Source organism: Actinorugispora endophytica (assembly GCF_004363075.1).
Lineage (GTDB): Bacteria > Actinomycetota > Actinomycetes > Streptosporangiales > Streptosporangiaceae > Actinorugispora > Actinorugispora endophytica.
The window spans coordinates 281,333-395,522 of record NZ_SNYN01000001.1; the positions used below are offsets into that span (position 1 = coordinate 281,333).

Annotated in this window: 100 protein-coding genes, 2 tRNA genes and 1 riboswitch (1 of these 103 only partly in view); of the genes, 38 read left to right on the forward strand and 64 right to left on the reverse strand. The window is 73.4% G+C overall.

The features are described 5' to 3' along the window. The first annotated feature begins 117 nt into the window (after window positions 1–117). Window positions 118–375, forward strand: coding sequence for a DUF6504 family protein (locus tag EV190_RS01290; protein WP_133739547.1), 258 nt, complete (start codon window positions 118–120; stop codon window positions 373–375). Window positions 376–454: 79 nt separating this feature from the next. Here the strand turns inward: EV190_RS01290 and EV190_RS01295 are convergent, their stop codons facing one another. After that, window positions 455–1,081 (reverse strand): YigZ family protein, encoded by a 627-nt coding sequence (locus EV190_RS01295; RefSeq protein WP_133739548.1) that lies wholly within the window; start codon window positions 1,079–1,081, stop codon window positions 455–457. Window positions 1,082–1,434: 353 nt separating this feature from the next. Here EV190_RS01295 and EV190_RS23615 point away from each other — a divergent pair, with 353 nt between their 5' ends. Next, window positions 1,435–2,175 carry a hypothetical protein gene (locus EV190_RS23615; protein ID WP_208112980.1) on the forward strand — a complete coding sequence of 247 codons (741 nt, stop codon included), beginning with the start codon at window positions 1,435–1,437 and terminating at the stop codon, window positions 2,173–2,175. A gap of 82 nt (window positions 2,176–2,257) precedes the next feature. Here the strand turns inward: EV190_RS23615 and dctA are convergent, their stop codons facing one another. Beyond that, window positions 2,258–3,709, reverse strand: a complete 1,452-nt coding sequence (dctA, locus tag EV190_RS01305; RefSeq protein ID WP_208112981.1) for a C4-dicarboxylate transporter DctA — start codon at window positions 3,707–3,709, stop codon at window positions 2,258–2,260. A 196-nt stretch (window positions 3,710–3,905) separates the two neighbouring features. On the opposite strand from dctA, the gene EV190_RS01310 reads away from it, so the two are divergent. Next, window positions 3,906–4,838, forward strand: coding sequence for a TAXI family TRAP transporter solute-binding subunit (locus EV190_RS01310; RefSeq protein ID WP_243742260.1), 933 nt, complete (start codon window positions 3,906–3,908; stop codon window positions 4,836–4,838). A gap of 54 nt (window positions 4,839–4,892) precedes the next feature. Further along, complete coding sequence (locus tag EV190_RS01315; RefSeq protein WP_133739550.1) at window positions 4,893–5,411, forward strand: NUDIX hydrolase; 519 nt, start codon at window positions 4,893–4,895, stop codon at window positions 5,409–5,411. On the opposite strand, the gene EV190_RS01320 is transcribed toward EV190_RS01315, so the two are convergent. From EV190_RS01320 to EV190_RS01330, 3 genes are read right to left on the reverse strand one after another with little or no spacing between them, the layout of a single operon-like run. Further along, window positions 5,386–6,777, reverse strand: coding sequence for a sensor histidine kinase (locus EV190_RS01320; RefSeq protein ID WP_133739551.1), 1,392 nt, complete (start codon window positions 6,775–6,777; stop codon window positions 5,386–5,388). The genes EV190_RS01315 and EV190_RS01320 overlap by 26 nt on opposite strands. A gap of 10 nt (window positions 6,778–6,787) precedes the next feature. Further along, entirely contained in the window at window positions 6,788–7,465 is a 678-nt protein-coding gene (locus tag EV190_RS01325) for a response regulator transcription factor (protein ID WP_133739552.1), read from the reverse strand. Window positions 7,466–7,502: 37 nt separating this feature from the next. Beyond that, window positions 7,503–7,985: a glutathione peroxidase gene (locus EV190_RS01330; RefSeq protein WP_133739553.1), complete on the reverse strand. Its 483-nt coding sequence runs from the start codon at window positions 7,983–7,985 to the stop codon at window positions 7,503–7,505. 154 nt (window positions 7,986–8,139) lie between these two features. Here EV190_RS01330 and EV190_RS01335 point away from each other — a divergent pair, with 154 nt between their 5' ends. From EV190_RS01335 to EV190_RS01360, 6 genes are all read left to right on the forward strand, one after another. Then, window positions 8,140–9,618, forward strand: a complete 1,479-nt coding sequence (locus EV190_RS01335; RefSeq protein WP_133739554.1) for a hypothetical protein — start codon at window positions 8,140–8,142, stop codon at window positions 9,616–9,618. 471 nt (window positions 9,619–10,089) lie between these two features. Continuing rightward, window positions 10,090–11,985 carry a methylmalonyl-CoA mutase family protein gene (locus tag EV190_RS01340; protein ID WP_133739555.1) on the forward strand — a complete coding sequence of 632 codons (1,896 nt, stop codon included), beginning with the start codon at window positions 10,090–10,092 and terminating at the stop codon, window positions 11,983–11,985. After that, window positions 11,982–14,204 carry a methylmalonyl-CoA mutase gene (scpA, locus tag EV190_RS01345; RefSeq protein ID WP_133739556.1) on the forward strand — a complete coding sequence of 741 codons (2,223 nt, stop codon included), beginning with the start codon at window positions 11,982–11,984 and terminating at the stop codon, window positions 14,202–14,204. Before EV190_RS01340 ends, scpA begins: the two co-directional genes overlap by 4 nt. A gap of 47 nt (window positions 14,205–14,251) precedes the next feature. Next, window positions 14,252–15,289 carry a methylmalonyl Co-A mutase-associated GTPase MeaB gene (gene meaB, locus EV190_RS01350; RefSeq protein WP_133739557.1) on the forward strand — a complete coding sequence of 346 codons (1,038 nt, stop codon included), beginning with the start codon at window positions 14,252–14,254 and terminating at the stop codon, window positions 15,287–15,289. Window positions 15,290–15,606: 317 nt separating this feature from the next. Further along, a complete protein-coding gene (locus tag EV190_RS01355; RefSeq protein ID WP_133739558.1) occupies window positions 15,607–15,978 on the forward strand; it encodes an STAS domain-containing protein in 372 nt (123 codons plus the stop codon). A gap of 106 nt (window positions 15,979–16,084) precedes the next feature. Then, a complete protein-coding gene (locus EV190_RS01360; RefSeq protein WP_133739559.1) occupies window positions 16,085–16,729 on the forward strand; it encodes a class I SAM-dependent methyltransferase in 645 nt (214 codons plus the stop codon). A gap of 109 nt (window positions 16,730–16,838) precedes the next feature. On the opposite strand, the gene ptsP is transcribed toward EV190_RS01360, so the two are convergent. The 6 genes from ptsP to EV190_RS01390 form a co-directional block, all read right to left on the reverse strand. Continuing rightward, window positions 16,839–18,500, reverse strand: a complete 1,662-nt coding sequence (ptsP, locus tag EV190_RS01365) for a phosphoenolpyruvate--protein phosphotransferase (RefSeq protein ID WP_133740097.1) — start codon at window positions 18,498–18,500, stop codon at window positions 16,839–16,841. Between the two features lie 101 nt (window positions 18,501–18,601). Next, window positions 18,602–19,642 (reverse strand): zinc-dependent dehydrogenase, encoded by a 1,041-nt coding sequence (locus tag EV190_RS01370; RefSeq protein ID WP_133739560.1) that lies wholly within the window; start codon window positions 19,640–19,642, stop codon window positions 18,602–18,604. A gap of 21 nt (window positions 19,643–19,663) precedes the next feature. Continuing rightward, a complete protein-coding gene (locus EV190_RS01375; protein ID WP_133739561.1) occupies window positions 19,664–20,101 on the reverse strand; it encodes a PTS sugar transporter subunit IIA in 438 nt (145 codons plus the stop codon). Continuing rightward, window positions 20,091–20,399, reverse strand: a complete 309-nt coding sequence (locus EV190_RS01380) for a PTS lactose transporter subunit IIB (RefSeq protein ID WP_133739562.1) — start codon at window positions 20,397–20,399, stop codon at window positions 20,091–20,093. The genes EV190_RS01375 and EV190_RS01380 overlap by 11 nt, the downstream gene beginning before the upstream one ends. After that, complete coding sequence (mtlA, locus tag EV190_RS01385) at window positions 20,396–21,493, reverse strand: mannitol-specific PTS transporter subunit IIC (protein ID WP_208112982.1); 1,098 nt, start codon at window positions 21,491–21,493, stop codon at window positions 20,396–20,398. The genes EV190_RS01380 and mtlA overlap by 4 nt, the downstream gene beginning before the upstream one ends. Window positions 21,494–21,693: 200 nt before the next feature. Next, window positions 21,694–22,455, reverse strand: coding sequence for a DeoR/GlpR family DNA-binding transcription regulator (locus tag EV190_RS01390; protein WP_133739563.1), 762 nt, complete (start codon window positions 22,453–22,455; stop codon window positions 21,694–21,696). A 178-nt stretch (window positions 22,456–22,633) separates the two neighbouring features. Between EV190_RS01390 and EV190_RS01395 the strand changes: the two genes are divergently transcribed. The 3 genes from EV190_RS01395 (at window position 22,634) to EV190_RS01405 (ending at window position 24,510) form a co-directional block, all read left to right on the forward strand. Further along, on the forward strand, window positions 22,634–23,311 hold the full coding sequence (locus EV190_RS01395) for a helix-turn-helix transcriptional regulator (RefSeq protein ID WP_133739564.1): 678 nt from the start codon (window positions 22,634–22,636) through the stop codon (window positions 23,309–23,311). A gap of 33 nt (window positions 23,312–23,344) precedes the next feature. Beyond that, window positions 23,345–23,800, forward strand: coding sequence for a DUF3291 domain-containing protein (locus tag EV190_RS01400; RefSeq protein WP_133739565.1), 456 nt, complete (start codon window positions 23,345–23,347; stop codon window positions 23,798–23,800). A gap of 95 nt (window positions 23,801–23,895) precedes the next feature. After that, window positions 23,896–24,510, forward strand: coding sequence for a superoxide dismutase family protein (locus tag EV190_RS01405; RefSeq protein ID WP_133739566.1), 615 nt, complete (start codon window positions 23,896–23,898; stop codon window positions 24,508–24,510). Window positions 24,511–24,815: 305 nt separating this feature from the next. Here EV190_RS01405 and EV190_RS01410 read toward each other — a convergent pair whose 3' ends face one another. Continuing rightward, window positions 24,816–25,973: a carbohydrate kinase family protein gene (locus tag EV190_RS01410; RefSeq protein WP_133739567.1), complete on the reverse strand. Its 1,158-nt coding sequence runs from the start codon at window positions 25,971–25,973 to the stop codon at window positions 24,816–24,818. Window positions 25,974–26,106: 133 nt separating this feature from the next. Between EV190_RS01410 and EV190_RS01415 the strand changes: the two genes are divergently transcribed. Then, window positions 26,107–27,486, forward strand: coding sequence for a 6-phospho-beta-glucosidase (locus tag EV190_RS01415; protein WP_133739568.1), 1,380 nt, complete (start codon window positions 26,107–26,109; stop codon window positions 27,484–27,486). An 89-nt stretch (window positions 27,487–27,575) separates the two neighbouring features. Here EV190_RS01415 and EV190_RS01420 read toward each other — a convergent pair whose 3' ends face one another. From EV190_RS01420 to topA, 8 genes are all read right to left on the reverse strand, one after another. Then, entirely contained in the window at window positions 27,576–27,983 is a 408-nt protein-coding gene (locus EV190_RS01420) for a pyridoxamine 5'-phosphate oxidase family protein (RefSeq protein ID WP_133739569.1), read from the reverse strand. 101 nt (window positions 27,984–28,084) lie between these two features. Beyond that, window positions 28,085–28,158: transfer RNA gene (locus EV190_RS01425), tRNA-Thr, on the reverse strand. 95 nt (window positions 28,159–28,253) lie between these two features. After that, a complete protein-coding gene (locus EV190_RS01430; protein WP_133739570.1) occupies window positions 28,254–29,810 on the reverse strand; it encodes an aminotransferase class V-fold PLP-dependent enzyme in 1,557 nt (518 codons plus the stop codon). 201 nt (window positions 29,811–30,011) lie between these two features. Continuing rightward, window positions 30,012–31,550: an alpha/beta hydrolase gene (locus EV190_RS01435; protein WP_133739571.1), complete on the reverse strand. Its 1,539-nt coding sequence runs from the start codon at window positions 31,548–31,550 to the stop codon at window positions 30,012–30,014. Beyond that, window positions 31,547–32,395, reverse strand: coding sequence for a PSP1 domain-containing protein (locus EV190_RS01440; protein WP_208112983.1), 849 nt, complete (start codon window positions 32,393–32,395; stop codon window positions 31,547–31,549). The genes EV190_RS01435 and EV190_RS01440 overlap by 4 nt, the downstream gene beginning before the upstream one ends. Window positions 32,396–32,493: 98 nt before the next feature. Beyond that, window positions 32,494–33,666, reverse strand: coding sequence for a DNA polymerase III subunit delta' (locus EV190_RS01445; protein ID WP_133739572.1), 1,173 nt, complete (start codon window positions 33,664–33,666; stop codon window positions 32,494–32,496). Between the two features lie 157 nt (window positions 33,667–33,823). Next, window positions 33,824–35,887 carry a dTMP kinase gene (gene tmk / locus EV190_RS01450; protein WP_133739573.1) on the reverse strand — a complete coding sequence of 688 codons (2,064 nt, stop codon included), beginning with the start codon at window positions 35,885–35,887 and terminating at the stop codon, window positions 33,824–33,826. Between the two features lie 302 nt (window positions 35,888–36,189). Further along, on the reverse strand, window positions 36,190–38,940 hold the full coding sequence (topA, locus tag EV190_RS01455; protein WP_133739574.1) for a type I DNA topoisomerase: 2,751 nt from the start codon (window positions 38,938–38,940) through the stop codon (window positions 36,190–36,192). A gap of 227 nt (window positions 38,941–39,167) precedes the next feature. Here topA and EV190_RS01460 point away from each other — a divergent pair, with 227 nt between their 5' ends. Continuing rightward, window positions 39,168–39,353, forward strand: a complete 186-nt coding sequence (locus tag EV190_RS01460; RefSeq protein WP_133739575.1) for a DUF5703 family protein — start codon at window positions 39,168–39,170, stop codon at window positions 39,351–39,353. A 160-nt stretch (window positions 39,354–39,513) separates the two neighbouring features. Here the strand turns inward: EV190_RS01460 and EV190_RS01465 are convergent, their stop codons facing one another. From EV190_RS01465 to EV190_RS01475, 3 genes are all read right to left on the reverse strand, one after another. Further along, window positions 39,514–40,245 carry a hypothetical protein gene (locus tag EV190_RS01465; RefSeq protein ID WP_133739576.1) on the reverse strand — a complete coding sequence of 244 codons (732 nt, stop codon included), beginning with the start codon at window positions 40,243–40,245 and terminating at the stop codon, window positions 39,514–39,516. A gap of 205 nt (window positions 40,246–40,450) precedes the next feature. Then, on the reverse strand, window positions 40,451–41,356 hold the full coding sequence (locus EV190_RS01470) for a hypothetical protein (protein ID WP_133739577.1): 906 nt from the start codon (window positions 41,354–41,356) through the stop codon (window positions 40,451–40,453). A gap of 519 nt (window positions 41,357–41,875) precedes the next feature. Then, window positions 41,876–43,195, reverse strand: a complete 1,320-nt coding sequence (locus EV190_RS01475) for a M20/M25/M40 family metallo-hydrolase (protein ID WP_133739578.1) — start codon at window positions 43,193–43,195, stop codon at window positions 41,876–41,878. 131 nt (window positions 43,196–43,326) lie between these two features. Here EV190_RS01475 and EV190_RS01480 point away from each other — a divergent pair. Then, window positions 43,327–43,411, forward strand: a tRNA-Leu gene (locus tag EV190_RS01480). Window positions 43,412–43,803: 392 nt separating this feature from the next. Here the strand turns inward: EV190_RS01480 and EV190_RS01490 are convergent. From EV190_RS01490 to EV190_RS01500, 3 genes are read right to left on the reverse strand one after another with little or no spacing between them, the layout of a single operon-like run. Beyond that, complete coding sequence (locus EV190_RS01490; protein ID WP_243742261.1) at window positions 43,804–44,292, reverse strand: GNAT family N-acetyltransferase; 489 nt, start codon at window positions 44,290–44,292, stop codon at window positions 43,804–43,806. Window positions 44,293–44,342: 50 nt separating this feature from the next. Then, on the reverse strand, window positions 44,343–45,527 hold the full coding sequence (locus EV190_RS01495) for an FAD-dependent monooxygenase (RefSeq protein ID WP_133739579.1): 1,185 nt from the start codon (window positions 45,525–45,527) through the stop codon (window positions 44,343–44,345). A gap of 35 nt (window positions 45,528–45,562) precedes the next feature. Continuing rightward, window positions 45,563–46,522, reverse strand: coding sequence for a quinone oxidoreductase family protein (locus tag EV190_RS01500; RefSeq protein WP_243742262.1), 960 nt, complete (start codon window positions 46,520–46,522; stop codon window positions 45,563–45,565). Between the two features lie 69 nt (window positions 46,523–46,591). Here EV190_RS01500 and EV190_RS01505 point away from each other — a divergent pair, with 69 nt between their 5' ends. Continuing rightward, a complete protein-coding gene (locus tag EV190_RS01505) occupies window positions 46,592–47,230 on the forward strand; it encodes a TetR/AcrR family transcriptional regulator C-terminal domain-containing protein (protein ID WP_166655349.1) in 639 nt (212 codons plus the stop codon). Between the two features lie 196 nt (window positions 47,231–47,426). Here the strand turns inward: EV190_RS01505 and EV190_RS01510 are convergent, their stop codons facing one another. After that, complete coding sequence (locus tag EV190_RS01510) at window positions 47,427–47,804, reverse strand: MerR family transcriptional regulator (RefSeq protein WP_133739580.1); 378 nt, start codon at window positions 47,802–47,804, stop codon at window positions 47,427–47,429. 109 nt (window positions 47,805–47,913) lie between these two features. Between EV190_RS01510 and EV190_RS01515 the strand changes: the two genes are divergently transcribed. Further along, a complete protein-coding gene (locus tag EV190_RS01515; protein ID WP_133739581.1) occupies window positions 47,914–48,987 on the forward strand; it encodes an alkene reductase in 1,074 nt (357 codons plus the stop codon). Between the two features lie 82 nt (window positions 48,988–49,069). Here EV190_RS01515 and EV190_RS01520 read toward each other — a convergent pair whose 3' ends face one another. Then, window positions 49,070–50,062, reverse strand: a complete 993-nt coding sequence (locus EV190_RS01520; protein ID WP_243742263.1) for a GlxA family transcriptional regulator — start codon at window positions 50,060–50,062, stop codon at window positions 49,070–49,072. Between the two features lie 166 nt (window positions 50,063–50,228). Here EV190_RS01520 and EV190_RS01525 point away from each other — a divergent pair, with 166 nt between their 5' ends. The 5 genes from EV190_RS01525 (at window position 50,229) to EV190_RS01545 (ending at window position 53,780) form a co-directional block, all read left to right on the forward strand. After that, complete coding sequence (locus EV190_RS01525; RefSeq protein ID WP_133739582.1) at window positions 50,229–50,660, forward strand: Rid family hydrolase; 432 nt, start codon at window positions 50,229–50,231, stop codon at window positions 50,658–50,660. Window positions 50,661–51,027: 367 nt separating this feature from the next. Continuing rightward, window positions 51,028–51,192, forward strand: a complete 165-nt coding sequence (rpmG, locus tag EV190_RS01530) for a 50S ribosomal protein L33 (RefSeq protein ID WP_133739583.1) — start codon at window positions 51,028–51,030, stop codon at window positions 51,190–51,192. An 84-nt stretch (window positions 51,193–51,276) separates the two neighbouring features. After that, a complete protein-coding gene (gene rpmF / locus EV190_RS01535; RefSeq protein ID WP_133739584.1) occupies window positions 51,277–51,447 on the forward strand; it encodes a 50S ribosomal protein L32 in 171 nt (56 codons plus the stop codon). Window positions 51,448–51,557: 110 nt separating this feature from the next. Next, a complete protein-coding gene (locus tag EV190_RS01540; protein WP_341770502.1) occupies window positions 51,558–52,832 on the forward strand; it encodes an RNA polymerase subunit sigma-70 in 1,275 nt (424 codons plus the stop codon). Window positions 52,833–52,973: 141 nt separating this feature from the next. Further along, window positions 52,974–53,780: an alpha/beta fold hydrolase gene (locus EV190_RS01545; RefSeq protein ID WP_243742264.1), complete on the forward strand. Its 807-nt coding sequence runs from the start codon at window positions 52,974–52,976 to the stop codon at window positions 53,778–53,780. Window positions 53,781–53,859: 79 nt separating this feature from the next. On the opposite strand, the gene EV190_RS01550 is transcribed toward EV190_RS01545, so the two are convergent. From EV190_RS01550 to EV190_RS01580, 7 genes are all read right to left on the reverse strand, one after another. Next, a complete protein-coding gene (locus tag EV190_RS01550) occupies window positions 53,860–56,034 on the reverse strand; it encodes a hypothetical protein (protein WP_133739586.1) in 2,175 nt (724 codons plus the stop codon). Window positions 56,035–56,052: 18 nt separating this feature from the next. Further along, on the reverse strand, window positions 56,053–58,278 hold the full coding sequence (locus EV190_RS01555) for a transglutaminase domain-containing protein (protein ID WP_243742330.1): 2,226 nt from the start codon (window positions 58,276–58,278) through the stop codon (window positions 56,053–56,055). Continuing rightward, window positions 58,275–59,414, reverse strand: coding sequence for a DUF58 domain-containing protein (locus tag EV190_RS01560; protein WP_133739588.1), 1,140 nt, complete (start codon window positions 59,412–59,414; stop codon window positions 58,275–58,277). The genes EV190_RS01555 and EV190_RS01560 overlap by 4 nt, the downstream gene beginning before the upstream one ends. 43 nt (window positions 59,415–59,457) lie before the next feature. Further along, entirely contained in the window at window positions 59,458–60,468 is a 1,011-nt protein-coding gene (locus EV190_RS01565; RefSeq protein ID WP_133740106.1) for an AAA family ATPase, read from the reverse strand. 12 nt (window positions 60,469–60,480) lie between these two features. Then, a complete protein-coding gene (locus tag EV190_RS01570) occupies window positions 60,481–62,793 on the reverse strand; it encodes a fibronectin type III domain-containing protein (protein ID WP_133739589.1) in 2,313 nt (770 codons plus the stop codon). Window positions 62,794–63,140: 347 nt separating this feature from the next. Next, on the reverse strand, window positions 63,141–64,622 hold the full coding sequence (locus EV190_RS01575) for a glycosyltransferase family 4 protein (RefSeq protein ID WP_133739590.1): 1,482 nt from the start codon (window positions 64,620–64,622) through the stop codon (window positions 63,141–63,143). Next, the gene (locus tag EV190_RS01580) at window positions 64,603–65,685 is read right to left on the reverse strand and encodes a hypothetical protein (RefSeq protein WP_133739591.1); all 1,083 of its coding nucleotides are present in this window, start codon (window positions 65,683–65,685) and stop codon (window positions 64,603–64,605) included. The genes EV190_RS01575 and EV190_RS01580 overlap by 20 nt, the downstream gene beginning before the upstream one ends. A 389-nt stretch (window positions 65,686–66,074) precedes the next feature. Here EV190_RS01580 and EV190_RS01585 point away from each other — a divergent pair, with 389 nt between their 5' ends. Both EV190_RS01585 and EV190_RS01590 read left to right on the forward strand, forming a co-directional pair. After that, complete coding sequence (locus EV190_RS01585; protein WP_133739592.1) at window positions 66,075–66,926, forward strand: hypothetical protein; 852 nt, start codon at window positions 66,075–66,077, stop codon at window positions 66,924–66,926. Further along, window positions 66,926–68,059, forward strand: coding sequence for a hypothetical protein (locus tag EV190_RS01590; protein ID WP_133739593.1), 1,134 nt, complete (start codon window positions 66,926–66,928; stop codon window positions 68,057–68,059). Before EV190_RS01585 ends, EV190_RS01590 begins: the two co-directional genes overlap by 1 nt. A gap of 101 nt (window positions 68,060–68,160) precedes the next feature. Here EV190_RS01590 and EV190_RS01595 read toward each other — a convergent pair whose 3' ends face one another. From EV190_RS01595 to EV190_RS01640, 10 genes are all read right to left on the reverse strand, one after another. Continuing rightward, a complete protein-coding gene (locus tag EV190_RS01595) occupies window positions 68,161–68,556 on the reverse strand; it encodes a DUF4913 domain-containing protein (protein ID WP_133739594.1) in 396 nt (131 codons plus the stop codon). Between the two features lie 32 nt (window positions 68,557–68,588). After that, the gene (locus EV190_RS01600; protein WP_133739595.1) at window positions 68,589–70,226 is read right to left on the reverse strand and encodes a hypothetical protein; all 1,638 of its coding nucleotides are present in this window, start codon (window positions 70,224–70,226) and stop codon (window positions 68,589–68,591) included. 70 nt (window positions 70,227–70,296) lie between these two features. Beyond that, a complete protein-coding gene (locus tag EV190_RS01605; RefSeq protein WP_133739596.1) occupies window positions 70,297–72,114 on the reverse strand; it encodes a type IV secretory system conjugative DNA transfer family protein in 1,818 nt (605 codons plus the stop codon). Window positions 72,115–72,119: 5 nt separating this feature from the next. Next, on the reverse strand, window positions 72,120–73,736 hold the full coding sequence (locus tag EV190_RS01610; protein ID WP_243742265.1) for a hypothetical protein: 1,617 nt from the start codon (window positions 73,734–73,736) through the stop codon (window positions 72,120–72,122). Between the two features lie 15 nt (window positions 73,737–73,751). Further along, window positions 73,752–75,218: an SCO6880 family protein gene (locus tag EV190_RS01615; protein WP_133739597.1), complete on the reverse strand. Its 1,467-nt coding sequence runs from the start codon at window positions 75,216–75,218 to the stop codon at window positions 73,752–73,754. A 16-nt stretch (window positions 75,219–75,234) separates the two neighbouring features. Continuing rightward, entirely contained in the window at window positions 75,235–77,085 is a 1,851-nt protein-coding gene (locus tag EV190_RS01620; protein ID WP_133739598.1) for a hypothetical protein, read from the reverse strand. A gap of 86 nt (window positions 77,086–77,171) precedes the next feature. Continuing rightward, window positions 77,172–77,573: a hypothetical protein gene (locus EV190_RS01625; protein ID WP_133739599.1), complete on the reverse strand. Its 402-nt coding sequence runs from the start codon at window positions 77,571–77,573 to the stop codon at window positions 77,172–77,174. Between the two features lie 22 nt (window positions 77,574–77,595). After that, window positions 77,596–78,006 (reverse strand): hypothetical protein, encoded by a 411-nt coding sequence (locus tag EV190_RS01630; protein ID WP_133739600.1) that lies wholly within the window; start codon window positions 78,004–78,006, stop codon window positions 77,596–77,598. A 111-nt stretch (window positions 78,007–78,117) separates the two neighbouring features. Further along, entirely contained in the window at window positions 78,118–78,456 is a 339-nt protein-coding gene (locus tag EV190_RS23620; protein ID WP_208112984.1) for a hypothetical protein, read from the reverse strand. Continuing rightward, window positions 78,453–78,998 carry a hypothetical protein gene (locus EV190_RS01640; protein WP_208112985.1) on the reverse strand — a complete coding sequence of 182 codons (546 nt, stop codon included), beginning with the start codon at window positions 78,996–78,998 and terminating at the stop codon, window positions 78,453–78,455. Before EV190_RS01640 ends, EV190_RS23620 begins: the two co-directional genes overlap by 4 nt. A 370-nt stretch (window positions 78,999–79,368) precedes the next feature. Between EV190_RS01640 and EV190_RS01645 the strand changes: the two genes are divergently transcribed. The 6 genes from EV190_RS01645 to EV190_RS01670 all read left to right on the forward strand — a co-directional run bounded on the left by EV190_RS01645 (window position 79,369) and on the right by EV190_RS01670 (window position 83,738). Further along, window positions 79,369–79,851 carry a hypothetical protein gene (locus tag EV190_RS01645; RefSeq protein WP_133739601.1) on the forward strand — a complete coding sequence of 161 codons (483 nt, stop codon included), beginning with the start codon at window positions 79,369–79,371 and terminating at the stop codon, window positions 79,849–79,851. Window position 79,852: 1 nt separating this feature from the next. Further along, entirely contained in the window at window positions 79,853–81,193 is a 1,341-nt protein-coding gene (locus EV190_RS01650; protein ID WP_133739602.1) for a C40 family peptidase, read from the forward strand. Between the two features lie 52 nt (window positions 81,194–81,245). Continuing rightward, entirely contained in the window at window positions 81,246–81,824 is a 579-nt protein-coding gene (locus EV190_RS01655; RefSeq protein WP_133739603.1) for a hypothetical protein, read from the forward strand. Window position 81,825: 1 nt separating this feature from the next. Continuing rightward, entirely contained in the window at window positions 81,826–82,464 is a 639-nt protein-coding gene (locus tag EV190_RS01660; protein WP_133739604.1) for a hypothetical protein, read from the forward strand. Between the two features lie 73 nt (window positions 82,465–82,537). Continuing rightward, entirely contained in the window at window positions 82,538–83,161 is a 624-nt protein-coding gene (locus EV190_RS01665) for a hypothetical protein (protein ID WP_133739605.1), read from the forward strand. Between the two features lie 37 nt (window positions 83,162–83,198). Beyond that, the gene (locus tag EV190_RS01670) at window positions 83,199–83,738 is read left to right on the forward strand and encodes a hypothetical protein (protein WP_133739606.1); all 540 of its coding nucleotides are present in this window, start codon (window positions 83,199–83,201) and stop codon (window positions 83,736–83,738) included. A gap of 151 nt (window positions 83,739–83,889) precedes the next feature. Here the strand turns inward: EV190_RS01670 and EV190_RS01675 are convergent, their stop codons facing one another. The 7 genes from EV190_RS01675 to EV190_RS01705 form a co-directional block, all read right to left on the reverse strand. Beyond that, window positions 83,890–84,312 carry a YchJ family protein gene (locus EV190_RS01675; protein ID WP_133739607.1) on the reverse strand — a complete coding sequence of 141 codons (423 nt, stop codon included), beginning with the start codon at window positions 84,310–84,312 and terminating at the stop codon, window positions 83,890–83,892. 60 nt (window positions 84,313–84,372) lie between these two features. Further along, on the reverse strand, window positions 84,373–84,699 hold the full coding sequence (locus tag EV190_RS01680; RefSeq protein WP_133739608.1) for a hypothetical protein: 327 nt from the start codon (window positions 84,697–84,699) through the stop codon (window positions 84,373–84,375). A 209-nt stretch (window positions 84,700–84,908) separates the two neighbouring features. Next, window positions 84,909–86,297, reverse strand: coding sequence for a tripartite tricarboxylate transporter permease (locus EV190_RS01685; RefSeq protein ID WP_133739609.1), 1,389 nt, complete (start codon window positions 86,295–86,297; stop codon window positions 84,909–84,911). Further along, window positions 86,294–86,716, reverse strand: a complete 423-nt coding sequence (locus EV190_RS01690) for a hypothetical protein (RefSeq protein ID WP_133739610.1) — start codon at window positions 86,714–86,716, stop codon at window positions 86,294–86,296. The genes EV190_RS01685 and EV190_RS01690 overlap by 4 nt, the downstream gene beginning before the upstream one ends. Further along, window positions 86,713–87,669, reverse strand: coding sequence for a hydroxymethylglutaryl-CoA lyase (locus EV190_RS01695; protein ID WP_133739611.1), 957 nt, complete (start codon window positions 87,667–87,669; stop codon window positions 86,713–86,715). Before EV190_RS01695 ends, EV190_RS01690 begins: the two co-directional genes overlap by 4 nt. Then, entirely contained in the window at window positions 87,669–88,952 is a 1,284-nt protein-coding gene (locus EV190_RS01700; RefSeq protein ID WP_133739612.1) for a hydroxymethylglutaryl-CoA reductase, degradative, read from the reverse strand. The genes EV190_RS01695 and EV190_RS01700 overlap by 1 nt, the downstream gene beginning before the upstream one ends. A 101-nt stretch (window positions 88,953–89,053) precedes the next feature. Further along, entirely contained in the window at window positions 89,054–90,970 is a 1,917-nt protein-coding gene (locus EV190_RS01705; protein WP_133739613.1) for a helix-turn-helix domain-containing protein, read from the reverse strand. Between the two features lie 278 nt (window positions 90,971–91,248). Between EV190_RS01705 and EV190_RS01710 the strand changes: the two genes are divergently transcribed. Next, on the forward strand, window positions 91,249–92,238 hold the full coding sequence (locus EV190_RS01710) for an ABC transporter ATP-binding protein (RefSeq protein WP_133739614.1): 990 nt from the start codon (window positions 91,249–91,251) through the stop codon (window positions 92,236–92,238). Beyond that, window positions 92,235–93,059: an ABC transporter permease gene (locus tag EV190_RS01715; protein WP_243742267.1), complete on the forward strand. Its 825-nt coding sequence runs from the start codon at window positions 92,235–92,237 to the stop codon at window positions 93,057–93,059. The genes EV190_RS01710 and EV190_RS01715 overlap by 4 nt, the downstream gene beginning before the upstream one ends. 66 nt (window positions 93,060–93,125) lie before the next feature. Here the strand turns inward: EV190_RS01715 and EV190_RS01720 are convergent, their stop codons facing one another. The 10 genes from EV190_RS01720 to EV190_RS01765 all read right to left on the reverse strand — a co-directional run bounded on the left by EV190_RS01720 (window position 93,126) and on the right by EV190_RS01765 (window position 105,258). Further along, on the reverse strand, window positions 93,126–94,412 hold the full coding sequence (locus EV190_RS01720; RefSeq protein ID WP_133739615.1) for an alpha/beta hydrolase family protein: 1,287 nt from the start codon (window positions 94,410–94,412) through the stop codon (window positions 93,126–93,128). Window positions 94,413–94,566: 154 nt separating this feature from the next. Next, window positions 94,567–95,235 (reverse strand): response regulator, encoded by a 669-nt coding sequence (locus tag EV190_RS01725; RefSeq protein ID WP_133739616.1) that lies wholly within the window; start codon window positions 95,233–95,235, stop codon window positions 94,567–94,569. Window positions 95,236–95,308: 73 nt separating this feature from the next. Next, window positions 95,309–96,949: a sensor histidine kinase gene (locus tag EV190_RS01730; RefSeq protein ID WP_133739617.1), complete on the reverse strand. Its 1,641-nt coding sequence runs from the start codon at window positions 96,947–96,949 to the stop codon at window positions 95,309–95,311. 30 nt (window positions 96,950–96,979) lie between these two features. Then, on the reverse strand, window positions 96,980–97,435 hold the full coding sequence (locus EV190_RS01735; RefSeq protein WP_133739618.1) for an SRPBCC family protein: 456 nt from the start codon (window positions 97,433–97,435) through the stop codon (window positions 96,980–96,982). 27 nt (window positions 97,436–97,462) lie between these two features. Continuing rightward, a complete protein-coding gene (locus tag EV190_RS01740; RefSeq protein WP_133739619.1) occupies window positions 97,463–98,449 on the reverse strand; it encodes an NUDIX domain-containing protein in 987 nt (328 codons plus the stop codon). Beyond that, window positions 98,442–100,466 (reverse strand): RNA degradosome polyphosphate kinase, encoded by a 2,025-nt coding sequence (locus tag EV190_RS01745; protein WP_243742268.1) that lies wholly within the window; start codon window positions 100,464–100,466, stop codon window positions 98,442–98,444. Before EV190_RS01745 ends, EV190_RS01740 begins: the two co-directional genes overlap by 8 nt. 284 nt (window positions 100,467–100,750) lie before the next feature. Continuing rightward, window positions 100,751–102,382 carry a vWA domain-containing protein gene (locus tag EV190_RS01750; protein ID WP_133739621.1) on the reverse strand — a complete coding sequence of 544 codons (1,632 nt, stop codon included), beginning with the start codon at window positions 102,380–102,382 and terminating at the stop codon, window positions 100,751–100,753. 34 nt (window positions 102,383–102,416) lie between these two features. Next, the gene (locus EV190_RS01755) at window positions 102,417–103,580 is read right to left on the reverse strand and encodes a hypothetical protein (protein WP_243742269.1); all 1,164 of its coding nucleotides are present in this window, start codon (window positions 103,578–103,580) and stop codon (window positions 102,417–102,419) included. Between the two features lie 109 nt (window positions 103,581–103,689). Continuing rightward, the gene (locus EV190_RS01760) at window positions 103,690–104,610 is read right to left on the reverse strand and encodes a CPBP family intramembrane glutamic endopeptidase (RefSeq protein WP_133739622.1); all 921 of its coding nucleotides are present in this window, start codon (window positions 104,608–104,610) and stop codon (window positions 103,690–103,692) included. 189 nt (window positions 104,611–104,799) lie between these two features. Next, the gene (locus EV190_RS01765) at window positions 104,800–105,258 is read right to left on the reverse strand and encodes a flavodoxin family protein (RefSeq protein WP_133739623.1); all 459 of its coding nucleotides are present in this window, start codon (window positions 105,256–105,258) and stop codon (window positions 104,800–104,802) included. A 150-nt stretch (window positions 105,259–105,408) separates the two neighbouring features. Here EV190_RS01765 and EV190_RS01770 point away from each other — a divergent pair, with 150 nt between their 5' ends. Next, window positions 105,409–105,825: a spore-associated protein A gene (locus tag EV190_RS01770; RefSeq protein WP_166655350.1), complete on the forward strand. Its 417-nt coding sequence runs from the start codon at window positions 105,409–105,411 to the stop codon at window positions 105,823–105,825. A 68-nt stretch (window positions 105,826–105,893) separates the two neighbouring features. On the opposite strand, the gene cobF is transcribed toward EV190_RS01770, so the two are convergent. Both cobF and cobN read right to left on the reverse strand, forming a co-directional pair. Continuing rightward, window positions 105,894–106,676, reverse strand: a complete 783-nt coding sequence (gene cobF / locus EV190_RS01775; protein ID WP_133739624.1) for a precorrin-6A synthase (deacetylating) — start codon at window positions 106,674–106,676, stop codon at window positions 105,894–105,896. Continuing rightward, window positions 106,673–110,296, reverse strand: coding sequence for a cobaltochelatase subunit CobN (gene cobN, locus EV190_RS01780; protein ID WP_133739625.1), 3,624 nt, complete (start codon window positions 110,294–110,296; stop codon window positions 106,673–106,675). The genes cobF and cobN overlap by 4 nt, the downstream gene beginning before the upstream one ends. A 112-nt stretch (window positions 110,297–110,408) precedes the next feature. Next, window positions 110,409–110,600, reverse strand: a riboswitch (cobalamin riboswitch). A 34-nt stretch (window positions 110,601–110,634) separates the two neighbouring features. On the opposite strand from cobN, the gene EV190_RS01785 reads away from it, so the two are divergent. The 4 genes from EV190_RS01785 to EV190_RS01800 form a co-directional block, all read left to right on the forward strand. Beyond that, window positions 110,635–111,798: a precorrin-3B synthase gene (locus EV190_RS01785; protein WP_208112986.1), complete on the forward strand. Its 1,164-nt coding sequence runs from the start codon at window positions 110,635–110,637 to the stop codon at window positions 111,796–111,798. Beyond that, complete coding sequence (locus tag EV190_RS01790) at window positions 111,795–112,451, forward strand: precorrin-8X methylmutase (RefSeq protein WP_133739626.1); 657 nt, start codon at window positions 111,795–111,797, stop codon at window positions 112,449–112,451. The genes EV190_RS01785 and EV190_RS01790 overlap by 4 nt, the downstream gene beginning before the upstream one ends. Next, window positions 112,448–113,995: a precorrin-2 C(20)-methyltransferase gene (locus EV190_RS01795; protein WP_133739627.1), complete on the forward strand. Its 1,548-nt coding sequence runs from the start codon at window positions 112,448–112,450 to the stop codon at window positions 113,993–113,995. Before EV190_RS01790 ends, EV190_RS01795 begins: the two co-directional genes overlap by 4 nt. 175 nt (window positions 113,996–114,170) lie before the next feature. Beyond that, window positions 114,171–114,190, forward strand: partial view of a DUF397 domain-containing protein gene (locus EV190_RS01800; RefSeq protein WP_243742270.1) — the beginning only. The gene runs 217 nt beyond the window's last position; only the first 20 of its 237 coding nucleotides appear in the window; its start codon is at window positions 114,171–114,173; its stop codon lies beyond the right edge, outside the window.

The window sequence follows — 114,190 nt, forward strand, 5'->3', positions numbered from 1 at the left end:
GTTCGCCGCGGCACACGGGACACGCGGGCCCGGCCGGGCGACGGCTCCCCGCCGGGGATCTAGGGTGGAAGGACTCCGACGGCCCCGGTGCGAACGTTTGTTCGATAAGGTGCGCGGGTGAGTCTCTACAACGAACGGATCGACGTCCGATCGACCAACGGAGGGCACCCCGCCCTGTTCTCCTGGCGCGGCGCGGTGTACCGGGTGCGGCGCGTCATCGGCACCTGGGACGGCGGCGGCCCCGCCTCCCCCGGAACCACCGGGGTCCGGCTGGTCCGGGTCGCGGCAGAGTCCGAGCAGGGCCGGTCCAACATCGCCGACATCACCTTGGACACCGCGACGAACGACTGGACGATACGCCGCCTCTGGGACTGACCCCTCCCGCCGGTCCCGCCCTCTCCGGGGTCTCGACCGCCCTCGAGACCCCGGAGAGGGCGAGACCGGCGGGAAAACGCTAGGGCGCGATCTCGACCTCGACGGTCATGTCGTCCTGCTCCTCGCACACGGCCCGGCCTCCGGTGAGCTCGGCGACCCAGGCCCCGAACTCCGCCGGGGCGAGCCCGTCCAGTGCCACGTCCACCTGGACGTCGGCCTCGTAGCGCACGTCCAGGACCCGGTGGCGCGAGTCCCGCAGGTCGCTCTCCAGCCGTCCGGCCCACTGGTAGTCGGCGAGCACCGTGACCACCGGCAGCGAGCGCCGCTCCAGCAGCCCGACCTCGTCGACCGCGGCCGCCACCGCGTTGCCGTAGGCCCGGATCAGTCCGCCCGCCCCGAGCTTGATCCCGCCGAAGTAGCGGGTCACCACCGCGACGGTGTCCGTGATCCCGCGGTGCCGGAGGACCTCGAGCATCGGCACCCCGGCCGTCCCCGAGGGCTCCCCGTCGTCGCTGGAGCGCTGCACCCGGCCGTCCCCGCCCAGCACGTAGGCGGTGCAGTTGTGGGTGGCGTTCCAGTGCAGCCTGCGCCGCTCGGCGATGAACGCGCGCGCCGCGTCCTCGTCCGTCACCCGCGCGAGCGCGCAGAGGAACCGGGACTTCCTGATGTCGAGCTCGTGCTCGCCGTCGCGTCTGATCGTTCTCATGGCCGAACCCGATGGTACGCGCCGGTCCGCGCGGAGCCGTTCCGGCACCGCAGCGTATACACCCGCTTTCACCGTGCCACGAACCAAACAGGGCCCTATGACCCGATCCGGCCAAAAAGCCACAGAAGCGAACTTAGAACACACTCGAAGCAACAAACCTTTTCGAGTGGGGCAAAGCGGCTCCCTCTCCTCGAAACGACCACCGACGGCGAAGCCGTTCCACGGAGAAGCCGGGAGGCGAAGTGTCTGATGTCATGATCACCGGATCATCCGAACACAGACGCGCCACCACGGCCTCGCGGAGCACCCCCGTTCCGGTCTCCTCCCGCGCTTCCACGAAAGGCCCTTCCGGCATGTCCCAAGACCTCCGCACCAGAATCGCCGTCCCCCTCGCCGCAGGGCTCCTGCTCCTCGGAGCCACCGCCTGCTTCGACCAGTCGGAGCCGTCGAACACCCCCTCCGGAACCTCCTCCGGAGCCGAGGATCCCGGGGGGATCGAGGGGGGTGTCAGCGGGACCTTCGAGGGCGAGGTCTCCTACCTCGCCCCGGGCGAGCTCATCGTCAACGACCAGGCGTTCCACGTCACCGAGGACACCGAGGTCTACGCCGGGTACTACGCCTGCGTCCCCGAAGGCGAACCCGCCCTGACCAACGACGACCCCGGCTACCACGAGTGCACCCCCGAGGAGTACGAGCGCGAGATCGAACAGGGCGTGGTCAGCCTCGCCACGGTCATCGTCGAGGGCGGCGTCGCCGTCGACATCACCGAGTACTCGGCCGAGGGCCAGGACACCCCGCAGGGCGGGATCGAGGGGGGTGTCAGCGGGACCTTCAGCGGCGAGGTCATCCACCTCGCCCCGGGCGAGCTCATCGTCAACGACCAGGCGTTCTACATCAGCGAGGACACCGAGGTCTACGCCGGGTACCACGCCTGCGTCCCCGAGGGCCAGCCCGCCCTGACCGACGACGACCCCGGCTACCACGAGTGCGCCCCCGAGGAGTACGAGCGCGAGATCGAACAGGGCGTGGTCAGCCTCGCCACGGTCATCGTCGAGAACGGCGTCGCCGTCGACATCACCGAGTACAGCGACTGACGCCCCCCGGACACCGCTGACCGGCCCGTACCGAACGGGCCGGTCAGTCCTGTCTCGGGGCCCCGCCCCGGGGCCGCGGCGGTTACCGCGCCGGGACGGGCTCCTCCTCCCGGCTCTCGGCGCCGTCGTCCGCGCCCCGCTCGGGGTCCGCCCCAGCGGGCTCCGCGTCCTTCTCGGCGTCGTAGGCCATCAGGGCGTCCATGTCGATGGCGTTGGGGTTGTCCAGGACGTGGGCGAGCCGCTCGCGGTCGAGCCCGCCGGTCCACCGGGCGATCACCAGCGTCCCCACACCGTTGCCGATCAGGTTGGTGATCGCGCGCGCCTCGGACATGAAGCGGTCGATGCCCACGATGAGCGCGATGCCCGCCAGCGGGATGACGTCGCCGAACGCGGCCAGGGAGGCGGCCAGCGTGACCAGCCCCGCGCCGCTCACGCCCGCGGCGCCCTTGCTGGACAGCAGCATGAAGAGCAGCAGCCCGATCTGGGTCCAGACCGAGACGTCCGAGCCGGTGGCCTGGGCGATGAAGATCGCGCCCATGGTCAGGTAGATGGCGGTGCCGTCGAGGTTGAAGGAGTAGCCGGTCGGGATGGTGAGGCCGACCACCGACTTCCTGACGCCCGCCGCCTCCAGCTTGACCATCATGCGCGGGAGCACGGACTCGCTGGAGGAGGTGCCGAGCACGATCAGCAGCTCGTCGCGGATCAGGCGCAGGAACTTGAACAGGCTGAACCCGGTGGCCATGCTGACCAGGCCGAGGAAGAGGACGATGAACAGCACGCAGGTGGCGTAGAAGCTGAGCATGAAGTAGGCGAGGCTGGTCAGGACCTGGCCACCGTACTCGCCGATGGTGAAGGCCATGCCGCCGAACGCGCCGACCGGGGCCACGTACATGACGATCTTGATGACGCCGAACATGATGTGCGACATCGTGTCCAGGGCCCGCACGGCGGGCTCGCCGCGGCGGCCGAGCATCGTCAGCGCGCAGGCCACGAGGACCGCCAGCACCAGCACCTGGATGAGCTGGCCGTCCACGAACGCGGAGAAGAACGAGTCCGGGACGACGTGCAGGATGAAGCCGGAGACTCCCCCGCCCTCGGTGGTGGCGGCGGCGTCGATCGTCTCGGCGGCGTCGGCCTCGTCGAAGGACAGGTTCAGTCCCGTGCCCGGACGCATGATGTTCACGGTGACCAGGCCGATCGCCAGGGCGACGACGGTGGTGGCGGTGAAGTAGACCAGGGTCCGCAGGGCCAGGCCGCCCGCCTTGGCCAGGTTGCCCAGTCCGGCGATGCCGACGACGACGGTGCAGAAGATCGTGGGGGCGATGACGACCTTCACCAGCTTGATGAAGAGGTCGGCGAGCCACTTCATCTGGGAGCCCTGGGCCGGGAACAGAAGCCCCACCAGGATGCCCAGGGCGATACCGACCAGCACCCAGAAGTACAGCTGCCGGTAGACGGGCTTGCGGCGTTCTGCCTGCTCCGCGGCGCCGGACGGTCCGGTGCCAGGAGCGGCTGGGCGTTTGAAGAGCGGCACCTCGGGCCTCCTGAGGGGTGTGGTGTGCGGGGAGTCACACGACTGTCGCCGCGATGCGGTTTCACAGACAAGACACACCACCGAAACTTCAGATTCGTCTGACATTTCGCTCCGCTTCGTGACCGTGCGTCGCCCTGTGTGACCTCCGTCTCGTGCGCCCGGTCACGGCGGCGGGCCGCGAGCGTAGGCTGCGAACGTGGTCGGAACTCCCCTCGTCACCCGTCGCGCCGCCCTGCTGGGCGGCCTCGCGGTGCTGGCCGGATGCGGGGGCGACCCGGCGCCCTCCCCGGCCCGGCTGCGGATCGCCACCGGCCCGCCGGGCGCGGTGTTCCGGGAGATCGGAGCGGCGCTGGCCTCGGTGCTGGCCGCCCGGCTGCCGCGCACCGACGTGGTCGCCGCAGACACCGCGGCCTCCCAGGAGAACCTGCGGCTGCTGCGCGAGGGCGACGCCGACATCGCCTTCGCGAGCCTGGACTCGGTGATCGGCGCGGACGGCGAGCCACCGCCGTGGGCCCGCGCCCTGGGCCGGGTCTACGACAGCCACCTGCACCTGGTGGTGCTCGCCGACTCCCCCGTCGACGACTACTCCGACCTGGCCGACCTCCCCGTGTCGCTGGGCGCCAAGGAGTCGGGCACCGAGTTCACCGTGCGGCGCCTGCTGGAGCTGACCGGCCTGGACGCCGAGGTGGTCCAGCTCGACCAGGCGACCTCCGCGCGGGCCCTGGCGGACGGCGAGATCGACGCGCTGTTCTCGCTCACCGGCATCCCCACCCCGGCGGTGCTGGACCTCGTCCGGGACCACCACGTCCGCTTCATCCCGCTCACCGACCAGGCGGCCGCGCTCGTGGACTCCGCCCCCGGCTCCTACGTCCCGGCGACCATCCCCGCCACGACCTACCCCGGTGTCCCGCCGTCCAGCACGGTCGCCGTGCCCAACCTGCTGCTGTGCCGCGCCGACCTGGCCGACGACGTCGCCGAACTGGTCACCGGCGTGGTCTTCACCGAGTCCCGGACGATCGCGGCGGACCGCCCCGAGGCCGCGCACATCAACGTCCGCACCGGCATCGCCACCGGCCCGGTCCCCCTGCACCCGGGTTCGGAGCGCTGGTTCCGAGCCGCCAAGAAGTGAGAAGCGGACTCCCGCCGGGCCACGGCCCTCCGCCGACGACCTAGGCTCGGAGGCATGTCCACACCCCCTTTCATCCTGGAACTGCGCGAGCACGTGGGGCACCGGCTGCTGTGCCTGATCGGAGTGACCGCGGTGGTCATCGACACCGACGAGCGCATCCTGCTGCACCGCCGCGCCGACGACGGGCGCTGGTCCACCCCGGGCGGCATCGTGGAGCCCGGCGAGCAGCCCGCCGCCGCGCTGGTCCGCGAGATCGAGGAGGAGACGGACCTGCGCGTGCTGCCCGAGGCACTGGTCAGCGCCGTGATGGAGGCTCCGCACACCTACCCCAACCAGGACCGCGTGCAGTTCCTGGACCTCACCTTCCGCTGCCGCCCGGTCAGCGGCAGCGCCCGCGTCAACGACGACGAGTCCCTGGACGTGCGCTGGTTCGACTACTCGGATCTCCCCGCGATGGACGAGCGCATCATGCGCCGCATCGACCACGCCCGGGAGGGCGCGGTCGGCTGGTTCGACCCGCACAGCACCGGGCCGTGGACGCCCGGGGTCAGTCCGCTGCCTCCGGCAGCCTGATGAGCACGGCCAGGCCGTAGCCCCAGGCGGTGGGCAGCCCCGGTTCCAGGCGCAGTTCACCGCCCGCGTCCTGCACCAGTTCGGCGCAGATGGCCAGGCCCAGGCCGGTTCCCACGGTGTTCTGGTGCTTGGGCGCCCGCCAGAAGCGCCCCAGCGCCTGGACGCGCTCCTCCGTGTCCAGGCCGACGCCGTCGTCGGCGACGGACAGCTCCACCCGGACTCCCGGGCGGGCGCGCAGCAGCACCCGCGTCCCGCCGGAGAGGCGGATGGCGTTGCTCACCAGCTCGTCCAGGACGCCGCCGAGCCCTCCGGGCGGTTCGAGCAGCCGCAGGCCCGGCGGGATCCGCGTCTCCAGGGTCATGCCCTTCTCCGCGCACAGGGCCCGCCAGCGCTCCAGCCGGGTGTCCAGCACCGTGTCCAGCGCGACGGGCTCCGCCCTGCCGAAGCTCTCCAGGCGGGTGGCCGCGAGCAGCGCGTTGAGCATGCGGTGCATCGCCTTGGCCTCCTCCACCGCGTCGTCGTAGGCCTCGCGGGCGGCGGGGTCGGTGAGGTACGGTTCCAGGTTCTCCACGGCCAGGCGCAGGCTCGCCAGCGGGTTGCGCAGCTGGTGCGAGGCGTCGGAGACGAACGCCCGCTGGCGGCTCAGGGAGCGCTCCACCACGTCCACCATCGCGTTGAAGGACGCGGCGAGGCTGCGCAGCTCGGGCGGTCCGCCCACCTCGTCGGCGCGCACCGAGAGGTCGCCGTCGGTGATCGTGGCGGCGGCCTCGTCGAGGCGGCGCACCGGGCGCAGCACCCACCGCGACACCGGCCAGGCCACCGCGGCCAGCGCGGTCAGCGGCAGCAGTCCGCCCAGGCCCAGCCACCCCCAGCTGGCCAGGATCCGCGAGCGGAGCCCGTCCGTGGGCGAGACCAGCAGCAGCACCCCCATCACCTCGCTGTCCCGGCCGATCGGCTCGGCGAGGACGAGCGGTTCGGACCTCCACGGCCACACCGCCGTCGGGGGCTCGGGGCGGAACCCGGCGAGCGCCGCGGCGAGAACGGTTCCCGTGGCGGGGTCCGCGAGCACGTCCACCAGTTCGCGCGCCGACCCCGAGGACAGCAGCACCTCACCCGCCGGGTCGAGCAGCGCCACGGGGATGCCGTAGAGCTCCTCGTAGCGGCGCAGCTCCATGTGCAGCGCCTCGGTGCGCTCGGTGTCCAGCGCGGTGGCCGCCAGCGAGGCGAACCGGCCGATGTCGTTGAGCCGGTCGACGTAGACCTCCTGGGTCTCCTGCTGGGCCACGACCGTGGTCAGCGGCAGGCCGAGCGCTGTGACCAGGACGAAGGCCAGCGGAAGGAGGATCGCGAGGAGGCGGCGCAGCATCGTCGGCCCGTCAGTCCGGTTCCGTGCGGGCCAGGAGCCGGTAGCCCACGCCCCGGGTGGTCTGGATGCGCACCGCGGAGCCGAGCTTGCCGCGCAGGGCGGCGATGTGGGTGTCCAGCGTGCGCGAGGAGGACTCCCAGGAGGCGCCCCACACCTGGTCGAGGATGGAGTCCCGGCTGACCACCGCGGGCGCGCGTCCGGCGAGCAGGGCCAGCAGGTCGAACTCCTTGCGGGTGAGGGGGAGCGCCGCCTCGTCGAGCCTGGCCTCGCGCGCCTCGACGTCCACGGTGAGCGGGCCCACGCGCAGCGCCGGCTCGGGGCCGGCCCCGGCCCGCGCCGTCCGGGTGCGGCGCAGCACGGCGTCGATCCGCGCCAGCAGTTCGGCGATCCCGAACGGCTTGACCACGTAGTCGTCGGCCCCCGATCGCAGCCCGCGCACCCGCTCGCGCTCCTCGGCCCGGGCCGTGACCGCGATGATGGCGACCGCGGGGCGCTCGCGGAGCCTGCGCAGCAGGTCGATGCCGTCGGCGTCGGGCAGCCCGAGGTCGAGCAGCACGACGTCCGCCGCGGGCGCCCTCAGCGCGGCCTCGGCGGTGGCCACCCGGTTCACCTCATAGGACGCGTTGCGCAGCGCGGTGACCAGCCCCCGCGCGACGCGGTCGTCGTCCTCCACCACGAGTATGCGCATCGCAGAACATCGTAGGACCAGTGGACGCGCCGGCCGGTCAGCCCGGCAGGTTCTCCTCGATCACGCTGATGATCTGGTGGTCCTCGGGCTGGACGCGGGGCCGGAAGCGGTCCAGGACCCGGCCGCCGGGGGCCACCAGGAACTTCTCGAAGTTCCACTCGACGTCCCCGGCCAGCCCCCGCGAGTCGCGGGCCTTGGTGAGCTCGGCGTAGAGGGGATGCCGATTGGGGCCGTTGACCTCGGTCTTCTCCAGCAGGGGGAAGCTGATCCCGTAGGTCATGGCGCAGAAGAGGCGGATCTCCTCCGCTGTTCCCGGCTCCTGGCCGGCGAACTGGTCGCAGGGCACCCCGATCACGGAGAAGCCCCGGTAGGCGTACCCCTCCTGGAGTCGCTCCAGACCGCTGTACTGGGGGGTGTTACCGCACTTGGAGGCCACGTTGACGATCATCAGCAACTGGTCCTGCGGCAACCGGAACGGCTCACCTTCCAGGGAGCGCAATTCGCTCTGATAAATCCTCATGGCACCGGAGCCTAACCCGCGCGACCCCGCACCATGGGTATTCGGTCCGCGCGGGTACCCACGGTGACGACACGGGCAGGTCTCGTGGTCGGTCCCGCCCGCGGGACCTAGGATCTCCCTATCAGACACGTCGTTCGAGGGGGTTTCAGGGGACATGCGCAGCGGGCAGCGAGGCTCTCGGGCGCTGGCGACCGGCGCGGCCCTGCTGCTCGCCGCCACCGCCTGCGCCGACACCCCCGAACCGGCTCCGGAACCGACCACGCCGCAGCCGCCGCCCACGGTGTACGAGGGCGAGGTCCCGCCCGGCCTGGCCGAGGAGCCGCTGCGCTTCCTGCACGGCGGCGAGAGCCCCGGCCAGGAGATCCTCGCCGACCCCCTGGGCGTACGCATCCAGGCGGTCGGCGACGCCTTCCTGATCAGCTCCAACAGCGAGGAGCGGCACCTGCTGCAGGGCGCCGGCGACGGGCGGCTCCTGTGGGAGGGCGCCTCCCGGGTGGAGCGCTTCACCCGGGACGGCTCCGGCTCGGACGTGTTCGAGGTGAGCACGAGCGACGGCGACGCGAGCGTCCGGACGGTCCTGGACCAGACCGGCGAGCGGGTGTGGACCGGGACGGACCCGCGCGAGAGCTACCTCAACGGCCTGGTGGTCCGCGCTCCCGCCGACTGGAGCGCGGGGGAGCCGTACGGCGAGTTCTCGGTCGGCGGCCCCGGCGACGGCGCCGAGTGGACGTACGAGTTCACCGAACCCGCCGAACCGGCCGAGGACGAGCCGGAGGCGGGGTCCGAAGAGGAGCCCGGGGACGGGGGCCCGCCGGAGGACGCTGAGGAGGACGCCGGCCACATGGGCGTCCCGGTGGCCGCGCGCGGCGACGTGGTGCTCCTGGACGACGGCGTCGGGATGCTCCAGGCCCGCGACATCTCGGACGAGGGCGCGCTGCTGTGGAGCGTCTCCGGCGACTCCCCCGGGTTCGAGGACGAGGCGCTGTCCCGCCCCCGGCCCCGGCTGGTCGGCTTCTACGAGCTCCCCGAGGGCGAAGGGGCGGAGGAGTCGGAGGAGCCCTCCGGCACCCCCTCCCCGGACCGGGACTCCGAAGAGCGGGCCGGGCCGCGCGAGACCGCGCTGATCCGCTGGGGCAGCCCCGAGGAGCCCTCCATGCTGTCCCTGCACGACCTGGGCGACGGCGAACTGCTGTGGTCGCTGCGCGAGCCCGGCACCAACGCCGCCGACGGCGGGTTCGACAGCGCCCCGGTCGCGGGCGTCGTCTGGGATCCCGCCACCGGGACCCTGCTGCTGCCGCAGACCGGCGGCCCGACCCCGATGGTCGCCGTGGACCTGGCCTCCGGCGAGCCGCTCTGGGAGTTCGAGGACCGGGACGAGCGCTCCCTCGCCCCCCGCTTCGCGCTCTCGGGCTACGTGTACGGCGACTCGCGCGCCGACGACGGCGTCTCCCAGGTGGTGCTGGAGGCCGAGACCAAGGACCTGGTCGTCGACGACCTTCCCGGCTACGTGGAGGCGGTCACCGCCGACGGCCACGCCCTGGTCGTCCAGAACCGCCAGCGCTTCGTCTTCGCCCCCGAGACCCCGATCGGACCGACCGCCACCCCGCCCCCGACCCCGAGCGAGCAGGACTAGGGAACCTCCGGCGCGGGGGTGAATTCGGGCACCGGTGGTTTTGTTGACGGTCGTGGGCTTTCTGCCCGTTTCGGGGCCGGGAAGGGCGGAAAGCCCGTGATCATTCCGGGTGGGTGCGGAACCGCCCTCGAATGTCCGGTGATCTTGCTGTCCCCCCCCCCCCCCGAAGTCAAGGTTCTCGGGGGGAAACAGCAAGATCACCAACGGAAACCACGCGAAACGGACGTCGTGGGCGCGGCCCCGACCCGCCCCCGCCGTCGCCGCCCGCCGTCACCTCGCGATCCGCGTGGCGTGAGGCCGAAAAACCTCCGAAGCATCGGTGCCCGAATTCACACCCGCGCCGGAGGTTCCCTAGGACCCCCGCCCCGGAAACCCCTGTCATCCGCTTCCCCGTTGGTCCCTGCTCAGGGATTCGGGGTTGACCGACCCTGGTGGCGGCGTTTCCGAGCGGCGTTCTCTACCATCTCGGGTATGAGCGTGCCGGAGAACACAGCCACGACGCCCGACGCCCTGGCCTTCGCCGCCGAGTTCCCCTCGGCGACCAAGGAGCAGTGGCGCGGTCTGGTCGCCGGAGTACTGCGCAAGAGCGGAATGGACGTCGAGGAGGCGGGCGGGGCGCCCGAGAGCCTCCTGGCCGCCACCACCTACGACGGGATCGTCATCCAGCCGCTGTACGACGAGGGCGACGACGCCGAGTCCGGTTTCCCCGGCACCGCGCCGTTCACCCGGGGGTCGCGGCCGCAGGGCTCGGTCACCGGCGGCTGGGACGTCCGCCAGCGGCACGCGGACCCCGACGCCGCGGCCGCCCGCAGAGCGGTGCTGGCGGACCTGGAGAACGGCGTCACCTCGGTCTGGCTGGGCGTGGGCGCGGCCGGCGTCCCGGTGGACCGGATCGGCGAGGTGCTCACCGACGTCCACCTGGACCTGGCGCCGGTCGTCCTCGACGCCGGGGCCGACTTCGAGGCCGCCACCGCCGCGCTGCTCGCCGCGCACGCCGACCAGGGCCTGCCCGACAGCGCGGTCTCGGGCAGCCTCGGCATCGACCCGCTCGGCCTGGCGGCACGCACCGGCGAGCGCGCCGACACCGGCGCGGCCGCCCGGTTCGCCGCCCCGCTCGCCGCCGCCCGCCCGAACCTGCGGCTGCTGGTCGCGGACGGCACCCCCGTGCACGACGCGGGCGGTTCGGAGGCCCAGGAGCTGGGCGCCGCGATCGCCTCGGGGATCGCCTACCTGCGGGCGCTGACGGACGCCGGGCTGGACCTGGCCGACGCCGCGGCCCGGATCGAGTTCCGGCTCGCCGCGACGGCCGACCAGTTCATGACCATCGCCAAGCTGCGCGCCGCGCGCGCCATGTGGAACCGGGTCGCCGAGGTGTGCGGGCTCGCCGCCGAGCACCGCGGGGCGCGCCAGCACGCGGTCACCTCCGCGGCGATGACGACCCGGCGCGACCCGTACGTGAACATGCTGCGCACCACCCTGGCCTGCTTCGGCGCGGGTGTGGGCGGCGCCGACGCGGTCACCGTGCGGCCCTTCGACGCCGCCCTGGGACTGCCCGACGCGCTGGCCCTGCGCGTCGCCCGCAACACCCAGGCGCTGCTGCTGGAGGAGTCGCACGTGGCCCGGGTGATCGACCCGGCGGGCGGCTCGTTCTACGTGGAGCGCCTCACCGCCGACCTGTACGAGCGCGGCTGGGCGTTCCTCCGGGAGCTGGAGGCCGCGGGCGGCATGGCCGAGGCGCTGGCCTCGGGCCTGGTCGCGGAGCGGGTGGAGGAGGTGTGGCGCGAGCGCGGCGCGAACCTGGCGCACCGCCGCGACCCGCTGACCGGCGTGAGTGAGTTCGCCGACCTGGACGAGAGGCCGCTCGAACGCGCGGCCGCGCCCGGAGCACCCGTTCCGACCGCGCCGGGCGCGCTGCCGGCGCGGCGGTACGCGGCCGGGTACGAGGCGCTGCGGGACCGCTCGGACGCGGTCCTGGCCGCCACCGGCGCGCGCCCGCGGGTCTTCCTGGCCACGCTCGGCCCGGTCGCCGCGCACACCGCGCGGGCGACCTTCGCCGCGAACCTGTTCCAGGCGGGCGGCATCGAGCCGCTGCCGGGCGGCCCGGCGGCCGGGCCGGACGACGCCGCCGCGGCGTTCACCGCCAGCGGCGCGCGCGTGGCGTGCGTGTGCTCCGGCGACAAGGTGTACGCCGAGCACGCCGCCGCCACCGCGTCCGCGCTCAGGGCCGCCGGAGCCGAGCGGGTGCTCCTGGCGGGCAGGCCCTCCGACGACCTCGCGGCCGCCGGGGTGGACGACTTCGTGTTCGCCGGCTGCGACGCACTGACCCTGTTGACAGAACTCAGCGACTTCCTGGGAGCGGCCCGATGAACGCAGGCATCCCGAACTTCGCGGAGGTCCCCGCGGGCACGCCCGCGGCGGCCTCCGGTCCCGCCGAGGCCGCGCGCTGGCGGGAGGCCCTGGCCGAGGCCACCGGCAAGGGGCCCGACGCCCTGGTGTGGGAGACCCCCGAGGGCATCGGCGTCAAACCGCTGTACACCCGCGCCGACCGCGACGGCCTGGACTTCGTCGGCACCTACCCCGGCCTGGCGCCGTTCCTGCGCGGCCCGTACCCGACGATGTACGTCAACCAGCCGTGGACGATCCGCCAGTACGCGGGGTTCTCCACCGCCCAGGAGTCCAACGCCTTCTACCGGCGCAACCTGGCCGCCGGGCAGAAGGGGCTGTCGGTGGCGTTCGACCTGGCCACGCACCGCGGCTACGACTCCGACCACCCCCGGGTGGCCGGGGACGTGGGCATGGCGGGGGTGGCGATCGACTCCATCTACGACATGCGCCAGCTCTTCGACGGCATCCCGCTGGACCGGATGAGCGTGTCGATGACCATGAACGGCGCGGTGCTCCCGGTCATGGCGCTGTACATCGTGGCCGCCGAGGAGCAGGGGGTGCCGCCCGAGAAGCTGGCGGGGACCATCCAGAACGACATCCTCAAGGAGTTCATGGTCCGCAACACCTACATCTACCCGCCGCAGCCGTCCATGCGGATCATCTCCGACATCTTCGCGTTCACCTCGCGGAGAATGCCGCGCTTCAACTCCATCTCGATCTCCGGCTACCACATGCAGGAGGCGGGGGCCACCGCCGACCTGGAGCTGGCCTACACCCTCGCCGACGGCGTCGAGTACATCCGCGCGGGCCGCGACGCGGGGCTGGACGTGGACTCCTTCGCGCCCCGGCTGTCGTTCTTCTGGGCGATCGGGATGAACTTCTTCATGGAGGTCGCCAAGCTGCGCGCGGCCCGGCTGCTGTGGGCCAGGCTGGTCAACGGCTTCGAGCCCGCGAACCCCAAGTCGCTGAGCCTGCGCACGCACTCGCAGACGTCGGGCTGGTCGCTGACCGCCCAGGACGTGTTCAACAACGTGGTGCGCACCTGCGTGGAGGCGATGGCCGCGACCCAGGGCCACACGCAGTCCCTGCACACCAACGCCCTGGACGAGGCGCTGGCGCTGCCCACCGACTTCTCCGCCCGCATCGCCCGCAACACCCAGCTGCTGCTGCAGCAGGAGTCGGGCACCACCCGGGTCATCGACCCGTGGGGCGGCAGCGACTACGTGGAGCGGCTCACCTACGAGCTGGCCGAACGCGCCTGGGGGCACATCCGGGAGGTCGAGGAGGCCGGGGGCATGGCCGGGGCGATCGACGCGGGCATCCCCAAGATGCGCATCGAGGAGGCCGCCGCGCGCACCCAGGCGCGGATCGACTCGGGGCGCCAGCCGGTGATCGGCGTCAACAAGTACCGCCCCGAGTCAGCGGACGAGATCGACGTGCTCAAGGTGGAGAACGGCCGGGTGCGCGCCGAGCAGCTGGAGAAGCTGCGGCGGCTGCGCGAGGAGCGCGACGAGGAGGCGGTCGGGGACGCGCTGCGGCGGCTCACCGCCGCGGCGGCGGCCCCCTCCCACGGCGGGACGCTGGAGAACAACCTGCTCGCGTACGCGGTGGACGCGGCGCGCGCCAAGGCCACCGTCGGCGAGATCTCCGACGCCATGGAGAAGGTGTTCGGGCGGCACTCCGGCCGGATCCGCACCATTTCGGGCGTGTACCGGAACGAGGCGGGGGCCGGCGGCGACGCGCGCGTGGACCTGGACGAGGTCACCGCCCGGGTCGAGGCGTTCGAGGAGGACGAGGGGCGCCGCCCGCGCATCCTGGTCGCGAAGATGGGCCAGGACGGCCACGACCGCGGCCAGAAGGTGATCGCCACCGCGTTCGCCGACCTCGGCTTCGACGTGGACGTGGGCCCGCTGTTCCAGACCCCGGCCGAGGTCGCCGTCCAGGCGGTGGAGGCCGACGTGCACATCGTCGGCGTGTCATCGCTGGCCGCGGGCCACCTGACACTGGTGCCCGCGCTGCGTGAGGAGCTCTCGGCGCTGGGGCGCCCCGACATCATGGTCGTCGTGGGCGGCGTCGTCCCGCCGGCCGACTTCGACGCCCTGTACGAGGCGGGCGCCTCGGCGATCTTCCCGCCCGGGACGGTCATCGCCGAGGCCGCGCTGGGCCTGCTCGACCGGCTCCGCGAGCGCCTGGGACACTGACCGGTTCCGGTGGCCCGCCGCCCCCGGACACCGATCGAATGGAAGACATGGCCAGAACCATCGACATCGACGCCTACGCCGAGGGCGTGCTCGCCGGACACCGGCCCACCCTGGCGCGCGCGATCACCCTGGTGGAGTCGCGCCGGTCCGACCACGCCGAGCTGGCCCAGCGCCTGCTGGTCCGGCTGCTCCCGCACAGCGGGAAGGCGCACCGGGTCGGCGTCACGGGCGTGCCGGGAGTCGGCAAGTCCACCTTCGTCGACGCGCTGGGGAGCATGCTGACCGCGGACGGGCACCGGGTGGCGGTGCTCGCCGTGGACCCCTCCTCGTCCCGCAGCGGCGGCAGCATCCTCGGCGACAAGACCCGGATGTCGCGCCTGGCGGTGGACCCGAACGCGTTCGTGCGCCCCTCCCCCACGGCCGGGACCCTGGGCGGGGTCGCGCGCGCCACCCGCGAGACGATGGTCCTGATGGAGGCCGCCGGGTTCGACGTGGTGCTGGTGGAGACCGTGGGGGTCGGCCAGTCGGAGGTGGCGGTGGCCGCCATGGTGGACTGCTTCCTGTTCCTCACCCTGGCGCGCACCGGCGACCAGCTCCAGGGCATCAAGAAGGGCGTCCTGGAACTGGTGGACGTGGTCGCCGTGAACAAGGCCGACGGCCCGCACGAGACGGACGCCCGCAGGGCCGCCCGCGAGCTGGCCCGCGCCCTGCACCTGCTGCGGCCGGTCAGCCCGTCGTGGACGCCGCCGGTCCTCACCTGCAGCGGCCTGGAGGGCGCCGGGCTGGACGCGGTGTGGGAGAGGGTCCGGGCGCACCGCGCGGCGCTGGAGGAGGCGGGCGAGCTCGCCGAGCGGCGCAACCGCCAGCAGGTGGACTGGATGTGGGCGCAGGTGCGGGACCGGCTGCTGGGACGGCTGCGCACCGACCCGGGTGTCCGGTCGCTGGCCCCGGGCCTGGAGGAGGCCGTGCGCGCGGGGCGGGTCACCGCGACGCTGGCCGCGGAGGAGCTCCTCGCGGTCTTCTGGGGGGCCTCCGGGAAGGAGGGCGAAGGGATGCCCCGAACCGGCGGCACGGCCGAACCGTAACCTCTCGTTCAACGCTTCGACCTCCCATAGTTCCCACAGGACCGCATATGTCCCCCGAATTTGTGACCGTGGAGCGGAAATTTCTTCCGCCCTGCCGTTCCCGATCGGCCCTTCGCCTAATACCGTGTGTTTCCAGAGCCTCGCGAGCGGCCAGGGGATCGGGAGTGGGCCCCCTACGGGCGGTGGAGGATGGAGACCGCACGGCGGGAGCGTCGGCGCGAAAAGGGACCGCGCCGAGGAGAACCGGTCTGTGATGTGGCCTATGGTCGCTGATGGGGATCCCTCATATACTCGCGCGAGGCCGGGAGGAGTAAAAAGTGCACAGGCTTGGGGTGAGCACCCGGGTCGAGAATCACAGCGTGATCGTGTCCGTCGAGGGTGAACTCGACATCGCGACCGCCGGCGACCTCCGTGACGCCGTCCTGTCCGCGATCGACGCGCACGGACCATGGCTGATCCTCGATTTCTCCGCGCTGGACTTCATGGACTCCAGCGGGCTCAACGCCGTCATCAACGCCTACCGCCTGGTGCGGGAGCGCGGTGGCGGTCTTGCTCTCGCCGCGCCCAACGAGCGGGTCACCAAGGTGATCCGGCTGGTGGGCCTGCACCGCCAACTGGCGGTGCACCGCACGGTCGCGGCGGCGGTCATCGCCGTGGAGGCGCTGGAGGCCAAGAAGCAGGCGGGCTGACCCGGTCCGGGAGGGCCGGACGGAACCGCCCCCGATGATCCGCGGGCCCCGCCTCAGGCCGGGCCCGCTTCTCCCGTGTCCGACCGACGACCGACGAGGGGGACCGGTGGCCCCGCACTGGAACCACAACACCCACTACCACGACCTCCTGCTGCGGCACCTGCCCGTCGGGGCGGTGCGCGCGCTGGACGTGGGCTGCGGGACGGGCCGCCTCACCCGGCGGCTGGCGCTGCGGGTGGACCGGGTCGACGCCCTCGACCCCTCCCCCGTGATGGTCGCCGCCGCCCGGGAGCGCACCCCGGACCGGCTGAACGCGCGCTTCACCGAGGCGACGCTGGCCGACCACCCTCTCGAACCGGGTGCCTACGACTTCGTCACCGCGCTCTCCAGCCTGCACCACATGCCCCTGGGCCCGTCGCTGGCCCGGCTGCGCTCCGCGCTGGCCCCCGGCGGGGTGCTGGCCGTGTGCGGCCTGTACCGCAGGGAGGACCCCGCCGACCTGCTGTGGGACGCGGCGGCGCTGGTCCCCCAGTGGACCGTCGGCGCGTCCCTGGCCCTGGGCCGCGCGATGACGGGCGTCCCCGATCCGGACGACGAGGGCGCGCCCATGCCGATGCTCGCCCCTTCGACGTCCCTGGCCGAGATCCGGCGGGCCGCCGCCGAACACCTGCCCGGCGCCCGGACCCGCCGCCTGCTCTTCTGGCGCTACCTGCTCACCTGGCGCGCGCCGGGCGCCGTGTACCCCGCCTGAGACGCCCGCCGGGGTTCGCGGAAGCCGTGCGGTCCCGGGCACGGCGGCGGCCCCCGACCAGGGGAGTGAGGGGAGGTCGGGGGCCGCTTTTCACCGGAGGGCCGTTCTCCTAGAGGGCCGCGACCTCCGGGGAGGCCGCCGCGCGGACGGCCGCGCGGGCCTCTTCCGGGCCGGCCGAGGCCACCGCCAGGGCTGCGAGGTCACGGCAGGCCTGGAGGCTGTGCCTGGCCAGCGCGTAGCGCACGGCCGGCAGGGCGGGAGCGGACATGGACAGGCTGTTCACCCCGAGGCCGACCAGGACCAGGGCCAGCAGCGGGTCGGCTGCCGCCTCCCCGCACACGCCGACCGCCTTGGACAGGCGCTCGCCCGCCGAACCGGTCTCCTGGACCAGGCGCAGCAGCGCGGGCTGCCACGGGTCCAGCAGCCCCGGCAGGGTGTCCAGCATCCGGTCCGCCGCCAGGGTGTACTGGGACAGGTCGTTGGTGCCGATCGACACGAAGTCGACCTGCTCGAGGATGCGGTCGGCCAGCAGCGCGGCCGCCGGGACCTCGATCATCACGCCGACCTCGGCCAGCCCGGCCTCGCGGGCCAGCCCCGCGAACTCGGCGGCCTCGGCGGGCGTCGCGATCATCGGCGCCATCACCCGGACCCGCGCGCCGGTGGCGTCCACCGCGCGCGCGATCGCCGCGAGCTGCCGTTCCAGCAGCCTGGGCATCGCGCGCGTGATCCGGAAGCCCCGGACCCCGAGCGCCGGGTTGGGCTCCTCGCCCTGGTCCGCGAACGCCAGCGGCTTGTCCGAGCCCGCGTCGAGCGTGCGCACCGTCACCGCGCGGTCCCCGAAGGCCCGGAACAGCCGAGCGTAGCTCTCGTACTGCTCCTCGGGGGTGGGCTCGGTCTCCCGGTCCAGGAACAGGAACTCCGTGCGCAGCAGCCCCACGCCTTCGCAGTCGTGCGCCCCCGCCGCGTCCGGGTCCTCCGCGCCCACGTTGAGCAGCAGCTTCACACTGTGCCCGTCCTCGGTCCGCCCCGGCCCGACGCTGGTCTCCAGGACCTTGCGGCGGAGCTCGGCGCGCTGGGCCGCCGCCTCGACCCGCTCGGCGTCCGGACGGACGACCACCTCACCGGTGTCGCCGTCCACCGCCACGGGCGTCCCGTCGGCGAGCCGCTCCGCCCCCACGCAGGCGATCACCGCCGGGATCCCGAGCGAGCGCGCCAGGATCGCGGTGTGGCTGGTGGGGCCGCCGCGCCGGGTGACGATCGCCAGCACCGTCGCGGGGTCCAGCTGCGCGGTGTCGGCGGGCGCCAGGTCGTCGGCGACGAGCACGAACGGGTGCCCGGGGTCGGGCAGTCCGGGCATCGGCGCGTCCAGCAGCACCGCCATCGTCCGGTTCCGGATGTCGTCGAGGTCGGCGGCGCGCTCGGCGAGGTAGCCCCCCGCCGAGCGGAGCAGCTCCTGGTACCCCGTGACGGCGGTGTCCAGCGCCCACTCCGCGGGCTCCCCGCCCTCGATCTCCTTGGCGATGTTCGCGGCCAGCTGCGGGTCGCGCGCCATGAGCGCCTGGGCGCCCAGGATCGCGCTCGCCTCGCTGTCGGCCGCCGCCGCGCGCTCCTGGAGCAGGTCGGCGACCCGCTCCAGCGCCGCGGCGGCACGGGCGGTCTCGGCCGCCGCGTCGACGGCCTGCGGCCGCCGCTCCGGCAGCGCGGGCGGCGGCGACATCACCGCCACCGGTCCTACCGCGGTCCCGGTACTGGCACCGGTACCGGTCAGCATCTCCGGCGCGGTCACCGGGCTCTGACCGCGGTCCTGTTGAACGTCCACTCCGCTCTCCGTTCCTTAGGAACCGACATCGACAACACGGAGACCGTGTGTGCTCACGGCTCGATCGTCACCTTGATCGCGGTCCCCGAGGCGACCGTCTCGATGGCGGTGAGCACGTCGTCCAGGGGCATGCGGTGCGTGATGAGGTCGGACACCGGGACCGCGCCGGACGCGATGAGCTCCAGGGCGCGCTTGTTGTGGTCGGGGCTGGACCCGTTGGCGCCGTAGATGGTGATCTCGCGGTAGTGCACCACGTTGGAGTCCAGCGTGATGGTCGGCTTGTCCTTGGGCAGGCCGCCGAAGAAGCTGATCCGGCCGCGGCGGGCCACCATCCGCAGGGCGTCCTCCTGGGCCTTGCCCGAGGCGGCGGCGGTGATGACCACGTCCACGCCGCGCCCCTCGGTCAGGTCGAGGACCTCCTGCACCGCGTCGACCTCGGCGCCGCAGATGGCGGCGTCGGGGTGCACGGCGTTGGCGGACATGTCCAGGCGGCCGCGGTTGAGCTCGACGAGGAAGACCTTCTCCGCGCCGCGCGCCCGCGCGAGCCGGACGTGCATGCAGCCGATGGGCCCGGCGCCCACGACGACCACCGTGTCGCCCTTGCCCACGCCCGCGAACTCCTGGGCGTTGAGGGCGCAGGCCAGCGGCTCGGCGACGGACGCCTCGTCGAAGCCGACCCCCTCGGGGATGCGGTTGAGCCCGTCCACCGCCAGCACCTTGGCGGGAACGACCATGTACTCGGCGAAGCCGCCCTCGTACTGGTAGCCCATCGACTCCTGGTTGGGGCAGATGGTCATCCAGCCGCGGCGACAGTCGGGGCACTCCCCGCACGGGATGGCGGCGATCACCTGGACGCGGTCGCCCGCCTCCCAACCGGACACCCCGTCGCCCGCCTCCACGACCTCACCGGCGATCTCGTGGCCGATGACGCGCGGCGGCGAGATGTGGTGGTGTCCGTGCCGGTGGATCTTGACGTCGGTTCCGCAGGTGGAGCAGTTGCGGACCCGGATCTTGACCTCACCCGGACCGGCTTGCGGCTCGGGCGCCTCCTCGAGGCGGACGTCGCCGGGTGCGTAGAAACGGGCGACCTTCATGAACTGCCTTCTTTCTTGTTGCTAGTCGGTCGGACGGAGCAGGTCGATGACGGTGGCGGCGTCCTCGGCCTCTCGCAGCCGCGCGGCGCGGGCGGGGTCCATGAGGACCTTCGCCAGTGCGGAGAGCACTCCCACGTGCTCCTCGCCGCTCGCCGCGATACCGATGGCGATGGTGACCCGCTGGCCGTCCCAGTCGACTCCCTCGGGGAACTGGATGACGCCCAGCGCGGTCTTCTTGACCAGGGCGCGGGCCGCGTCGGTGCCGTGCGGGATGGCGACGCCCTCACCGAGGTACGTCGGCACCGACTTCTCGCGCTCGTGCATGGCGGGCAGGTAGCCGGGCTCGACCGCGCCGAGCTCCAGCAGGAGCTTCCCGCACTGGTCGACGGCGTCGGCCTTGTCCGAGGCGGTGGCGCCCAGGCGCACCGCCTCGGGGGTGATCACGAGATCAGTCGGCAAGCGTCTCACCGGCCTTGATGGCCTGCTCCAGACGGGCGAACGCGGGGTCGCCCAGGAACATCTGGAACCCGATGACGACCTTGTCCGGCGCGCCGGCGCGGGCCCGGTCCACGAGGCCGGTGTGGCACAGCACCACGTCGGCGTCGCCGGGGATCCGGTTGACCGGCGTGTGCTCCACCTTGACCGAGTACGGGGCCAGGGTCTTGGACAGCTGGGAGGTCAGCAGGACGCTGCTGCCCATCCCGGCGTCGCAGGCGACGATGACCTTCTTGATGTCCGAGCCGTTGATGCTGCTCATGATGCGGAAACCTCCGAGTTGTCTGCTTGCTCAGCCTTCTCCTTGGCGCGCTCCGACCGACCGAAGCCCATCAGCAGGGCCGCGACCGCGAAGGAGACCGCCGTGGCGGCCAGCACGCCCGCCAGCACACCCAGGTGCTCACCACGCGGGGTGACCGCCATCAGGGCGATGATGCTGCCCGGGGACGGGGTGGCGACGAGTCCGGCGCCGAAGATCATAAACGTGGTGACACCCGCCATGCCGCCCGCGATGACCGCCAGGATCAGTTTGGGCTGGGCGAGGATGTAGGGGAAGTAGATCTCGTGAATACCACCGAAGAAGTGGATGATCACTGCGCCGGGGGCGCTGGCGCGGCTCATCCTCGGGCCGAAGAACCAGCAGGCCAGCAGGACGCCCAGACCCGGGCCGGGGTTGGACTCGATCAGGAACTGGATGGCCTTGCCGGTCTCGGCGGCCGTCTCCACGCCGAGCGGGCCCAGGATGCCGTGGTTGATGGCGTTGTTGAGGAAGAGGATCTTGGCGGGCTCGACGATGATCGAGACCAGCGGGAGCAGGTTCAGGTCGATCAGGAACTGAACGCCGCTGCCCAGGCCCTTGGTCAGGCCGGCGGCGAGCGGGCCGACCGCGTACAGGCCCAGGGCGGCCATGATGCCGCCGATGATGCCGGCGCTGAAGTTGTTGACGAGCATCTCGAAGCCGACGCGGATGCGCGGCTGCACGACCTTGTCGAACATCTTCATGATGTAGGCGGCGAGCGGACCGATGATCATCGCGCCGAGGAACATCGGGATCTCGGCGCCGACGACGACACCCATGGTGGCGATGGCGCCCACGACCGCACCGCGCTGGTCGTGCACGAGCCGACCGCCGGTGTAGCCGATCAGGACCGGCAGCAGCACCTTGATCATCGGGTCGACGAGGCCGCCGAGCGTCTCGTTGGGGATCCAACCCGTGGGGATGAACAGCGCCGTGATCAGGCCCCAGGCGATGAACGCCCCGATGTTGGGCATGACCATGCCGGCGAGGTGGCCGCCGAAACGCTGGATCACGGCCCGGCTGTTGCCGAACCTGCTTGGAGCTGCGGATGTGGACACGTACGACCTCCAGGGAGGTTTTCTCCGACGCCGCCGGGACGGTGGCGGCGCCGTGGGGATTTCATCGGGGGGATGCGTCCGCGTGCGGGGCGCATTGGGGAGGCGTGGGGGCCTCACGGCGTGGCTTGCTGTGTTGTCCGGTTTTCAGTTGTTCCCCGGAGCGGCCGGTCCCGGGAGGGGCTGGTCCGGCCGCTCCGGGCTCAGACGAGGACGACCCTGGGCCCCAGGGCCGAGATGTCGTCCGCGAGTCCGTTCGCGAGCCCGGTGTCGGTGATCAGGCAGTCGAGGTCCTCGACCGCGGCGAACCGGGCGAAGTGGTCGTTCCCGACCTTCGTGTGGTCGGCCAACAGGACCGCGCGGCGGGCCGAGCGGACCATGGCGCGTTTGACCATGGCCTCCGCGGTGTCCGGAGTGGTGAGACCACGCTCGACCGAGACTCCGTTGGCTCCCAGGAAGGCGACGTCCACGTAGATCTCCTCGAGTGCCTGCAGCGCCCACCCGTCGACCGTGGCCTGGGTGCGGGTGCGCAGCCGGCCTCCCAGCAGCATCAGGTTGATGTTGGTCCGGGGGGTGAGGGCGAAGGCGATGGACAGCGAGTTGGTGACCACGGTGAGGTCGCGGTCCGAGGGAAGCTGCTCGGCGAGGCGCCCGGTGGTGGAGCCCGCGTCGAGCAGGACGGCCCCCTCGTCGGGCAGCTCGGCCAGAGCGGCCTTGGCGATACGCTCCTTCTCCTGGATCATCACGGTGTCCCGCACGGTCAGGGCGGGTTCGAACCCCAACCGTTCGACCGGGATCGCACCACCGTGTACGCGGCGCAGCACGCCGTGCCGTTCGAGAGCCGTGAGGTCGCGTCGCACCGTCTCGTAGGTCACCTCGAACTCCGAGGCGAGCTGCGCGACGTCCACACGACCCTCTCTGCGGGCACGCTCGAGAATCAGCCGTTGGCGCTCTTCCGCGTACATGTGGGTTCACCTGTGTTTCAGTGTTGTTTTGGTTGATGTTAGAAGGGTGATGCAGTACACACAAGGGCGACTGAGACTTATTTTTGGTTTTACGTGGGTTTTTTATGGGTGCGTTAGCGTCCCGCGACGCCCCGGGTACCTCCGGTGACGGACCGCTCCCGACGGGACAATAGAGAGCATGAGCGAAACGGAGATCGACGCGATCGGCGCGCTGGCCGATCCCGTACGCAGGCGGCTGTACGAGTACGTGGCCGCCCGGGGCGGCGAGACCACCAGGGCCGAGGCCGCCGAGGCCACCGGCCTGCAGCGCACCCTGGTGGCCTTCCACCTGGACAAGCTGGTCGAGGCCGGCCTCCTGGAGGCGGCCGGCCGCAAGGCCCCGGAGCGCCGGGGCCCCGGGTCCGGCCGCCCCGCCAAGGTGTACCGGCGCTCCGCCCGGCAGATCGGCGTGCAACTGCCGCCCCGCGACTACGAGACCGCGGCGCACCTGCTCGCGGAGGCGGTCGAGCGCTCGGGGGCCGAGGACTCCCTGTACGAGGCGGCGCGCGCCGAGGGCGCCCGCCGGGGCGCCGCCGACCCCGCCCCCGAAGGGGTGCCGGACGAGGACGCCCTGCGCGAGCACCTGGCGCGGTTCGGGTACGAACCCGCCGACGACGCGGACTCCCCCGGCACGCTGCGGCTGCGCAACTGCCCGTTCCACACCCTCGCCCGCGCGTTCCCCCCGCTGGCCTGCGGGATGAACCTGGAGCTGCTGAGCGGCCTGCTCGCGGGCTCGGGCGCCGAGGGGTTCACCGCGCGCATGGCCCCGCGGGCGGACGGCTGCTGCGTCGCCATTTCTAAAAACAAAATTGATTGACTTAGAAGCCGGGGACATGATGGACTCCTCCTCATGAGTGGCTACCACCTCGCCCAGATGAACGTGGGCGTCCTCAACGCCCCCCTCGACACCCCCCGGATGTCCGACTTCGTCGCCATGCTCGACCCGATCAACAGCCTCGCCGACGCCAGCCCCGGCTTCGTGTGGCGGTTCCGCTCCGAGGGCGCCAACGACGCCACCGAGGAGCGCCCCTTCGGCGACGACCTGCTGATCAACTTCTCGGTGTGGGAGTCCTCCGAGTCCCTGTGGGACTTCACCTACCGCACCGACCACCTCGAACTGCTGCGCCGCCGCCGCGAGTGGTTCACCCGGCTGGACGGCGTCTTCCTGGTCCTGTGGTGGATCCCCGCGGGACACGTACCCACTCTGGCGGAGGCCGGCGAACGCCTCGACCTGATCCGGGAAAAAGGTCCCACCCCCGAGGCGTTCGACTTCCGCACCCCCTTCCCCGCCCCGGTCCCGGCCTGAGCCCCCCGACTTACCGGAAACCCTGTGCATTCGCTCGAACACTTTGGGTAACGTGTCGGCTGTTCGTCCGCCACCGACCCGGGGAGCCCTCCACCGTGCGCACCACACCGACCGTCATCGGGATCGCCCTGTCCGCTCTGCTGCTCACCGGCTGCGAGAACGCGGCGACCAACCCCGACGGACCGCCCGAGCCGGGGCCCACCGCCCTTCCCGGGACCGCCGAGTCGTCCGGGCAGTCGCTCCAGGTCTCGGAGTCCTTCGCGGCCTGGAGCGAGGGGGCGACCGCCGTCACCTACGACGAGGAGGCCGTCCCCGCGGAGTCCACCATCCAGGTGTCGGTGGCCCCCGCGGGCTCGGCCACCGGCTTCACCCTCTCCGTGACGGGCCTGCGACCGGACCGCGACTACGGCGCCCACCTGCACACCGAGCCCTGCGGCGAGGACCCGGCCGACTCGGGGCCGCACTACCAGAACGAGGCCGACCCCGAGCAGCCCTCCACCGACCCCGCCTACGCCAACCCCCGGAACGAGGTCTGGCTGGACTTCCGCACCGACGCCGAGGGCGCCGCCTCCGCCCAGACGTCCGTCACCTGGGCGCCCCGCGCGGGCGAGGCCAACTCGGTGGTGATCCACAAGGAGCACACCCAGACCGCAGCCGGCCACGCCGGAACGGCCGGAGACCGCCTGGCCTGCGTCAACGTCCCCCTGTAGGGAACCTTCGGCGCGGGGGTGGTTCGGCGTGCCGGTGCTTCGGGTGGGTCTTTCGGCCTCACGCCACGCGCATCGCGAGGTCACGGCGGGCGGCGACGGCGGGTGAGGGCCGAGGCCGCGCCCATGACGTCCGTCGCGTGAGGGGTTCGTTGACGGTCGTGGGCTTTCCGCCCTTCCCGGCCCCGAAACGGGCGGAAAACCCACGACCGTCAACAAAACCACCGGTGCCCGAATTCACCCCCGCGCCGGAACCTCCATAAGCTCTCCGTCCCCGGCCGCTCCGGCGCCCCCGGCGCCGGGCCCCGTCAGTGCCGCAGCCCGATGGTGGCACTGGCCCGGCGCTGGTCGGTGGGACGCCACGGCAGGGGGACGAGGTCGGACAGGAAGTCGTACTCCCTGCTCAGCCTCAGCCAGTTCGCGTCGTGGCGGGCCGCGTGCAGCTGCCCCCACCACGCGGCGATGTCGGCCCAGCCCGGGGCGGACAGCGAACCGCCGGTGTGCTGCACCGACAGCGCGGCGCACAGGTTGGCGAACCGCAGCCGCCGCTCCAGCGGCCACCCCGCCAGCGTGCCCACGATGAACCCGGCCCCGAACACGTCCCCCGCGCCGGTGGTGTCGACCGCGTCCAGCACGATGCCCTCGACCTCGGCGCGCTCCCCCGTGGTCTGGTCCACCGCGAGCGCGCCGCGCGGACCGTCGGTGACGACCGCGACCGGCACGTACTCGGCCAGCGCCTCCAGCGCCAGCGCCGGGCTGCCCGTACGGGTGTAGGACATCGCCTCGATCGCGTTGGGCATGAACGCGTGGCAGTGCCGCAGCTGGTCCAGCACCGAGCTCGGCCACCGCTGGCTGTCGTCCCAGCCGACGTCGGCGAACAGCCGCGTGCCCTCCCCCGCCTGGTCCAGCGCCCACTGCGGCACGTCTCCGTCCGCGCTCAGGCTGACGAAGGCGGCACGGGCGCGGGGCAGTTCGCGGGCCATGTCGTGCAGCGGGACCGGCGAGGGGTGCTCGTGCGTGACCATGCTGCGGTCGTCCCGGTAGGCCAGCGAGACCGTGAACGGCGAGTGCCAGTCGGGGATCCGCTTGGACGCCGAGAGGTCGACCATCTCCTGCGCCGACAGCGTCTCCCAGCAGAAGTCGCCGTACACGTCCTCCCCGAAGGCCGCCGCGACGGCGGTGTGCAGGCCCAGCCGGGACGCGGCCACCGCCATGTTGGCCACACCGCCCGGACAGGACCCCATCCCCTTCGCGCCGACCTCGGTCCCGCTGGCGGGCGGCGTGGCCAGTCCGGTCAGCACGATGTCGAAGAAGACGGTCCCGCTCAACGCCAGGTCGATCGCGGGCCCGTCGGGTTTGCGCGACCCCTCCAGCACGTCCCGCGGCTCGCCGACGAGGGGAGTCGATTCGAGTTTCCCGTACCCCGACGCCAGCTCCTGGGCTGCTGCTTCTCCGTTCGTCGCCATGCCGGCCCCCTGCGCGTCTCGTGGTTTAGAACCGTAGGGTAGCCGCCTCCACCGTCACCGCACCGGCGGAAAAACGCCATCGGCCCCGCGTGGATAGGCTGGCGGGCGTCGGCGGACCGAAAGGGGAACGGACGTGCGGTTGACCATCCTCGGCGGGGGCGGCTTCCGTGTCCCCCTGGTGCACCGGGCCCTCCTGGCGGACTCCCTGCGCGCGGACGCGCCCGTCACCGAGGTCGTGCTGTTCGACGACGACCCCCGGCGCCTGGCCGCGATCGGCGCGGTGCTGGAGCGCCAACGCGACGCGCACCGCGCCGCACACGGGGAACCGCCGCTGGCCGTGCGCGTCGAGAGCGGGCTGGAGGCCGCGCTGCGCGGCAGCGACATGGTCTTCTCCGCGATCCGGGTGGGCGGGACGGCGGGCCGGGTGCTGGACGAGCGGGTGGCGCTGGCCGCCGGGGTGCTCGGGCAGGAGACGGTGGGCGCGGGCGGGATCAGCTACGGGCTGCGCACCCTGCCGGTGGCCGTGGAGATCGCGCGCGCCGTCGAACGGGTCGCGCCCGAAGCGTGGACGATCAACTTCACCAACCCGGCGGGCCTGGTCACCGAGGCGATGGCGCGGGTGCTGGGCGACCGCGTGGTGGGGATCTGCGACTCCCCCGTGGGGCTGGGGCGGCGGGCGGCGCGCGCGCTCGGGCTGGACCCGGCGCGGGCGCGCTTCGACTACGCGGGGCTCAACCACCTGGGCTGGCTCCGCGGCCTGCACGCGGACGGGCGGGACCGCCTCCCGGACCTGCTGGCCGACGAGGCGGCGCTGGACTCGTTCGAGGAGGGGCGGCTGTTCGGCGCGGCGTGGCTGCGCGCGCTGGGGGCGCTGCCCAACGAGTACCTGCACTACTACTACCTGGCCCGCGAGTCCCTCGCGGCGGTCGCGGGGACGGCGGACGGCGGGCGGACGCGCGGCGAGCAGATCGTCGAGCAGCAGCGCGACTTCTACCGCGCGGCCGCGGAGCACCCGGAGCGGGCGTACGAGCTGTGGGACCGCACCCGGCTGGAGCGGGAGGAGACCTACATGGCCGACAACCGCCGCGCCGCCGGGGGCGTGCGGCGGGAGGCCGCCGACCTCGACGGCGGCGGCTACGAGCAGGTGGCCCTGGCGGTGATGCGCGCGGTCGCCCGCGACGAGCCGACCCGGCTGATCGTGAACGTCCGCAACCGGGGAGCCCTGCCCGGCCTGGACGCCGACGCGGTGGTGGAGGTCCCCTGCCTGGTCGACGGCTCGGGCGCCCGCCCCCTGGCGGTCGACCCGCTCGCCCCGCACCAGGCCGCCCTGGTGCAGACGGTCAAGGCCGTGGACCGCGAGGTGATGGAGGCCGTCCGCACCGGATCGCGCACCGCGGCCCTGCGCGCCTTCGCCGCGCACCCCCTGGTGGACTCGGTCACCACCGCGCGGACCCTGCTCGACGGCTACCTCGGCGCGTTCCCCGCCCTGGCCCGGACCCTGCCCCGCCCCTGACCCCGGCCCTCTTCCCGGTGATCTTGACGTTTTCGGGGCCTCAGAAGCGGTTGAGACCCCGAAAAGGTCAAGATCACCGGGAAGAGGGGTCAGCGGGGCTTGACCGTGCCCATCGTCCTCGTGACGGTGATCTCGATGACGACGCGCTCGGGGTTGGGCCTCGGCGGGCGGTAGCGGCGGGTGTACCGCTCCACCGCGTCGGCGACGGCCGCCGGGTCGTCGTTGACGACCGCGGTCCCCTCCAGGGTCGCCCAGCGCGCTCCGTCGGCCTGGCTCACCGCGACGACGGCCCCCGGCCCGCCGGCGCGGACGTTGCGCGCCTTCCTGCTGCCCCCGCTGGTGATGACGCGGGCGACGCCGGCCTCGCTGTCGTAGGTGACCCCGACGGGGACGAGGTGGGGCGTGCCGTCCGGCCGCGCCGTGGACAGGAAGCCGATGTGGCGCTCCTCCCAGAACGCGAGGAAGGCGGGGTCGGAGCGCAGGTGGGGTGCTGCCATGGTCTTCACTCCCGGTGTCGGCCGCCGGCGTCCGCGCCCGCGTCGGCGGGGCGTCAACGTGAAAGGCCCCTCCCGAAGCCGGGAAGGGCCTTTCACCTGGGAGCCGCCTAAGGGAATCGAACCCTTGACCTACGCATTACGAGTGCGTCGCTCTGGCCGACTGAGCTAAGGCGGCGTGGCCTCGTGGCGAGGCGCAATCAGTCTAGCGTGTGCGGCGGTGTGGCCGGAACGGATACCGGTCCGGTGTCGGCGGGCCGGGCGGGTCCGGTGTCAGCAGGCCAGGCGGGACGGCAGGTCCCGCGTGTCGGGGAAGCGGTCGAGGTAGGTGGCGAGGGCGAAGTCGAGGAAGCGGGACACGTCGGCGATGTTGCTGACCAGCCCCGTCGAGACGCGGATCGCGCCTCCCGACGGCATGCCCAGCGCGCTCATGACGTCGTCGAGGGTGGCGGCGGTGCGCAGGGCCCGGGAGGCCAGAACGTCCCGGTCCAGCTCGAAGGCCGCCTCGCCCGCCCCCGGGTTGCAGAAGCAGCCGGTCCGCAGGGAGATGCGCCGGGCGGCCGCGTCACGGGCGACGACGCGCTCGTCGACGACCGTCCCCGCCGGGTCGAGGAAGTTGAAGGCGACCGTGCCCCCGCGCGCCTCGGTGGTGACCGGCCCGTAGACGCGCGCCAGCGGCTCCCCGGTGGCGTGCCGGGCCGCGGTCAGGCGGTCCAGCAGCCACCCGGTGAGGCATCGGACACGGGCGCGCACGGTCTCCACCCCGATTCCGGACAGCCAGCGCAGTCCCACCTCCACGTCCGGGATCGAGAGGTAGTTGAGGGTGCCGTCCTCGAAGGCGGACTCCCCTTCGGCCGGGTGGTGCCAGTCCCCGGCCACGCTGGCGGACCGGATCGTGCCGCCCGAGAACCACGGGCGCTCCAGCCTGGCCAGTGCCTCCCTGCGCACCACCAGGCAGCCCAGGCCCGTCGGGTAACCGAAGATCTTGTACCAGCTCACCGGCATGAAGTCGGGTTTGGTCTCGCCCAGGTCGATCCGGTTGGCGGGCGCGTAGGCGGCCGCGTCCAGGAGCACGTCGAAGCCGTGGTCATGGGCGGTCTCGATCCACCCCAGGGGGTGCTGGACCCCGGTGAAGTTGCTCTGCGCCGGATAGGCGAGGAGCCCCGACCGCCCGGCGGGGCGCAGCGTCGGCGGCACCGGGCGGCTCAGCGCGGCGCGCACCCCTTCCTCGTCCCCGCGGAGCTCGGGGCCGGTGAGGCCGACCGTGTCGATCTGCGCCCCCCGCGAGCGCGCGAACTCGCGGATGCCGTTCACCGAGTTGTGGTTGTCCACCAGCTGCACGAACCGCCGCCCCGGCTGGAACGGGTACGCCTCCCCGACCAGCCGGCACGCCCCCGTCGCGTTGGCGGTGAAGACGGCCGCGTACTCCTCCGGCTGGGCGTTGAAGTAGCGCAGCACCGCGGCCCGCGCCCGCTCCACGAGCTCGGTCGAGGCCGTCGACGCCGGGCTGGTCGAGTGCGGGTTCCCGAAGCATCCGCGCGCCACCCGCTGCGCGTGCGCCCGGATCTGCGCCTCGGCGGGCAGGCCGCCCCCGGTGTAGTCCAGGTAGAGGTGGCCGTTCTCGTCCAGGTAGCGGTATTCGGCCGCCCGCAGCTCGTCCAGCCCGGCCGTGTCGACGTACCCCGGATACGCGTCCAGGAAGTCCGTCTGCTCCGGGACCCGGGGTCCCGCCGATGTCTGTACCGCCGTCGCGGCCGTACGCCCCGAGGCTGCGCCGCCGTCCTCCGGCCCGTGGGAAAGCGGGGCCGGAGGGGATTCCGTCCGCTTCATGTCTCCCCCCGCACTTCAGTCCCCGGGAACGGACGTTCCCTCAACGGAGGGGTGCGACCCGGCGCGGCCCGGACTTGGCGAAGTTTTGGTCCGGGCAGGCGCTCCGTCGCCGACCGGTTGCGGGTCTCCGCTCCGCCGGTGGCCGTGTGCGAGGCCCGGGCCCGGCGCACGGCCACCGGCGGAGGCCCGGGAGCGAGGCCCCTACGGGAGGTCGCAGACCGTCCCCTCCGCGGGCGCCGTGGTCTCCAGGAGGTAGGTGTCGACGGCCTGGTCGACGCAGTCGTCCCCCGACCGGTAGGCGGTGTGGCCGTCCCCCTCCCAGGTGAGCAGCACGCCCGTGTCCAGGGCCGCGGCCAGGTCCTCCGACCACTGGTACGGCGTGGCCGAGTCCCGGGTGGTGCCCACGACCAGGATCGGCGGCGCCCCGTCGCCGTCCAGCTCGATCGGCTCGGCCACCGCCTCCTCCGGCCAGTACGCACACGTCAGCGCGCCCCAGGCCAACGTCGGACCGAACAGCGGCGAGGTCTCGGCGGCGGTGCGCGCGGCCTCCTCGTACACGGCGATGTCACGCGGGCTCTCGCGGTCCGCGCAGTTCACCGCCACCAGCACGGCGGTGGAGTTCTCGTACTCGTCGCGGTTCTTGCGGGCGTACAGCATGTCGCCGAGCTGCAGCAGCGCGGTGCCGTCTCCGCTGTCGATCGCGTCGGCCAGGCCCGCGCGCACGTCCGGCCAGAACGACTCGCTGTACAGCGCCGCGAGTACGCCCATCTCCGTGCGGGGCCGGTTGACCTCGCGGTCGTCGGCCCGGTTCTCCAGCGGTTCGCGGGCGGCCTGTTCCAGCAGTTCGCCGATCCGGTCGACGCCCTCCTCGACGGTGGTGTCGGGGCCGTCGGACAGCGGGCAGTCGGGCAGGGCGAGGCAGTCCCCGACGAAGGCGTTCAGCGCCGTGGTGAAGCCGCCCGCCTGCTCGACGCTGATCTCCAGCTGGTCGCCCTCGGGGTCGACGGCGCCGTCCAGCACCAGCGCGCGCACGTTCCGCGGGAACAGCTCCGCGTAGTAGGTGCCGATGGAGGTGCCGTACGACTTGCCGAGGTAGGTGAGCTTGTCGTCGCCGAGCACGGCCCGCAGCACGTCCATGTCCCGCGCCACGTCGGCGGTGCCCACGTGCGCCAGGAGGTCGCCGGACCGGTCCTGGCAGGCCTGGACGAACCCGCGGTTGGCCTCCTCCAGCTCCGCCAGCCCTTCGTCCGTGACCTCGGTGGGGTCTCCGTCACCGTCCTCGCTGTCCATCTCCAGGCCGAGGAAGTCGTCCAGCTCCTCCGTTTCGAGGCAGTACAGCGGGTTGCTCCGGCCGACTCCGCGCGGGTCGAAGCCGACGACGTCGAACCGCTCGCGGACCTGCTCGGAGATGACGCCATGGGCCGCTCCGACGTATTCGACGCCCGAACCGCCGGGCCCGCCGGGGTTGACCAGCAGCGAACCGATCCGGTCCGCCCCCGAGGCGGGCAGCCGCTTCACCGCGATCTCCAGCCGCCGCCCGTCGGGGTCCTCGTAGTCCATCGGCACCTCGTAGGCGCCGCACTCGAAGCCGCCTCCGCAGTCCTCCCAGTCGATCTCCTGGGTGTGGAACGCGGACAGCGGGTCGGCCGAGGCGCCCGGCCCACCGGCCCCCTCTCCCGAGCATCCCGCCGCGACCAGCACGACGGCCAGCGCTCCGGTGATCCAGCCAGTTGTCTTCACGCGCTCCCGCTCTCGGTGCCGTCGTCGCCCCCATGGGAGCCCTCGTATGCCTGCCGCGGACCGCACACGTCCGAGCGGTCGCACGCGCAGCGCCGCCCGCTCGCGCTGAGGCGGACGACCACCTTCTCGGCGGGAACATTGTGCCCGACGACGACCCCGTCCCCGTCCGGGGTCCGCACCCTGCCGCCCGCGGGGACGTCCGCCTTGAACTCCTGGTACAGCGGGTGCTCGTACTTGAGGCAGCACATGAGCTTGCCGCACGCGCCCGAGATCCGCATCGGGTTCGCGGGAAGGCCCTGGTCCTTGGCCATGCGCATCGTCACGGGCTCGAAGTCCTTGAGGAAGGTCGCGCAGCACAGGTCCCGCCCGCACGGGCCGATCCCGCCCTGCAGGCGGGCCTCGTCGCGCGCGGCGACCTGGCGCAGCCTCACCCGCGCCTCCAGGGTCCTGGAGAGTTCGCGCACGAGGGCCCGGAAGTCCACCCGGGACGGCGCGGAGAAGTAGACGGTGAAGGCGTTGCGCGCGGCGACGTAGTCGACGCCCACGATCTTCATCCGCAGTCCCCGGGCACGGATCAGCCGCTTGGCCACCGGCCGCACCTCGGCCCGCCGCCGCCGGACGTACTCGTCCCTGGCGAGGTCGTCCTCGGTGGCGATCCCCTCGCACACCGGCAGCCCGTCGACCTCCTCGCTCACCCACTGCGGCGCCCAGACGCACTCGGCGACCTCGGGCCCCTCGTCGGTCGGCACGAGCACCTTGTCCCCGACCCGCGGGCTGGTCGCCCCCGGGTCGAGGTAGTGGAGCCGCCCGTACCGTTCGAAGCTCACCGCCATCATCATGGGCATGGGAGAAGCCTAGGCGATGGCCCTCTCGCGGTGATCTTGACTTTTCCGGGGTCTCAACCGCTTCTGAGACCCCGGAAAGGTCAAGATCACCGCGAGGATCAGCCCGTGTACAGCGCCGCCGTCATCGCCTCCATGGCGATCTGCGGGTGCACGTTGGCGCCGATGCGGCGGCGGCACTCCATGATGGCGTCGATGCGGCGCAGGGTGGCCTCCGGCGTGGACGACCGGGCGACCCCGCGCAGGTCGGCGTCGCGGTCGGCGGTGGGCAGCTCCACCCGGGCGCCGAGCTGGATCGCCAGCACGTCGCGGTAGAAGGCGACCAGGTCCATCAGGGCGAGGTCGTAGGTGTCGCGCTTGATCCTGGTGGCGCGGCGCTTCTGCTGGTCGTCGAGGTCCTTGAGGGCGCCCGCCGCCCCGCGCACCGCCTTGGCCACTCCCTTCCCGGTGGACCCCTCGCCGAAGGCCGCCCTCATGTCGGCCTTCTCCTGCTCGTCCAGCGCGCCGGTGGTCTCCTTGGCCTCGGCCTCGGCGAGCTCGTACAGGCGGGCGGCCGCGGTGACGCAGGCCCCCAGGCCGTCCAGGCGGGCCGGGATGGCCAGCACCTCCTCGCGCCGCCTGCGGGCCGCGGGGTCACCCGCCAGCGCCCGCGCGCGCTCGAAGTGCCCGGCCGAGGCGCGTGCGGCCTCGGCGGCCAGGTCCGGGGCGACGCCGTCCCGGCCCACCAGGGCGTCCACCACGGCCCGCGTGGTGGGGGTGCGCAGGGTCACCAGGCGGCACCGGGAGCGGATGGTGACGAGCAGGTCCTCGGCGGTGGGCGTGCACAGCAGCCAGATCGTGCGCGGGGACGGCTCCTCGACGGCCTTGAGCAGCGCGTTGGAGGCGGCCTCGGTGGCGCGGTCGGCGTCCTCGAAGAGCACCACCCGGAACCGGCCCCCGGTGGGCCTGGAGGCCGAGCGCAGGACGAGGTCGCGCGTCTTGTCCACACCGAAGCTCAGCCCGCTGGGCCGCACGTACAGCAGGTCGGGGTGGGTGCCGGAGAACACCTGGTGGCAGGAGGAGCAGTGCCCGCAGCCGCCGTCGGGGCACTGCAGCGCGGCGGCGAACGCCCGCGCCGCCTCCGACCGCCCCGACCCCGGCGGCCCGGTGAACAGCCAGGCGTGCGTCATCCCCGCGCCGCCGCTGCCCGCGAGCAGCCCGTCGGCCGCCCGCGCGGCCGAGCGCAGCTGCTCGATCACCGTGTCCTGGCCCACCAGGTCGTCGAAGACGCTCATCACGACCAGCATAGGAGCCCCCGGCGACATCGGGGCGCGGTCCGCGCGGTTGCGGCCGCCCCGCCCGCGCGGACGCGGCCCGGACCAGCGGGGTCCCGGACGACGAGGGGCGGCGCCGTGGCACGGCGCCGCCCCTCACCGGACTCCGGTCGGTCGGTCAGTCCCGGATCACCGGGAGCATTCCGGTGATCTCCTCGGCGTCGTCGGGGACCGGGTCGGGCAGGAGCGGACGCAGGCGGCGCTGGATGGCCTTGGTGACGGCCTCCTGCGGGTCCTGGGCGTCCAGGACCAGATAACGGTCGGGGTCGCGGTCGGCCAGCTCCAGGAACCCCTTGCGGACGCGCTCGTGGAACTCGTCGGACTCGGCCTCCAGGCGGTCGGCGGGGCGGCCGCCGTGGCGCTCCATCCCCTGGCCCACCGGCAGGTCCAGCAGGATGGTCAGGTCCGGCACCAGCCCGCCGGTGGCCCAGCCGTTGAGCTCGGCGATCTCCTCCTGCACCAGTTCCCGGCCGGCGCCCTGGTAGGCCAGCGTGGAGTCGACGTAGCGGTCGCTGATGACGATCGCCCCCCGCTCCAGCGCGGGCCGGATCACCGAGTCGACGTGCTCGGCGCGGTCCGCCGCGTACAGCAGCGCCTCGGCCCGCGCCGACATGCCGGTGTTCTCCTTGTCCAGGAGCATCGCGCGCAGCCGCATGCCGATCTTGGTGGCGCCGGGCTCCCGGGTGGTCAGCACGTCGAAGCCCTCCTCGCGCAGCCAGATCGCGAGCTGGCGGGTCTGGGTGGACTTGCCCGCGCCCTCGCCGCCCTCCAGGACCAGGAACATCCCGCCGGCCCCGGCCGACTCGGGAGCCGGCTTGGCCGGCACGCCCCGCAGCGAGGCCACCAGCTCGGCCAGCAGCGACACCTCGTGCTCGTCGTTCATCTGCCGGTAGGCCACGAAGGAGACGATGACGAGCAGCACCGCGGCGATCAGCAGCACGCCCGCCGTGCCGTGGAAGTCGTAGCTGAGCTCGCCCACCTCGAAGCCGTACGAGCCGATCAGGGCCGCCACCAGCGGCGCCGCGGCGACCGAGCCCATCAGCACGATGCGGGCGGTGGCGTGCAGGAAGGCGAAGGTGCGGCCGCGGATCTCGTCCTCGACCTCGTGGCCCAGCATGGTCAGGCCGATCGCCCAGGCGACTCCCGCGCCGACGCCCAGGAAGGTGGTGAGCACCGCGGCCATCACCATGTCGGGGATCAGCCCGACCAGCAGGAGTGCGAAGCCCGACACGCCCAGGGCCAGTCCGAACAGGCGGCGGCGGTTGAAGTCGCGCAGGACCCTGGGTCCGGCGAACATGCCGATCGCCATACCGGTGAAGACCGCGCCGAACATCACGCCGAACCCGGCGTTGCCCGCTCCCAGGTCGCCCACGAAGATCCGCGCGACGCCGATGACCGCGCCGCCCGCGGCGAACGCGCCGAGCATCCCCAGCAGCAGGCCGCGCACCAGCGGGGTCGTCCCCGCGAAGCGCCAGCCGTCCCAGACCGCGCGCAGCACGGACGGCCGGGGGGTGCCCTCGACGGACCGGCTCCGGGGGATCGGCAGGGTCCAGACGACGGCGGCCGCGACCAGGAAGGCGGCGCCGTTGATGTAGAGGGCGAGGTCCGCCTCCGGCGCCTGGAGCGCGGGGAACAGCGCGCCCAGGACCGAGCTGAAGGAGGCCAGGAGCGCGAACAGCCCCGCGGCCACCGGCGCCGAGCCGTACGTGGTGAGCAGGCCGAGCTGGTTGGCCTGCTCCAGCCTGCGCTTGGGGACCAGGTCGGGGACGGTGGCGTTCTTGGCGGAGCCCCAGAACAGCGCCACGCACTCGGCCAGGAAGTTGGCGATGAGCAGCCAGTCCAGGCGTCCCACGATCGGGATCGAGATGTACAGCAGGCCGCGGATGATGTCGCCCACGACCATGGTGAGGCGGCGGTCGACGCGGTCGGCCAGCGCTCCGGCGATCGGGCTGAGCAGCACCGACGGCAGCACCTTGAGGACCACCACGCCGCTCACCGCGAAGTACTGCACGAGCGGCCCGTTGTCCTCGGTGAGGATCGTGGCCAGCGACACGAGGGCGAGCAGGCTGAGCCAGTCGCCGAGGCTGGACAGCGACAGCGAGATCCACAGCCGCCGGAACGGCTTGATCGCGAGAACGTTGCGCGCCTCGCCAGGCGCTCCGAGGGGTGCGGGTCTGCTCATGGCGAACAGCGTATCGACGGTTGCGGGTCGCGCAACGCTTACGGACGGCCCTTTAACAACGAATGCGCGCGCCTGTTGCCACTCCACTGGGTGTTCACCGGCACACCCCGAAACGTGATTCGCCCCACTCCGCCGCGGACCCGGGTTCCCGGCCCGGTGGTGCGCGGGCTGTTCGGCGTCCGGAGGAGGGACTACCGATGATCGTGACGCCAGCGTCCCTCGAAACGGACACCATGGAACGCTGACGTCACGATCATCAACGAAGCCCTCACGCGGCGGACGGCCCCCGCGCCCGAGGATCCCTAGGGCTTCTTCGTCGTGCTCCGCTTGGCCGCGGGCTTCTTGGCCGGGGCTTTGCGGGTGGCCGCGGGCTTCTTCTTCACCGGGGCCTTCGCGCGGCGCTCGGCCAGCAGTTCGGCCGCGCGCTCCACCGTGATCGACTCCACCTCGTCGCCCTTGCGCAGGGAGGCGTTGCTCTCGCCGTCGGTGACGTAGGGACCGAAACGCCCCTCCTTGATCACCATCGGCTTGCCGGTCTCGGGGTCGTCGCCCAGTTCGCGCAGCGGCGGCGCGGCCGCGCGGCGGCCTCGCTGCTTGGGCTTGGCGAAGATCTCCCTGGCCTCCTCGACGGTGACCGTGAACATCTGCTCCTCGGTCTCCAGCGAGCGGCTGTCGGTGCCCTTCTTCAGGTACGGGCCGAACCGGCCGTTCTGCGCGGTGACCTCGGCGCCGTCGATCTCGCCGACCACGCGCGGCAGCGACAGCAGCTTGAGGGCGTCCTCCAGCGTGACCGTGTCCAGCGACATGGACTTGAGCAGCGAGGCGGTGCGCGGCTTGGGCGCGGCCGCCTTCCTCGTCCGGGCCTTCGGCTTGGGGTCGGCCTCGGCCGGGGCCGGCGCCTCGGGCTCCTCGATGACCTCGGTGACGTAGGGGCCGAACCGGCCGTTCTTGGCCACGACCGCGCGGCCGGTCGCCGGGTCCGTGCCGAGCTCGCGGTCCCCGCTGGGCTGCGCGAACAGCTCCTCGGCCATGTCCTTGGTGAGCTCGTCGGGGGCGAGGTCCTCGGGCACGTTCACCCGCTGCCCGTCGCGGTCCAGGTAGGGGCCGTAGCGGCCGACCCGCAGCATGATGTCGGTGCCGGGCAGGGGGAAGGAGCTGATCTCCTTGGGGTCGATCTCGCCGAGCTGGTCGCCGACCAGCTCCTTGAGTCCGCTCTCCTCGCCGCCGCCGTGGTAGAACCGGCGCAGCCACGGCACCCGCTCGGCCTCGCCCCGCGCGATGTCGTCGAGCATGTCCTCCATGCGCGCGGTGAAGTCGTAGTCGACCAGGTTCCCGAAGTGCCGCTCCAGCAGCTGCACCACGGCGAAGGCCAGGAAGGACGGCACCAGCGCCGAGCCCTTCTTGAACACGTACCCCCGGTCCAGGATGGTGCCGATGATCGAGGCGTAGGTGGAGGGCCGGCCGATCTCGCGGTCCTCCAGCTCCTTGACCAGCGACGCCTCGGTGTAGCGGGCGGGCGGGCGGGTGCTGTGCCCCTCGGCCTCGACGCTCTCGGCCTTGAGCGCGTCGCCCTCGTCCACCGGGGGCAGCCGCCGCTCGCGGTCGTCGAGTTCGGCCTGCGGGTCGTCCGAGCCCTCCACGTAGGCCTTGAGGAAGCCGTGGAAGGTGATGATCTTGCCGGTGGCGGTGAACTCCACGGCCTCGCCCGTGGCGGAGGCGCCCGCGATCCGCACGGTCACCGACTCGCCGACGGCGTCCTTCATCTGGGAGGCGACGGTGCGCTTCCAGATGAGGTCGTAGAGGCGGAGCTCGGTGGCGCGCAGGCCGGTCTCGGCGGGCGTCCGGAAGGACTCCCCGGCCGGGCGGATCGCCTCGTGCGCCTCCTGGGCGTTCTTCACCTTGCTGGCGTAGACCCGCGGCGCGGGGGGCAGGTAGTCGCCGCCGTACAGGCGGGTGACCTGGTCGCGGGCCGCGGCCACGGCGCTCTCGGACAGCGTGGTGCTGTCGGTGCGCATGTAGGTGATGTGGCCGTTCTCGTACAGCTTCTGCGCCACCTGCATGGTCTGCTTGGCGGACAGGCCGAGCTTGCGCGACGCCTCCTGCTGGAGGGTGGTGGTGCGGAACGGCGCGTACGGCGAGCGGCGGTAGGGCTTGCGCTCCACCGAGCGCACCGCGAACTCGGCTCCGGCCAGGCGGGCCGCGAGGCCGCGGGCGGCCTCCTCGTCCAGGTGCAGGACGCCCTCGGGCGAGCGCAGCACCCCTTCGGAGGTGAAGTCGCGGCCCTGGGCGACGCGGGCGCCGTCCACGGTGACCAGGTTCGCCGGGAAGCCCGCCGGGGTGTCGTCGGAGCCGCCGGCGACGGTGTCGAAGACGGCTTTGAGGCCCCAGTACTCGGCGGAGGTGAACGCGATGCGCTCACGCTCGCGCTCGACCACCAGCCGGGTCGCGACGGACTGCACGCGGCCCGCCGAGAGCTTCGGCATGACCTTCTTCCACAGCACCGGGGAGACCTCGTAGCCGTACAGCCGGTCGAGGATCCGGCGGGTCTCCTGCGCGTCGACCAGACGCAGGTTGAGGTCGCGGGTGTTCTCGGCGGCTCGCCGGATGGCGTCCTTGGTGATCTCGTTGAACACCATGCGCTTGACCGGGATCTTGGGCTTGAGCTCCTCGCGCAGGTGCCACGCGATCGCCTCGCCCTCGCGGTCCTCGTCCGTGGCGAGGTAGAGCTCGTCGGCCTCGGCCATCAGGTCCTTGAGCTTTTTGACGTGCGACTTCTTGTCGGTGTTGACGACGTAGAGCGGCTCGAAGTCGTGGTCGACGTTCACGCCCAGACGCGCCCACGACTCTTCCTTGTACCGGGCCGGGATCTCCGCCGCCTTGGTGGGCAGGTCGCGGATGTGGCCGATGCTGGACTCCACGACGTAGCCGCGGCCGAGGTAGCCCGCGATCGTCTTGGCCTTGGCCGGTGACTCGACGATGACAAGCCGGTTCCCCCCGCCGCCTGCGGTGTCCTTCGAGCCGTTGCTACCGGAGCTGCCCTTCTTGGGTGGCACGTCTTCCCCTACGTCTAGCCTTGCGTCGTCTACGCGCTCGCCACGCGAGGCGCGAACTGTCGGTTGCCCAGCCACTGACGGTAACCGACGTCGCCGGGCTTCGCCTCCCCCGTCCCGTCCGCGCGACGGACCGTGAGGCTCGGAACTTCCCCGTATGAGCAAAGTGATTCACCAGCGTGTGCGAACGGTGTGGCACAACACCCGTCGGCAGTCGCAGAATAAACGCAATGCTTGACTACGAGTACCAAGAACTCCGTTTCCCTCGCGGCACTTCCAGGAACGTCGCCCGACAGGCTCTCACCGAGCACGCCGAGTACGGCCGGTGGGAGCTCGCCCGGGTCCGGGTGTACCTGGACGGCAGCCGCCACGTCACCCTGCGGCGCAGGATCATCCGCCAGATGAGGACCATGTGAGTTAGCCCACACCGACGGCGCGGACCGTGCCGGTGGAGCGGACGGCGCGGACGACCCGCGGCCGGTCCCGGCCACCGGGCGGCCCCGCCGGACAGGAACAAGGGCGAGCCCCGCGGAAAAATTCCGCCGGGGCCCGCCCCCCTGTGCTCCCGGCCGCCGACTAGAGGGTCGGGCCGTCCTTGCGCCCGCGGTGGCTGTAGCCGATGTAGAGGGCGACCATGCCCAGCACGATCGCCACGATCCCCCCGCTGACCAGGGTCGTCGTCTCGGCGCCGGTCAACGGGAGGACGGGCGTGGTGATCCCCGACGACTCGGTCCCGGTCCGCTCCTCAGGGTCTGCCGGGGCGTCCGCGGGAGGCCGGGGGAGGTCGCTCCTGTCCCCGGGGTCCTCGCTGCCCTCCTTGTCGTCCCCTCCCCCGGGCTTCTCCCCGCCCTGGTTCGGGGGCTCCTCCGGCCGGTCCTCGCCTCCGCAGCCCCGGTCGCGGCCGTCGCACTCGCCGGACGGCTCGTCGTCGTCATCGTCCGTGCCGCTCACGTTGATGTCGGAGCAGGCGGTCCCGACGCTTCCCAGCACCCCTCCGACCGCGTTGCCGCAGACGTTGACCGGCGCGTCGGCGCCGGTGGCCGCCTGGTTTCCGCCGAGGGCGTGGACGTCCCCGGAGCCGGTGGCGTCGCGGTCGCCGCTCCTGTCCGCGGCGGTCGCCCCGCCGCCCTCGCAGAGGGATCCGAACGAGCCCAGGACGATCGCGTCACCGCAGATGGCGGCCGAGGAGTTCATGTCCTCGAGGATCTGGTCCACTCCGAGCGCGGAGGCGGCGGCGTCCGCGTGGGTGATCGGGGCGACCGTGAAGAACCCGGCCGCGAGGAGGGCCGCGAAAGCCGTCTTTCGCATCTTTCCGTGCATGGTGTTTTTTCCTTCTGGTGTCGAGAAGAGAATTGCGGGACAGGTCGGCGACCGGGAATTCGGAAACGAGGTCGCCGGTGGACGGTCCGACCGGAAACGGGTCTCCGCGGCAGGCCGGTGCGGTTCGCGCCCTGGACGGCGCGGCGCTCACCCGGGCCCGGACGCGGGTGTTCCGGACGGCCCGGAGGCTTGGCTAGTCAGGCGAGAAGGAGGGGTCGTCCGCGGCGTCGCGCGCGGCCGGGGCCGGGCCGCCGGACAGCGCGGCGCCCCCGGCGACGAGCCGCGGCGTCTCGACGCGGTGCGCCAGGTAGCCCGCGGTCGGGCTCGGGGCCGACGACGGGGAGACGGTCCCGGCGGAGTCGGCCCCGGGCCGCCACGGCTTGCCGGAAGGCGCGGCCGGGGCCTCGGACGGGTCGCCCGCGTGCGCGGCGTCCCCCGCCGGCGAGCGGTCGGCGTTCGCGGGCGCGCCCGCGCTCCGGAGGAACAGGCCGTCGGGGACGCCCGGAAGGTGTGCGGAACGGCGGCTCGGGACCTCGTGGCCCGCGCGGGCCACCGCGTCCCCGCCGTCCTCGCCGGCGGAGGAACGCTCCGTCGCGGTCGGCGCGGGCGGGGGGCCGAGAGGGGCGGCGGCGTCCGGATCGGGGGTCCGGCGGAGGCCGGGAGTGTTCCAGACGGTCCCGCGCAGTCCGTCCGCGATCTCCCCGGCGGGGCGCGCGAGTCCTCCGGGAACGCCCTCCGCGAGGGGTTTCTCTTCTCCGACCAGGGAGGACTCGGTGTAGGCGCCGATCCTCCCCCCGGTCTCCACCGTCTCGGAGACGAGGTCTCCGGCGTCGCGGGGCGACTCGTCCAGCACACCGCCGACCCGCGAGAGGTCGGCGGTGTCCTCGGCGATCCGCTCGAGCTCCTCGGCCACGGCCGACGTTTCGGCACGCGGCTCCGTGGGGAAGGCGTCGTCGGCGAACGCGGTGCCGACTCCGGCGAGCAGCCACCCCGCGACGGTCAGACCGCCCAGGGTGAGGAGGCGCGCCAAGAGGGGGTTCGCGGAGCGCCGGACCGCACGGACGGGGACGCCCCGCCGCTTACGGTCCGTGGACACCATGAATAACCCCTCGCTGACGACGACGTGGCCGAGGTTGAGCTGATCACATCCCTTAGTCACGAAGAGCTATCGCTCTTGGACTGTGAGTAACCGTAGCACCGGTGCGGAACCGCCACGACCGTCTCCACGGAAAAGCGCCGGGGGCTCCCCGGCGCTTCGGACGCCATTATCCGAAATGAATTGGATTTCCGGCGCGGCCCATTGCTTTTCCCACATGGCGGCCGAACCGGACCATTTCCCGTAATCCCGCCGAGCGGGACGACCCCGCTCCAGGGATTCTCCGGCGCGGGGGTGTTCCGCGCACCGGCGTTGGGAGGGTTTCTCGGCCTCATGCCGTGCGGATCGCGAGGTCACGGCGGGCGGCGACGGCGGGTGCGGCCCCGGACTGCGGGAAGGTGTCCGCTTCCTGGCACTCTCCGGTGATCTTGACCTTTTCGGGGTCTCAGAGACGGTTGAGACCCCGAAAAGGTCAAGATCACCGGGAGGCAGCGCCTGAAACGCCCCCGCGCCGGAGGTTCCCTAGCTGAGGTCGATGAAGCGGTCCAGGACACGCGTTCCGAACTGGAGGGCGTCCACCGGGACGCGCTCGTCCACACCGTGGAACATCCCCGAGAAGTTCAGCTCCGGCGGAAGGCGCAGCGGCGCGAACCCGAAGTTCCGGATGCCCAGCTCGGCGAAGGCCTTCGCGTCGGTGCCCCCCGACAGGCAGTAGGGGACGGCCATGGCTCCGGGGTCCTCGGCGAGCAGGGCCTCGGTCATGGCGTTGACGATGCCGCCGGTGAACCCGGTCTCCACGGCGGGCAGGTGCTGGATGAACTCGCGGGTGACCCTGGGCCCCAGCAACCGGTCGACGTCGGCGAAGAACTCCTCCTCCAGACCGGGCAGGAAGCGCCCGTCCACCTGGGCGGTGGCCTCGCCCGGGATGACGTTGGCCTTGTACCCGCCCGCCAGGACCGTGGGGTTGACCGAGTTGCGCAGGGTCGCGCCGATCATGCTGGCGACCGGTCCGAGCCTGGCGACGGTGGACTCGACGTCGTCCTCGCTGAACTCGATGCCGAACGCCTCGCACACCTCTTCGAGGAAGGTCCGCACGGTCTTGGTCAGCCGGACGGGGAACTCGTGCCGCCCGAGGCGGGCCACCGCCGCGGCCAGCTCGGTCACCGCGTTGTCGTCGTTGACCATCGAGCCGTGCCCCGCGGTCCCGCGCGCGGTGAGCCGCATCCAGGCGAGGCCCTTCTCGGCGGTCTCGATGAGGTACATCCGGCGGCCCTCGCCGACGGTGACGCTGAACCCGCCGACCTCGCTGATCGCCTCGGTGCAGTCGGCGAACAGCTCGGGGTGCTCCCTGACCAGCCAGTGCGCGCCGTACGCCCCGCCCGCCTCCTCGTCGGCGAGGAACGCCAGCACGATGTCCCGCGGGGGTTTGCGCCCCTCCCGCAGCCTCTGGCGCACGACCGCCAGCATCATGGCGTCCATGTCCTTCATGTCCACGGCGCCGCGGCCCCAGACGCACCCGTCGGCGACCTCGCCGGCGAACGGGTGGTGCGTCCAGTCGTCGGCGTTGGCCGGCACGACGTCCAGGTGCCCCTGCAGCAGCAGCGGCGGCCGGCTCGGGTCGGCCCCCTCGATCCGCGCCACCAGGCTGCTGCGCCCCGGGTGCGGCTCGTAGATCTCACTCGCCACCCCGACCTCGTCGAGCCTGGCCGCGACGTACTCGGCCGCGACCCGCTCCCCCGGCCCCGAGTGGTCCCCGTAGTTGGACGTGTCGATCGCGATGAGCTCCCGGCACAGATCCGCCACCTCGGCCCCGGCGCCGTTCACTCCGCCCTTGTCACCCATGCCGCATCTCCGCTTCTCTCGGTTCCCGACCTTCCTCCCACCATCGTCCCCGTCTCCGCAAATCGTGTACGTGGCACCTCAGAGTTTTGCTATGGTTGTCCTGTCCGGCGCTGAGGTGCCGAGACCACCCTGTCCGGGTGGCGGAATAGGTAGACGCGCTAGCTTGAGGTGCTAGTGCCCGTTAAGGGCATGGGGGTTCAAGTCCCCCCTCGGACACAATGAAAAGCCCTGGTCACAGGGCTTTTTTCATGCCCGGATCGCAACGGAGGATGCAACGGGATCGTGTCAGCCGAAGAGGGCTGCCACCTGCTCAGCCGCGTGGGCCTGCATGCCCGGGAGCGCATGAGCGTAGATGTTCATCGTGATGGACGGGTTGGCGTGACCCAACCTCTCCTGAACCACCTTGACGGGAACCCCGGCCGGCTGACGGACCACCGCCGTCTTGGCCTCAAGGCCGAGGCCACGCCCATGGTGTCCGTTGCGTGAGGGTTTCGGTGGCGGTCTTGGGCTTTCCGCCCGCTTCGGGGCCGGGAAGGGCGGAAAGCCCACGATCATTCCGAGCGAGGTCGGGGCAGGGCCGCGGGGCCCTGCCCCGACCGGTCCCCGGTTCAGCTGAGCTGGAGGGTGAAGCACCTGGCCAGCGGCTCGCCGACGTAGGGCCCGTAGCCGTCGGTCCGTTGATAGCCCTCGCGCTCGTAGAAGCGGATCGCGTCGGGCTGCTTCACGCCGGTCGACAGCACCAGCGAGCTGACCCCGTGCCGTCGGGCGTGGTCCTCCAGCGCACGCAGGATGCGGGTCGCCACGCCGGTGCCGCGTGCCTGCGGGGCCACGTACATCCGTTTGACCTCGGCCGTGCCGTCGTCCAGCAGGCGTAGGGCGCCGCAGCCGATCGCGTCGCCGCCCGGGGCGCGGGCGACGAGGAACACGCTGACGGTCTCGGCGGTCGGCGGCTCGGTCTCCTGGTCGGGCATGTTGTAGCGGGCGGCCAGTTCGACCTGCATGGCCCGGCGCAGCCGGACGCCGTCCTCCCCGTCCCACGGATGCTCAGCGATGGCCACGGTCATGGTGTTCCCCGTTTCCTGGTTCTCGTGTTCCACAGGCGATGTGTACTTCACAGGCAGGCTCGCGACCGCACGGTCCGTCTCGTTCACGCCGACGCCCTGGCACGGGCCTTCGCCGACCTGCGCTCCCTCGCCGCGCAGGCGAGGCGCAGGACCACCGAGCGGAGTTCCTCGACGGGACGGCTCGACGGCACGAACATCTGCTGCTTCAGCCGCGCGATCCGCTGGTGCCTCCTGACGAACGGTCGCAGCCCCGACTCCCAGGCGGCCAGGGCGGCGTCGAGGTCGTCCGGGGACTCCAGCAGTGCCCTGCCGAGCTCGGCGCCACCGCGGAGGGCGGTTGTGGCCCCCATCCCCGAGTAGAGGTTCGGACACCACGCCGCGTCGCCCAGAAGGACGACCCGTCCGCTGCTCCACCGGGGCATCCTCACCTGGTGCACCGAGTCGAACAGGAACTCCGGCGTCCTCTCCAGGGCCGCCAGGGCGTGCCGCACCGCGGGATCGTCCATCCCGGAGAATACCGTGCGCAGGCGCTGGACCGCGGACCCGGAGAACTGCTTCCGGGTGTCTTCGGTGCGGTAGGTCAGCAGGACGGTGGGGGGCCGGTCGACGAGCCCGAACACCCACACCGCACGGCCCGCGCGGGCGCTGATGACACTGTCCGCCTCGGCGAAGGACGGCACCTGTTCCTGGAGCTGGAACGCGCAGACCATCGCGCCCCAGTCCGTCATGTAGTCCTCGTCCGGGCCGAAGACCGTGCGGCGCACGCTCGACCGCAGCCCGTCGGCGCCGACGACCAGGTCGAAGCCCTCGGAGTACCGTGCGCCGGTGCCGGCGTCCTCGAACAGCACCCGCACGTCGCCGCCGACGGTGTGGATCTCGACGGGTGTGGTCGCGAACCGCACGTCGACGGGCTCGTCCGTCCCGTCCCCGCAGGCGCTCCACCAGAGAGCTGATTCTATGTCGCCGCGGACCACCGCCACGGGGTCGCCCGGCTGGTGCAGGAAACCCACGCCCGGCTCACGCCTGCCGCGCCGGTCCAGCGACCACGCCTTCCCGCCGTCGGGCGGATTGCGGGTGTGGAGGTGGTCGGCGATACCGAGGGCGACGGCCGCCTGCCTGCCCTCCGTCATCAGTCCGACGAAGTAACCGCCTCTCCGGCGTTCCGGGGCCCGTTCGACGATCACCGGTGTCCAGCCGGCCTGCCGCAGCCCGATCGCCGCGGCCATGCCCGCGATGCCCAGGCCGACGACCAGTGCGCGCTTTCGCATGATGCCGTTCTCCGTTCTCCTTGGACCGGGCCCGATCAGTCCGGGACGATGACGGCGCGGGCGCGCCCCTGGTGCGCCCAGGCCTCGCCGACGCGGCTGAGCGGATAGACGGTGTACGGCGCGTCGAAGGTACCGTCGCCGAACCGGGCGATGATCTCGGGAAGTTCGGCGATCACCCGGGCCTTCGAGACCGAGCCCGTACCGCTGCCGCTGATCCGGATCCGCCGGCTGCGCAGCAGCGCCGCGGGCAGGGCCGCCTCGGTTCCGGCGAGCGAGCCGATCTGTACGTAGTCGACGGGCGCGCTGTCGTCCTCCGTTCCGGTCCTGCCCAGAGCGGCGAAGGCGGCCTCGGCGACGGGGCCCCACACGAAGTCGAGTACGAGCGCGGGCTGCGCCTCGGCGACGACCGCGCCGAGGGCGGCCGCCCAGGCTTCGGGTGCGGCGGCCGCGAGCGGGACGGTGACGGCGCCGAGGCCGCGCAGCGCCTCCAGCGCCTCGGGGTCGCGCCCGGCCGCGACGACCCGTTTCGCGCCGAGGGACAGCGCCGCCCGGACTGCCAGGCCGCCCGACACGCCGGTCGCGCCGAGCACCAGCACGGTGCCCGGCTCGCCCGCCTCCTCACGGCGGGCGGTCAGCGGCATCCATCCCGACATGGCGGGGTTCATGCCGGCGGCGACCGCGAGCGGGTCGGCCCCGGCGGGCAGTTCCACCTCGAAGGGGGTGACCAGCAGTTCGGCCATCGTGCCCCACGGCGACCGGGCGAGCCCCGTGTAGACCAGCCGTCCGTCCTCGGTCCGGGCCACGGCGTCGACTCCCGGTACGAGGGGATACGCGTGTTCGCTGCCGTAGTGGCGGCCGGATGCCAGCCCGCGGACGACGTGGTGCAGACCCGCGCCCACGAGACGCAGCGGCGGCCGGTCGGGCCTGTGTTCCGGGTCCGGGAACTCCGCGCAGACGGGGGGCGATTCGGGGCTGTTGACGACGGCAGCACGCACGGCGCACTCCTTAACTAAGTTCAATTCTGGCGCCTCCAAACCTGCCTGAACTTTGTTAAGCTGTCAACCGTGGCAAAAGGCATCACGAGGGAGCGGATCGTGGCGGCGGCGCTCGAGCTGCTCAACGAGGAGGGCATGGACGCCCTCACCGTCCGCGCGCTCGCTTCCCGGCTCGGCGTGAAAGCCCCCGCGCTCTACTGGCACGTCCGCGACAAGCGGGAACTGCTGGACGAGATGAGCACGGTCGTCATGCGCCGCGTCACCGACGCGCTCTCGGGGATCGCTCCCGGTGCCGGCTGGCGTGACGACGTGGCCGCCTACGCCCGCGTCCTGCGCTCGGAGTACCTGCTCTACCGGGACGGGGCGCGCATCTTCAGCGGCACGCGGATCTCCGACCCGGAGGTGGTGAAGGCGAAGGAGCCCTGGCTCGCGCGCCTGACCGCGGCCGGGTTCACGCTCGCCGAGGCGGACGACGCCCTCGACCTGGTCACCGCGTTCGTGATCGGCTTCGTCATCGAGGAACAGGAGCGGGGCCAGCCGGTCGGCGCCGACCCGGACCGTTACTCGCTCGCCGGGCGTGACGCGTGGCTGGGTGACGGCGCCGAACTGGTCAAGGCCGCCGGGCACCTCCGCGACGACGGCCCCCCGAGGTTCGAACGGCAGCTCGGCGTGCTCCTCGACGGGCTCGCGGCCCGCCCGCGCCGCTGACGGGCCGGGGGAGGCACTCCTCACCGGAGACGTGGCGGACCGGACTGTTTCGTTCCGGGGGTGATGGAGGCTCGGGCATGTACCGGCTTCGGTGGAGCCGCTGAACACGCGGGCTCCTCCACCCGGAGCACCTTCCTCCCCTCCCCGGCGCCAGTCGAGCCTCCCGCGTCCGGACCGTGCGAAGGCGGTCCGCGGGTCAGTCCTCCGGGCTCGCGGACAGACGCTCCCGATTCTCGCGAGCGGTCTCCATCAGACCGTCGATCGCGATCCTGGCCCGAACCAGGTCGTCGATGTGCCCGGTGATGCGGTCGCGCTCCCGGGCCAGGCGCCCCATCGCCTGGTCAATGGTCTCCTGACTGGGCGCTTCCGCGCAGGGCAGCATCTCGGCGATGGCGTGGCTGGGCACCCCGGCGACCAGCAACCGCCGGACGAACGCCACCCGGTCGACCGCGGCCTCGGTGTACCGGCGCTGACCGCTGTCGCTGCGGGCGCTCACGAGCAGGCCTTTCTCCTCGTAGTAACGCAGCAGTCGCACCTTCACCCCGGTCCGCTTCGAGAGCTCCCCGATCCTCATCGTCTCTCCCCTGTGAACCACGACACCTCACTTGCCCCTCACATCGATGTGAGGATTTAGCGTATCCGCTGGTCCCAACACGGGCACCGATACGCGAAGGAGCTTTCCCGTGTCCACACTCCTGCGGCCCTACCGACTCAGCGGGCTCACCCTGCCCAACCGGGTGGTGATGGCGCCGATGAGCCGGGTGCGCGCCACCGCCGACGGTCGGGCGACGACGTCCATGGCCGCCTACTACGCCCAACGGGCCTCCGCCGGCCTGATCATCACCGAGGGGGCGCACCCGAACCAGGTCGGTCAGTCCAATCCGGGCACACCGGGCCTCAGCACCGACGAGCAGGCGGACTCCTGGCGGCAGGTCACCGACGCCGTGCGCGCCAACGGCGGCCGGATCTTCGCCCAGATCATGCACGGCGGCCGTGTCTCGCACCCCGACACCACCGGCACACACCCGGTCGGCCCGTCGGCCGTGGCCGCGGTGGGCGAGGTGTTCACCCCGAACGGACCGCGGCCCACTCCGGTTCCGCGCGCCCTGGAGACCTCGGAAGTGCCCTTGCACGCCCGCTCCTACGCCGAAGCCGCTCGTAGAGCCGTCCGGGTCGGATTCGACGGGGTGGAACTGCACGGGGCGACCGGTTACCTCATCTCCCAGTTCCTCTCCTCCAACGCCAACCTGCGCACGGACGAGTACGGGGGGTCGATACCCAACCGCATCCGGTTCGTCGTAGAGGCCGTGGCCGCCACGATCGACGCCGTGGGCGCCGCCCGGACCGGTATCCGCCTGTCGCCGGGCGGGGCGTTCTGGGGCGTGTCCGAGACGGACGTGCTCGACCTGTACACCGCCCTGTTCCGGGAGTTGACCCGCCTCGGCCCGGCCTACGTCCACCTGGAGGCGACCGTCGACGACGAGCTGCTGCTGGAGCTGCGTCGGGCCTGGCCGGGGACGCTGATCATGAACCCGTCCGTGCCCGGGGAATCCAAGCAGACCGACCGGGAGGGAGCCGAGCGCTGGCTCGGCCAAGGTGCCGACCTGATCAGCTTCGGCCGCGCCTTCCTCTCCAACCCGGATCTGGTCGAACGTCTGCGGATCGGGTTGCCGATCGCGCCGGCGGACGAGGCCACCTACTACCAGGGCGGCGACCAGGGCTACCTGACCTATCCGGCCTACCAGCACACCGCGTGACGTAGGCCGTTTCCGCCCCGGTGGAAGTCCGCCGGGGCGGCGGGCGGCGAACGACGGCTGGGCCGCACTCCGGACCACGCGCTCAGGGCGGGTCCTCCGCCGCGTGGCCGGCGTCCGCTCCACGCATCCTGCGGTATGCGCTCGGGGTGACGCCCACCTCGCGCCGGAAGATCGTCCTGAGGTTCACCGGGGAGCCGAACCCCGTCTCCGCCGCGATCCTCTCGATCGTCCAGTCGGTGACCTCCAGCAATCGGCGCACGGCCACGATCCGCCGAAGCGTGACCCACCGCATGGGCGGCATCCCGGTCTCACGAACGAAATGCCGGACGAGGGTCCGCTTCGACATGCGGCTGCGCTCTGCCAGGACCGCGACGGTGATGGGGTCCCCGAGATGGTCGGCCGCCCAGCCGAGCGTGGCGCGCAGAGTCTCACGGGTGTGCGGCCGAGCGGTGCTGTACTGCGCTTTCTCCGCCGGTCGGGCGGGCTCCGTGACCACCTCCCGCGCTACTCCGTCCGCGGCCGCCGTCCCGAGGTCCGCCTCGATGAGGTGCAGGCACGTATCGATTCCGGCGCTGGCCCCCGCCGAGGTGAGGACGCGTCCGTCCTCGACGAGCAGCCGGTTCCCGACGACTTCGATGTCCGTGAAGCACTCCCGCAGGTACTCGGCGTACCGCCAGTGGACGGTGGCCGTACGACCCGACAGCAGGCCGGCGTCCGCGAGGGCGAACACGCCCGTGCAGATGCCGACGATGCGCGCTCTCCGCTCGTAGGCGACCCGCAGCGTTCTCCGGTAGCGCTCCGGAACCGGCAGGTACGGTTCCCCGTACCCGGGAACGATCAGGATGTCGGCGTCGACCGCGTCACCGAGCGGATGGGTCGTCCGGACACCCGCCACCGCCTCGTCCAGGGACGCGGACTCCCGCCCCCCGGGGCGGTCCTCGTTCCCGTCACCGCAGACCATGACCCGATACGCCGGGTGGCGGCCGAAGACATGAACCGGGATCGTGACGTCGAGTCCGAACAGGCGCGGCATCGCGAGGACCCCCACGACCACGGTTGCGTCCTTCGGCTCCACGCTCTTCCCTCTTTCCTCCAGCCCCGTGACCGGGTCGTGCGACGGGTTCCCGGAGCGCCCACCCGGCACGATGCTTGCCGTGGACGGCACGATCGGATCTGGTCCGCGTCCCGGCGCGTCCGTAGCGTTTCCACCGGACACACAACCGGTCGAACAGGAAAAAACCATGGTCAGCAAGAATACGGTCGAATCCTTCGGCGTCCCGTGGGAGCAAAGCTACGGGTACGTCCAGGCGGTCAAGCACGGGGACACCATCTACCTGTCGGGCCAGGTGGCACACGAGGGAACGGAACTCGTGGCCCCGGCACCGGTCGGACCCGACGGACGGGTCACCGACTTCACCAACACGGCCGCGCAGATGCGCCAGTGCTACGCCAACGCGGCGCGGCTGCTGAAGAGGTTCGGCGCCTCCCTGGACGACGTCGTCGACGAGGTCATCTACGTGGTCGACGCCGACGCGGGAGACGCCGCGGCCGGCCCGGTGCGCAAGGAGGCCTACGGGCGACCGGACCCGCAGGTGGCGAGCACGATGATCGGCACACCGCGGCTGGCGTTCCCCGAACTCCTGGTGGAGGTCAGACTCCTCGCCCGGATGTGATCCCGCTGAGGCCGCGCCTCCCGGGGACCGGCTTCGCGGTTCCCCGGACCGAGCGAGGCGACGGCGCCGTGCCGTCGCTCTGCCGGGTTGCCGCCTCTCGCGTTGACCAGTCCACCGGCGCGCCTCGCGAACGAGGCGCGCCGCGTTCTGCCCACCGGTGAACAGAGAGTCATCCGGTTGCCGGTTCTCCGGCGCCTGCCTCCAGGCGTCCCGCTGAATCCGGGAAGGAAGCCGCTTCCCTTCCCCTCTCCCGCCATCGGCCCGGCCCCGCCGATGGCGGACATGGCGAGACTCGCGAATATTGAGAAAACGGTTATCATTTCCAAAAAGTCTCGTCCACTTCCCGATCACAGCAAGGAGGACCGCCATGGCACGCGACGGGACGCGGCCGATCATCAAGCCGAAGTCCACAGCCGGGACCGGCTACGCCTACGTGACCCGGGAGAACCACCGCAACACCCCTGAGCGGCTCGTACTGCGCAAGTTCGATCCGAAGGTCCGGCGCCACGTGGAGTACCGCGAGGAGCGCTGACATCTCGGGCCGGGTCGAACGCCCCGACCAGCGCGGCACCCACCCGGCCCCGTCCACGCCCGCCACTGACGAACAGGAGCCCTCGTGGCAGTCCCCAAACGCAAGACATCCCGGTCCAACACGCGCGTCCGCAGGTCCGCCTGGAAGGCCGAGCGCCCCCACCTGGTCGAGATCACCGTCGAAGGCCGCACCGCACGCGTCCCCTACCGGCTGGTCCCCGCCTACCGGCGCGGACTCCTGCCCCTGCCAGACTGACCGGACACGACCGCGGCCGGCGTGAGACCCGAGGCGGTGTTGACCGCGGTGCGGGCGATCACGGCGGCCGGCCGTCCCTGGAGGAGTTGAGAACGAAGGAGAAGCGGACGGTGAGGCTGACGACGAGGACGGCGTATACCGGAAACGACATCGCCGCGCCGCTGGACGCGCCTGACGCCCCCGCCCCGTGGTCCCCGCGCTTCGACCAGGTGCTGGACCTACTGGTGGAGGGGATCCGGATCAGCCCCGCCCGGGAGGGGCCCTGCCCCGGGGAACAGGTGGCGGGGAGGGCCCGGTCCGCGGGCGGCTACCGTCGTACCCGGCATTGTCGTCGGACACGGGGGGTGGCGGTGGAGGACGGCGTGACGGCCGCGCCGGCCGACGACGGTGCGTTCGGCGCACTGCTCGAACGGCACCGGTGGGAGCTGCGGGTGCACTGCTACCGCATGCTGGGCTCGTACGACGACGCCGAGGACGTCGTCCAGGAGGCGTTCCTGCGGGCGTGGCGCGGACGGGAGACGTACGAGGGGCGGTCGACGTTCCGGGCCTGGCTGTACAGGATCGCGACCAACGCGTGCCTCGACCTGATCGACCGGGACAGGCGGCGGGCGTCCCCCCACCGGGTGCCGCCGCTGGTCGGGTCGGACGCGGCGACCGCGCCGCCCGCCGACGTCCCGTGGTTGCAGCCGGTCCCGGACCGGCTGCTGGAACCGGTCTCCCACGAGGCGGAGCCGGCCGCCGCGGCGGTCGCGCGGGAGACGGTCGAACTGGCCTTCCTGGTGGCGATCCAGCAGCTGCCCGCCCGGCAGCGGGCGGTGCTGATCACCAGGGACGTTCTGGGCTGGCCCGCCGCCGAGACCGCCGCACTGCTGGAGACCAGCGTGGCGTCGGTGAAGAGCGCGCTGCAACGGGCGCGGGCGACACTCAGGCGGCACCTGCCGCCGCGCCGGGACGAATGGGCGGCGTCCGGTGAGCCGGACGCGGGCGAGCGGGCGCTGCTGCGGCGCTACGTCGAGGCGCACCAGCGCGCCGACCTCGACGCGCTGGCCGGGCTGCTGGCCGAGGACGTACGGGTGACGATGCCGCCGCACCCGGCGTGGCTGGCCGGCCGGGACGCGCTGGTCGCCCTCACCGGGCAGGTCTTCGACCGGGGCTCGCCGCTGTACCACGGCCGCTGGCGCGGCGTGCCCACCAGGGCGAACCTGCAGCCCGCGGTCGCGTACTACGCGCAGTACCCGACAGCGGAGGAGACGAGGGACCTGACCGGGGAGTACCGGGCGCAGGTGCTGGACGTGCTGCGGATCGACGGCGGCCGCGTCACCGCGATCACGTCGTTCGAGCCGCGCCGGTTCGAGGCGTTCGGCCTGCCCCTGGTCCTGCCGTGAGCGGCGGCGCACGCCGTTCGTGACCGATCGCCGCGGGAGCGATTCCTTTTCCGGCCGACCGCCGTCACACAGTCGACAGTACGGCGGAACATCCGAAACGGAGCAGCACCCATGCCCATGACCGGTAAGAAGGAAGCCCCGGTGGAATCGACGGTCGTCTCCGGGGACGGGACGCGGATCGCGTACGAGCGCGTCGGCGAGGGGCGCCCGGTGATCCTGGTCTCCTCCGCGCTCGCCGACCGCAGGGACGCCGGGAAGCTCGCCCGGCTGCTCGCGCGGCGGTTCACCGTGGTCAACTACGACCGCCGCGGCCGGGGCTCGAGCGGGGACGGGGCGGTCTACGCGGTGGACCGCGAGATCGAGGACATCGCGGCGCTGATCGACCAGGTCGGCGGCTCGGCTTCGCTGTTCGGCAGCTCGTCCGGCGCGGTGCTCGCCCTGCGGGCCGCCGCGGCCGGGCTGGCCGTCGAGCGGCTCGCGCTCCACGAGCCGCCGTTCTCGGTCGACGCCGACGGCTTCGGACCGCCGGAGGGCTTCGCGTCGCGCGTCGACACGCTGCTGGCCGGCGGCAGGCGCGGCGACGCGGTGAAGGACTTCATGACCGAGGCGCAGGGCATGCCCGCGTTCATGGTGGGCGCGATGCGGCTGCTGCCGGGGGTGTGGTCGGGCCTCACCGCCCTGGCGCACACCCTTCCCTACGACATCGCGGTCATGGGCGACACCCAGCGCGGCGGGCCGCTGGACGCGGACGAGTGGTCGGCGGCGGCGTCACCGACGCTGGTGCTGACCGGCGGCGCGAGCCCGGCCGGTTTCCACAGCGCCGCCAGGGCCCTGACCGGGGTGCTGCCCGCCGCCGAGCACCGGACCCTCCCAGGTCTGAACCACGGCGCGGTGGCCATGGCGCCGAAGAGGCTCGCGCCCGTCCTCGCGGAGTTCCTCGACGGCTGAGCCCCGGCGGGGACCGCGCGGGAAGCGGCCGCCGCGGCCCCGGGCGCGGCGGGCTTCCCGTGTCCCGGGGTCCGGCGGGTCAGACGCCTCGGAAGCGGTCGGTGCAGACGTTCTCGGACGGGGCCACCTCGTCCACGCTGACGACGGCGACGACGGTGAAGCAGTAGTCGAACGCCGGGTTCAACCCGCTGATCTCCATCCTGGTGGTCATCGGCTCCCCCTGGGCCAGGGTTCCCGGAGCCGTACCGACCGGACCACCGACCACGTGGTAGGACGCCCGGCCCTGGGAGTTGTCGGTCCAGGCCAGGGTGAGCGTCTCCTGGTCGTCGGCGACGATCCGCACCTCCGTGGGCGTCCACCGGGGGTTCTGGGACGCCTCCGAGGGCAGCGTCGCCAGAGAGGGCGGCGCGGTCGGCGCGGTCGGCGCGGCCGGTCCGCTTCCGCCCCCCGGCAGCACCAACCAGGCCGTCACCAGTGCCACCGTGCCGACCACGGCGATCACGATGCTCGCCGCCAGGGTCGCGGCGACCACCATGCGGCCGAACCCGGAGCGCTCCCCGGTGTCGGCGGCCGCGCGCGGGGCGCCCGCCCCGGCGTCGGGGTCCTTCGCGACGCGCTCGACGGCGGGGGCCGCGTGCGGCTTCCCCCTTCCGGTTCGGCCCGCGTCCGGAACCGCCGCGAAGAGAGCCTCCCCGACAGGGTCCGGCGCCGCCGCCCGGGTCCGCGCGGCGGTCCCGAACGGCGCGGTCAGCGGGCGCGCGACGCCGTCCGGCTCCCGCACCGAAACCGGGGCCCCGCTGTCCGCCCCCTCCGAGGCGGCTCCGGTCTCCCGCTCCGGCTCGACCGCCGCCGACGTCTCCGCCGCCTCCACGTGGTCGCGTTCCGCCTCGGAAGGCCCGTCGGGAGCGGCCTGGGAGCCGTCCGCCGCCTCGGAGGCCGCTTCCTCCTCCGGCTCGGCGGTCCGCGTCCCGGCGGGCACCGGGGACGTCGGGGACGCCGCCGGTTCCGGGGCGGGGGCGACCGGCTGCTCCTCCGGCCTCTGCTCCGGAGGCTCCACCGGCCCCGGCTCGGGCTCCGGTTCCGGCTCGGGCTCCGGCGCGGCCGGTTCAGGAGCGACAGGTTCCGGTTCGGTGGACTCCAGTCCGACCGGCTCGGGCTCCGGTTCCGGCTCGGGCTCCGGCGCGTCCAGGGGTTCCGGCACGTCCGGCTCGACAACGACCGGCTCCGGCTCCGGCACGACGGTGTCACCCGGGAGACCAGACCGGGCGCCGGTCCACGCCTCCTCCACCACGTCGTCCCGCACCGGCCCCGGCGCGTCCAGGGGTTCCGGCACGTCCGGCTCGACAACGACCGGCTCCGGCTCCGGCTCCGGCACGACGGTGTCACCCGGGAAGCCGGACCCAGCGCCGGTCCACGCCTCCTCCTCCACCACGTCGTCCCGCACCGGGTCCGGAGGCTCCGGGGCCGCCGGTAGCCCGGTGGACGCCACCGGTCCGGGCCGGTCCGGGGCGTCGTCCTCCGACATGCCGTCGCGGACCGCGGCCAGGGCCGAGGCGAACGCGCGGGCGTCGGGGTAGCGGTCCGCCGGCACCCGCGCCATGGCGACGCGGAGCACCCGGTCGAGCCCGCGCGGCAGACCCGTCCGGGGCGCGCCGGGCCCCTCGGAACCGGCCACGCGCTCCCGGTACGCCTCGAAGGAGACGTACTCCCCCGGGGCGCGCGAGTAGGGCGCGCGCCCCGCGAGCAGGGTCCACAGGGTCGACGCCAGGCGGTAGACGTCCGACCTCGGCGTGGCCCGCCCTCCGTCGAACGCCTCGGGCGGCAGGTGCTCCACGCTCTCCCTGCCGAGGACCAGCGGGGAGAACGCGTCTCCCGCCGACAGCGCCGGACCGCGGGTCGCGGCGAGTTCCGCGCCCGGACCCCGCATGAGCAGCGTCCGGGGGCTGATGAGGTCGTGCGCCATCCCGGCCTCGTGTAGCGGCTCCAGCTCGGCCGCGACCTCGAGCCCGACCTCCACGACGTGGTCGGCCGCCAACGCGCCCTCGCGCCCCAGCAGCACGGCGTAGGAGTCCGGCGGCTCCTCCCCGACGACCGAGTACGGCGCGTCGGGGTCCTGGGCGCCGCGCGGGACGCGGACCAGCACCGCCGCCCCGGTCCGCTCCGCCCGCGCGTGGAACAGGCCCGGCCGCCCTGTCGTCACCGCCCCGGTGATCCTGTGTCCCGGCACGTCCGGGGTGTGCTCACCGGCCGTCATCACGTGCCCCTCCGAGTTCTATGGTGCCCGCCAGAACAGCGGGCGCGGATCCAGCCACCAGCTCCACCGCCGCCACCGGCTCTGGCCCCCGCGCAGGTCTCGCACGTAGGAACGCACCTCCTCCACGGCGCGTTCCGCCCCCTGGCCCGTCACGCTCCCCGCGGTCCCGAAGGCCATCGCGTTGACGGACCGGTGCAGGAAGCGCAGGCGGCGCGTGCCGCCCTGGGTCGGGTCGGCGTGCGCCGCGGCCCTGACCACGTCGGTCACCGTGGAGCCGCTGCGCGGATTGGAACCGGTCAGGCGCAGGGCCTCGCGCAATTCGCGCCACGCGCCCAGCACCGCGTCGACGTCCGGCCGCCCCGCGGCCAGCCGCCGCCTGGAGCGGCCCACGCGCAGCAGGACCACGAGCAGTGTCCCCGACGCGGCGACGGCCGCCGCCCCCAGCGCCGCCCAGAGCGGGGCGCGCCCGGTCTCCTCGGAAGGAGCGGGGGCCGCGTTCTCGCCCGGTTCGCCGCCCGGCCGGTCCGGGACGGCTCCCGTGCCGTCGTCCGCACCTGCGGCCGCGCCGGACTCCTCGGGGTCCCCGCCCGGCTCGCGCCCTCCGGGGGTGACGTCGAAGGGGACCCATCCGGCGCCCTCGAAGTAGACCTCGCCCCACGCGATGGCGTCACCGGTGGTCACGGTGTACTCCCCCTCGGTCTCCTGCGAGCCGGAGTCGAACCCGATGACGACCCGGCTCGGCAGCCCGGCGGCGCGGGCGAGCACCGCGAAGGCGCTGGCGAACTGCTCGGAGGTCCCGCCACCGCCCTGCTGCCCCGGTTCCACCAGAAACCGGCCGAGGTCGGCGAGGCCGTGCCCGCTGGGCGCCCGCGGATCGAACGTGTAGCTGGTCCGCAGGTAGCGCGCCAACCGCACCGCGTGCTCGTAGGGGGACCCCTCGGCTGTCGCCTGGTCGACGACCGCCCCGACCTGCGGAGGCGTCTCGGCGGGCAGGTAGCGGTAGCGGTCGAACCGGTCGTCGGCGGGGGGCCGCAGATCCGTCAGCTCCTCGGGCCGCCAGTGCGCCACGTCCCCGCTCACGGTGTAGCTCGCTCCCGATGCCTCCCCGTCGAGCAGGACCGCGGTGCCCGAAGCGGGGTCGAAGCCCGCGCCCGCGGCGCCGAGCGACCTCGGCGAGCCGACGACGGGCAGCCAGGGGCCGGGAAGCCCCTCCACCTCCACCTCGGCCTCCTGCCGGGTGGCGTGCGGGGGCTCCGGATCGGGAGCGGGCAGCAGCCGCCCCGCGGCGGGGTAGCGGCTCTCGGGCAGCCAGGTGGTGCCGGTGAAGTCCGCCAGCGCCACCCACCGGAGCTGGTTCGCGCGGTCGCCGCGCACGGTCATGAGCACGGTCTCGGGGTTCGCCGCCCAGGTCGGCAGGTAGCCGAGCGGGTTGAGCGCCACCTGCGCGGCGGCCTGCGGCCGGCCGCCGGGCCTCGGGTCGTAGGGCTCGGCCCGCCACCCCGCCAGGGCGGTCGGCGCGGCCACCGCGACGGCGGCGCAGACCGCCACGCATCCCAGCAGCCGGACGGCCCACCGGCGCCCGTTCCCGGGCTCGCCGCGCCGCCTGCCGTCCACCCGGACGCCGCCGACGAGCGCGGTCGGCGCGGCCCGTTTCCCGGCCGACAGCACGAGCAGCACGGCGGCCGAGCACGCCAGCAGGCAGGCCGGCCAGAGGGCCGCGCCCCCGCCCAGCGCGGTGGCGCCGACCAGCAGCAGCGTCCCCGGGAGCAGGGCGGGGAGCGCGCGGCCGGACCGCCACGCCAGGGCGCCCGCCGCGCCCCCCAGCCAGACCGCCAGGGCCGGGAACAGCAGCGTGTCCACCATGACCGGGACCGGCGAGGGGCTGTCCAGGAGGCGGCTTCCCGCTCTCGGGAGCGCGTCGAGCACGTCGGCGAGCGGCGCGCCGCGTCCGCCGGGCGCCCACGCGGCGAGCGCGAGCGCTCCCGCGAGCGCCGCCGGCAGGCCCGCGAGCAGCGCGGCGGCGGGGGGCAGCCTCCGGTTCAGGAGCATCGTCAGCGGCACGCTCGCCACCGCCCACAGCGCCAGGACGGCGCCCGCGCCGAACGGCGAGGCGTAGGCGGGGGCCGCGGCGAACCCGCTGGCGGCGGTCCCCGCCGCCAGCGCGGCCCCGGCGACCAGGGGCAGCGCCCGGGGGGCGCCCGCCGGGCCGGGGGGCGCCGCGTCCTCGGAGCGCTTCAGGATCATCGTCTCCACGGCGCCTCGTCCCACGCGTCCCCGAACTCCGCGGCGCCGGTCGCCGCCACCAGGGCGACCCCCGGCACCTCCCCGGGTCGGGGATCCGGTCCCACGGCCGCCGCCACCAGCTCCGAGCCCCTGCCGCGCAGCTCGGCGAACACCCGGAGGTCGGACTCGCCCAGGGCGTCGCTGACGAGCACCACCGTCCCGCCGCCGGCGCGGACCCGCAGGTCCCGCAGCGCGGCCGCCAGGTCCGCCCCCGGGACGGGGTCGGCGGCGGCCAGCAGGTCGAGCATCGCCGGAAGCCCCGCGCGGTCGTCCACGATCGGACCGCTGGCCAGCACGAGCGCGCAGGGCATCCGGGAGAGCACGGCGGTCGCCGCGACGCAGGCCGCGGCTTCGGCCGTCGCGTCGAGCCGCTCCCGTCCGCCGACGGCGCGGTCGTCGAGCAGCACGGTCAGCCGCGCGTCGGAGGTGTCGGCGTACACGCGCGTCAGGAGCCGGCCGGTGCGGGCCGTGCTGCGCCAGTGGATGTGGCGGATGTCGTCGCCCGGAGCGTAGTCGCGCAGCGTCCGGAAGGTGAGGGTGCCGGCGCGCCCGCTGCCGAGAGTGCTGTCGGGCGCGCTCGCTCGCCCTGCGGGCAGCGTGCGCAACCGCCGCCAGCGGGGGTGCACGCAGACGCGGTCCGCGGGCCCGTGCTCCGCGCCCGCGGCCGCCAGGCCCAGGACGTCGGTCCGCTCCACGCGCACCGGGCCGAGTTCGACGACGCCCCGCCGGGACGGCTCCAGACGGTACGCGGCCCCCGGCCGACCGCTGCCGGAGGAGGAGGCGGGGGCGAGCGTGATCCTCCGCTCCTCGCCCGTCGCGGCCACGCGCTCGCGCAGCACGACGGGCCCCAGCCGCCCCGCGCCCTCCACGGACAGGCGCACCGTGACGGCGCCGCCCGCGCCCACGCGCCTGACGGGGACCGTCCGCCGCACCGCGGCCCGCGAGGGGCGGCCCCACAGCACGAACAGGGACGCCCCGGCGACGGCGAGGACCGCGAGCGCGCCCAGCAGCGCCACGCCGCGATACCCCAGGAGCACCCCGAGGACGCACAGCGCCAGCCCGGCCCCGGCGACCTGGAACCCCCGTGCCGTCGGCATCATGCTCCCCGGGCCGCGCGGGGCGCCGCCGACGCGGACCGCATCAGCGGTTCACCGCCTGCTCGGGCTGCGGCGCCGCGACCCCGGCGAGGACCTCGTCGAGCACGTCGAGCTCCGACCGCCCGCTCACCAGCGCCTCGGGCGTGAGGACCAGGCGGTGCGCCCAGACCGGGGCCGCGAGGCGCTGCACGTCCTCGGGGATGACGTAGGTGCGCCCGCGCGCGACCGCGTACGCGCGCGCGGCGCCCGCGAGCGCCGCGGTGGCCCGGGGGGAGAGCCCGAGTCGCAGCCGGGAGTGGCCGCGGGTGGACTCCGCGATCGCGCGGATGTAGCCGTAGACGCTGTCGGCCACGTGGACCCGCCCCGCCGCCGCGCGGACGCGGGCGAGGTCCTGGGCGTCGGCGGCCCCGTTCAGGGTCTCGGGCTCCGGCAGGCCGGTGCTCCGCATGATCGCGAACTCCGCCTCGCTGTCGGGGTAGCCCAGGGACAGCCGCATCAGGAACCGGTCGAGCTGCGCCTCGGGCAACCGGTACGTCCCGTCGAGCTCCACCGGGTTCTGGGTCGCGACAATGAGGAAGGGGTCGGGGACGACGTAGCGCACCCCGTCGACGGTGACGAGCCCCTCCTCCATCACCTCCAGCAGCGCCGCCTGCGTCTTGGGCGCCGCGCGGTTGATCTCGTCGGCGACCACGACGTTGGCGAAGACCGGACCGGCGTGGAAGTCGAACTCCCGCGTCGCCTGGTTGAAGACGTTCACTCCGGTGAGGTCCGACGGCAGCAGGTCGGGGGTGAACTGCACGCGCCGGTGGTCGCCGCCGACGCACGCGGCGAGGGCCCGCGCCAGGCGCGTCTTGCCCACCCCCGGCACGTCCTCGATGAGGATGTGCCCCTGGCACAGCATCGCCACCAGCGCCAGGCGCGCGGTCTCGGCCGTGCCGACGACGGTCGATCCGATGGCGGCGGTGAGGCCGTCGATCACGGCGGCGTGGTCGCCCGCCTCCGCCGGGGACAGGGGACGCGCCCGCCCCTCTTCGCCGTCACCGTTGGTGTTCATGGTCGTCACTGGTCATCCCGTGGGTTGGAGTTCGGCCGCGCCCGGGTCGCCGGCACGTCGACCGGCGCACTTGACGCTGCTGGGGTCACTGGGGCCGCTGCCGCCGCCGACCGCGTCCACCGCCCGCACGGTGAAGGAGTGGCAGCCCGGGGCCGCCCCGCCGTAGACGACGCTCTGGAACGGCTTCCCGCCGACGTACACGGGCTCGGCCTCGGCGACGTGGCGGGGCTCCAGCGAGGGAACCTCCGGGGCGACCTCGTACCCCGCGGCGCCCTCCACCGGCGTCCAGTAGACGTACGCGTCCCCGGTGTCGCTGAACGCGAACCAGACCTCCTGCGGGGGGTCCAGGGTCGGCGTCGTCACCGCCGGGGCCTCGGCCGCCGCGCTCTGCGCGCCGCCCGGGGTGCGGGCGGCGACGGTGAGGACGTAGGTCTTCCCCGGCTCCAGCCCGGCCAGGTCGATCGCCGTGTCCGAGGTGCTGCGGGCCGCGACGCCGCTGCCGTCGGTCGCCTCGCCGGACACGACGTAGTCGTGGGCGTCGGGCGAGGGGCTCCAGGTCAGCGTGGCCGAGTCGGTTCCGGTGGCCTCGGCCTCGACGTCCGTCGGCGGTCTGGGCGGGGGCTCCTGGTCGCCGAACACGACGGTCTGGGACGTCGCCGCGCCCCCGTGGCCGTGGGCGTTGACCGCCTGGACCTGGAAGCGGTAGGAGGCGCCGTCGCTCAGACCGCCGATGACGGCGCTGTTCTCGCCCCCGCCCACGGTCACGCTCCCGTCGTCCCAGCTGACGACGTAGTTGGCGACGGGGGCGTCGGCGGAGTAGGCGTGCTGCCAGGTGACGGTCACCTCGTCGGCCCCCGTCGAGGCCGTGACCGGGACGGGCGCCCCGGGGGCCAGCGCCGCCGTCCCGCCGGGAGTCGTCGAGCCCACGGGAGCCGCGCCCCCGGGCGGCTGCGCGCCGCCGAGGGGGGGCGGCGTCGTCGGCGCCGGCTCGGTGGGCTCGGGCAGGACCGGCTCGACGCCCTCCTCGGGTTCGGTCCCGGGGTCCACGTCCGGCGGGGGCGGGACGCGTCCGGGCTCCTCGTCCGGCTCCTGCGAGGGCTCCTCTTGCCCCGGCTCCTGTGGGGAGGGCCCCACCGTCCCCGGTTCGCCCGTTCCCTGGTCGACGCCGCCCCCGGGGGCGGGCTCGTCCGTGGGCGTGCCGCCCGGGCCCGGGGGCTGCTCGTACTTGTCGACCTCGACGCCCTCCCCGGACGGGCCGATGACGAGCGCGGAGCCGGAGCCGGGGTCGTTGACGAACAGGTGGCCCTCGCGCACCTCCAGGTCGAGTGCCCCCTCGGCGCCGGGCACGACCAGCGGTTCGGCCTCGCCGCCGTCGCCGTCGAACACCCGGAGGGTGCCGCCGTCCCCGGCGGGCAGGTAGACGCGGCCCTCGTAGGGGACCGCGGCGGCGGAACCGATCCCGTCCGCCTCGACCACCGCGATCCCGTCCCCGTCGTGCGGCCCCGCCAGGGTGAGGATCGCGTCGGCGCCCGGCGCGGTCACCGCGACCAGCGCCCCGGAGGTCCGCTCCGGCACGACGGCGTCCGCCAGGTCGACGGGCGACTCGACCTCGGCGGTCGCGCCGTCGCGCACCTCGACGATGGTGTCGTCGGACCGGTTCACCACGAGGGGGCCCTGGTCCCGCACCGTGACCGCGATGTCGTCGGCGGGGTCGGACACCCCGACCGTCTCCCCGGCCTTCGCGGTGCCGTCGGCGATCCGCATCCCGGCGACCGTCCCCTGGCTGGGGACCCCGATCCACAGCGTGCCGTCGGCGGCGAACGCGCCGCCCTCCAACGGGGCGGGGAGCTTCAGCGTCTCGCCCGTCGCCGTGAGGGTGGCGGGGTCGATCGCGCGCACCTCCCCGGCGCGCCGGTCGACGACGACCCCGCGGTCCCCGTCGAGGAAGACGCTGTGGTCGCCGTCCGCGTCCAGGTCGAGCCGCCCGGAGAACGCCATCTCGCCCAGGTCGACAGAGGTCATGCGGCCGGTGTCGAGGTCGTGCAGGATCAGGTGGTCGTCGCTCTGGGTGACCTCGACCCGGTGCCCGGCGGACTCGGGGACGTTGGTGACCAGGTCGACCCGGCCGTCGTGCGGGTTCGTCCGCGACAGCTGCCCGGCGGGGCTGCTCCACAGCCAGACGTTGCCGTCGGCGAGCCGCACCGCGCCGCTGATCGCCCCCGCGCCGAGGAGCGTGCAGCACAGCGCGATCGTGAGGGCGACGACCGTGCCGGCGGAGGCTGCCCGGCGCACCGCCGCGTACACCGCGGTGACTCGCTGCCGCACAGTGCCTCCCCAGTCTGGCTCGCGGGACCGCGAGGACGGCCGACCCCGTCAGGGGAACGCGGTCGGCCGGACATTCGGTCGAATGATACGGAAAAAGCGCATCCGGTGCATCGAGGATGATTCACCTGTGGAGAACGCCGGGCCCTCCGTCTTCTCCGCCCTGCCCGGGACGGTCCTTCCGGCGGTCAGACGGCCTCCGGGAGAAAGCGGTTCCGCCTCCGCCCCGAAAACCACCGATCCTCCGCGAAGCCATTCCGGACCGGCTTCCACGACATCGGAAAATTTGACGTCCTCGCACGTCAAAGCCCTTATTCCGATCTATTTCACGACCATCGCCCGGCCACCCGTCACATTCCCTTCCGCGACGACCGGTCGGGGCCGGGAAGACGCGGCGCCGAGCTCCGCCCCGACCGGGCCGACCGGCCCTCCTCCGCTCTCCTCCCGGCGCCCGCCCCGGGAGCCATCCCGTTCGGGTAGTCCATCGCGCCCAGGGACATGCCCCTCGTGTCCCGGAGCGCGGGCACCTTGCTGCCGTCCGGCCTCAGAAGCACCCCGTTCGGCCCCTGGACGGTGTGCCCGCGCGGGTCGACCGCGACGCGCCGGAACGCCTCGACCAGACCGGCTGCGGCGTCGCGCCGGGAGTAGTCCCCCAGGACGGCGCGCAGTTGAGCGGCTCTGTCCACCATCTGGGGGTAGTCGGTGATCACGTTGTTGATCGCCCGCGCCCACACCTCCGCCCGTTCACCGGGACGTTCGTCCATCCCCAGGTCGGGGACCACGAACGAGCGGCCGACGGCCTCGGGCACCCGGGTGGTGTCGGAGATGAACTCGCCGAATCCGCTCTCGGCGTTGACCAGGACCGGCAGCCCGCGGGACGCGGCCTCCGCGGCGACCAGCCCGTAGCCTTCGGACACCGACGGCATGACCGCCAGATGTGATTCCGCGAGGTCGGCCTCCAACTCGGCGCTGTCAGCGGTGTAGGGGCGGATGTCCACGAACTCCGCGCCCCCCACGGCCTCGGCCGCGCGGCGGCTCTCGGCCTCGACAGCCCAGTCCGCGACACCCCGCACGCGCAGGCGCGCGTCGACGCCGCGCTCCCGGAGCTCGGCGACCACCCGAAGCAGGTGGTCGTACCCCTTGATCGCGTCGTTGACCCGACCGGTGAACAGGATGTTGGTGGTCTCCCCGCGAACCGGCGCGACCGGCGGCCCGACGATCTCGGCTCCCGGGATCATCTCGTGGAAGGCGGGCTGCCGGGGGTTGGCCGCGGCCATCTCCCGCGCGACTCCGGTGAGCAGCCGTCCGACCCCGACCGCGAGGTCCGCGCGGCCCAGCACCTCCTGTTCGATGCGGGCGATCTTGTCCTGCTCCTCCTGGGGCCGCCCCTGGATCTGGGCGTAGCGCCGGACGGGCATGTGCACGAAGTGGCCGAGCCCGGCCTCGGGGTACCACCGCTCCTTGATGGCCGCCGCCGCCGGACCGGAGTACCGGGAGTGGCCGAAGACCAGGTCCGGCCGCCACTCCTCCGGCGACGGCAGACCGGGGACGTCCGAGGGCTGCCCGTTGCGGGCCACGTCGAGCAGCCGCACGGACTCCCAGTCCTCGGTCTTGGGGATCAGCGCGATCCGGGCGTCGCCGTGCTTCTCGGTGGAGCCGACGGTGAGCAGGGTGACGTTGACGTTGGGCAGCGCGGCGAGGCTCTCGGTGATCTCGCCGCTGACCACCGGGACCCCGCCCAGCTTGCTGCCCCGACCGCTGACGTCCGACACCACCAGGACCTCAAGGGGGGAGTCCGCGGACGCGCTGAGGTCAACCGGCTGTGAGGGCACGGCGGAACCGTCCTTTCAGGAACAGGTGGACCGGGTAGGCGGTGAAGTGGATCGTTCCGGTGCTCGCGCCCGGGGCCAGCCGGGCGGCGAGCTCGTCGAGCAGCTCGGCGCCCACCAGCGCCGCCGCACGGGAGACGGCGACCAGGGACCCGTCGGGGGGCGGATCCTGGAGCACGGGGTCGTCCGGCGCGGCCGCGCGGGGCGCGGGACGGCCCGCGAGGTCGGCACGCAGCTCGGCGGCGCGCTCGACGAAGGAGAGAGGGCGACCCGCACCGCCGCTCCACCGGTACCCCCAGACGAGATGGCGGTCCGGTTCGACGTCCGGGTAGCGCTCCCGCCAGCCCGGAGCCGCCTCTCCCCCGACGATCCGCTCCAGGTCCGCGGCGGCGTCGCAGGCGGCGACCCGCACCGAGAAGTCCGCCTCGCGCTCGGCCTCCGCGCGGGAGGGCATGGCCCGCGCCGCCGCCCGGGCGGCCTGGCTCAGCCTGTCGTGGTCCCCTTCGGCAACGGGCCTTCCGGCTTCGGGGCCTCCCTCGGGGAGCGGTGCGGCGCTTCCGACCGGAGGCTCCGCCCGGTCTCCGAAGGGCGCGCGAAGGGCGGCCGCCATCTCTCCCACCGCCCCGGCCAGGTCCGCGGCGTCCTGCGTGACGACGCATCCGGGACGGCCGGGGGCCAGCCGGGCGGCGAGCTCGTCGAGCAGTTCGGTCACCGTCGTCTGCCACACGGCCTCGACGACCGCCGCGCCACCGCCGACGGGGGCCGACGGCCCCGGGTCCGCGTCGAGCCGGGCCTCCCACCCGCGGACCGCGGCGTCGAAGGGGATCCCGCCCCCGGCGCCCGCGCGTCCGGAGGCGAGGTGGAACGCCGGATCGACCGGGCCCGCCGAGGGGGTGGATCCGGTCGGGACGTCCAGGAGCGCCTTCTCCAGCGCGCGCCAGGTCCGCGCGCGCTCCTCCGGCCAGCGGTCCCCGCGCCATACGGGGTCGCCCTGCGACCACATCATGCGGGCCGCCGCCGAGTAGAGCCTCCGATGGCGCTCGGCGAGATCGGACATTGTCGTCATACCACCCTTCTTCCTCGTCGGGCTCCGCCCGTCTCCACCGGCTCCACTGGCACGTGGCACCCGCGTTCGACCTGCGATCGGTCTCGACGGAACCGCGAAGGTGACCCCGGTCCCGGGGCGTTCGACTTTCCGAGGCGCGCGCCGGTTCCCGCCGAGCAGAAACAATTCCTCGTCACTTCGTCGAAAACGCGAGCGGATCCCCCGGAATCTCGAACAGATCCTTCCACGTTCCGCGAACACCGTGCCACCGGGATTCGCTCTCCGCTCCAATGCCCTGGTCCCCTGTCGGCCGCGCGTTAGGGAGCCTCCGGCGCGGCGGAGATTCCATGGTCACCCGGACAGAACCGAGCATCCCGCTTCATCGTCACTCCCCTCAATATGATGGGAGAATGAATTGGGAATCGTCTTTCTACGAGTTGTCGACCATCGCGGCTCGTCAGCAGGGCCTCGTCACCGCCGCGCAGGCGAAGCGCGTCGGAGTCCCCTCGGAAGCCCTCGACCACTTCCTCGACGCCCGCCTGCTGATGGACCTCGACCTGTCGGTGTTCCAGCTCGTGAGCAGCCTGGCCGCGCCGGTCTACGCCTACCCTTACGCCGCCTGGCTGGCGACCGCTCCCGAGCTCTACGCCTGGGAGCGCGCCGAGGCGCCGCACGAGGAGGTCGTGCTCTCGCACCAGTCCGCGGCCCGCCTGCACCGCATAGGCGCCGGCCTCTCCCTGGCGAGCACGGCGTTCACCGCCCCGACGGAGAGGGAGGCACCGCGCGCCACGATCATCCACGTGGCCCCCCTCGCCCCCCACGAGGTCACCACCGAGGGAGGAGTCCCCCTCACCACCCCGCACCGCACCATCGTCGACCTCGTCCGCATCGGTACGGGCCACGACGAGGTCGGCGGAGTCATGACCAGGGCCCTCAAACACGACCTCGTCGACATCCGGGCGCTGCACTCCGACCTCGTCCCGCTCGCCGAACGCCACGCCTTCCCCCCGGACGGCCCCGGCTTCGTCGACCACTTCCTGATCGGCCCCCTCAGAAGGTCGCTGCCCCGGCCGCTCTCACCGCGCAACCTCCGGGGCCTCGCGGAGCTCCGCTCGCCCGACAGCGTGCGCGGGGTCGAGGAGCTTCTGAGGAAGCTGGCCGCCAGCGGCGGCAGCCCCGCCGCGGCCGTGCTGACCGAGGACCCCGGTTTCACCCGCGACATCGCGGCGGAGATCGTCGGCCGGAACGGACCGGTCGGATAGTGGACTACGGGCCCCACTCCTACGTCTCGTTCAAGAATGAGCTGGACGCGAAGGTCAACCAGCACGCGCGCCAACGCGGGACCATGCCGGACGACGAACTCCAGCAGTGGGTCCTGCAGCGGGTCATGGTCCGGCTGTTCGACACCCAGCCCCACGACTGGATCGTCAAGGGCGGGCAGACCCTGCTGGCCCGTTGGCCCGACGCCCGCTCCACCAGCGACGTCGACCTGATGTCCGCCGAGGAGGTGCCCTCCAGAACCCTGGTGGAGCGCTACAACCACGCGCTGAGCCGCGACTACGGGGACTACCTCAGCTTCGTCCCCGATGAGATCGACCTCGAGATCATGGGCACCGGCAAGGCCGCGCGAATGAACCACGTCGCCTATTTCGGCGACCAGGAGCTCATGGTGGTCCAGACCGACGCGGTCCCCCCGGACGCCCGTCCGGAGTGGAAGCCGCTGGAGACGGCGCCCTTCCCCCAGCAGATCCACGGTTCGGGCACCGACCAGGAGAACCCGGACCTGCGGATCGTGTCGGCCCACGACTCGCTGCTGCACAAGATCTCGGGGATGTTCATGATGACCTGGCGCCACGACCCCCCGATCCGGGTCCAGGACATGGTCGACACCCTCTTCCTCGCGGACCGGTTGGCGCTGGACGGCCCCGAGACCCACGAAATGCTCAGGAAGGAGATCGCCTACCAGCACTCCCAGCACGACCGGCTCGTGATCCCCGACCGCTTCGAGGTTCCCAACCCGGCCTGGCGGGAGGGGTTCGCCACCCACGCCGCCGCCACGCCGGGGCTTCCGTACAAGACCCTGGAGGAGGCGGTCCCCGCCGCGCGGAGGTTCCTCGACCCGCTGCTGGCCGCGGAGCCGCCGCAGGCCGACTGGGACCCGCGGCGCGGCCAGTGGGTGGAGCGGACCGCCCAGGACGCCAAGGGCGGCGCGGCGCGGCTGGAGCAGGCCGACATGACCAGGCTCGACTCGCCGACCGGGTTCCCCCGGCTCGGCCCCCCGTCGGGCCCCGCGAAGGGCGCCGGGCGGCCGGGTCCCTCCCCGAGGCCCCGCCAGGGTCGCGGGCCCACCACCCCCGACAACGGCCAGGGCCGGGGCCCGCGCAAGGGGGCGTGACCCCGCCCCGCATGCCCCGGTGATCTCGACGCCGGCGCCCCGCGCAACGGACACGGCAGGGCGCCGGCGTCGGGATCAACAGCGGGGAACGGGGACCGCTCCTACCACTCGTTCTCGAACCAGCCCTCGGGCGCGGGCTCGGCCGGGAGCGGGCGGGGGTCCTGGTGGCGGCGCGACGTGCACTCGCGGAACGGCCCGGTGTCGCCCATGAGGTAGGCCATCTGGTAGTCGAGGTGGTCGCGGTACCACACCGCCATGCCCGTGCCCGGCTCCCAGCGCAGCACCTCCCACGCGTGCCACAGGGCGTGGAAGCGGGAGACCGCCTCGGAGTGCCGCCACCACTCCCGGCACCAGCGGAACTGGCCGCCCTCGGGGCGGCTGTACATGGGCAGGAACCGGTAGGTGACGAACTCCTCGACGTTCCTGAAGACCGGCTTGTTCTCCTGCTCCGCGCCGTCCTCCTGGGGGTCGTACAGGGCCTCGGGGGTGGTGGTCATCGCTGCTGGCGTCCTTTCGTCGGTGTGCGGTCTCACAGGGATGCGCGCCGTTCGGCGGACCGCTCCTGCCTCTGCCGGTGCTCGCCGGGGGTCCGCGCGCCCGGGTACTTGCTCAGTGTCGTGTTGCCGTCGATGACGACCGGGCCGAGGTCCGCGAAGTCGGCCCGCCGGACGGCCTCGGGCGTCAGCTCCGCGCCCTCCCTGACGGCCAGGACCAGTTCGGCGCCGGTGCCCGCTCCACGGCGCTCCCCGGTCCCGGCCCGCTCCGCCTGCTCGGTCCCCGTCCGCTCGGTCGGCTCCGCCGGGGCGGCGAGCCGCGAGTCGGGGTCGAAGAGGTGGCCGCCGGAGCGCCGGGACACCTCGTCGAAGGCCCCGACCGGGTCCTTCGTCTCCTGGAGCCGCCGCAGGTACTCGGTTCCGACCTCGGGGTTCGCTTCGAGGAGCCGCTCGCTGAACCCCACGAGCGACCGCAGCGCGGGCTCCGCGAGCGCGGTGGCCCCCGTGTCCCCCAGACCGCCGTGCGTGGTCCAGGCGTCCACGAGGTCGCGGAGCTCGCCCCGCTCCATCCCGCGCAGCCTGTCGGGCTCGGCGGTGAGGCGGGCCCACTGCTCGGCCAGGGGAACCGGTCCCCCGTCGGCCGAGGCGACCGGTTCGTCGACGTGCAGCGCGGCGTTCTCGACCGCGCTGATCCGGTCGACCGCCGCCGAGTCCGGGTCGGTCAACCCGGCCTGCGCCGCCTCCCGCATCAGCGACCGCGTCGACGCCTCGTAGAGCTGCGGCTCCCAGCGGGCGACGAGGCCCTCCACGCGCTTTCGCGCGTCGACGGCCTCGCCGTCCAGCGAGGCGATGGAGCTCAGCCAGGCGGCGTTGAGGTGGTCGAGCACCTCGCCGGTCGGCTTCGTCTCGGGGTCCCACTCCGCGAACCGCTGCCACGCCCCGTCCGGCCGGCCCTCCAGTCCCACGCCGTCCGGGTCCCCGACGGCCGGGTTGGCCACCGCGTACTTCCAGGCGTCCTCGAACCGGCCCTCGAACCCGAGCCCGCTGTTCCACTGCTCCGAGAGCCTGTCGATCAGCTCCTCCTGGCGCTTGTTGAGGCGCAGCGCCGAGTCGACGTCGCGGACGTCCATCGAGGCGAGCAGCCCGTCGACCGCCCCGTCCCCGTCCGGCCCGGCGACGTGCTCCCTGACGCGCGCCGGGACGTCGGGGTTGTTGGCGATCGCCGTTCTGATCACCCCGGTGAGCTCGCGGTTGCCGACCTCCTCCCGGGCGGTCCGGACGACCTCGACGTGCACCGTGTTGGCCGGCCTCGGGTTGGCCACGTGCACGATCTGGTTGCCCTCGGTGCCGTTGCGCGCGGCCCTGTTGCGCAGCGCCCGCGCCAGCAGGGCGCCCGCCACGAGCACGGTCAGTCCGGTTCCCACGGCCCGGCCCGCCCTGCGGCCGCGCCGGGCGCTGCCGCGCAGGAGCGCCATCAGCACCTCGAACACGGCCTCCCCGATCGCCCCGGGGGTCTGCTGCACCTGGTCGGCGATGGGCGTGCCCACGCTCCCGCGCCGGTCCGTCGCGTCCGCCCGCGCGACCGCCGTCGCGAACGCCGCCGCGCGGCCGTCCCGCCGGTCGGTCTCCGGCCGGTCGGCCTGCTGCCGGTCGGCCTGCTGTCCGTCGCTCATCTGCTCCTCGGCTCCTCTCCGTGCCGCGTCCCCGCGCCCTGGGCGGCGGGGGCGGCCCCTGTCGTCGGCGTCACGCGCTCCGGTCGTCGCCGTACCTCCGCTGGGCGCCCTCGGTGACCGACTTCTCGGCCGCCTTGATCGACGCGCTGACCAGCGGCGCGTCCGCGCCCGTGTACCAGGGGCACATCTTCAGCAGGGTCGCCTGGGCCGCGGTGGCGAAGAGCAGGGCCTCGCCCTTGCCGATCCTGCGAATGTCGGCGCCCTCCATGATCTCCTGGCGGCGCAGCTGCACCGAGTGGTTGCCCTTGCCGTCTCCGTAGCTGAACGACGTCGTGGACACGTCGTGCTGGCCGATCAGCTTGGACAGCGCTTCGACGATCTTGTGGTCGTCCAGTCCGGCGCCGAACAGCTTGACGGTCGCCGCCGACCACATGGCCTCCATCCCGTTCTCCGTCCAGACCCGGACCCCCTGCCGGTAGCTCTGCAGGATGGTGACGGGGATGATGCCCCGGGAGCCCAGGTGGGAGTAGAGGTCGGGCAGGTCGGCGATCTTGCAGATGTTGGCGGCCTCGTCCAGGACCGCGACCAGCGGCGGGTCGAGCCGGCCGCCCATCCCCTCCGCCGCCTCCTCGGCCGCGATGAAGACCGCGTCGGTCATCGCGGCGATCAGGGGGGCGGCGGCCGAGCGCGACTTGCTGAGCAGGTGCAGCGTCTGCCGGGAGCGGACGAAGTCGCGGGGGTCGAACTCGTCGCACGCGGGGTCGGACGGCGGGTTCACCCACCCCATGATCTCCGGGTCGTCCAGGCAGCGCGCCGCGGTCCGGGCCGTGGTGTAGATGCCGTCGCGCGTCTCGCTCACGATGTTCTGCGTCTCGCGCAGCGCCTCGGCGTAGGCGGTGAACCCGTTGTCGAACAGGATCTCGATCGGGCGCGGCTGCTTGGCGTCGTGCAGCCACTCCCCCACCCGCTCCATGGACTCCCCGTCGAGCGCCGCGGCCAGCATCAGTTGCGAGATGAGCGCCTTCGCGGCGGGGCCCCACATGTCCTTCTTGGAGTCCTCGTCGTCGATCGTGAGCACGAAGTGGCTGGCCAGCCGGTAGGCGTCCTCGACGGTGCGGACGTTGCGCAGCGGGTTCCACCAGAAGGTCTGCGACTGGTGGGTGACGCGCTGCGGGTCGAACAGCCAGACCCGTTCGCCGGTGCGCTCCTCCCGCAGCTTCGCCGTCGCCGCCCAGACGTCGCCCTTGTTGCTGGTCGCCAGGGCGGCTCCGGGCGCGTTGAGCACGTAGGGGATGGCCAGGGCGGTGGTCTTCCCCGCCCGGGGCGCCATGTAGGCGAGGACGGTGTCCTCCCACGACGCGAACAGCCGCGCGCCGGTCCGCCCCTGGGGCAGCTTCACGTCCCCGAGCGTCAACCCGACCTCGGCGTCCTTCAGCTCCTTCGGCTTCCTGCCGTCGAGGCTGGCCCGGCGCAGCCGGACCGCCTTCTCGGCGGCCTCGGGCCGGGCGAGCTCGGCGACGTCGGAGTTGCGCACGTTGAGCGCGGCGACCGGGTCCCCCTCGCTGCCGAACCGGGCGCGCACCAGGCCGAACCCCTTGACCCCGAGCACGCCCAGGCCCCCGGCCATCACAGCGGAGAACAGCACGACCAGGAGCGTGGGCGTTCCCGGCCAGGCGCTGGCGGTGTTCCCGGTCAGGAGCCAGAACGCCCACCGCGCGCCGAACGGGGCGACCTCGCCCGGGGTGACCAGCGCGGCGAGCCACGCCGCCAGCCACACCAGCAGCACCAGGCACACCACGCCCCACAGCGCGAGCACGACGAGCAGCGGCGGCGTGCCCGCGGCCATGGCCCCGCCGCGCGGCTGGTACTTGTTCGAACCCGTGGCCATCGCCCTCACGCCCTCCGGATCGCCTGGTCGGTGTCGTACAGTTCGAACTCGTCGCCGGTGAGCGTCATCTGCACCGGGATCCCCAGCCGCTCGGCGCCGGTCTTGATGAGGTAGCGGCCGCGTCCGGGGTGCAGGGTGCCCGGCTGCCAGGAGTCCGGGGACGACCACGACGACACCAGGCCCTGCTCGGGCTCGGTCAGCGGGGTGATCTGGTTGACCCGCGCCAGCTCGCGGGGCGGCAGGCCGGCCAGGATCGTGATCGCGGACCGGTCGACGAACCCGCGCGCCTTCGCCCGGTCCTCCTCGCTGGCCAGCGCCTCCAGGTCGCTCAGCGAGTGGGTCACCATCACCGACGCCATGCCCTTGCTGCGGTTCAGCCGGGTGAGGGAGTCGGCGTACTCGACCAGGCCGGGGGCGCCGCGCAGCGCGCGCCACAGCTCGTCCATCACCCCGATGTAGGAGCGCGGCCGGATGACGCCGTGCTCGGCGAGCATCGCCGCCGCGTCCACCATGCCGAACCCGTAGCTCCAGGTGCACAGCATCGCGGCGGTCAGCAGCTTGTCGCCCGCCGCCCCGACCCGGGAGATGTCGACGCTGACCCCCGGCGCCGACAGGTCGATCGGGTTCGTGGTCGGCCCGTCGAACACGCCGGCCAGCGACCCGGTGCACAGCAGCCGCAGCGTGAAGACCAGGTCGTCCACGCGCTCGTCGTAGTGGTCGCCGGACTCCGCGCGGGCCATGCGCCTCAGGTCGTCGGGGCCCTCCTCGACGACCCTGAGCACGTCGACGACGGTGGGCTGGCTCCCCGCCCCCAGGCGCTCGTCCAGCAGGTCCACCGCGGCTCCGAGCACGACCTCCTCGGCGTTGGTGATGCGGTCCTCGCGGATCAGCGTGCACAGCGCCATCAGCAGCGAGATCCGCCGGGAGCGGACCTCCCACCGGAGCTGCTCGCGGTCGTCGGCGTTCAGGTGGGCCAGGGAGGTGCCGAGCGGCCCGGCGTCGAGCGGGTTGATCCGGTCCAGGCCCCGGCCGATCCTGACCACCTGCCCGCCCAGGTACTGGATCAGGCTGGTGTAGTCGGGCTTGGTGTCGCCCAGGATGATCGCCTGCGTCCCGAAGGCGACCGCCCCGGTCACCATCCGCTTGACCAGCGTCGACTTTCCGGTGCCCGGTTGGCCGAGCACGAAGCAGCCCGGGTTGGTGACGAGTCCGGCGCGCAGCCAGGCCAGCGGGTCGAGGCACACGACCTCGCCGGAGAGCAGGTCCCGGCCGATCGGGGTGCCGACCGCGGGGGGCTTGCTGCTGGTGACGAACGGGAACAGGCCGCACGCCTGGGCGGTGGTGGCCTGGTACTCGGGGACGTGGGGGATGTTGATCGAGGCGCCGCCGCCGCGGTGCGCCCACCCCATGACCGGGGGCGGCGTGTCCTTGCCGTCGCCGCTGAAGGGCTCCGCCCCGGGGCGTCCCTTGCCGCGCCCGGGACGCCCTTTCCCCGCGCCCCGGGCGGCGGCCCGCTGGGCGGCGTGCTCGCGCCGCACACGCGCCCGCTGCTCCTTGCGCTCCTTGCGCGAGAGCCGCCCGGCCGGGGCGTCCTTGTCGTCGTTGGTGCTGGGGGAAGCCATGGGGATGTCTCCTGGTCAGTTCCGCTGGGCGAGGTAGGGAGGGCAGACGCCGAGCGGGAGCGTGGTGGCGAACGCGACGTCCTGCCCGCCCCACGCGCGGCGCAGGCGGATCCGCGACGTCTCGGCGGAGGACTCCGTGTGGGAGACGGCCCGGTCGAGCTCCTCGGGGTTCTCGACCGTGACCGACGTGTACAGGCTCATCTGCACCAGCCCGGCGCCCATGGTCTCCTCCCGCGCCGCCTGCTGCGCGTAGGCCAGGTCCTGGCTGTCCCGGGCACTGACCCGGTGCCGGATCCGGGCCGACATCTCGCTCTTGTACTGGGCCGCGGTGTTCTGGCCCTCCAGCGCGCGCGCCGCCGAGGAGGCGGGCCAGTGCCGGAAGAGCAGCGTCGTCCGCTTGTTCCACCGGGTGGGGGTGAGCAGCTGCGACAGCACGGTGCTCGTCACGTGGGTCCGGGGCGCCTGCTGCCAGACCCAGGCCACGCTCATGCCGCTGTCGTGGATGTAGCGGTCGTGCAGGGTCTCGGCGGAGACCGGGGTGGCCTCCGACCAGTTGTCCGTCTCGATGGGGTCCTCCTGCGCCCCGAGCATCTGCGCCATCACGCCGCGGGACGCCGGGTCGTAGGCGCTGCGCACGGTGGCGACGAGCTGCTGGGGGGTGGCCCGCCCGACCACGCTGACGCCGCACCCGCCCAGGCCGTTCTCGATCTGGTTGAGGAAGTTGTTCACCTCCGCGGCCGCCTCCATCCGCCCCTTCGGGTTGGTGGGGAACATGCGGGGGTCGAAGGTGATCGAGACGCGCGTCTCGACCTGCGCGCTCACCGCGGGGGCCAGCGCGACCAGCTCTCCGAGGATGCGGCGGGCCGGTTCGGGTGCGGCCGGATCGACCTCGGCCGAGATCTGGTCGCGCAGGGTCGACCCGGGGTCCGGGCTCGACTCGACGGTCACGGCGGTCCACTGCACCCACGGCATGTAGCCGAACCCGGCGAGCCAGCTGTGCCAGTTGGCGACCCAGGTGTCGACGTCGCCCTCCTCCGCGAGCCACACCGAGTTGGAGGAGACCAGGATGGTCGCCGTCATGTGGCCGAGCCGACGGTTCCACGCGATGCCGAACCGGCCGTTGCGGCCGTCCTCGACGGACAGGAGGGTGATCGGCGCCAGGACTCCGGGGAGCTGGAGGGCGCGGGGGTGCTCCACCATGACGCCCGCGCGGTAGCGGGTGCGGCCGAGCAGCGTCGCCCACCACCAGCGGAGGCGCGTCAGCATGAAGCTGAGCAGCGACGCGCCCTGGACCGGGATGAGGGCCAGTGCGAAGACCACCACGAGGGGCGGCACGACGTAGGCCGCGTACCGCTGGTCGAAGAAGGCCAGCACCATCAGCACGACCAGGCTGGCCATGAGGAGCATCGTCGAGACGAAGCCCAGGCCGAACAGCCCGATGCTGCGCTTGCGGCGCCACCCGCCGTAGGTCCGCTGTGTCATTTCTTCTTCCTCGGTTCTAGACCGCGCCGTCGGGGAGGTCGTGGGTGTTGTCCTCCGCGCCCGTGGGGGTGGAGGGGGCGGTGCCCGTGGCGCCGTCGGCGACGGGCGTCCGCGTCGGGGCCGTGCCGCCGGCGGCCGTCGGCGTCGCGGGGGGCGTTCCCCCGCCCGTCGTCGGCGCGCCCGTGGGGGCGGACGTCTGGCCGCTGCTGCCGGTCGCGCCGGTGGCCCCGGTGGTGCCGGAGGGCGCGTCGGTGGAGGCGGGGGCCGCCGTGAACCCTCCGCTCTGCCCCGCGCCCGTGGGCGTGGAGGCCGTCGAAACGGTGGGCGAACCCGTGGTCGAACCGGTGGTCGATCCAGTGGTCGAACCACTGGACGACCCAGTGGGCGAACCGGAGGACCCCTGGACCGCCCCGAACGCCCCCGGCTGCCCCGCCCCCGTCGGAGTCGAAGCGGTCGAACCGTCGGGCGCGCCGGTCGTGCCGGAGGGCGCGTCGGTGGAAGCCGGAACCGCTCCGAACCCCCCGGGCTGCCCCGCGCCCGTCGCCGTCGAGGCCGTCGAAACGGTGGGCGACCCCGTGGTCGAACCCGTGGTCGAACCACTGGACGACCCAGTAGACGAACCGGAGGACACGCCCGCCGTGGTCGTGTCCGCCGCGCCCGCGGGCAGCACCGATCCGTTCTGCGACGTCGTGCCCTCGTTCCCGGTCCCGTCCTGCCCGGTGGTCGAACCGCTGTTGCCGGACGTCTCCTGCCCGGTGCTCCCGAAGCCCCCCTGCGAGCCGCTTCCGGTGGAGACCTGCGACACGGTGCCGCCGCCCTGCCCGAAACCGCCGGACCCGCTCAGCGCGGCCGCGCCCATGGCGGTGGCGGTCCCGCTGGTCGTCGCCATGGTCGTCGCCGAGGGCAGGCCCTGGCCGACCGCCGCCGCCCTGGTCATCGCGCCGGAGCTCTGCGCCGCGTTGCTGGCCCCCGAGAACCCGAATCCGCCGGAGCCGTTGCCGCCCTGGCCGCCGGAGTTGCCCGCCGCGCTGCTCGCGCCGAAGGCGACGGCGCCCCCGGTCAGCTTGGCCGCGACGGTGCTGAGCAGACTCCACAGCATCGGCAGCGCGCCCGTGGCGATGAGGATCAGCGCGACGCCGAGGAAGTACTGGAAGAGCCCGTCCTGGTCGTCGCGCGCCTCCGTGTAGAAGACGAAGCCGAGGGCGTAGATCAGCACGATGACGGGCTTGTACAGGATGGAGCCGATCAGCCACCCCATGACCTTGGAGAAGATGGAGGTGCCGGGCCCGGGGATCATCGCCGCGCTGGCCGCCAGCGGCAGCACGGCCGCGCAGATGTAGATGACGCCCTGGGTGTAGAAGAGCGCGACGATCTGGATCGTGGCCCCGACGACGAGCGCGATCCCGATGATGATGCTGAGCAGCATCCGGAACGGGCCCGTGATGAAATCCCCCGCGTCCTCGGGCACGCCCGTCAGGTCTCTGGCGAGCGCCTCCCCGAAGTTCTCCGCGACGCCCTCGTCGAGTAGGTAGCCCGCCAGCCCGTTGCTGAAGTCCACGAGGCCCTGGATGACGAAGACCCCGGCGAACGTGGTGAAGACGAGCATCAGCAGGCCCTTGACCGTGTCCATCATCGGGTCCAGCCTCCGGTACCAGAGGAGCCGGATCGCCGCGACCAGCAGGCCCGCTGTGGCGAGCAGCGTCACCACCGGGAAGACGAGGTCCTGGAACGCCGAGATGCCCTGGCTCTGGTCCAGGTCGCCGGTGTTGTCCACCGCGGGGTTGTTCCAGAGGATCGAGAAGATCCCCTCGATGGCGGGCTCGATCAGTTCGCCGATGTCTTCGTATAACTGGTCAAGATTGGCCATTGCACTTCCTGGTCACGGCGTCGGTACGGCACGGGGGGCTGGGGGGTGGGGGCTGGGGCGGAACCGGCCGACCGGACGGGGCCGGGTCAGACCCTCATGTCGGGGGAGTCGTCCTCCGTCTCCTGGGTACCGGGCTCCTCGTCCCTCGGCTCGACGGTGGGGGCGTTCCGCTCCAGGTAGACCTGCCAGACGGAGGGGGCGTCGTTGGGTTCGGCCCCCCTCAGCAGCACGGCCACGAGCGGGGCCGCGACCATCAACAGGATGATCCCCAGCAGCACCCACGGCAGCTCCCCCATGCCTCGGGCCGCGATCCAGGGGTCGCCGGTGAAGTTCGCCTGCACCATCTTCCCGGCGATGATCAGGACGGCGATGATCGCGATGACGACGCCCAGGCCCATGACCCAGCCGAGGATGGTGTTCCCGCACGCCTGCCATCCCGCGTCCGCGGAACCGCACGGTTCCGCGGCGAGGACGAGATCCGTCCGCACGTTCGTCTTCTCCCCTCGTTCCTCAGACGTTCTGGGGCTCGTCGTTGCCGGGTGGCTCCTCGGGCGGCGTCCACACCGGCCGGATGATCTCGGGTTCGCCGCCCCCGGGGGCCTGCTCGATCAGCAGCGTGACGACCGACGTGGCGATGAGCATGAGGAAGATCCCCATGAACGTCCACAGCAGCCCTCCGACGCCCTCGGCCCCGAGGTCGGCCCGACCGCCCTTGGCCGCGACCATCTTCCCGGCACAGTAGAGGACGCCGATGACGCCGATCACGGCGATGACCCCGCGCCCCCAGGCGAGCATCTGGTCGATGGGCGGCAGGACCGCGGACGGGAGCTGCGGCTGGGGGGCCCAGTCCCGGACGAGCCAGAGGCCCCCCGGTCCGGCGGCCTCCGCGATCCATACCGACGCGCTCAACAGGATGTGCACGACCCTTTCTCCCACGGCCTCGGCGCCGCGTCCGGACGTGTCCGGACGCGGCGGGGTGGTTCCGCCCGCGAGGCGGCCGGGGCGGGAGCCGACCACCGGCGGGCGATGTCATCAGACGTCCGCGACCGCCCCCGGCAGCAGGAGCGTGATCACCGGGACCGCGATCAGCATCAGCGAGATGCCGAGGACGGTCCACACGAGGCCGCCGACGCCCTCGGCCGCGAGGTCGGACCGGCCGAACTTGCCGACCGCCATCTTGCCCGCGCAGAACAACACGCCGATGATCCCGATGATCACGATGACGCCGCGTCCCCAGGAGAAGAGCGTGTTGACGGACGCGAGCGCTCCGCTGGGGACCTGGACCTCGTCCCCCCACCCGTAGGTCCCGACGTCGGTGTTGAACGGGAGGTACGACTGCACCTTGGTGTATCCGAACAGCAGGAGGTTCATATCCGCTTTTCCTGTTCCTTCGTGTCCGATTCCGGGGAATCTACCGTCCCGCACAGACGCCGGATCTCCGCGAGGGCGCGTTCGGCCTTCTTCGGCAGCCCGACCCTCCCCGCGTCCGCGATGTCGGCGTAGCGCAGCCCCGCGACGAACGGGAACCGCACGACCCGCTCCACCCGGTCCTCGACGAGCCGGAGCCGCACCGTCGCCTCCCGGGGTTCGGGGCCGGAGCCGTCCGCGACGACGACCAGCCCGGCGACGGTCGTCCCGGAGCCGCTGACCCCGGTCACGGCCTCGACCGCCCGCGCCGAGGCCGGCGCGCTGTCCCGCGTCACCAGGAGCAGCGGTCGGCCGAACGTCTCGATCCGCAGGGTTTCCGACTCGTAGCTCCCGAGGTCCCACTGCGTGCCCAGGAGGGCCGCCAGCGTACTGGTCCCGGCGCCTCCGTGGCAGCCGAGCAGAACGCAGTCCGTGGTCGGGGCCTCCTCCGCGGTACTGCTTTGACCATTGGTTTCCCGACCCAGGCGTCGGCCGAGCACTGCCACGGTGTTCACCCCTTCACGCGCTTGACGAATTCGCGGACGTCCTCGAAAGGACCTGGCGCGGTTTCCCGGTCACCCGGCTTCCTCTCGCATAGATGTGCCTTTCGGCGCTACAGTTCCGTCTTTCGTACGGTTTTCTGGCCGGATCCGGCCAAACCGCAGAGGAACCTGGGCCGGAGGATCGACATCTGACATTAGTCGCGAATCGGCTGTCAGAAGAAGCCCGTACGGGCCTTCCACCCCCCGCACGTTCCGTCCCGATCGGCGCCATGACCGGGATCGGCCACGATGAAAGGCGATCGTGAACGACCTCGACAACAATTCCCGGCGGGTGCTCCTCATCATTGCCGCCGCCGCGGTTATCGCGTTGACCTTGGGTTTTTCCATAACGCGCCTCTTCGGGGAGAACGATCCCGCCGTTTCCGCCGACTCGCCCCCCTCCCCCGCGAACGGGACCGACGTGGTCGGCCTGCTGCCCAACTCCGAGGACGAGCTCCGCCAGGCGGTCGCCGTCGCGGAGGAGTTCACCGCGGTCTTCCTCAGCGGGGACGACCAGCGGGCGGGGGAGCTCGCCACCCCCGGCTACGCCGACATGCTCGCGGCCGGGGGCGCGGCCCCGCCGGTTCTGGGCGAGGAGGTCCCCCCGTCGGCGGCCGACGTCGAGGTCGCCGCCGAGGTCACCGGCATCCGCGACCTCGCCGCGGACAGCGTCACCTACCTGGTGCGCGCCGACGTCACCGCGCCGGACGCCGGTGAGCAGCGGTTCGAGTACGCGGTCAACCTCGCCCGGAGCGACGGCGCCTGGCTGGTCAACGGCTTCCAGGACGCGGCCCTGGGCGACGCCGGGGCGGTCTGACATGGACGACGGGACGGAGGCCGCCCGGCCGTCGGCGGTCCGGCGCGCGTGGCTCGCCGCGCGCGCCCGGCTGCGCTCCGGGCGGGCGAGCGACCTGGGGCGCGGCACGCTCTCCTACGCCCTGGCCGGCTCCCTCTTCATGGGCTCGACCATGGTCGTGGTCGGCGGCGAGCAGATCTTCGACTACCTGGGCCTGTCCGGCGGCGGCTCGGGCGGCTGCTCCACCTCGCTCGGCGGGTTCACCGGGAACGCAGACCCGGACTCGGTCCCCGAGAACTTCCTGGAGTACGCCAAGCAGGCCGGTGAGCAGTTCGACATCCCGTGGGAGTACGTCGCCGGGATCTCCTGGCGCGAGACCAACCACGGCCGCATCCCGGACACCGCCGTCTACGGCTCCCTCGGCCGGCGGCCGACCGGCATCGTCTACGGGACCGCCAACCCGGCCGGGGCGGCGGGCCCCACCCAGTTCGGCGTCAAGCACCCGGAAACCAGGGCGACCGGCGGCCCGCTGGGCGACGCCGCGAACACCTGGGGCGGCGAGGCGGACCAGCCCGCGAGCGAGCGCACGGCCGCGCCGGGAACGAACGGCCAGTGGTTCGGCATCGACGGCAACGGCGACGGCAGGGTCAACGCCTGGGACCCCGCCGACGCCGTGCACTCCACCGCGGGCTTCCTCCGCTACTGGATGGACCGGGGCCACAGCCTCGAATGGGCCGTCGGCCGCTACCACGGCTCCGGTGTGGGCGGGGCCTACCAGCAGGCGGTCAGCGCCAAGGCGGCGCAGTACCGGAGCGGCGACTTCACCGTCGCGCCGCCCAACGGGACCACGACCGACTGCGCGGACCAGGCGCTGAACGGCACCGCCGTCGAGAAGGTCATCCAGTACGCGCGGGCGCAGATCGGCAAGCCCTACGTCTGGGGCGGGATCGGCCCCGGAGGCTACGACTGCTCGGGGCTGCTCTGGCGGGCGTACCAGGCGGCGGGCCTGCCCGAGCGGTACACGTCGTACCGCTGGACCACGGACACCATGTACGCCATGGACGCCGCCCGGCAGGTCTCCCTGGACCAGGCCCAGCCCGGCGACCTGATCCTCACCGGCGGGTCCGGGGGCGGCATGCCCACACACGTGTCGATGGTGACGGGGCGCCGGGACGGACGGCTCATGGTGATCGAGGCGTACAGCAGCAGCGTGCCGCGGGCCGCGCAGATCCACGAGCACGAGTACGACTCGGGGCAGTGGCCGCAGCCCGCGTTCCGCGCGGTCGTCCGGGTCAGCCACCTCTTCCCCGCCGACGGCTCCGACGGCGCGGACACCGCCGACGTCCGGCGGGCGCCGGTATGACGGCACCGCGCACCGACCTTTCGAGAGACACGCGCCAGGAGGCACGAGCGACATGCGGGACCGGTCCCTGTTCCACCGCGACTGGCTGGCGATCGGCGCGGTCGTCGCCGCGCTCGCCCTGCTCGCCGCGTTCGCCGTCACCCGCCTCGGCGGCGACGGCGGCGAGAGCCCCCCTCCCGCGCCGGGAACGTCGATGAGCGACCTCCTCCCGGTCACCGAGGACCAGTTCCAGCAGGCGCTCGCCGTCGCGGTCGAGCACGGGCGGGCCATGGGCACGTTCGACCCCGGGGAGACCGAGGACGCCTACTTCGCGCGCCTGGAGGAGACGGCGGACTCGCAGTACGCGGGGCTCCTCTCCGGTGGGGGGTCGGCGGCCGCGGCGACGGTCGGCCTGTTGGCGGAGTGGGGCCGTCCCGCGACGGGGACCGCCGAGCCGACCGGGGCGCCGATGATCGCTCCCGCGCTCGTCACCGTCGAGCTGTCCCTGCGCGCCGAGGAGGCGGGCGGCGGGGACTCCCTGGACCTCGGCGTCGTCCACGTCTCGCTGCGCGAGGACGGCGACACCTGGGTCGTCATCGGGGTCACCGACGCCGCGCGGCTGGACGCGCTGCAGGGCGAGGGGGTGATCTGACATGGCCCGCTCGCGACGGCCGCGCCCCCGCCGCTCCGCGGACCTCGGCCGGGCGAACCTCGGCGCGGGGCTCGCGGTCTTCTTCGCCGGGACCTTCGCGCTGGTCACCGGGGTCCAGGCGGTCGACACCTACGGCGTGGGGACCGGCGGCGGCTCCCCGGGCGTCCGCTCCGGCGACATCCCCTACCACGCGGACGACATCACCCCCGGCGGCGCGCTGGTGGACTGCGGCGCCGGGGTGGTGACCGAGCTGACCTGCCAGGCGTACAAGGCCGTCGTCGCCAACTACCCGGAGTTCGAAAGTTCCCAATGGGGGTGGTGCTACCGGCCCGGCCCGCCCGACCACGGGACCGGCCAGGCGTGCGACTTCATGACCAACGTCAACGGGGGCACGGGGACCGACGCGCAGAACGCCGTCGGATTCGAGCTCTCCCGCTGGCTGATGCGGAACCACGAGCAGATCGGGGTCAAGTACGTCATCTGGCGGCAGCACATCTGGAACCCGTCCCAGGGCGACGCCCCCTGCGTCGACCAGACCACCGCCGAGTCGCTCGACCAGAGCTGCTGGCGGGTGATGGACGACCGGGGGAGCCACACCCAGAACCACTACGACCACGTGCACGTCTCGTTCCTCTACTGAGACGCGCCATCCGCCCCGGCCGTCCGGCCGGGAGCGGCGCAGAACCGGGAAACCGAGAAGAAGGAGGAAGGACATGCCTCTGCCATTGGTGGCCGGCGCCCTGCTCGCGGTGGGCGGCCGGATCGCCGTGTCCGTGGGGGGAAGGGCCCTCCTGTCCGCGGGCACCAGGATGCTCGTCGGGCAGGGCGCCCGGGTCGCGACCCAGCAGGGCGCCCGGGGCCTTCTCCAGCAGGGCGGTCGGGAGCTCCTGTCGGAGGGCGCGTCGTCGCTCGTGGAGGGCCTGATCCCCAACCCGCTCGATCCGACGGGGATCATCGGCGACCTCGCCGAGGAGAAGCTCGGCTTCAACCCCCTCAGCCCCATGGACATGCTCTCCGAGGGCATCGACCGCCTGACGGGGTCGGACTCCGACTCCGACTCCGATTCGAACGAGTCCTCCTCCGACTCCTCGACGAACCGGAACGGGTTCGACCTCGGCGACGCCCTCGGCAGCCTGGGGAGCCTGGGCGGGATCGGCGCCATCGCCGGGCTGCTCGTCGCCGCGATCCGGGCCCTGGCGTCCGCGGGAGACGGCAACAGCAACGGCAACAGCAACGACGGGGGGATCGTCCGGGTCGGGTCCCGGCCGCTCCAGTCCGCCTACAGCGGAGACGACAAGGTGCGGCGGGCCGACCAGGACTACACGCTGACCGCCTGACCGCCCACGGCAAGACGACAAGAGAGAGGAGTACGGCATGGTCGCGACGGCGCAGGCGCCGAGATCGATCCTCGCCGAGTTCGACCTTCCCGGTCGGCGCAGCACCGAGGAGGAGCGGGACCTCCGGAGCAACCCCTACGACGGCGCCTTCCAGACGCTGGCGACGACGGACGGCGCGGTGGTCCCGGCCGGCACCACCGGCTCGGCCGACATCGTCCAGGTGCGGGGCAGGAAGCCGGGCCCCAAGGGCGGCGACAACGACAACGGGAACAACAACAACGGGAACGGCACCGAGACGAAGCCGGACGACAACCGGAACAACGACCGGAACAACAACGGCAACGGCCGGAACAACCGGCGCGAGTTCGACCTGGACCTGGAGGGCGGTCAGAACCAGGACCAGAACCAGGGACAGGAGGCAGGCCAGACGGCCTCCGGCGGGCTCCGCCTGGCCTGGGAGAACCCGCTCGGCCTGGTCGACTCCCTGGTGGACCTCTCCGGCAACGGGGAGAGCCCCCAGCGGCCCGCGTACGGGATGACCGTGGGCCACCGGAGCGTCCGGACCGCCCGGCGCTGACGCCGCGGCCCTCCCCCGCCGGTCCCTCGGGAGGGACCGGCGGGGGAGGCGGGCCCGGCCTCTCCGGTGATCGTGGCCTTTCCGGGGCCCCGGGCGCGGTCGGAGCCCCGGAAAGGCCGGGACCACCGGTAGGAGCGCGGAGAACGCGGGCTCAGCCGTCGAGCGCGTCGAGGTAGGCCCAGGCCCCGTCGTGGCGCAGGAAGCGGCTGTTCTCGTCGAGCGCGCCCTCGCGTCCCTTCTCCCGGTAGACCGCCCGGAAGGAGACGGTGCCCTCCGTGTGGAACGGGCTTCCGCCGGTGGCGGCCAGGACCTCCAGGCGCACCCACTCCAGGCGGGGGTCCAGGGTGAGGTCCGGCGGCCGGGTCCGGGGGTGCCAGGTCCGCAGGAGGTGGTCCCGGTCGCCGACGGCGAACGCGCTGTAGCGCGACCGCATCAGCCGCTCGGCGGTGGGGGCCTCGGCGGCTCCCCGGTGCAGGGGGCCGCAGCAGTCCCCGTAGGCCGCGTCCCGCCCGCAGGGGCAGGGCGCGGCGTCGGTGACCGGGGCCGGTCGGGCGCGCGGGCTGTGTCTGGGCATCCCCACGACTGTAGACGGTTCCCCCCTTGCGGCGCCTGCCGGTCCGGCCGGGGCGGGGGATCAACTCGCGGGGATGAGGATGCTCCTCGTCGTGAAGTCGGTCTCCTCACCGGCGGGGAGGAGCACCGGGTCGCCCACGCAGTCCGTCTCCGGGTACAGCTGGACGTCGACGTCGAGGTCGTTGACCAGGGTGGTCGCGGGGCTGTGCGTCCAGACGAGGGGCTTGACGCACACCTCGTAGGCGGGCGGGGTGTACAGGCGCCAGTTGTAGCCGTCCGAGGTCCACCACAGCCTTCCTTCGGCGGCGAGCGCCGGACTCGCGGCACTCACCGCGAGCAGGGCTCCGACGGCGGCGGCGGTGGCGAGGGTTGCTGCCCGGTACCTCAATGTCACTCCATCGTTCGGAGACAGGAGCGAAGAAGGACAGGAATCCCTTTTCGCACGTTTGTGCGTATTTTACTAAAACTTTGCCCTTTCGTCGCGAGATTTTCGGGAAGAGGATCGCGGGAAGCCGGCGGGCGACGGTCCGGGAACGGCGAAGGGGCGGTCCGAGCGGACCGCCCCTTCTTTCGGTGGCCGGTCTCCGGCCCCCGGTCTCAGCCGACCAGCGCGAGGATCTGCGGGACGGTCAGGACCGCCACGTAGAAGCCCATGAACTGGACGCCGGTGTGCACGTTGAACACCTTGTTGAGCAGGCCGCCGACCAGGCCGACCGTGATGGCCACGCCCACGGCGAGGAGGCCGCCCTCGTACATGCAGATCACCATGATGAGCCCGGCGAAGGCGCCGATGATCGCCTCGTGCGAGACCTTGCGCATCACGAAGGAGGCGGCGCGGTGGGCGTAGGTCATCGCGAACGGGTAGGCGATGATCGCCGCCAGGGCCACGCCGAGCAGGCCGTAGACCAGGAACTCCCCGCTGGAGAGCAGGTTGTGCAGGTTGTTCGTCTCACCGCTCTCGGCGTCGACCGTGTACACCGGGGGCGCGTTGAACAGCGGTGCCGCCGGGCCCGCCGCCATCGGGGACAACGGCAGCCCCAGAGCGATCAGCGGGATGAGGGTCTCGGCGATGTAGGTGGACTCGGTGGTGCCGTTGCGCACCGCCATGACCGAGGTGAGGCGGTGGTAGCCGTTCTTGATCCGGGCCCCGGCGATTTCGCCCATGAGCACGGTCATGGCCACCGGGGAGAACACGAACGTCGCGCTGGAGACGCCCGCCGCGGCGCTCGTGTAGGCGAGCTGCTTGCGGTCGAGCACCTTGAACGGGTTGGGCACGCGGCCCTTCCACGTGCGGGTGTCGGGCGCCAGGTCGAAGCCGCGCGGCGCGTCGCGGCGCAGCGTCCGGCGCCCGCCGGGCGAGAGGGCCGTGAACAGGTCGGCGATCAGCGGACCGGTGGCGATGCCCAGGAAGAAGCTGATCGACAGGCCCGACCCGGTGGTCTGGGTGACGAACGCCTGGAGCCCCACGACCAGCAGGACGAAGGGGACGAGGGCCAGGACCGCGGCCAGCCGCCCCTTGGAGGTGTAGGCGATCAGCACCGCGGCGACCACGAAGATCCACGGGGCGGCCTTGCCGATCGTGTCGGCGAAGGGGCTCAGCAGCCACGCGAACAGCACCGCCAGCGGCACCGAGACGAACGCGGCGATGACGCCCCCGGAGATGGCCTTGCGCAGCGCGATGTGCGGAACGCCCAGGTCGCGCAGCATCTGCGCGTCCCTCAGCATCGGTACCGCCATGGTGTCGCCGGGGATGCCGAGCAGGGCGGTGGGAATGGCGTGCGTGATGTGCTTGGCGACGACGCCCGCCATGAAGAAGGTGAACACGCCGGGGGCCGGGACGCCGAGCAGGACCACGAGCAGGGTCAGCGGGGCGACCGTGGCCGTCTCGTCGGTGCCCGAGACCAGGCCGATGAGGGCGAAGACGACGGCGCCGACCAGCCCCATCGCCAGGGCCCACGAGGCGTCGGTGAGCAGGTCGGGACTCATCTGGCCGCCTCCTGGTGGCGGCGCTCGTGCTGCGCGCGCAGGTCGTCGTAGAGGCCGAGCGCGCGGACCTCCTCCTGGACGGCTTCCGGCAGTTCGGCCGGGTCGCCGAGCGGGCCGTACTCGGCCTCGATGGCGTCCATGGTCTCGGCGCGGCCCTCGCTCGCGGCCGCCTGCTCGGTCACCACCCGCTTGGGCTTGAACAGCAGGGCCCCGGCGAACCCGGCGACCAGGCAGCCGGCCAGCCCGGCCAGCAGCGCGTAGGAGCTCGCCAGGGACGCGTCCGGCGACACCCGCGAGAAGAAGTAGTCGGCTCCGAGATAGAGAGGGGTGGCGATGCCGACCCCCAGGGCGACCGCCCCGATGGTGTGCCTGGCATCGACGGTGTCACCCCAGATCTCCAGCAGGTTGGACATGGTCATTTCCGTTCCTTGAGGGCCGCGACCACACGCGAGGGGCTGGGCCGCCCCAGGTGCGCCGCCAGCCAGGTGCTGGTCTGGACGAGGGCGTCGAGGTCCACCCCGGTCTCGATGCCGAGCCCGCGCAGCATCCACACCAGGTCCTCGGTGGCGAGGTTCCCGGTGGCGCTGCGGGCGAACGGGCAGCCGCCGACGCCTCCGGTGGAGGCGTCGAACTCGCTGACCCCGGCCTCGAGCGCGGCGTAGACGTTGGCGAGCGCCTGGCCGTAGGTGTCGTGGGCGTGCAGCGCGAGGCTCCGGAGCGGCACGCCCGCGCCGTCCAGGGCGGCGACGAGCGCCTTGACGTGACCGGGCGTGCCGACTCCGATGGTGTCGCCGAGGGAGACCGACTCCGCCCCGAGGTCCCGGAGCCTTCGCGTGGCCGCCACGACCTCGCCGATGGGGACCGGTCCCTCCCACGGGTCGCCGAAGACCATCGACAGGTATCCCCGCACGGCGAGGCCCTCCTGGCGCGCCCGTGCGACCACCCGCGCGGCCTCGGCCTCCGCCTCGGCGCGGGGGCGGCCCAGGTTGGCCCGGGAGAAGGACTCGGTGACGCTGAGGAAGACGGCGATCTCGCGGGCTCCGGCGGCCAGGGCGTCGTCCAGGCCCCGGAGGTTGGGGACCAGCACCGGGTGCCGCGTGCCCGAGGCCGTGTCGAGGGCGCCCAGCACCGCCGAGGCGTCCGCCATCTGCGGGACCCGGGCGGGGTTGACGAAGCTGGTCGCCTCGACGGTTCCGAGGCCGGCGGCCACCAGGCGGCCGATCAGCTCGACCTTGGTGTCCGCGGACAGGACGGTCCGCTCCGCCTGGAGGCCGTCGCGCGGCCCGACCTCGTAGACGCGCACGCGCTCGGGCAGGCCGGGCTGGGGAACCGCCATGGGCAGGCCCGGGGGGTGGGGGCTCCGGTCGGTCATCACCGGCTCCGCAGCTCGGCCAGGACGGCCTCGGCGCGGTCGTGCCGGAAGGCCTTCTCCGCGATCAGGGCCGCCACCACCCGGTCGACCTCGCCGTCCCGGGCGCCGACCGCGAGGGCGATGTTCTTGGCGTGCAGGGACATGTGCCCGCGCTGGATGCCCTCCCCCGCCAGGGCGCGCACCGCGGCGATGTTCTGCGCCAGGCCGACCGCGGTGATCAGCTCACCCAGCTCGCGGGCGGAGGCGACCCCGGTGACGGCGAGGGCGGCGCGGGCGGCGGGGTGGGTCCTGGTCGCGCCGCCGACCAGGCCGACCGGCATCGGCAGCTCCAGGGTGGCCACGACGTCGCCGTCGGCGTTCCTCTCGAAGGTGGACAGCGAGGAGTAGACCCCGTCCGCGTTCACCGCGTGCGAGTGGGCGCCCGCCTCGACGGCGCGGGTGTCGTTGCCGGTGGCCAGCACCACGGCGGAGACGCCGTTCATGATGCCCTTGTTGTGGGTGGCGGCGCGGTAGGGGTCGGCGGCGGCGAGCTGGTAGGCGTGGATGACGTCCTCGGCGATCGCCTCCCCGCCCAGGGCCTCGGCGTCCAGGACGGCGCGCGCCCGGCTCAGCCTCAGGTCGGCCTTGTTCGTGAGGATGCGCAGGACCGCGCGGCCCCCGGCGATCTCGGCGAGGCGCGGGGCGACGGCCTCGGCCATGGTGTTGACGGCGTTGGCGCCCATCGCGTCGCGCACGTCCACGACCAGGTGCGCGACCACGTAGGTGTGGGCGGGCGCCTCGACGACGCGCACGACCAGGTCCAGCACCCCGCCGCCGACCTCGGCGAGCTTGGGGTCCTGGGCGGCGGCCAGGGCGATCAGCTCGTCGCGCGCCTCCAGGACGCGCAACCGGGCGGCCCGCGGGTCCACCACGTCCACCACCTGGACCTGCGCCTGCATCACGGGGCCGGTGCTGCTGGTGGTGAACCCGCCCCGCACGCGCGCGATGCGGGCCGCGTTGCTGGCGGCGGCCACCACGGAGGGCTCCTCGGTGGCCATCGGTACCAGCACGTCGCGCCCGTTGACGGTGAAGTTGGTGGCGATGCCCACGGGGATGCCCATGACACCCACGACGTTCTCGATCATGTGCCCGGCGGCGTCGAGGCTCAGGCCGCCCGGGTCCAGTGCCTCGAACGCGGCCGCGTCCACGCCGCTCTCCCGTGCCACGGCCGCGCGGCGCTCCTGGACGCCGAGTTTGCGGAAACCGGTCAACCTGCTGTTGTGAGCCACTCTGCTCGCCCCCATGGAACGGGCACCGCGCTGTGCGGTGCGTCACTGCGAATCCGTCCATGTAAGCAGCGGATGTGACCCGGACGACATATCCCGAGCGGACACCAGATCCGGGATCACCGTGTCCGTTCCGCGCGGTGGCGGAGCCGGTGCAGCCGGGCGGCGACGGCGACGCGGAACACGCGGTCGGGGGACCGCCAGTCCGGGCCGAGGAGCGCGGTGAGCCGTTCGAGCCGCTGCTTGACGGTGTTGGGGTGCACGTACAGGGTCCGCGCCGCGCGCGTGACGCTGCCCCCGCTGTCGGTGTAGGCGGTGATCGTGGCGGCCAGGTCGGTGCGGTTGCGGTCGTCCCAGTCGACCACCGGGCCGATCATCCGGTCCACGTAGGCCAGGGCGCGCGCGCCGTCCGCGCCGAACATGGCCAGGTAGGGCGCGTAGTCGTCGGCCTGGAAGGCGCCGTCGGCCACGCCCAGCGCGGGCAGGAAGCCCGCGCACTCCCACGCCTCCGCGAGGACCGGGGCGATCTCGGCGGGGGCGGCCGACCGGGAGGCCACCGCGAGGAGCGGCGCGGCCGCGGCCGCGCCTCCCCGGCGGCGCACCTCCTCGGCGGCGACCCGCGGGTCAGCGCCGGGCACGAGCACGCTCACGCCCTCGCCCTGCGCCGTGACCAGCCATCGCGGGTCGGCGGCCGCGAGGGAGCGCAGCAGGACGCGGCGCGCCGCGTCGGGCGCGGGCACCACCACGCCCGTCCACGGCTGGTCGAGCACGATCCCCCGCGCGGCCGCCCTGCGTTCGAGCGCGTCCATGTCGGCGACGCCCGACACCAGGTCCAGGGCGAGCTCGCCCCGGACCCGCTCCTCCGCGACGGTCAGCGCGTCGCGCTGCATGGTCAGCAGCGCCACGATCTGTCCGGAGCGCTCGATGGTGCGCCGCTCGACGTCGGTGAGCGGCGCCCTCCCCTCGCCCACGAGCAGCAGCCCCAGCAGGGACGTCCCGGAGATGGCCGCGGCGACCACGTCCAGGCCCCGGGCGCCCACGTCCGCGCAGTGCCCCGAGGCCCGGCTGCGTTCGGCGGCCTCGACGGCCGACGCGATCAGCCTCCCCTGCGTCCACCAGCGGCCGACGCCGTCCTCGGTCGCCGCCACCAGCCGGTTCTCGCGGTCGGCGATGGCGACCGCCCGTCCCAGCGACTCGGCGAGGGTCTCGGCGACCTCGCGCGGCCCGTGCCCGGACAGCACCAGCGCGGTGAGCCGCTCGTGCACCCGGGCGGAGGCGTTCATCGCCTCGATGTGGTGCTCGGCGCGGGCCTGGGCCCTCTCGGCCCGGTCGGCGGCCTCGGTCACCGCCGAGAACAGGCGGGCGGTGTGCAGGATGATGGCGGCGTGGTCGGCGAACGCGGACAGCAACGCGACCTCCTCGCCGGAGAAGGCGCGCGGGGCGCGGTCCGCGGCGAACAGCACGCCCAGGACCTCGCCGTTCGCGGACATGGGGACGCCGAGCAGGGAGCGCAGGTGCTCCTCGACGATGGCCGCGTCGATCTCGGGGTCGCGGGCGAAGTGGTCGTCGTCCCCGTAGTCGGCTGTCCAGTGCGGCGTCATGGACCGCACGACCCGGCTGGCGATGCCCATGCCCGCGGGGACCCGCAGACCGGGGAAGCGGGGGGAGACGGTGCCCCGGCTCGCCCGCACGAACAGCTCGTCGATGTCCTTGTCGTAGAGCGACATGTAGGTGACGTCGGTGCCCATCAGGTCGTGCGCGCGGTCCACGAGCCGCTTCAGGAGCGCCTGCACGTCGCGGACCTCCACCAGGTCGCGGGTGCTGGCGATGAGCGCGGACAGCTCGCCGTCGCGCCGGCGCAGCCGGTTGACCCGCGCGGCGGTGCGCTGCGCCTGCGTGGCGAGGGCCTCGCCGACCGGGCCGAGGAGGGAGCGGACGTCCTCCCGCGAGAGCTGCTCCCCCGACTCCAACCGGGCGAGCAGGCCGGTGACCGAGCGCTGGGCGGCGTCGTCGAGCCGCACGGGCGTGTCGTGCATCCTCCCAGTGTCACATCCCCGCTGATGGGAGGGCGCGGAAGGCCGTTCCCCCGATGTCCGTGCCGTCCGTTGCTTCCGGCGATCTTGACCTTTCCGGGGTCTCGGCGGCGGTTGAGACCCCGGAAAGGTCGAGATCGCCGGAAGCAACGGACATCGTGGGGCGGCTCCGGTTAGGCATTTGGGCATAGCGCGCGGCCGACGAAGCACCGATGCGCGGCGCGCCCCGCCCGCCTAGCGTCGGCGGCGGCAGAACGGAAACACTCCGGAACGGGACGACAGTGCTCACGATGCGCGAACTGACCAAACGCTACGGCGGGACGACCGCCGTCGACGGACTCACCTTCGACGTCCGCCCCGGCGCGGTGACCGGGTTCCTCGGTCCCAACGGGGCCGGGAAATCGACGACCATGCGGCTGCTGCTGGGGCTGGACCGGCCCACCTCGGGCGAGGCCCTGGTGGGCGGGCGCCGCTACGCGGACCTCCCCTGGCCCAACCGGGAGATCGGGGCCCTGATCGACGCCTCGGCGGTGCACCCGGGACGCCGCGCCCGCGCCCACCTGCTCGCGCTCGCGCGCGGCAGCGGCATCCCCCGGGGGCGCGTGGCCGAGGTGCTCGACGCCGTCGGGCTGTCCGACGTCGCGGACCGCCGGGTCGGCGGGTTCTCGCTGGGGATGCGGCAGCGGCTGGGCATCGCCGCGGCCCTGCTGGGCGACCCCGGCGTCCTCGTCTTCGACGAACCCGTCAACGGGCTCGACCTCGACGGCGTGCGGTGGGTGCGGGGCCTGTTCCGCGGGCTCGCCGACGAGGGGCGGACCGTCTTCGTCTCCAGCCACCTCATGAGCGAGATGCAGCTCGTGGCCGACCGGCTCGTGGTCGTGGGAGGCGGTCGGCTCGTCGCCGACGCGCCCGTGCCGGAGCTGATCTCGGCGTGGTCGCGCACGCACGTGGTCGTGCGCACCCCCGACCCGGACCTCCTCGCCGAGCGCCTGCGGCGGGGAGCCGGGACCGACCGCCCGGTCACGGTCGAGCCCGGCGACGGCGGCCTGCTGGTGTACGGGGCGACACCCGAGGAGGTCGGCGACGCCGCGCACGCGGCCGGCGCGCGCGTGCACGCCCTGCACCGGGAGGAGGCGTCGCTGGAGCAGGCGTACCTCGAACTCACCGGGGCCGACGTCCGGTACGCGGCCGGTTCCCCGCGGACCCCCGCCGCCTCCGGCCGCCGTCCCCGCTTCGGACGGCGCCGCACCGAGCGGAAGGAGCACCGGTGACCCGCGAGACCGCCGACGCCCCGTACCCCCCTGCCCCGTCGACCGGACGGGCCCTCGCCCGGGCCGCCGCCATGGAGTGGACCAAACTGTCCTCCGTCCGCTCCACCTGGTGGTGCCTGGGGCTGGGCCTGTTCGGGATGGCCGCGTTTGCCCTTCTCATGGGTTACTCGGCGGCCGACCGGATCGCCGAGGACCCGGCCGTCGCCAGCGGTTTCTCCTACTCCCAGCTCACCTCGCAGGGGGTGTTCTACCTGGTGCAGTTCGTCGTCCTGACGCTGGCCGCGCTCGCCGCCACCAACGAGTACGCCGACAGGGGCGTCACCTCCACCCTGCTGGCCGTCCCGCGCCGCGGCCTGGTGCTCGCGGCGCGCACCGCCGTCACCGCCGGGTTCGCGTTCGCCGCGGGTGTCGCGGCGACGACGCTGGGGATCGGGGTGCTGTGGCTGCTGATCGGCGCGCACGCCCCCCTGGACACGGAGTACGCCGCCCGCACGGTCCTGGGCGCGGGGGTCTGCATGGCGCTGTTCGCGGTGGTGTTCGTCGGGATCGGCACGGCGGTCCGGGGCACCGCCGGGACCATCGGGGTCGGCTTCCTGCTGCTGCTCGGCCTTCCGCTGGTGTTGCAGCTCAGCCAGGTGCAGTGGCTGAACGACCTCGCCGCGGTCATGCCCGGGTTCGCGGGCGTCGAGTTCTACGCCTCGGGCGACGTCGGCTTCTACACCGCGCCCCACGACGGCGCCGTCAACCTGTTCGTGGTGCTCGGCTGGGCCGCGGCCGCCCAGCTCTCCGCCTACGCGGAGCTGCGCGCGCGGGACGCCTGACGGGCGCCGGCGCGGTGGCGGCCCCGGGGAGGGCTCCCGGGGCGCCACCGCGCCGGCCGGACACGGTCACCCGACGAACGCCACGTCCGGGTGCTCTCCGGAGGGTCCGTCCAGGAGCGGCCGCTCCTCCCCGCGCACGTACTCGTCGAAGAAGGCGGTGAGGTAGGCGCGCTGCGCGGCGATACCGCGCCCGGGGTCGACGGTGCCGACGGAGGCCCGCATCGTGTCCTCCCAGGCCGGGCCACCGGGCCGGGCGCCCGCCTCGACCTGCGGGGCCTGCCACTGGAGGTCGGTGAACCCCATGTGCTCGCCCTCCTCCAGGTACAGCTCCAGGGACGGGCCGGTGGACGCCTCGCGGAACATGCGCCAGTCGGGGGAGTGCTCGCTGGTGCGCGGCACGGATCCCGGCGAGGTTGTGCCCCCTCCGATGATCATGAACGGCCGGTCCGCGCCCCGGACGGTGGACTCGGCCCACTCCTCGTCCCCCACGTGGTAGGCCATGCTGCCGTCCAGGTTGGCGCCCGCGTCGAGGCGGTCGTCCCCGAGCATCGCCTCGGCGGTGGTGAACCCTCCGGCGGAGTGGCCGAACATGCCCACCGCGGACGGGTCCAGCGCGCGGCCCAGCCCTTCGGGCAGCGGCCGCCCGTCGACGCGGGGGTCCCCGCCCTCCGCGATCTCCTCCAGGGCGTCCAGGACCAGGCGGACGTCCGCCACCCGCGTCCCGACCGCCGCCCGGAGCGTCTCCGCGCCGCTGCCGGGGACGCTGTCGCGCACCACCCTGCCGTCGGGGAACTCCACCGCCGAGGTCTCGTAGGGGTGATCCACGGCCGCCACCGCGTAGCCCCGGCTGGCGAGCTCCTCCAGCTGCGCGGTGGCCTGGTGGCGCGTCTGGTTGAACCCCGGCGAGTACAGCAGGACCGGCAGCCTTCCCGCGTCGGGGGCGACGTCCGCGCCGACGACGGCGTTGGAGTACGAGCCCGCGAAGTCGACCGCGTCGCGGGAGAGCCCCACCTGCTCGAGTTCGCCCGCGAGGACGCCCGCCACGGAGTCGGGCACGTAGCGCGCCCGTTCGCCGCCCCCGCCTTCGGCCGGGTACCACAGCGTGGCCATGAGCTCCCGCCGCTCGACCCCCTCCACCCAGGGGTGGCCCCGGCCCTCCTCGGCCAGGTGCAGCTCCACCCGCCCGACGGCGTGGGGGCCGGTGGGTTCGGGCGGCACGAGCCGGACCGGGTCGGGGTCGGTGACCGCCGCGAACGCGGACGGCACGGCGCACGAGGCCGCCAGCACGGCGGCGGCCGCCCCGTGGAACAGGACCCGGTGGCGGCGCGGGGAGAACGATCGTCTGTCTGTCATGCCATGGATCCTCACCGGTTCCCCCGGCCCGGCGCATGCGCCGGACGTCTGCGGCTCCCTACCCCGATCGGCATAGCCCGGACCCCGGTCGTTTCCCGGTGATCGTGGCCTTTCCGGGGTCTCGGAGGCGGTTGAGACCCCGGAAGGGCCGCGATCACCGAGGGGAGGACAGGCCCGCCTCGTAGGCCAGGACCGCCGCCTGGACCCGGTTGCGGACGCCGAGCCGCGTGAGGACGGAACCCACGTGCACCTTGACCGTGCCCGGCGCGATGCCGAGGCGGGCGGCGATCTCGTCGTTGGACAGGCCCTCGCTGACGAGCCCGAGCACCTGGCGCTCACGGGCCGACAGCCGGTCGGTCCGCTCGCGGGCCGCCGCGCCGCGCGACATCCGGCCCGCCGTGCCGGTGGCGCCGAGCTCCGCGATGATCCGGTGCGCCACCTCCGGTGAGAGGTAGGCCCCGCCGTCCGCCACCGCGCGCAGCCCGGCGACCAGCTCCCTCGGGTCGCCGGTCTTGAGCACGAACCCGCTGGCGCCGCCGCTCAGCGCCCCGGCGATGTAGGCGTCCTCGGAGAAGGTGGTCAGGATGACGACGGCCGTTCCGGGGAACCCGGACGTGATGGCGGCGGTGGCGGCCAGTCCGTCGGTGCCCGGCATCTGCACGTCCAGCAGGGCGATGTCGGGGCGGTGCTCGCGCACCAGCTCCACGGCCTCCGCGCCGTCGGCCGCCTCGCCGACCACCTCGATGCCGGGGTCGGCCGACAGGATCGCGCGCATCCCCGCGCGGACCATCCGCTCGTCGTCGGCGAGCACGATCCGGATCACCGCGTCCGCCTCGCTCCCCGCGCCGTCGACCGAGCCACCGGCACAGCCTACCGGGAGGGCGCGCCCCGCCCGCTCACTCCCGCGCGACCACGTCCTTGGCCGCCAGCCGCCCCTCCGCGAAGCACAGCCGGTACACCGGCGGCAGGCCGTTCTCCCACCGGACCAGGTAGTAGCGGCAGGCGGAGCCGGGCGGGGCCGGGGGCTCCCCGGGGATCGGGTCGGGCCGGTAGTCGAACACCGGCAGCACCCGTTCCACGGAGGCCAGGTCGTCGCCGACGTCCAACCGCGCGTAGTCCTCGCGCGGCAGCACCGTGTTCGCGCCGACGTACCACAGCAGCAGGAACCCGGCGGCGGTGACGAGGGCCGAGAGGCCCGGCGGCAGGACCAGCGCGGTCACCAGCCGGCGCCGGGCGCCGGAGCGTATCCGGCTCCGGCGGCGCTCCGTCTCCGTCGGGCCGTCGGCCCCCTCCCCCTCGGCGGACGCGGGGGCTCCCGCGTCCGCCGCGTCGGGAATCCGCGCGAACACGGCGAACCCGCCCGCCGCGCGGCGCTCCGGCCCGGCGTCGAACGTCCCGCCCGCCCCCTCGACGAGCGCGCGCAGCCCGTCCAGTCCGGACCCGTTGCCCGCCGTTCCGGCGCCGGCCCCGACGGCGCCCGGTCCGGTGTCGTGGACCCGCACGGTGACCGCGCCGTCCTCGCGGACGACCCGGACGGTCACCCTCGAACCGGGGGCGTGCCGGGCGGCGTTGGTCAGCGCCTCCTGCACGACGCGGTGGACGGCGCGGCCCGGGGGAGCGCCGGGGTCCGGGTCGGGACCCTCCCTGACCAGGCGCACCGACATCCCGGCGTCCACGGCCCGCGCCACGACGGCGGCGGCGTCCTCGGCGGCCGGTCCGGCGTCGGGCCCTCCGGTGTCCTCGCGCAGCACCCCGATGATCGCGCGCAGCCTCAGGGTGGCCCCGTGCGCGGCGGTCCGGAGGTCTGAGGCGGCGGATCGCGGGGCCTCCCCGTCGACGGTCATCTCCAGGGCCGCCGCGCGCACCGCGATCAGGGCGAGGTCGTGGCCCAGGGAGTCGTGCATCTCGGTCGCGATGCGGGCGCGCTCGCGGAGCCGGGCGCGCCCGGCCTCGACCTCGCGGGCGCGCTCCATCCGCTCGGCGGTCTCCCAGCCCGCGGTGCGCAGCTCCGTGCGCCAGCGCCAGTAGCGCCCGAGCAGCCACGGCGCCACGACGACGGCGACCAAGCCGAGCACGCCGAGCGCCCAGTCGGTGAGCCCGGTCAGCGTCTCCCGGGGATCGCCGACGCGGACCCACTCCGCCGTGTACACCAGCAGCGCCGTCAGCGCGGCGGCGGCGGACAGGGCCACGACCGGGGCGGCGCGCTCGGAGCGGCGGCCCGCGAGGAACGCCAGCGCTCCGCAGGGGAGCGTGTAGGCGAGGGCGAACGTGTCCGCCGCGCCGACGACGACGGCCGCGCTGTGCAGGACGGCCGCGCCGACGGCGAGCCCGAGCGCGGTGAACGGCAGCGCCCGCCGGACACCGAACCCCGCGGCCAGGAGCAGCGCCATGCCGACGACCTCGGGGACCGGAGCCGCGCGCAGGCCGCTGACCTCGACGGCCAGGAGACCCGTGCACGACGCCCACAGCGCGAGGTCGGCCGTCGCCGTCCGCCACCGGACCGGCCGGCCTCCCGACCCCGACCACCACGCGCGCATGCCGCCCGGCCTACGCGCCGGACCTCCCCGTCATGGGGCGGAGGCTCCCCCGGGCCGCTCGGCCAGGTCCTTGAGGCGGGGGAGGGTGGCCTCGATGCCGCGGGCGTTGCGGGCCGGGGCGCCGATGAGCTTGTAGACCACCGCTCCCCCGCGGGAGTAGTCGAAGGTCTCGGTGACCCTGGTGGTGTGCTCGTCCACGGGCTCCAGGTGCCAGCGCCAGCGGTGCGGGCCCCCGTGCCGCCAGGCGATGAGGCGGTTCCGCTCGTACTCCACCACCCGGTTGGTGATCCGGTAGGGGAGGCCGAGCAGCTTCATGTCCATCCCGAACTCCGAGCCGCGCTCCAGGCGGTCGGGCCCCCGGACCACGCCGCGAACGCTCCCCGACCCGTCCATGTCCGGGTGGCGGCGCGGATCGGCGAGGATGTCGAAGATCCGCGCCGCCGGGGCCGCGATGACGACGCTTCGGGAGATCTGGTTCCGTGCCATGGCGGTCACCCTATCCGGGTACCCGGGTCACCCCCGGGCGGTGTGGCGCTCCACGGAGGCCAGGGAGCCGTCGGCCACGGAGACGTGCAGCACCCAGAAGGTGCCCTTGCGCAGGGACAGCTGCTGGGAGACCGGCGCGTCCAACCGGGTGAGCGCCTCGCGCATGAGTTCGGCCACCAGTTCGCCGTGCGTGCACACCAGGGTGGGCAGGCGCTCGTCGATCAGGGCCGCGAAGGCCGCCTTGGCCGCTTCCCGGTCGGTCGGGGCCGCCCCGTTGTCGAACGACCCGACCGTGAAGGCGCGCTCGGTGCGGACCTCGGCCGCGTGCGTGACCGAGTAGGGCAGCACCGTCTCGGTGCAGCGCGCGGCGGCCGAGGAGACCGCGCGCCGGACTCCGAAGACTCCCAGCACCGCGGCCAGTTCCAGGGCGTCGGCGCGGCCGGACTCGTCCAGCGGACGCAGCAGGTCGTGGTCGGTCCAGTCGCGCTTCTCCCCGGCCGAGGCGTGCCGGAGCACGACCGTCGGGACCGTGTGCGCCGGCCCGGCCCGGAAGTTGTCCAGGACGTGCACGTCGTGGTCGTAGGTGAGGCGGTGGCGGGCCTGGTCGACCGGGAGCCACTCCAGCGCGTCCACCTCCTCGTTGGGCGTGAAGGACGACTCCCCCGAGGGGGTGGCCGCCCACCACTCGACCTGCTTGGGCCAGCCGTCCTTGAGGTAGCGCTGCGAGGGGAGGCGGCGGCCCAGCACCGGGACCAGCCCCGCCTCCTCGGTGACCTCGCGTACGGCGGAGGTCAGGATGTGCTCGCCGTTCTTCTGCTTGCCCTTGGGCAGGGACCAGTCGTCGCGGAGCGGCCGGTGGACGAGCGCGACCTCGCGGCCGTGCGCGCCGTCGCGCCACAGCACCGCCCCGGCGGCCCGGATGGGCTCCATGTAGCCACCCGGCGCGGTGCCGCGGGGCGGGAAGGCGCTGGTGGCGGTGGACACCGCGGAAGTTCCGATATCGGTTTCAGGCATCGACGACCCGCAGGTGGCGGTCACCGCGCAGGGTGGACTGCAGGTCCAGCAGCGGGATCCCCTCGCCGTCGTGCGTGGCCCGGGTCCAGCTCCCGTCGGAATCGAGCCGCCACGACGACGTGCTGTCGGCCATGGCCAGCTCCATCAGCCCGGCGAGCCTGATTCGCTGCCCCGGATCGGTGACGCGGACGAGCGCCTCGACCCGGCGGTCCAGGTTGCGCGGCATGAGATCGGCGCTGCCGATCCACACCTGCGGTTCCCCCCCGTTCTCGAAGACGAAGACCCTGGAGTGTTCCAGGAACCGTCCGAGGATACTGCGGACCCTGATCGTCTCGGAGAGCCCCTCCACCCCCGGGCGCAGCACGCAGCTGCCGCGGACCCACAGGTCGACGGGCACCCCGGCGCGCGAGGCCGTGTAGAGGGCGTCGATGATGTCCTCGTCCACCAGCGAGTTCGTCTTGATCCGGATGCGCGCGGGCAAGCCCTGGGCGTGGTTGTTGATCTCGTGCTGGATCTGGCGCATGAGCGCCTCGCGCAGCGCGTGCGGCGCCACCAGCAGCCTCCGGTAGTGCTTCTTCCGGGAGAACCCGGTGAGGTGGTTGAACAGGTCGCTGAGGTCCTCCCCCACCTCCGGGTCGGCGCTGAACAGCCCGAAGTCCTCGTAGATCCGGGCGGTCTTGGGGTTGTAGTTGCCGGTTCCGACGTGGCAGTACCGGCGCAGCGTGCCGTCCTCCTCCCGGCGGACCACGAGGGAGAGCTTGCAGTGCGTCTTGAGGCCGACCATGCCGTAGACCACGTGGCAGCCCGCCTCTTCGAGCTTGCGGGCCCAGCGGATGTTGTTCCGCTCGTCGAAGCGCGCCTTGATCTCGACGAGGGCGACGACCTCCTTGCCCGCTTCGGCCGCCTCGATGAGGGCGTCCACGATCGGGGAGTCGCCGCTGGTGCGGTAGAGGGTCTGCTTGATCGCCACGACCTTGGGGTCGACGGCGGCCAGCGCCAGGAAGCGCTCGGTGGTGGTGGCGAAGGACTCGTACGGGTGCTGGACGAGCAGTTCGCGCTCGCGCACCGTCTCGAAGAAGTCGCCCTGGGCCAGCGCCCGGGGCTCCACCGCCACCATCGGCGGGTACTTGAGCTCGGGCCGGTCCAGGCCGGAGAGCTGGGCGAGCCCGGCCAGGTCGAGCGGGCCGGGGACGCGGTAGATCTCCTCCTCCTCCGCGCCCAGCTCCTCGCACAGGATCTCCAGGATGGCGTCGGAGATGGTCTCCTCGACCTCCAGGCGCACGAGCGGGCCGAAGCGGCGGCGCAGCAGCTCGTTCTCCAGGGACTGCACGAGGTCGTCGGTCTCGTCCTCGTCGACTTCGAGGTCGGAGTTGCGGGTGACGCGGAAGGCGTGGTGCTCCTGGATCTCCATTCCCTCGAAGAGCTGCGGCAGGTGCGCGGAGATGACGTCCTCGACCGGCACGAAGCGCTCCCCGTCGAGTTCGATGAAGCGCGGCAGCACCGAGGGGACCTTGATCCGGGTGAACACGCGCCGTCCGGTGTGCGGGTCGCGCACGGTCACCGCGAGGTTGAGCGAGCGCCCCGAGATGTAGGGGAACGGGTGCGCGGGGTCGACCGCGAACGGGGTGAGCACCGGGTAGATGGCCCGGCGGAAGAACCGGTGCATCCTCTGGGCCTCGGACTCGGTGAGGTCGGCCCAGCGGACGATGCGGATGCCCGCGTCGGCCAGCGCCGGCGCGACCGACTTCTGGAAGCAGTCGGCGTGCCGCAGCATCAGGTCGTGCGTGATCTCGCTGATGTTCTCCATCTGCTTCCGGAGGCGGCGGCCGCGCGAGGACACCGCCACGCCCGTGGCCAGGCGGCGTTTGAGCCCGGCGACGCGGACCATGAAGAACTCGTCGAGGTTGCTGGAGAAGATGGACAGGAACATCGCCCGCTCCAGGAGCGGGATGGCCGTGTCCTCCGCGAGTTCCAGGACCCGCTGGTTGAACCGGAGCCAGCCCACTTCACGGTCCATGAAGCGGTCAGCAGGAAATTCCTCACTATTTTGAGCCGTCTGAGCCATATGTACCGGTTCCACACTCACAGGTCGCAGACTCCCCCATTCCGGTGAACGGATGTCAAAGCCATGGTTACCGCACCATTGCGGCCGCATGGCTCACATACCCGCTCTTCATCGTGTGTGAGCACCCCCGCTAGACGATCTACCCCGGAACGAGGTCTTTCAGGCGGCACGCGCGCGGCGGGTCGCGGGCGGCGCGGCCCCGCGCGGCCCGGAGCGCGGCCGCGCCGCCCCGGGAATCACTGGTAGCCGCGGATCTCCCGGAAGACCCGGACCAGGGAGGTCTCGCGCGCGTCGAAGACGCGACCGCCGCTCAGCTCGGCGAGCGACTCCATCTCCTCGGCGTCGGACTCGCCGAACAGCACCGTGAACACCGGGACCCCGCGCAGCTCCTCGGGCAGCCCGGCGTGCACCTCGTCGCGGAACTCCGCGAAGTCGCGCCCCTCGTTCACCTCGCCGTCGGTGAGCAGCACGATGGAGGTGAAGGCGTCCTCCTCGCCACCGCCCTCCTCCAGGGTCTCGTAGGCCGAGGCCAGGGCGTCGTAGGCGGCGGTGGCCTCGCCGAGGGACAGGCCGTCCACCGCCGTCCCGATCTCGTCGAGGACGGGGGCGGGGTTCCCCGGGGGGATGGTGAAGGTCATGGGCGGGTGCGGAACCGTGTCGAAGGGCAGGAGGGTGACCTCCTCGCGCTCGTAGAAGCGCTGGTAGCGGCCTGCCGTGGAGTCGGTGCCGCCGCCGGTCAGGGTGTGCATGGCGTCGCGCAGGCCGTCGATCCGGTCGCCCTGCATCGACCCCGAGACGTCCATGACGTAGACCGTGCGGGCGGGCCTGCGGATCTCATCGAAGTACGCGGCGACCAGTTCGTCGACCACTTCGGGACGCGCGGGGAACGGCAGCTCGGTGACCGGGGGGAACATCTGCGCGGCCTCGCTGCCCTGCGGGACGGCGGCCATGGGGCGGCGGTGCGTCTCGGCGCTGATGCGCTCCTGCGTCCCGGGGGCCGTCAGGTGCTCGACGAGCCGGTCGTAGCCCTCGGCGACCTCGTCGGAGGCCGTCTCCAGCAGGGAGAGCGGGTAGTCGGCGGTGATCACCCCGTCAGCCGGGCGGACGATCCGGAGCGGCTCGGCCAGCTCACCGGACTCGGACAGGGAGAGCAGCACCGACTCGTAGTTGACCATCGCGTTGAGCCCGCCGTCGGCGGCCCGCCGCACGTACTCCTCGGTGAGCCACCCCGAGGAGCCCGCGGTGAGCTCCTGGCCGGAGAAGAACTCGGTGAGCTCGGGGGCGACCTCGGCGACGTCGGCCGACTCCAGCGCCGACCCCGTGTCCGCGAGCGCCGAGGCGATCCCGACCAGGGCCGTGAAGCCCGAGTTGGAGGCCGCGGGGCTGGTCATGCCGTAGGACAGCTTCCCGTCCGCGGCGGCGTCGGCGATCTCGCCCCAGGTGACCTCGGCGTCCTCGTCCCAGCCGAGTTCGGCGGCGGCCGAGGAGGTCACGCCCAGGACCACCGGCGAGGCCATGACGGGGGTCTCCGCGCGCAGGGCCGCCCTGCCGTCGGCGTGCAGGGTCAGGTAGCGGTTGGAGGAGAACCAGACCGCGTCGTAGCGGTTCTCGGTCGCGCCCGAGCGCACCATGTCCACGCCGTCCAGGGTGCCCACGTAGTCCATGTGGACGGTGACCCCGATCTCCTCGGCGGCGTCCGCCAGCAGGGGTTCCATGTCGGCGAGCTCGCTCCCGGCGAGGACCCGCAGCTCCCCGGGTTCGCCGGGTCCCTCCAGGTCGTCCTCTGACGGGGCGCAGCCCGCCGCGGCCAGGGCGAGGGCGGCCGCGAGGGCGGCCGCGCGGGCGGTGCGGATGCGGTCACGGTTCATCGTCGCGTCGGTCCGGTCTCTCGTCGGGAGTGGGTCAGTCGTCGGTGGGGGCCGGGTCGGGCATCTCGCCCTCGTCCTCCGCCGCCGCCCCGGCGCCCTCCGCGGAGTAGCGGCTCTCGATCTCGCGCAGGAGCCCCTCCAGCACCTCGTACGAGGGGGCGTTGACGACGTCCCTGGGCTGTTCGGGGACGGTGATCCCGTGCTCCAGGGCGACGTCGGTGAACTGGCCCGGATCGGCGGTGCGGAAGCCGTTGAGCGCGGCGAGCCGCTGGAGCTCGGGGTCCTCCACGAGGAGGCGGCCGACCTCGTCGCCCTCGTCGGTGAGCGGGATCAGCGTGTGCGTGGAGGTCGTGGTGGGCGCGGGGTACAGCATCACGACGTCCTGGGGGAACGCCTCCGTGTTCACCCTGGCGCTCACGAACTGCGCCTCGTACGCCCACAGCAGGGGGGTGTGCCCCGCGCCGAGCGCGACGAACTGGTCGAAGGGCTGCTGGGAGGTCCGCGGCGGGTCCCCCTGGGCCAGGAACAGCCGGGCCGCCTCGTCCACCAGCTCCGGGTCGGCCCCGGTGATGATCTCCTCGTCGTTCAGGAGGTAGCCGACGACCGCGAGGTACATCGCGGCCGAGTTGGAGCTGCGGGGGTCCGTGGTGCGGATCAGCAGCTCGTTGCGGTTGGCGGAGCTGAACCCGCCGTCGCCCGGAAGGTCGCGCCAGCGGGTGCGCTCGGCGGCGAGCTCCAGGTAGGCGGCCATGTCGAAGACCCGGACACCGTTCTCGTCCTCGCGCACGAGCCCGCCCTCCATCAGCGACCCGACCACGGACTCGCGGGTCAGGACCACCATCGGGGAGTAGAACGGCTGGTGGTCGCGGTCCGCGCCGGCCTCGGCCTTGAGGGTCTCCGCCGAGGCGGTGCTCGACGGGAAGGCGAAGTCGCGCCCCTCCAGGTCGGCCTCGGTGGCGATGGACCGCGACCCGGCGGTCTCCACCTCCACCTCGTAGCCCAGTTCGGCGAAGCGGGCGCGCACGTCGGGGTGGGAGAAGAACGGCTCCTTCTCCGAGCCGATGACCCCGCTGACGACGACCCGGTCGTCGACGATCCGCACGGCGACGACCACGGCGAGCGCCAGCGCGAGCACCACGGCGACCGAGCCCAGCACCATGACCAGCAGGGTGGGGGCTCTCCTGCTCCGTCCAGTCACGTCTCTCCCGGGTCAGCCGGAAAACCCTTCATTCCGGCGATTCTGCTCCGTCCGGGCATCGCGTCCAGATCCATCACGTGTCCGGGAGGTGTCCGGGATGTGGCCGGGATCAGACGGCGAAGGTGACCGCCGGTTCCAGGATCAGCACGAGCACCCCGGTGCGCAGCGCGATGTTGAGCCAGATGTTCCGGTAGCGCGCCCACAGGTAGCCGTAGAGCAGCCCGTTGACCCCGTAGACGGCGATGGACAGGACGTAGTCGCCGTCGACGGCCAGCACGTCGGCGCGGTAGAAGTCGACGTACCGGTTGAGGGCCGCGTAGGTGGCGGCGAACAGCAGCGCCGTCAGGACGACGCCCGCGGCCTTGCCCAGGCCGGCCTCCAGCCTGGTCTGCAGCAGGGCGCGGAAGAAGACCTCCTCCGGCAGGGCGATGGTCAGCAGGACGACCGCCGCCACCAGCAGGAACTCCACGCGCAGGGGCAGCAGCGTGGCCCACTGGCGCGCGAGGAGCACCCCCAGCGCCACCGCGGCGGGGACCGCGCCCCACCAGCGCCAGTGGTCGCGCACCCGTATCGCCAGGCGCTCCATGCCGTCCCGGGCGCCGACGGAGATGAGGCCGCCCCGGTCCACCAGCAGGACGGGGACGGCGGCCAGGAAGGCCGTCCGGGCCACCGGGGTGCCCAGGACCGTCAGGGCGTCGCCGAACACGCCGAACACCCACGAGAGCACGGCGGCTCCCAGCAGGAACCCGGCCAGGCACAGGCACAGCCGGGTGATCTCGCGGCCCACCGGGTGCCCGGCGAGGACGCGGCGCACCCGCTCGTCGAGCTCGGCCTCGCCCCGCCTGGAGGGCAGCAGCCGCAGCAGCGCGCAGCCCGCCGCGGCCGGCACCCAGGCGATCCACAGCGGGGAAGCCGTCTGCCGCAGGTCGACCCAGTCCGTCCCGCCGAACTCGGCCCCGGCGACCACGAGCACGCACACCGCGAACAGGACGGACCCCGCCCCCAGCACCCAAGCGCGCGCCTGCTCCACCCGCCCTCCCCCGGCAACCGGAGACCCAGTCTGCCCCCGGACGTCCCGAACGCCCGGGAACACCCTCGGTATGTCGTTGTTCCCCTCGCTCGCGATGATCACGAGCTTTCCGTCCCTTCAAGGTCCGGAAACGGGCGGAAAGCCCACGATCATCGCCGGCTCCGCCCCCAGCACCTTCCGGTCACCGCGCTAGGCCCGCTCCGCCGCGGCCAGCGCGGACACCGCTCCCAGTTCCCAGCAGGCCTCCCGGTCCGCGCGGCCCGGTTCGCCGATGACGGTGACCGGCGGCCGGAGGCGCTCCCAGGACATCCCCCTGGCGATCGCCTCCACCGCGCGGACGGCGCCCGCGGTGTCGTTGTTGCCGTGCGCGTAGAGGCCGTAGGGCAGACCGGCCGTCTCGTTGAGGCACGGGTAGTACACGGAGTCGAAGAAGTGCTTGAGGGCGCCGGACATGTACCCGATGTTGGCGGGCGTCCCCAGGACGACGGCGTCCGCCGCGAGCACGTCCACCGCCGTGGCCGCCAGCGCCGCGCGGGTCACCACCTCCACCCCCTCCACCTCGTCGGTCCGCGCCCCCTCCAGGAGCGCCTCCAGCATCGCCTGGGTGGACGGCGACGCGGTGTGGTGCACGATCAGCAGTCGGGCCATGACGCCAGGGTCGCACCCGACGGCCGGGAAGTCCCGCGCGGGCCGCCGCCAAGCGCCCGCCAAGCGGTTGCGAAGCGATTCGGAAGCGCGTGCTGGAAGTGTCTCCCCGGGCACCGCGCCGGGCGGTGCCGTGAAGCCGATTGGACAGGTATGCAGAAGACGCTGAAGAAGTTCGCGGCTACGGCGATGGTGGCGGGGGCAGCCCTGGCGGGCACGACGGCGCTGGCGGCCCCGGCGTCGGCGGCCACCTACAACGGGGCCTGCGGCAGCGGTTACACCGTCGTCAACTCGGCCGCCGTCGGCTCCCAGGGAACGGTCTTCCTCACCTACAACAGCTCCAACGGCTACAACTGCGCGGTCACCGTCCGCAACTCCCCCGGCTCGGCCGTCCTGATGGCGGTCGCGCTGAAGAGGTCCTCCGACATCCCGGAGAACGCCAAGCAGGACACCGGCTACTACACCACCTACGCGGGCCCGGTCTACGTCCACGGCGAGGACGCCTGCATGGACTGGCAGGGCATCATCGGCAGCGCGAACGTGCACCGCGAGGGCACCAACTGCGGCTGACCCGCTCCGCCGGGCGCCCGGCTCCGGGCCTCGCGCCGTCCCGGGGTCGGGCGCCCTCCGGCACGCCGTCAGCGGCGGCGCAGCAGGTAGGTGTCCATGACCCAGCCCCGGGCCTCCCTTGCCCGGGCGCGGGCGGCGCGGATCGGCTCCAGGGCCTCGGACAGCCGCCCCGACACGAGCTCCTCGCCGCCGGTGCCGAGGTTGGCGCCCCACCACACGTCCCAGTCGTCCCCCGGCAGGTCCGCGCAGGCGAGGCCGCCGTCGAGCATCACCACCAGGTTGTCGGCCCCCGACGCGACATCGGCGGCGAGCCGCCGACCGGTGGTCACGGTGATCGGGCTGCCGATCCGGTTGAGCACCAGCCGGTGCCGGGCGGCGAGCACCTGGACGCTGCTGATCCCGGGGACCACCCTGTACTCCAGGTCCACCTCCCCCGAGGCGCGGACGCGCTCCACCACCCGGATGGTGCTGTCGTAGAGCCCCGGGTCGCCCCACACCAGGAGGCCGACGGTCTCGTCGGGCCCGGTCTCCCGGGCGAGGACCCGCGCGTAGGCGCGGGCGCGCGCCGCGTGCCAGTCCCGGACCTCGCCGCCGTACGCGCCGTCCGCCATGGGCGCGCGGTCCCGGGGCGGGTCGGGCACCGCGATGATCCGGTAGCCGTCGCCGGTGATGTGGCGGCGGCAGATCTCCTCCCGCAGCGCGACGAGGTCCCCGGTGCCTGTCCGCCCCGCGCCCGCCTCCTTGTCGGCGACCAGGAAGACGTCCACCTCGTTGAGGGCCCGGACCGCCTCGACGGTGAGCTGGTCCGGGTCGCCCGACCCGATGCCGACGAGCAGCAGGCGCCGCGTCACGGCCGGTCCGCCCCCCGGTCCTCCAGGTCGCCCTCGACGTCCAGGTAGACCTGCCGCAGCGCGTCCATCGTCGCGGGGTCCGGCTCCGCCCAGAGCTCCCGGTCGGCGGCCTCGGTGAGCCGCTCGATGATGCCGCGCAGCGCCCACGGGTTGGCCTCGCGCAGGAACTCCTGGTTCTCGGTGTCCAGGGCGTAGGTCCGCGCGAGCGCCTCGTACATCCAGTCGGCGACCACGCCCGCCGTCGCGTCGTAGCCGAAGAGGTAGTCGACGGTCGCCGCGAGCTCGAACGCCCCCTTGTAGCCGTGGCGGCGCATCGCGGCGAGCCAGCGCGGGTTGACCACCCGCGCCCGGAACACGCGGGCGGTCTCCTCCCCCAGGGAGCGGGTGCGCACCTGGTCGGGGGTGGTCGAGTCGCCGATGTAGGCCTTCGGGTCGGCGCCGGTGAGGGCGCGCACGGTGGCGACCATGCCGCCGTGGTACTGGAAGTAGTCGTCGGAGTCGGCGATGTCGTGCTCGCGGGTGTCGGTGTTCTTCGCCGCCACCGCGATCCGCCGGTAGTTGGCGCGCATGTCCTCCGCGGCGGGCTCGCCGTGCAGGTCGCGGCCGTAGGCGAAGCCGCCCCACGCGGTGTAGACCTCGGCGAGGTCGGCGTCGGTGCGCCAGTCACCGGAGTCGATGAGCGGCAGGATGCCCGCGCCGTAGGAGCCCGGCCTGGAGCCGAAGACGCGCCGCGCCGCGCGGTCGGCGTCGCCGTGCTCGGCGAGGTCCCGCCGGGTGTGGGCCCGGACGTAGTTGGACTCCTCGGGCTCGTCCAGCGCGGCGACCATCCGGATCGCGTCGTCGAGCATCGCGACGACGTGCGGGAACGCGTCGCGGAAGAAGCCGGAGATGCGGACGGTGACGTCGATGCGGGGGCGGCCCAGCTCCTGGAGCGGGACGACGGTCAGCTCCCGCACGCGGCGGGACTCCTCGTCCCACTCGGGGCGCACCCCGATGAGGGCCAGCACCTCGGCGATGTCGTCGCCGGAGGTGCGCATGGCCGAGGTCCCCCACACCGACAGGCCCACCGAGCGCGGGTACTCGCCGGTGTCGGCGCGGTAGCGCTCGATCAGGGCGTCCGCGAGCGCCGCGCCCGTCTCGTAGGCCAGCCGGCTCGGGACGGCCTTGGGGTCGACGGTGTAGAAGTTCCGGCCGGTGGGGAGCACGTTGACGAGGCCGCGCAGCGGCGACCCCGACGGCCCGGCGGGGACGTGGCCGCCGTCGAGGGCGTGCAGGACGGCGTCGAGCTCTCCGCCGGTGCCCGCCAGGCGCGGGACGACCTCCTCGGCGGCGAACCGCAGGACGCGCTCGACGTCCGGCCCGGTCTCGCCCAGCCCCTCGGCCGCGCCGCGCGCCGCCTCAGGGTCCCAGCCCGCCTTCTCCATGGCCTCGACGAGGGCGCGGGCCCTGGCCTCGACGGCGTCGACCTCGTCGAGCCGCCCGGTGTCGCCCTCCAGGCCGAGGGCGCGGCGCAGGCCCGGGACCGCGCCCGCCTTCCCGCCCCACACCTGGGAGGCGCGCAGGACCGACAGCACCAGGTTGACGCGGGCCTCGCCCTCGGGGGCCTCGCCCAGGACGTGCAGCCCGTCGCGGATCTGCGCGTCCTTGACCTCGCACAGCCACCCGTCGACGTGCAGCAGGAAGTCGTCGAACTCGGCGTCGTGCGGCCGGTCGGACAGGCCGAGGTCGTGGTCGAGCCGGGCGGCCTGGATGAGGGTCCAGATCCGCGCGCGGATGGCGGGCAGCTTCGCCGGGTCCATCGCGGCGATGTTGGCGTGCTCGTCGAGGAGCTGCTCCAGCTGGGCGATGTCGCCGTAGGACTCCGCGCGCGCCATCGGGGGGATGAGGTGGTCCACGATGGTGGCGTGCGCGCGCCGCTTGGCCTGCGCGCCCTCCCCCGGGTCGTTGACCAGGAACGGGTAGACGAGCGGCATCGAGCCGATCGCGGCGTCGGTGGCGCACGACGCGGACATCCCCGCGTTCTTGCCCGGCAGCCACTCCATGGAGCCGTGCTTGCCGAGGTGGACGACGGCGTGCGCGCCGAAGCCCCGCTCCAGCCAGCGGTAGGCGGCGAGGTAGTGGTGCGAGGGCGGCATGTCCGGGTCGTGGTAGATCGCCACCGGGTTCTCGCCGAACCCGCGCGGCGGCTGGATCATGACCACCACGTTGCCCGCCCGCAGGGTGGCCAGCACGATGTCGCCGCCGTCGACGAAGAGCGCTCCGGGCGCCTCGCCCCAGGTCTCGGCCATCGCGCCGGTCAGCTCGGCGGGCAGGTCGGCGGTCCATTCGCGGTACCGCTCGACCGGGACGCGGACGGGGTTCCCCGACATCTGGTCGGCGGTCAGCCACTCCTCGTCCTGGCCCCCCGCCGCGATCAGCGCGTGGATGAGCGTGTTGCCCGCCTCGGTGTCGTCGTCGGCGTCCAGTCCCGGCAGCCCCTCGCCGAGGTCGTACCCGGCGTCGCGCATGGCGCGCAGCAGCCGCACCGCCGACACGGGGGTGTCCAGGCCCACGGCGTTGCCGACGCGGGAGTGCTTGGTGGGGTAGGCCGACAGCATGACCGCGATCCGGCGCTCCGCCGGGGGGATGTGCCGCAGGCGGGCGTGGGCGACGGCGATGCCCGCGACGCGCCGGCACCGCTCGGGGTCGCTGACGTAGCGGGGCAGGCCCTCGGCGTCGAACTCCTTGAAGGAGAAGGGCACGGTGATGATGCGGCCGTCGAACTCGGGGACGGCGATCTGGCTGGCGGAGTCCATGGGCGAGACGCCGTCGTCGGACCCGGCCCAGGCGTCCCGTCCCCAGGTCAGGCACAGGGCCTGGAGGACCGGGACGTCGAGCTCCGCCAGCGCCCCGACGTCCCACGCCTCGTCGTCGCCGCCCGCCCCGGCGGTGGCGGGCCGGGTTCCCCCCGCCGCCAGGACGGTGGTCACCAGCGCGTCGAAGGAGCCCAGTTCGGCGACGAGGTCGTCGGGCGCGCCGCGCAGCGAGGAGCAGTACACGGGGACGGCGACGGCCTCGCCGGTGGCGTCCACGGCGTCGGCCAGGTCGTGCACGAACCGGGTGTTCCCGCTGGTCTGGTGGGCGCGGTAGAAGAGGATGCCGACCTTCGGCCGGTCCGCCGCGCCGTCGGGGGCCGGGCGGTCGAGGAGCCCCCACTCGGGCGGCTCCGCCGGGGGGTCGAAGCCCTCGCCGCCCAGCAGCACCGTGTCGGAGAGGAACCCGTGCAGCGCGGCGAGGTTGGCCGGGCCGCCGTAGGCCAGGTAGCGGTGCGCCTCCGCGGCGGTGCCGACCGGCACGGTGGAGTGCCCCATCAGCTCCGCGTCGGGGGTCTGCTCCCCGCCGAGCACCACGACCGGCGCCCCGTGGGCCAGCACCAGGTCGAGCCCCCGCTGCCAGGAGCGGGCCGAACCCAGAATGCGGACGACCACCAGGTCGGCGCCGTCCAGGAGCGCGCGCAGCGACCCCGGGCCGTCGCCTTCGGTGTCGATGCGGGAGGGGTTGCCCAGGACGTAGTCGGCGCCGCTGGCGCGGGCCGACAGCAGGTCGGTGTCGGACGTGGAGAGCAGCGCTGCGCGGGGCATCCCGGGGCCTACCGTCGCGCTTCGGCGGACGGGACCGCGAGCGGCGGGACGGCTCGCGGCCGAACGGCGCGCGACACAGGACTGACCATGGTCGGTGTCTCCAAAACCCTCGTGGACATGACACGTCGTGGCCGGTCTCCTGGCTGTCGAATCACCGCCGGCGGACCGACCTTCCCACGCTCGCGCGCAGTGGCCCCGGGGCGGGAACCCGTCCCGGAGAGGTCCGACGACTCCTCGATCACAGTGGCGAGGGCCGCGCCGGTCTCTCACCGGCTTCCCGTTCACCACGACGGACGTCACCATACGCACTCGCCGACACCGTGTGCAAGCATGTGCCGGTGCCCGACCCACTGCCACCCGACCGCTGCCCCGGCGTGCTGCGACCCCATCTCGCGGCCGACGGCGCGCTGCTGCGGATCCGTATCCCCGGAGGCCGCGCCGCCCCTTCCACGATGGCGGCGCTCCGCCGGATGTCGTCCGAATTCGGCGACGGCGACCTCCATTTGACCTCGCGTGGAAACCTCCAGATCCGGGGGATTCCCGCGGGCTCCGACAGAAGCGTCCCCGAATCCCTGGTGAATTCCGTCGTCGAGGCCGGACTCCTGCCGTCCCCGTCCCACGAAAGGGTGCGCAACATCGTCGCCTCGCCCCTTTCCGGGGTCGTCGGCGGCCGAATGGACGTGCGGCCCGTGGTCGCCGCGCTCGACCGCGCCCTGTGCGCCGACCCGCTCCTCGCGGACCTGCCCGGGCGGTTCCTCTTCGGGATCGACGACGGCCGCTCCGACCTGGACGGACTCCCGTGCGACCTGGGCGTCCGCGCGGTCGGCGCCGCCTCGGCGCGGGTCCGGGTGGACCGCCTCCCCGGGCCGCTGGTGGAGCGGGACCGGATCGTCCCGGTCCTGACGGGCCTGGCCCGCCGCTTCCTCGGAATACGCGCGGACCTCTGGAATGTCCGCCAGCTCCCGGGAAAGGGGCGGGAACTGCTCGACGGGGAGGAATTCGACGATTCCGGAGACGGGCCCCCCGCCTCCGGAACGGAATACCGGGGGGACCGGCCCGGGGAAGTCCACGGCGTTTTCGCCGTCTCGGATTCCGAGGCCGCGGTGGCGGGTTCCGTCCCTCTCGGAATCCTCACCCCCCGGATCCAGGACGCGCTCGTCGAATCGGCCGCGCACGACTCCGGTGCGATCATCCTCACCCCGTGGCGGGGCGCCGTCGTGGCCCCGGTCCGCGCGGACCGCGCCGACCGCGTGGCGGAGTCCCTCTCCCGGGCCGGGCTGGTCGTGGACCCGGACTCCCCGTGGACCCGGATCAGCGCCTGCGCCGGCTCCCCCGGCTGCTCCAGGAGCCGCGGCGACACCCGGTCGCACGCGACGGCCCTGGCCCGGCGGCTCGCCGGGCCCGGTTCCGACCGCTCCCCCGTCCACGTCGTCGGCTGCGAGCGCGCCTGCGGCGCGCCGCGCGGCCCCCACTCCCTCGTCCTCGCCGGAGGAGCCCCGTGACCCAGCCCCCTCGGCGGCCGCCCCGCCGCTACGAGTACGAGACCGACGGCGCGGGGATCTACGTCCGCTCCTTCGCCACCATCCGCGCCGAGGCCGACCTGTCGAAGGTACCCGCCGACGCCGAGAAGGTCGCCGTGCGCATGATCCACGCCTGCGGGCAGACCGACCTGGGCCGCGACCTGGTCGTGCACCCCGGTCTCGTGGCCGCCGCGCGCGGCGCGCTGCGCGCGGGCGCGCCGATCCTCACCGACGCCCACATGGTGGCCTCCGGGGTGACGCGCTCGCGCCTGCCCGCGGGCAACGAGGTGCTGTGCCTGCTGCGCGACCCCCGGGTGCCCGCCCTCGCCGAGGCGTGGGGGACCACCCGCTCGGCGGCGGCGGTGTCCCTGTGGGGCGACCGCCTGGACGGCGCCGTCGTCGCGATCGGCAACGCCCCGACCGCCCTGTTCCACCTGCTGGAGCTGCTCGACGCGGGGGCTCCCCGCCCGGCGGCGGTCATCGGGGTGCCGGTCGGGTTCATCGGCGCCGCCGAGTCCAAGGACGCCCTGGCCGCGCACCCGATGGGGATCCCCCATCTGGTGGTACGCGGCCGCCGCGGCGGCTCCGCCATGGCCGCCTCGGCGGTCAACGCCCTCGCCCAGGAGAGAGAATGAGCAGCACCCCCGGCCGCCTGCACGGCGTCGGCCTCGGCCCCGGAGACCCCGAGCTGATCACCCGCAAAGCCGCCCGGCTCATCGGCGGGGCCGACGTGGTCGCCTACTACTCGGGGACGCACGGCCGCTCCATCGCGCGGTCCATCGCCGCGGAGCTGATCCCCGACGGAGCCGTCGAGGAGCGGCTCGTCTACCCGGTCACGACCGGGACCACCGACCATCCGGGCGGCTACGACGGCGCCATCGCGGACTTCTACGACGCGTCCGCCGAGCGCCTGGCCGCGCACCTGGCCCGGGGGCTGGACGTGGTGGTGCTGTGCGAGGGCGACCCGCTGTTCTACGGCTCCTACATGTACCTGCACGACCGCCTGGCCCCGCGCTTCCCGGCCGAGGTCGTCCCCGGGGTGACCTCGGTGTCGGCGGCCTCCGCCGCCACCGCGAACCCGCTGGTGCGCCGCACCGACGTGCTGACGGTCCTGCCCGGCACCCTCCCCGTCCCCGAGCTGGCCCGGCGCCTGGCCGACGCCGACGGCGCGGCGGTCATGAAGCTGGGCCGCACCTTCGGCGGGGTCCGCGACGCCCTGGAGCAGGCCGGACGGCTCGACGACGCCGTGTACGTCGAGCGCGCGTCGATGGAGGGGCAGCGCGTCCTGCCCGTCCGGGACGTGGACCCCGCGAGCGTCCCCTACTTCTCGGTGGTCCTGGCCCCCGGGGACACCGCGCCGCGCAACCGGGGCGTGGCGGACCGGTCCCGCGCGGGCCTCGCGTCCCCCGAGGCGCTCCCGGCCGTCGACGCCCCGGCCCCGGGGCCCGCCGAACTGCTCGTGGTCGGCCTCGGCCCCGCCGACGGGCGGTGGCTGACCCCGGAGGCGGCGGAGGCGCTCGCCGGGGTCGACCACGTCGTCGGCTACGGCCCGTACGTGGACCGCGTCCCGCCGCGCCCGGGGCAGCGGCGGCACTCCAGCGGCAACACGGTGGAGGTGGACCGGGCGCGGCTGGCCCTGGACCTGGCCCTGGCCGGGGAACGGGCAGCCGTGGTGTCGGGCGGGGACGCGGGAGTGTTCGGGATGGCGTCGGCGGTGTTCGAGGCCGCTCAGGACCCCCGTTACGCGGAGGTCCCGGTGCGGGTCCTGCCCGGCCTGTCGGCGGTCCAGGCGGTGGCGGCCAGAGCGGGCGCCCCGATCGGCGGCGACTTCGCGGTGCTGAGCCTGTCCGACCGGCTCAAGCCGTGGGAGGTCGTCGAGGCCCGGCTGGACGCGGTGGCCCGCGCCGACCTGGTGCTCGCGGTCTACAACCCCGCGTCCCGCTCCCGCACGACCCAGGTGGCGCGCGCCCGCGACGTGCTGCTGCGGCACCGCCCGGGCGACACCCCGGTGGTCGTCGGCCGTGACGTGGGCCGCGACGGCGAGTCCCTGGAGGTCACCACCCTCGGCAAGCTCGACCCGGGCACCGTCGACATGCGCTGCCTGCTCATCGTCGGGGCCTCCACCACCTCGGTGACCCCGTCGGGCGCGGTGTGGACCCGCCGATACGTGCGCGGGTGACGGCGAGGACGACCCGCCGGAGCCGGGACGGGCGGGTCTTGCGGGCGTAGTAGGCGGGTGTGGCGTGGGCGGGCCAGTGGTCGCCGTGCCGGTGGGTCCCGACGGCGATGGCGCGCAGGCGGGCGATGGAGTCCACGACGTCGCGGGGGGCGGGGAAGTCGTCGCGGGTGGGCCGTTGCCCGGTGACGGGGTGCG

Coding starts and splice junctions, on each gene's coding strand:
- EV190_RS01295 (WP_133739548.1), bottom strand. CDS start 1,081: ATGAGAACGATCAGACGCGACGGCGAGCACGAGCTCGACATCAGGAAG.
- EV190_RS23615 (WP_208112980.1), top strand. CDS start 1,435: ATGTCCCAAGACCTCCGCACCAGAATCGCCGTCCCCCTCGCCGCAGGG.
- EV190_RS01315 (WP_133739550.1), top strand. CDS start 4,893: ATGTCCACACCCCCTTTCATCCTGGAACTGCGCGAGCACGTGGGGCAC.
- EV190_RS01320 (WP_133739551.1), bottom strand. CDS start 6,777: ATGCTGCGCCGCCTCCTCGCGATCCTCCTTCCGCTGGCCTTCGTCCTG.
- EV190_RS01325 (WP_133739552.1), bottom strand. CDS start 7,465: ATGCGCATACTCGTGGTGGAGGACGACGACCGCGTCGCGCGGGGGCTG.
- EV190_RS01330 (WP_133739553.1), bottom strand. CDS start 7,985: ATGAGGATTTATCAGAGCGAATTGCGCTCCCTGGAAGGTGAGCCGTTC.
- EV190_RS01335 (WP_133739554.1), top strand. CDS start 8,140: ATGCGCAGCGGGCAGCGAGGCTCTCGGGCGCTGGCGACCGGCGCGGCC.
- EV190_RS01340 (WP_133739555.1), top strand. CDS start 10,090: ATGAGCGTGCCGGAGAACACAGCCACGACGCCCGACGCCCTGGCCTTC.
- scpA (WP_133739556.1), top strand. CDS start 11,982: ATGAACGCAGGCATCCCGAACTTCGCGGAGGTCCCCGCGGGCACGCCC.
- meaB (WP_133739557.1), top strand. CDS start 14,252: ATGGCCAGAACCATCGACATCGACGCCTACGCCGAGGGCGTGCTCGCC.
- ptsP (WP_133740097.1), bottom strand. CDS start 18,500: ATGCTGACCGGTACCGGTGCCAGTACCGGGACCGCGGTAGGACCGGTG.
- EV190_RS01370 (WP_133739560.1), bottom strand. CDS start 19,642: ATGAAGGTCGCCCGTTTCTACGCACCCGGCGACGTCCGCCTCGAGGAG.
- EV190_RS01380 (WP_133739562.1), bottom strand. CDS start 20,399: ATGAGCAGCATCAACGGCTCGGACATCAAGAAGGTCATCGTCGCCTGC.
- EV190_RS01390 (WP_133739563.1), bottom strand. CDS start 22,455: ATGTACGCGGAAGAGCGCCAACGGCTGATTCTCGAGCGTGCCCGCAGA.
- EV190_RS01395 (WP_133739564.1), top strand. CDS start 22,634: ATGAGCGAAACGGAGATCGACGCGATCGGCGCGCTGGCCGATCCCGTA.
- EV190_RS01400 (WP_133739565.1), top strand. CDS start 23,345: ATGAGTGGCTACCACCTCGCCCAGATGAACGTGGGCGTCCTCAACGCC.
- EV190_RS01410 (WP_133739567.1), bottom strand. CDS start 25,973: ATGGCGACGAACGGAGAAGCAGCAGCCCAGGAGCTGGCGTCGGGGTAC.
- EV190_RS01420 (WP_133739569.1), bottom strand. CDS start 27,983: ATGGCAGCACCCCACCTGCGCTCCGACCCCGCCTTCCTCGCGTTCTGG.
- EV190_RS01430 (WP_133739570.1), bottom strand. CDS start 29,810: ATGAAGCGGACGGAATCCCCTCCGGCCCCGCTTTCCCACGGGCCGGAG.
- EV190_RS01440 (WP_208112983.1), bottom strand. CDS start 32,395: ATGCCCATGATGATGGCGGTGAGCTTCGAACGGTACGGGCGGCTCCAC.
- EV190_RS01445 (WP_133739572.1), bottom strand. CDS start 33,666: ATGAGCGTCTTCGACGACCTGGTGGGCCAGGACACGGTGATCGAGCAG.
- tmk (WP_133739573.1), bottom strand. CDS start 35,887: ATGAGCAGACCCGCACCCCTCGGAGCGCCTGGCGAGGCGCGCAACGTT.
- EV190_RS01460 (WP_133739575.1), top strand. CDS start 39,168: ATGCTTGACTACGAGTACCAAGAACTCCGTTTCCCTCGCGGCACTTCC.
- EV190_RS01465 (WP_133739576.1), bottom strand. CDS start 40,245: ATGCGAAAGACGGCTTTCGCGGCCCTCCTCGCGGCCGGGTTCTTCACG.
- EV190_RS01470 (WP_133739577.1), bottom strand. CDS start 41,356: ATGGTGTCCACGGACCGTAAGCGGCGGGGCGTCCCCGTCCGTGCGGTC.
- EV190_RS01475 (WP_133739578.1), bottom strand. CDS start 43,195: ATGGGTGACAAGGGCGGAGTGAACGGCGCCGGGGCCGAGGTGGCGGAT.
- EV190_RS01495 (WP_133739579.1), bottom strand. CDS start 45,527: ATGCGAAAGCGCGCACTGGTCGTCGGCCTGGGCATCGCGGGCATGGCC.
- EV190_RS01510 (WP_133739580.1), bottom strand. CDS start 47,804: ATGAGGATCGGGGAGCTCTCGAAGCGGACCGGGGTGAAGGTGCGACTG.
- EV190_RS01525 (WP_133739582.1), top strand. CDS start 50,229: ATGGTCAGCAAGAATACGGTCGAATCCTTCGGCGTCCCGTGGGAGCAA.
- rpmG (WP_133739583.1), top strand. CDS start 51,028: ATGGCACGCGACGGGACGCGGCCGATCATCAAGCCGAAGTCCACAGCC.
- EV190_RS01550 (WP_133739586.1), bottom strand. CDS start 56,034: ATGACGGCCGGTGAGCACACCCCGGACGTGCCGGGACACAGGATCACC.
- EV190_RS01555 (WP_243742330.1), bottom strand. CDS start 58,278: ATGATCCTGAAGCGCTCCGAGGACGCGGCGCCCCCCGGCCCGGCGGGC.
- EV190_RS01560 (WP_133739588.1), bottom strand. CDS start 59,414: ATGCCGACGGCACGGGGGTTCCAGGTCGCCGGGGCCGGGCTGGCGCTG.
- EV190_RS01565 (WP_133740106.1), bottom strand. CDS start 60,468: ATGAACACCAACGGTGACGGCGAAGAGGGGCGGGCGCGTCCCCTGTCC.
- EV190_RS01580 (WP_133739591.1), bottom strand. CDS start 65,685: ATGACGACAATGTCCGATCTCGCCGAGCGCCATCGGAGGCTCTACTCG.
- EV190_RS01585 (WP_133739592.1), top strand. CDS start 66,075: ATGAATTGGGAATCGTCTTTCTACGAGTTGTCGACCATCGCGGCTCGT.
- EV190_RS01595 (WP_133739594.1), bottom strand. CDS start 68,556: ATGACCACCACCCCCGAGGCCCTGTACGACCCCCAGGAGGACGGCGCG.
- EV190_RS01600 (WP_133739595.1), bottom strand. CDS start 70,226: ATGAGCGACGGACAGCAGGCCGACCGGCAGCAGGCCGACCGGCCGGAG.
- EV190_RS01605 (WP_133739596.1), bottom strand. CDS start 72,114: ATGGCCACGGGTTCGAACAAGTACCAGCCGCGCGGCGGGGCCATGGCC.
- EV190_RS01610 (WP_243742265.1), bottom strand. CDS start 73,736: ATGGCTTCCCCCAGCACCAACGACGACAAGGACGCCCCGGCCGGGCGG.
- EV190_RS01615 (WP_133739597.1), bottom strand. CDS start 75,218: ATGACACAGCGGACCTACGGCGGGTGGCGCCGCAAGCGCAGCATCGGG.
- EV190_RS01620 (WP_133739598.1), bottom strand. CDS start 77,085: ATGGCCAATCTTGACCAGTTATACGAAGACATCGGCGAACTGATCGAG.
- EV190_RS23620 (WP_208112984.1), bottom strand. CDS start 78,456: ATGAACCTCCTGCTGTTCGGATACACCAAGGTGCAGTCGTACCTCCCG.
- EV190_RS01650 (WP_133739602.1), top strand. CDS start 79,853: ATGGACGACGGGACGGAGGCCGCCCGGCCGTCGGCGGTCCGGCGCGCG.
- EV190_RS01655 (WP_133739603.1), top strand. CDS start 81,246: ATGCGGGACCGGTCCCTGTTCCACCGCGACTGGCTGGCGATCGGCGCG.
- EV190_RS01660 (WP_133739604.1), top strand. CDS start 81,826: ATGGCCCGCTCGCGACGGCCGCGCCCCCGCCGCTCCGCGGACCTCGGC.
- EV190_RS01665 (WP_133739605.1), top strand. CDS start 82,538: ATGCCTCTGCCATTGGTGGCCGGCGCCCTGCTCGCGGTGGGCGGCCGG.
- EV190_RS01670 (WP_133739606.1), top strand. CDS start 83,199: ATGGTCGCGACGGCGCAGGCGCCGAGATCGATCCTCGCCGAGTTCGAC.
- EV190_RS01675 (WP_133739607.1), bottom strand. CDS start 84,312: ATGCCCAGACACAGCCCGCGCGCCCGACCGGCCCCGGTCACCGACGCC.
- EV190_RS01685 (WP_133739609.1), bottom strand. CDS start 86,297: ATGAGTCCCGACCTGCTCACCGACGCCTCGTGGGCCCTGGCGATGGGG.
- EV190_RS01690 (WP_133739610.1), bottom strand. CDS start 86,716: ATGACCATGTCCAACCTGCTGGAGATCTGGGGTGACACCGTCGATGCC.
- EV190_RS01695 (WP_133739611.1), bottom strand. CDS start 87,669: ATGACCGACCGGAGCCCCCACCCCCCGGGCCTGCCCATGGCGGTTCCC.
- EV190_RS01700 (WP_133739612.1), bottom strand. CDS start 88,952: ATGGGGGCGAGCAGAGTGGCTCACAACAGCAGGTTGACCGGTTTCCGC.
- EV190_RS01705 (WP_133739613.1), bottom strand. CDS start 90,970: ATGCACGACACGCCCGTGCGGCTCGACGACGCCGCCCAGCGCTCGGTC.
- EV190_RS01720 (WP_133739615.1), bottom strand. CDS start 94,412: ATGACAGACAGACGATCGTTCTCCCCGCGCCGCCACCGGGTCCTGTTC.
- EV190_RS01730 (WP_133739617.1), bottom strand. CDS start 96,949: ATGCGCGCGTGGTGGTCGGGGTCGGGAGGCCGGCCGGTCCGGTGGCGG.
- EV190_RS01735 (WP_133739618.1), bottom strand. CDS start 97,435: ATGGCACGGAACCAGATCTCCCGAAGCGTCGTCATCGCGGCCCCGGCG.
- EV190_RS01740 (WP_133739619.1), bottom strand. CDS start 98,449: ATGCCTGAAACCGATATCGGAACTTCCGCGGTGTCCACCGCCACCAGC.
- EV190_RS01745 (WP_243742268.1), bottom strand. CDS start 100,466: ATGGACCGTGAAGTGGGCTGGCTCCGGTTCAACCAGCGGGTCCTGGAA.
- EV190_RS01750 (WP_133739621.1), bottom strand. CDS start 102,382: ATGAACCGTGACCGCATCCGCACCGCCCGCGCGGCCGCCCTCGCGGCC.
- EV190_RS01765 (WP_133739623.1), bottom strand. CDS start 105,258: ATGGCCCGACTGCTGATCGTGCACCACACCGCGTCGCCGTCCACCCAG.
- EV190_RS01770 (WP_166655350.1), top strand. CDS start 105,409: ATGCAGAAGACGCTGAAGAAGTTCGCGGCTACGGCGATGGTGGCGGGG.
- cobN (WP_133739625.1), bottom strand. CDS start 110,296: ATGCCCCGCGCAGCGCTGCTCTCCACGTCCGACACCGACCTGCTGTCG.
- EV190_RS01795 (WP_133739627.1), top strand. CDS start 112,448: ATGAGCAGCACCCCCGGCCGCCTGCACGGCGTCGGCCTCGGCCCCGGA.